Source organism: Acidovorax sp. Root275, assembly GCF_001428965.1.
GTDB lineage: Bacteria > Pseudomonadota > Gammaproteobacteria > Burkholderiales > Burkholderiaceae_C > Acidovorax > Acidovorax radicis.
Map to the genome: position 1 here is coordinate 131,933 of NZ_LMJH01000001.1, position 110,291 is coordinate 242,223.

Below are 110,291 nucleotides of genomic sequence, written 5' to 3' on the forward strand. Positions count from 1 at the left end.
TGCGCCATTGCTCCTAAAGATATAGCTACTCGCGCATGATGGATAAGCGCTAGCAGCCATTTTTGTTCAAATTTTTACCTTCCCGCCATGTCCCTGACCCTCACCCGTTCCGACTTGATCCGCAGCGCCAACTTCATCGCTGGCGAATGGACCGTGGCCACCGGCGCCCGGCTTGAAGTGACCGACCCCGCCACCGGCGACACCATCGCTTCCGTGCCCGACTCCGGCGCTGCCGAGGCGCTGGCGGCCCTGGACGCCGCGCACGCCGCATTCCCCGCGTGGCGCAAGGTGCCTGCCAAGCAGCGTGCCGCCATCATCAAGCGCTGGAACGACCTGGTGCTGGCCCACCAGGACGACCTGGGCAAGCTCATCTCGCGCGAGCAAGGCAAACCCCTGGCTGAGGGCAAGGGCGAAGTGGCCTATGCGGCCAGCTACATCGAATGGTTTGGCGAAGAGGCCACGCGCATGAACGGCGAGGTCATTCCCGCCCCGGTGCCGGGCCGCCGCATGTTTGCGCTCAAGGAGCCCGTGGGCGTGGTGGCTGCGATCACGCCCTGGAACTTTCCGGCGGCGATGATCGCGCGCAAGATCGCCCCGGCCCTGGCCGCTGGCTGCACCGTGGTGTGCAAGCCCGCTGAAGACACTCCGCTGACGTCGTTGGCACTGGTGTTGCTGGCACACGAGGCCGGGGTGCCGCCGGGTGTGCTCAACATCGTCACCGCCTCACGCCAGAACACGCCCGCCGTGGTGGATGTGTGGCTCGACGACAGCCGCGTGCGCAAGATCACCTTCACGGGCTCCACCCCTGTGGGCAAGCACCTGGCGCGCCGCAGTGCGGACACGCTCAAGAAGCTGTCGCTCGAACTGGGTGGCAATGCCCCCTTCATTGTGTTTGACGACGCGGATGTGGATGCGGCCGTGGATGGCTTCATGGCCGCCAAGTTCAGGAACGGCGGCCAGACCTGCGTGTGCCCCAACCGGGTGTTTGTGCAGCGCAATGTGTTCGATGCGTTTGCCACCCGGCTCACGGCCCGCGTGGCGGCGCTGAAGGTGGGCCCGGCGAGCGACCCGGCCTCCCAGATCGGCCCCATGATCAACGACCGCGCGGTGGAGAAGATCGAGCGCCATGTGAATGACGCCGTGGCCAAGGGGGCGAAGGTTCTCACGGGTGGCAAGCGCCTGGCCGAACTCGGTGCTACCTACTACGCACCCACCGTGCTCACTGGCGCCGACGCCACCATGGCCTGTGCCTGCGAAGAGACTTTTGGCCCCGTGGCACCGCTGACCGTGTTTGACGACGAGGCCGAAGTCATCGCCGCCGCCAACGACACGCCGTTTGGCCTGGCGGCCTACTTCTACAGCCAGAACGTGCGGCGCATCTGGCGCGTGGCAGACGCGCTGGAGTCCGGCATCGTGGGCATCAACGAAGGGGTGCTGGCCGCAGAGGCCGCGCCGTTTGGCGGGGTGAAGGAGTCGGGCTATGGGCGCGAAGGCTCAACGCATGGGCTGGACGACTACCTGCACACCAAATATGTCTGCCAGGGACAGCTCGATTGACGTTCTTCAGGCGTTGCAGAACCGGTTTTCAAGCGGGCTGTGCAATGGGTTTTGCAACGGGCTTGGCGGCCGCTTCAGCCGCCAAGCCGCGGCACAGGGTGAGCATGTCCAGGTCGGGGTTGTAGGCGCCCGTTTTTACATCCATGAGGCCCAGCACCGAGTGAAAGTAGTGGTCATGCGTGACGCGGCGTTCGGCCAGGTCCCGCTGCAGGCAGGCCGTGGGTGCGCCTGTGCGCGCCTGCATGGCAGGCGACAGCCAGGTGATCCAGGGCACGTGTTTTTGCACGTCGGGCGCAATGCTGTAGGGCAGGCCGTGCAGGTAGAGGTTGTTCTCGCCCAGTGATTCGCCGTGGTCTGCTACATAAACCATAGCTGTCTGCGCTTTATCTTCCTGCGCTGAGAGCCATTTGAGCACCGAGTCGAGGAAAAAGTCCGTCTCGAGGATGCTGTTGTCATAGGCGTTCACCACCTGCTGGCGCTCGCATTCCTGCAATGCGGTCGAGGTGCACTCGGGCAGGAATTTCTTGAGGTCCTGCGCAGAGCGTTTGGAATACGCCGGCCCGTGGCTGCCGATCTGGTGCAGCACCACCACGGTGCCGCGCTGGCGTTGTTCGGCGGGCAGTGCGGCTATGCGCGCATCCAGGTCTTTCAGCATCACGCGGTCCAGGCATTCGCCGCTGGTGGGGCACAGGGCGGGGTCTTTCAGCGTGGATGTGTTGACGTCGCCAAGGCGGTCGCACACGCCCTTGCAGCCGGACTGGTTGTCCACCCACAGCACGGCCAGGCCCGCATGGTGCAGCACGTCGATCAGGCTCTCGAAGTTGGCTGCGCGCGCCTCGTAGCCCGTGCGGCCCAGGTGCGAGAACATGCAGGGCACGGATGCGGCGGTGCTGGTGCCGCACGACCAGGCGTTGCGGGCGCTGATGAGGTCGGCGCGGGCCGCGAGCAGCGGTGTGGTGTTGCGTTCGTAGCCGTTGATGCCGAAGTTGCCGCTGCGACCGGTTTCGCCCAGCACCAGCACCAGCAGCGGGGGCTTGGCCTGGCCTGCATAGCTGGCGCCCAGCTGCGCATCGCGCCCCAGGGGCAGCAGCTTGCTGGTGTCCATGCGCAGGGGCTTGGTGGCGATGTTGCCCAGCGCGTACACGCTGTTGAGCGGGTTGATGAGGTAGCGCAGCTTGGTGTGGTTGCGCATGGTGGAGGCGAAGTCCTGGAACACCAGCAGCAGGCACACCACGATGATGGCGATGGAGCCCGCCAGCAGCAGCCCGTTGTGCGCCGCGTGGCGCAGCGGGCTCAGCCGCTGCACGCGGCGGCGCAGCAGCCACAAGAGCGGAGGCACCGCCAGCGCCAGCACGGTGGCCAGCATGCGTGCGTTGAGCAGGTCGCCTGCCTCGTGCACATCGGTTTGCAGCACGTTGGTGAGCATGCTGGCGTCGATGGCCACCCCGTAGGCCAGCATGAAATACGCGCCGAACGCAGCCATCACCACCAGCACGGCGGCGGCAGGCTTAAGCGTCCAGCGCCAGGCCAGCAGGGTGAGCAGTGCGGCATTGCCCGCGGCCACGATGAGCGCAAACGCGATCGCAAAGCCCCAGCCGCGCAGGCTGCCCTGGCCGGGCAACTGCGCCACTTCGCGCCACAGCGGCACGTTGCAGGCCGTGGCCAGCCAGGTGCTGATGAGTACCACCACCCAGGCGGGGTGCAGGGCGCGTGTTGCGGTGGAAGCAGGCTGGGGCGGGGCGCCCGTGGCCAGGTGGGGAAGCAGCAGGCGCTGCAGGATCAAAGGCATGGGGCGCACTGTGGCGCCCGAGGCTTAAGGCCGCATTAACATTTGCTCAGAAGTGGGGGAACTGAGGCCCCGCAGAGCCCTGCCGCCCTTGAAGGGGGCCCGATCTGCCGCTGTTGGTGGGCCAGCCTGCCTATGCCAAGGCAGCGGCGTGGTGCTGCAGGTGGTCGGCCACGAAGCTCTGCACAAAGTAGTAGCCGTGGTCGTAGCCCGCGTGGCGGCGCAGGCTGAGTGGCTGGCCGATGGCCTGGCAGGCGGCCTCGAACAGGTGCGGATGCAGTTGCTCGGCCAGAAACTTGTCGGAGAGGCCCTGGTCGATGAGGATGCCCGCAGGGTAGGGCGCGACCGGCTGGTGCTGCATGAGCACCGTGGCGTCGTGCTCGATCCATCCCGTGCGGTCTGCGCCCAGGTAGCCCGTGAAGGCTTTCTCGCCCCACGGACACTGGGTGGGCGCGCAGATGGGGGCAAAGGCCGACAGGCTCTGGAATCGGCCCGGGTGGCGCAGCGCCAGCGTGAGCGCGCCATGCCCGCCCATCGAGTGGCCGGTGATACCCAGGCGGGTGCCGTCGATGGGCAACTTGGCCGAGACCAGCGGCAGCAGCTCCTTCAGAAGGTAGCTCTCCATGCGCCAGTGGGTGCGCCACGGCGTTTGCGTGGCGTCCAGATAGAAGCCCGCGCCCACGCCGAAGTCCCAGCTGTCGGCCTCGCCCGGCGCGTTGGCCCCGCGTGGGCTGGTGTCGGGTGCGATGAGTGCGAGGCCCAGTTCGGCGGCCAGGCGCTGGGCGCCGGCCTTGACCATGAAGGTCTCTTCGGTGCAGGTCAGCCCCGCCAGGAAGAGCAGGGCAGGCACGGGACCTTGCTGCGCCTGCGGGGGCAGGAACACCGAGAACTTCATCGGCAGCCCGATCTCGGTGGAGGCGTGCTGGTAGAAGCGCTGCTCGCCGCCGAAGCAGGCGTGGCTGCTGAGGAGTTCCAGGGAGGTGGTCATGGTGGGTGCTCTGAAATGAATAGCTGTTGGCGCTTGTTGTACAAGCGCTGGAGGCTGTTTTTGCCTCAAACGCCCGTCCGCTGTGCAGGTTCAGGCAGCGTACTTGACCACGGAGCGGATGGACTTGCCTTCGTGCATCAAATCAAACGCTTCGTTGATGTCCTTGAGGCCCATGGTGTGGGTCACGAAGGGCTCCAACTGGATCTTGCCCGCCATCGCGTCTTCGACCATGCCGGGTAGCTCGCTGCGGCCCTTGACGCCGCCAAATGCCGTGCCCAGCCACTTGCGGCCGGTGACGAGCTGGAAGGGGCGGGTGCTGATCTCTTGCCCCGCACCTGCCACGCCGATGATGACCGACTGGCCCCAGCCTCGGTGCGCGCATTCCAGCGCCGCGCGCATCACATTGACGTTGCCGATGCACTCAAAGCTGTGGTCCACGCCCCAGGTGGTCATCTCGACGATGACCTGCTGGATCGGCTTGTCGAAGTCCTTCGGGTTCACGCAGTCGGTGGCGCCAAAGGTGCGGGCCAGGTCGAACTTGGAGGGGTTGGTGTCCACGGCGATGATGCGGCCCGCCTTGGCCAGCTTGGCACCCTGGATCACGGCCAGACCAATGCCGCCGAGGCCAAACACGGCCACCGTGTCGCCCTCCTGCACCTTGGCGGTGTTCTTCACCGCGCCCAGGCCCGTGGTCACGCCGCAGCCCAGCAGGCAGACCTGCTCGGGGTTGGCCTGGGGGTTGATCTTGGCGAGCGACACCTCGGCCACCACGGTGTATTCGCTGAACGTGCTGCAGCCCATGTAGTGGTAGATCGGCTGGCCGTTGTAGCTGAAGCGGGTGGTGCCGTCGGGCATCACGCCCTTGCCCTGCGTGGCGCGCACGGCCACGCACAGGTTGGTCTTGCCGCTCGTGCAGAACAGGCACTCGCCGCATTCGGCGGTGTACAGCGGAATCACATGGTCGCCCGGCTTCACGCTGGTCACGCCTTCGCCCACTTCCACCACGATGCCGGCGCCTTCATGGCCCAGCACGACGGGGAAGAGGCCTTCGGGGTCGTCACCGCTGAGCGTGAAGGCGTCGGTGTGGCACACACCGGTGTCGGTGATCTTGATGAGCACTTCGCCCTTCTTGGGGGGGGCCACGTCGATTTCGACGATCTGCAGGGGTTCTCCGGCTTTGAAGGCGACGGCGGCGCGGGATTTCATGGGGTGGTCCTTTCAGTCAATCGGTAGGGGGTGGGCTGTCTATTTGAGGTACGAGCGCAGTAGCGACAGTGTTTCATCCACGGCCTGCTGCGATGGCGCAGGCTTTTCCGCCAGGATCTCGCGCACATGGCTGTCCAGCAGGTCGGCCATCAGCCCGTGCACGGCGCCGCGCATGGCGGCGAGCTGCTGCAGGATGGGGGCGCATTCGCTGCCGGCTTCCACGGCACGCTCCAGTGCCTCGGCCTGGCCTTTGATGCGGCGCAGGCGGGTGACGGCGCGTTGCTTGTCTTCAGCGGTGTGGGGCATGGGGAACAGGGGCGTCAGGCTGGCGCGCGGCGCTTGCTGTCTGCGGGTGTTGAATGTACTGGGGTGTAGTATAGATCGATGGCGCTTATGGATAAATCGCTAGCGGCCATAAATTCCTATTTACTAGGGGGTAGTATGGGTTGATCTGCTCCTTGAGACTGACTCCCAGGGGCATGCAAAATTGCCCACTGCGAGCCGATTCGCCATGAAAAAAGCCCGCAGGCACTGCCTGCGGGCTTTGTGGGTGCGGTGGACGGCGCGGGGCGCCGTGCCGATCAGCGCTTGGCCAGTGGCGGCACGTCGCGGCGCTCGGAGCCGGTGAACAGCTGGCGTGGGCGGCCGATCTTGTACTCGGGGTCGCCGATCATTTCGTTCAGCTGGGCGATCCAGCCCACGGTGCGGGCCAAGCTGAAGATGCCGGTGAACAGGTTCACAGGGATGCCGATGGCGCGCTGCACGATGCCGGAGTAGAAGTCCACGTTCGGGTAGAGCTTGCGCTGCACGAAGTAGTCGTCTTCCAGGGCGATCTTTTCCAGTTCCTTGGCCAGCTTGAACAGGGGGTCGTTTTCCAGGCCCAGTTCGGCCAGCACTTCATTGCAAGTCTCTTGCATGAGCTTGGCGCGCGGGTCGTAGTTCTTGTACACGCGGTGGCCAAAGCCCATGAGCTTGACGCCGGAGTTCTTGTCCTTGACCTGCTTGATGAAGTCGCCGATCTTCTCCACGCCGCCTTGGGCCTGGATGTCGTACAGCATGTTCAAGGCAGCTTCGTTGGCGCCACCGTGGGCGGGGCCCCACAGGCAGGCCACGCCAGCTGCGATGGCGGCAAACGGGTTGGTGCCCGACGAGCCGCACAGGCGCACGGTGGAGGTCGATGCGTTCTGCTCGTGGTCTGCGTGCAGGATGAAGATGCGGTCCAGCGCGCGTTCCAGCACGGGGTTGACCTTGTACTCTTCGCAGGGCGTGCCGAACATCATGCGCAGGAAGTTGCCGGCGTAGGACAGGTTGTTCTGCGGGTACATGTAGGGCTGGCCCACACCGTACTTGTACGCCATGGCCACCAGGGTGGGCATCTTGGCGATCAGGCGGATGGCTGCGATCTCGCGGTGCTGCGGATTGTTGATGTCTGTGCTGTCGTGGTAGAAGGCCGACAGGGCGCCGACCAGGCCGGTCAACACGGCCATCGGGTGCGCGTCACGGCGGAAGCCACGCAGGAAGAACTGCATCTGCTCGTTGACCATGGTGTGGTTGGTCACGCGGCTGGTGAAGTCGGTCTTCTGCGCTTCGTTGGGCAGGTCACCGTACAGCAGCAGGTGGCAGGTTTCCAGGAAGTCGCAGTTCTGGGCCAACTGCTCAATGGGGTAGCCGCGGTACAGCAACTCGCCCTTGTCGCCATCGATGTAGGTGATGGCCGATTGGGTCGCTGCCGTCGACAGGAAGCCCGGGTCGTAGGTGAACATGCCCGTCTGCGCATACAGCTTGCGGATGTCGATGACGTCCGGGCCGATGGTGCCCTGGTAGACCGGCAGGTCCACGCTGGGGCCGCCGTTACTGAACGACAGGGTGGCTTTGTTGTCAGCTAGCTTCATTGTTACTTTCCTTGGGTGGGTTGCCGATGATGATCCGGTCTTGGGGCATGCAGACGGGGGTATCAGGCGTGAACCGCCAGAGCACCGCCACTTTGTCGGAGCATGCCAAGCACTTCGCGCGCTTCTTCCGTGTCTTGCTCGCCTGCGGGCTCACGCCGCCGCAGCAGCAGGTCCAGCAGGTCGTTGTCCGCCAGGTCCATGAGCTCGCGCATGCCCTGCGCATGGCGCTGGGTCAGCATGGGCTCGTAGCGGGCGAAGAACTGTTCGATGAACAGATCGTTCTCCAGCAGGCCGCGCCGGCAGCGCCAGTGCAGCTTGCTCAATTCACGCTCGTCCAGCAGCGGCGAGGCTGCTGCTGGGGCAAGGGATATGGTGGAAAGGTTTTCCATGGCTGGCCTGGCGTTGCGGTGCAGATCGGGGTCAGACGGCGCGGCGCACCATCAGTTCCTTGATCTTGCCGATGGCCTTGGTGGGGTTCAGGCCCTTGGGGCACACGTCCACACAGTTCATGATGGTGTGGCAGCGGAACAGGCGGTACGGGTCTTCCAGATTGTCCAGGCGCTGGGCCGTGGCGTCATCGCGGCTGTCGGCGATGAAGCGGTAGGCCTGCAGCAGGCCGGCAGGGCCCACGAACTTGTCAGGGTTCCACCAGAAGCTGGGGCAGCTCGTGGAGCAGCTGGCGCACAGAATGCACTCGTACAGGCCGTTGAGCTCGTCGCGCTCTTCGGGGGACTGCAGGCGTTCGCGGTCCGGGGCCAGTTCTTCGTTGATCAGGTAGGGCTTGATCGAGTTGTACTGCTTGAAGAACTGCGTCATGTCCACGATCAGGTCGCGGATGACTGGCAGGCCGGGCAGGGGCTTCAGAACAATGGTGCCCTTCAGGGTGTTCATGTTTGTCAGGCAGGCCAGACCGTTCTTGCCGTTGATGTTCATGGCGTCCGAGCCGCAGACGCCTTCGCGGCACGAGCGGCGGAACGACAGCGTGGGGTCTTGTTCCTTGAGCTTGACCAGTGCGTCCAGCAGCATGCGTTCGTGGCCGTCGAGTTCGATCTCGATGGTCTGCATGTAGGGCTTGGCGTCCTTGTCCGGGTCGTAGCGGTAGATTTGGAATGTGCGTTTTTGCATGGTTCTTCTCTCGTGGGGCTACTGTTTAGAACGTACGGACCTTGGGGGGCACGCTGTCCACCGTCAGGGGCTTGAGGTTGACCGGCTTGTAATCGAGGCGGCTGCCTTCGCTGTACCACAGGGTGTGCTTCATCCACTCCTTGTCATTGCGGCCCAGCGGGAACTCTGCATGGTCTGCAGGGTGCTCGTAGTCATACACGGTGTGGGCGCCACGGCATTCCTTGCGGGCAGCGGCCGAGACCATGGTGGCCTGCGCCACTTCGATCAGGTTGTCCACTTCCAGTGCTTCGATGCGGGCGGTGTTGAACACCTTGGACTTGTCCTTCAGGGTCACGCTGCCCACGCGGCTGCGGATCTCGGCGATCTTCTGCACGCCTTCGTCCATGCTGACCTGGGTGCGGAACACGCCAGCGTGCTGCTGCATGGTGGCGCGGATGTCGCCCGCCAGGTTCTGCGCGTAGATGCCTTCGTTCGACTTGTCGAGCTGGTTCAAGCGCTCCAGGGTGCGGTCGGCCGCATCCTTGGGCAGGGGCTTGTGTTCCTTGTTCTTGTTGTTGAACTCGACGATGTGGCGGCCAGCGGCCTTGCCAAAAACCAGCAGGTCCAGCAGCGAGTTGGTGCCCAGGCGGTTGGCACCGTGCACCGACACGCAGGCGCATTCGCCCACCGCGTACAGGCCGTTCACCACGGAGTTGTTGATGCCATTGGCCTGCGTCACCACCTGGCCATTGATGTTGGTCGGCACGCCGCCCATCTGGTAGTGGATGGTGGGCACGACGGGGATCGGTTCCTTGGTGATGTCCACATTGGCGAAGTTGACGCCAATCTCGTACACCGACGGCAGGCGCTTGTGGATGGTGTCCGCGCCCAGGTGGTCGAGCTTGAGCAGCACGTAGTCCTTGTTGGGACCGCAGCCACGGCCTTCCTTGATTTCCTGGTCCATCGAGCGGGACACGAAGTCGCGCGGGGCCAGGTCCTTCAGGGTGGGCGCGTAGCGCTCCATGAAGCGCTCGCCATTGCTGTTGAGCAGGATGGCGCCTTCGCCACGGCAGCCTTCGGTCAGCAGCACGCCCGCGCCGGCCACGCCGGTGGGGTGGAACTGCCAGAACTCCATGTCCTGCAGCGCGATGCCAGCACGTGCCGCCATGCCCAGGCCGTCACCGGTGTTGATGAAGGCATTGGTCGATGCCGCAAAGATGCGGCCCGCACCGCCGGTGGCCAGCAGCACGGTCTTGGCTTCCAGGATGTACAGGTCGCCAGTTTCCATTTCCAGGGCGGTCACGCCCACCACGTCGCCGTCGGCGTCGCGGATCAGGTCCAGGGCCATCCATTCGACGAAGAAATTCGTCTTGGCCTTCACGTTCTGCTGATACAGGGTGTGCAGCATGGCGTGGCCGGTGCGGTCAGCGGCGGCGCAAGCGCGTTGCACGGGCTTTTCGCCGTAATTGGCCGTGTGGCCGCCAAAGGGGCGCTGGTAGATGGTGCCGTCGGGGTTGCGGTCGAACGGCATGCCGAAGTGTTCCAGCTCATACACGACCTTGGGTGCTTCGCGGCACATGAACTCGATGGCGTCCTGGTCGCCCAGCCAGTCGGAGCCCTTGATGGTGTCGTAGAAGTGGTAGTGCCAGTTGTCCTCGGACATGTTGCCCAGGGATGCACTCACGCCGCCTTGTGCCGCCACGGTGTGCGAGCGGGTGGGGAACACCTTGGACAGCGAGGCCACGTTCAGGCCTGCGCGGGAGAGTTCAAGCGCGGCACGCATGCCGGAGCCGCCTGCGCCGACGATGACGACGTCGAACTTGCGCTTGGTGATGTTAGCGTTGGTGTAGCTCATTATTTTTTGCCTTCAGTCGTGGGATTCAGAGACGCCACAGAACCTGGATACCCCAGCCAGCACAGCCGACCAGCCAGACGATGCTGAACACCTGCAGCGCCAGGCGCAGGCCCACGGGCTTGATGTAGTCCATCAAGACTTCACGCAGGCCGATCCAGGCGTGCCAGGCCAGCGCAATGATCACGGAGAAGGTCAGCACCTTCATCCACTGGGCCGAGAAGATGCCGGCCCATTTGTCGTAGCCGATGGGGCCCTTGGAAAAAATGACCTGGGCCAGCAGGGCCAGGGTGAACAGGGCCATCAGAATGGCCGTGACGCGCTGGCTGAGCCAGTCGCGCAGGCCATAGTGGGCGCCGACGACGACGCGCTTGGAACCGTAATTGACGGACATGGGAATTTCCTCTCGTTCTTCGGTGGACACTGCCTGGCAGCAGCCACCGTTTTATGGGTTGATCAGTACAGGCCGAAGAGCTTGGCGCCCAGCACCAGAGCCAGCGTGATGCTGATCGCGAGCACCGCCAGGGCCGAGGTCTTGCCGAATTCCTTGTTCACTGCGCTGTGGCTCACATCCATCCACAAGTGGCGCAGGCCGGCGGTGAAGTGGTGCAGGTAGGACCAGATCAATGCCAGTGCCACCAGCTTGATGAACCAGCCGGGCACGAAGCCGATGCCGATATTGAAGGCCGCCGTGAACCTGGCGAACGAGATTTCGGACGACACCGACGTGTCGAACATCCAGATGATGAAAGGCAGCAGCAGGAACATGATCAGCCCGCTGCCGCGGTGCAGGATCGAAACCCACGCTGCAGGCGTCATGCGGTAGGTGGTCAGGTCCTTGAAGGCATTGATGTTGCGGAATTCAGGCCGTTTTTTGGCGAGTTCTGTCATGTTGTGTGCTTTCGTGGATGTAACTGCTTTGTAATTTGAAGATGCAAAGAACGCAAAATTCTATTGCAACGCAACAAGAAGAGTTTGCTCTAGCCTCAATGTTCTACGTTTCCGCTCGGTTGCCAGGGTGGTGTCAGCTCAATTCGTTACGGTAGTGGTGGGTGTCGGTCAGGTACAGGCCGCGCCGTAACTCCATCGGAACGTCGTTGTAGGTGTAGGCAATGCGTTCCACGCTCAGCAGCGGCGTGGCCTGCGGGATCTGCAGCATGGCCGCCTGTTCGGCGTCAGGCAGCACGGCGCGTATTTTCTCCTCGGCGCGCACCATGCGCACGCCGAAATCGAGCTCGAACATGGCGTACGTTGGGCCCTGGTAGTTCGCCAGCTGGTCTGCCGTCAGCCCTTTGAAAGCCTGGCCGGGCAGCCAGATGTCCTCGAGGATGGTGGGCACGCCCGCAAACGATAGAACCCGCCGTGCCTGGATCACCGGATCGGCACTGCGCAGCGCCAGCGCACGCGCCACGTCGGCGCTGGCACGCATGCGCCGGCAGTCGATCACCTGGCGCTGTGCGGGACCCTCCACGCGGACGTCGCCGGTGTCGGGCATGAGCTTGAGGAAGCGGTACTGCACATGCTGCTCGGCATGGGTGGCCACGAAGGTCCCCTTGCCCTGGCGCCGCATCACGAGGTTTTCGGCCGCCAACTCGTCGATGGCCTTGCGCACCGTGCCCTGGCTCACCCGAAAGCGGGCGGCCAGCTCCATCTCGCTGGGGATCGATTCACCGGGTTTCCATTCACCCTGCTGCAGGCTCTGCAGGATGAGCCCCTTGATTTGCTGGTACAGCGGGCTGAACGCGGGCGTGGCAGAGCCTGCGCCCGCCGAAGGCTGCGCAGGGTTGTCGGCGTTGAGCGGAAGCGAGGACATGGCGATCGGGAAAAGGGCGGGCCGCACACGAGGTGATGTGCGGGCTGTGTCAGGGTGTCAATCATATCTTATATAAGACATAAGACAAATTGACCGAGGTGCTCAATCAGCGGTACACTCCAAGGCTGTTTTGCGGGGCACGGGCTGCTGGTAACAGGCGCTGGTGCTTGCGTTGCACTCACACCTGTTTTCCTCACTTCCCTGGAGTTTTCACCATGAGCAAGAAGCCTGTTCGCGTCGCCGTCACCGGTGCCGCTGGTCAAATCGGTTACGCCCTGCTGTTCCGCATCGCCTCCGGCGAAATGCTCGGCAAGGACCAGCCCGTCATCCTGCAATTGCTCGAAGTGCCGGTTGAAGGCCCCCAGAAAGCGCTCAAGGGCGTGATGATGGAGCTGGACGACTGTGCATTCCCCCTGCTCGTTGGCATGGAAGCCCACAGCGACCCCATGACCGCGTTCAAGGATGCCGACTATGCCCTGCTGGTGGGTTCGCGCCCACGTGGCCCAGGTATGGAACGCGCCGAGCTGCTGGCCGTCAACGGCGCCATCTTCACGGCACAAGGCAAGGCACTGAACGCCGTGGCCTCGCGCAACGTGAAGGTGCTGGTGGTGGGCAACCCTGCCAACACCAATGCCTACATCGCCATGAAGTCGGCACCTGACCTGCCACGCAAGAACTTCACCGCCATGCTGCGCCTGGACCACAACCGCGCTGCCAGCCAAGTCGCTGCCAAGACCGGCAAGGCCGTGGCCGACATCGAAAAGCTGACCGTCTGGGGCAACCACTCGCCCACGATGTACGCCGACTACCGCTTCGCCACCATCAACGGCGAAAGCGTCGCCAAGATGATCAACGACCAGGAATGGAACGCCAACACCTTCCTGCCCACCGTGGGCAAGCGCGGTGCCGCCATCATCGAAGCCCGTGGCCTGTCTTCGGCTGCCTCGGCTGCCAACGCTGCCATCGACCACATGCGCGACTGGGCCCTGGGCACCAACGGCAAGTGGGTCACCATGGGCATCCCATCGGACGGCCAGTACGGCATTCCGAAGGACACCATGTTCGGTTTCCCCGTCACGTGCGAAAACGGCGAATACAAGATCGTTGAAGGTCTGGAAATCGACGCTTTCTCGCAAGAGCGCATCAACATCACGCTGGCTGAGCTGCAAGGCGAGCAAGACGGCGTCAAGCACCTGCTGTAAGCCAGGTGAGCGCAATGCAGCCGACGCTACAGGCATCGGGCCTTCGGGCCGCCCGGGTCCCCGCGCAGGGGCAGGGCGCTGCGCCACCCCATCCCCGCGATGTGCTGCTGGGCGCCCAGGCGCAGACAGGCTTTCTGCCGGTCTGTGACCACTACAGCGGCGTGGAAGCGCGCATGCGCAAGAGCCTGCAACTGCAGGCCGAAATGATGCAGGAGTTCGGTACCTGCGTCTTTGATGTCACCCTCGATTGTGAAGACGGCGCTCCCGTTGGGCTGGAGTCCGACCACGCGCGGCTGGTTGCCAATCTGGCGCTGGGGGCTGCACCGGGCGCCCGAGTGGCCGCACGGGTCCACGCGGTGGACCACCCGGCTTTTGCCAATGATGTCGCCACGATAGCGGGCGAAGCGGGCCACAGGCTCAGCCACCTCATGGTGCCCAAGGTGGAGTCGGTGGACGATGTGCTGCAGGTGGAACGCGCGCTGGAGCAAGCATCAGCGGGCCAGGTGCCGATCCACGTCCTCATCGAATCCCCTGCGGCGGTGCACCGTGCTTTCGAGATTGCCGCCCACCCCCGTGTGCAGAGCCTGAGTTTTGGCCTCATGGACTTTGTGTCGGCCCATGGTGGCGCCATCCCTGCGCAGGGCATGACTTCGGCAGGACAGTTTTCGCACCCGCTGGTGGTGCGTGCCAAGCTGGAGATCGCTGCCGCCTGCCATGCCCACGGCAAGGTGCCATCGCACTGTGTGGTGACGGAATTTGCCGATACGGCGGCCATGCAAGGCGCTGCCAGCCGGGCCGCGCGCGAACTGGGCTACACCCGGATGTGGAGCATCCACCCCGCACAGATCCGACCCATCCTGCAGGCGTTTGCGCCCCAGCAGGATGACATTGAAATTGCTTCAAAAATAGTAGCTTTTGCCGCTGATTCTGATTGGGCTCCCATCAGTTTTGAGGGCACTTTGCATGACCGTGCCAGTTATCGCTTTTACTGGCAGGTGCTGGAGCGCGCCCACCGTACCGGGCGCGCACTTCCTCTCGCCGTCCGCCATTGGTTTGGCGCGTCGGTCTCCGTTCCGTTGTGAACATTCCTGAACTCTTCCACGCTGGACCTTCCATGAAATCTTTTATCGCCTCTGCCCTGATGCTGCTGGCTCCGGCCCTTGCCATGGCGCAAACCCCCGCCAAGACCGAACCCAAGGCAGAGACCAAGGCAGAGACCAAGGCCGCTGCAAAACCTGCGGCGAAGTCCGCCCCAAAGGCTGAAGCGAAGTCTGCCAAGACGGCGGACAAGGCCTCTGCCACCAAAAAATCCACCGAGGCCAAAACGGAAGGCACCAGCAGCCGCACCCAGCTCAAGAGCGCAACCAACCAGGTGGCGGCCGGCATCATCGCCGCAGAGGCTGCTCTTTCGCCTGCTGAGCTGGCCATCGCCGAACGCGTGCATGTGGGCCGCATCCCCTGTGAACTGGGGGCCTTCGTCACTGTCACGGCCGAGCCCGCAAGCCCCGGTCACTTCCATGTGGAAGGCAAGGGCTTCAAGTATTTCATGGCCCCGGTGACCACCACCACGGGCACGGTGCGCCTGGAGGACCAGAAGGGCGGCGCGGTCTGGCTGCAGATCGCCAACAAGTCCATGTTGATGAACCAAAAGCTGGGCCAGCGCCTGGCCGACGAATGCATGAGCCCGCAGCAACTGGTGGTGGCTGAGGCCATCAAGAAGAACCCGCCTGTGAGCGTGCTGGAACCCCTGAAGTAAGCCGTCGCCTGGCGCCGCACCACCGAAGAAAAAACCGCACAACCTTTGCGCACGCAGGCGACCCGGCCGTTGAAATCGCCACCGCACTGCGCGCCGCCCCACTTTAGAACGCAACCGGAGAAAAATGATGTTGAAAGCCTACCGTGACCATGTGGCCGAGCGCGCTGCCCTCGGCATTCCACCCCTGCCGTTGAGCGCCAAGCAGACCGCGGAACTGATCGAGCTGCTCAAGAACCCGCCTGCCGGTGAAGAAGCCACGCTGGTGGACCTGATCACGCACCGCGTTCCCGCCGGTGTGGACGACGCCGCCAAGGTCAAGGCCAGCTACCTGGCTTCCGTGGCCCACGGTACCGAGGTGTGCACGCTGATTGGCCGCGAGCGCGCCACGCAGCTGCTGGGCACCATGCTGGGTGGCTACAACCTCACCCCCCTGATCGACTTGCTGGACGATGCGGCCGTGGCCTCTGTCGCCGCCGAAGCGCTCAAGAAGACGCTCCTGATGTTCGATCAGTTCCATGATGTCAAGGAAAAGGCCGACAAGGGCAACACCTTCGCCAAGTCCGTGCTGCAAAGCTGGGCCGATGCCGAGTGGTTCACCAGCCGCCCCGAAGTGCCCCAGAGCATCAAGCTCACCGTGCTCAAGGTCACCGGCGAAACCAACACCGACGACCTGTCGCCCGCCCCCGACGCCTGGAGCCGCCCCGACATCCCGCTGCATGCCCTGGCCATGCTCAAGAACAAGCGCGACGGCATCACCCCCGAAGAAGATGGCAAGCGCGGTCCCGTGAAGTTCATCGAAGACCTGCGTGCCAAGGGCAATCTCGTGGCCTATGTGGGTGACGTGGTTGGTACGGGTTCGAGCCGCAAGTCCGCCACCAACAGTGTGCTGTGGTTCACGGGCGAAGACATCCCGTTCGTGCCCAACAAGCGCTTCGGCGGCGTGTGCCTGGGCAGCAAGATCGCCCCCATCTTCTACAACACCATGGAAGACGCCGGCGCACTGCCCATCGAGCTCGACGTGAGCCAGATGAACATGGGCGACGAGATTGAACTGCTGCCCTACGCTGGCAAGGCGCTCAAGGATGGCAACGTCATCGCCGAATTCGAAGTCAAGAGCGAAGTGCTGTTTGACGAAGTGCGCGCTGGCGGCCGCATTCCGCTGATCATTGGCCGTGGCTTGACCACCAAGGCCCGCGAGGCCCTGGGCCTGCCTCCTTCGACGCTGTTCCGCCTGCCGCAAGTGCCTGCCGCCACTGGCAAGGGCTTCACCCTGGCGCAGAAGATGGTCGGCCGCGCCTGCGGCCTGCCCGAAGGCCTGGGCGTGGTGCCCGGCACGTACTGCGAACCGCGCATGACCTCGGTCGGCTCGCAGGACACCACCGGCCCCATGACGCGCGACGAACTGAAGGACCTGGCCTGCCTGGGCTTCAGCTCCGACCTAGTGATGCAGTCCTTCTGCCACACGGCCGCCTACCCCAAGCCCGTGGACGTGAAGATGCACCACGAGCTGCCCGACTTCATCAGCACGCGCGGCGGCATCTCGCTCAAGCCCGGCGACGGCATCATTCACAGCTGGCTCAACCGCATGCTGCTGCCCGACACTGTCGGCACCGGCGGCGACTCGCACACCCGCTTCCCCATTGGCATCAGCTTCCCCGCAGGCTCCGGCCTGGTGGCGTTCGCTGCCGCCACGGGCGTGATGCCCCTCGACATGCCTGAATCGGTGCTGGTGCGCTTCAAGGGCAAGATGCAGCCGGGCGTTACGCTGCGCGACTTGGTGCACGCGATTCCGCTGTACGCCATCAAGGCCGGCCACCTCACCGTGGCCAAGCAGGGCAAGAAGAACATCTTCTCGGGCCGCATCCTGGAAATCGAAGGCCTGCCGGACATGAAGGTTGAGCAGGCGTTCGAGCTGTCCGACGCATCGGCCGAGCGCTCTGCTGCCGGCTGCACGGTGCGCCTGAACAAGGAACCCGTGATCGAGTACATCAACTCGAACATCGTGCTGCTCAAGAACATGATCGCCCAGGGCTACGCTGACCCACGCACCATCGGCCGCCGCATCAAGGCCATGGAAGCCTGGCTGGCCAACCCCCAGCTGCTTGAACCCGATGACAACGCAGACTACGCCGCCATCATCGAGATCGACCTGGCCGAGATCACCGAACCCATCGTCTGCTGCCCCAACGACCCCGATGACGCCAAGACGCTGTCGGACGTGGCCGGTGCCGCGATCGACGAAGTGTTCATCGGTTCGTGCATGACCAACATCGGCCACTTCCGCGCAGCCTCCAAGCTGCTCGAAGGCAAGAAGGACATCCCCGTCAAGCTGTGGATGGCCCCGCCCACGAAGATGGACGCGCACCAGCTCACCGAAGAAGGCCACTACGGCGTGTTCGGCGCGGCCGGTGCCCGCATGGAAATGCCCGGCTGCTCGCTGTGCATGGGCAACCAGGCGCAGGTGAAGGAAGGCGCCACCGTGATGTCCACCAGCACGCGCAACTTCCCCAACCGCCTGGGCAAGAACACCAACGTCTATCTGGGCTCGGCTGAACTCTCGGCCATCTGCTCCAAGCTGGGCCGCATTCCTTCCAAGGAAGAGTACCTGGCCGACATCGGTGTCATCAACCAGAACGGCGACAAGATCTACCAATACCTGAACTTCGACAAGATCGCCGAGTTCAAGGACGTGGCGGATGGCGTGACCGCTTGATCTTTTCCGTGCGGGATTGATCAATCCAGAAAAGCGGCTCCTCGGGGCCGCTTTTTTCATGGTGTTGCACACGCGCCTCGCCGTCTGTCTTGTCACGTCTTTGCTGCGGAAATGACATTTATTTGTCATGCAAATGACATGATTGGCTCCCATGCTTTGCCCATAACAACAAAAGAAATGGAGGGACATCCATGGCAAGAGAGAACAACCCCGAAAAGGCAGACACGTTGGGCAAGCGCTTGGGGATGCTGTTGTTCAGCGCGCTCTTCGCGCTGGCCTTTGGCCTGGGGGGATACTTCGCGGGGCTTCAGCCCCTGGTGCAAACACTCCGTGCGGCGCTGGAGGTGCACAGCTGGCAACCGGTGGTGGCACAGGTGCTGGGCTCCGAGCTCAAGCGCCATACGTCCAGCGATGGCACCACCTACCAGGTGCACGCCCGTTACCGCTACGAATTCGGGGGGCGGCAGTACGAAGGCACCCGGGTGGGGCTCGACCCCGAAGTCGGTGCCGACAACATCGGCGACTGGCACCAGCGCTGGCACGGGCTGCTGCAAAGCGCCCAGTCCCGTGGGCAGCCCATCACCATCATGGTCAACCCGCAGGTGCCCTCGCAGGCCCTCATCGACCCGTCCATCCGCTGGGCGCTGCAGATGTTCCGCGTGCCCTTTGCCCTGGTCTTCACCGGCGTGGGGCTGGCGGCGGCCTGGATGTTCCTGCACACCCTGCTGCGCCTGGTAAAGGGGGCGGAAGACGTGGAGGAGGGCACCTCGCCCACGCCCCAGCCAAAGGCCTCTGCCGGCACCTCGGCGGGCGCCGCCTGGTTTTTCACGCTCTTCTGGTGTGGCATCGCCTTCCCCATGGCTGGCATGCTCTGGACCAGTGGCAACGCCCCCTGGTACGCCAAGGCCTTCATTTCGATCTTCGTCATGGTTGGCCTGGGGCTGGTGGCCTTGTCGGTGCGCCAGACCCACCTGGCCTGGCGCTATGCCGGTGCGGCCCTCAGCGTGCAGCCCGCGCGGCCGCGCGCGGGGCACCCGGTCGAGGTCGCGCTGCTGCTGCCCCTGCGGGCCGCCACCCACCAACAGGAGCAAAGTCCGCAGCTGCGCCTGGCGCAGTACCGCGTGGACGAGTCAAGCTCGGGCTCGCCCGAGCGCTGCGTGGAATCCTTCACAGAGTCGGCGCGCTTGCAGCCCACGGCCGATGGGGGGCTGCGGCTGGTGGCACGCTTCGATGTTCCTGCCGATGCTCCCCCGCACGGCGCGCAACGCTCGGGCGAGCGCGTGGACTGGCGCCTGGAGCTGCTGCACAGCCCCGGCGGCACGGCGGAGCTGACCTATGACTTGCCTGTCCAGGCCGCACCACAGACTTTTGCCAGCGAACTGCCCGATCGCTTTGACCGGCGCGCTGCCTGGAAGCTGGTGACGCCGATTGCACCCCTCAGCGAGCACGGGGAGGAAAGCGAAGACTCGTTGCCTCTGCCTCCTTCTGTCACGCTGCAGGAAACGCCCCACGCCTGGCACTACGCATTCAGCCAGACCGGCTGGCGCTGGGCCGCTGGCCTGGTGCTCGCTGGGCTGGCGCTGGAGGCCGCCATCAACGGCCGCCTGGGTACCCATGGGCAGGTACTGCCGCGCTCCTTCATGGCAGCTACGGCGTGGTGGGTCTTGGTGGCCTTTGCCCTGCATGCCGCCACACGCCGCTGGGCGCTGTCCGTGCAGGACGACGGCATCACTGTGCACCGGCACTCGTGGCTATGGACCCGCACCCAGACCTTGCCGGGCCAGGCCAGCCAAAGTTTGGTGCACAAGCTGCTGTACGCGACCGGCAGTGGTGCCAGCGAGCACCCTTATTCCGCGGTGTATGCACGCGGAGCCGACGGCACTCTTGTGCGGATCACGCCCGGCCTCAGTGGTGGCGGTGCCGCCACCGCCGTGGGCCAATCCATCGCCCAAGCCTGGGCGCACCGCCGGGTCCATTTCAGCCCCGGGGCACAACGGCGCGCGCGGACTGGGCAGTCGCGCCCGGCTTGGGGTGCACTGCTGCTGGCCGCTGTGCTCGCAGGGTGGATTGGGGGGCCACCGCTTGCAGGCCTGGCACGCCCAGCACCGGCCGGGAAAGTGGCTGCGCCCGCTGCCCCAACGCCACCCACCTCTTATTCCGCTTTAGACGGCCCGCTGCTTGACGCGCAGAACGCGGATGATGCCCGGGCCCTGAGCGCAGCCCTGGCCGCAGGCGCCAACCCCAACCTGCTCGCACCCAGCGGCTCGTCCCTGCTCATGCTGGCGGCCCACCGGGGGCAACTGGAGCACATCGAGCTGCTGCTGCGTGCAGGCGCGCTGCCTGACCTGCGCCAGACGCAGAAAGACAGCGAGCGTGGCGACACCGCACTGCTGCGGGCCTTCTACGGCGGCCACCTCGCTGCCGCCCAGCGCCTGGTGCAGGCCGGGGCCAGCCTGGCAGCCCGCAACCGGTGGGACTGGGGGCCGGTGCACATGGCGGCGCAGAGTGGTTGTGTGCCCTGTTTGCAGTGGTTGTCCGAGCAAGGGCAGTCTCTGGATGAGCCCGCGCCCGCAAGCCGGGGCGAGACGCCAGCGATGCTGGCCGCCGCCAAGGGGCGCGTCCAGGCCCTGGAGTGGCTGGAGGTGCGGGGCGTAGACCTTTGGCGCCAGGACCCTTACGGCAAGAACGCGCTGGATTGGGCGCGGTTTGGCAAGCAGCAGGACGCGGAGCGCTGGCTGGTGCAGCGCCAGCGCTGACGTGAGCGCTGGCCTCAATCAAAAGGTGGTCGGGGGAGGGCCCCAGGCGGTTGAGTGCCGCCTCCGTGGTGTTTGCTATAAAATAAATAGCAAACAATGGGGTCCTTCAAGCGCTGGCGGCCAATTTTGCTTGAAATCCTAGGACTGGCCCGGTTTCGGCAGCCGCCTAGCGGACCTGTTTTTTCTCCAGCTTGCGGGTGAGGGTGCGGCGGTGCATGCCCAGGCGCCTTGCTGCTTCCGAGAGGTTGAAACCGGTTTCGGCCAGCACTTCGTTGATGCGCTCCCATTCCAGCGTCTTGATCGAGCTGGAGCGGTTGGTCAGCTCCACCTCGGTGTTGCCCGCCTTCAGGCCGAACGCGGCCTCGATGTCGTCGGTATTGGACGGCTTGGCGAGGTAGTGGCAGGCGCCCAGTTTCACGGCCTCCACGGCGGTGGCGATGCTGGCAAATCCGGTCAGCACCACGATGAGCATGCCCTCGCTGGCGGCATGCAGCTTCTGCACGCAGGCCAGGCCCGACGCTTCCCCCTTGAGCTTGAGGTCCACCACCGCAAAGCCGGGCGTGTGCTGTGCGAGCAGGGTTTCGACCTCGGGCAGGCTGGCGGCCTGCAGCACGCGGTAGCCACGCCGTTCGAACGAACGGGCGAGCGTGCGGGCAAAGGCCTCGTCGTCTTCCACGATCAGGAGCAGGCGTTGCGCGGGTTCTTCTTCGTCGGTAGGGCTCATGGCGTCAGGCTTTGGCTTCAGGCAGTGTGATCGCCGCCAGCGGCAGCTCGATGGTCACTTCGGCGCCCCCTTCAGGACGGTTGCGCGCCGCCACGCTGCCACCCAGCGTGCGTGCCACGTTGAGCACAAGGTACAGGCCCAGCCCACCCCCGGGGCGGTTTTTGGAGGACTGGTAGGGCGTGCCCAGCTTGGCCAGCATGTCGGGGGCAAAGCCAGGCCCTGCGTCGGTCACCGTGATGCACAGTGCATCGGCGTTGCGGGTGATGGCCAGGCGCACCCAGCCGGGCGAGGCATCGCGTGCATTGTCCAGCACATTGAAAACCATCTGCTGTAGCGTGGTGTCCGACACCATGGGCGTATCCGCGCCGAAGTCGTTGTCGTAGATGAACTGTGGCATCGACCGGGTGCTGTGCCATTCTTCGGCCAGTGCATCGACGAAGGTGCGCACGGTGGTCTGCATGGAGGCTTCGCCACGTGTCTCCCCGGCCGAGAGCAGGATGCCGCTCACGATGCTCTTGCAGCGTTGCACCTGGGCCTGCATTTCGTCGATGTCTTCCTTTAGCGCGGGGTGGGCCGCAAGCTGCTTGTCGTGCTGCCAGTCCCCCAGGATCACGGCCAGCGTGGACAGCGGCGTGCCCAGCTCGTGGGCCGCGCCCGATGCCAGCAGGCCCATGCGCACGATGTGCTCTTCTTCCACGCGGCGCCTGCGTGCTGCGGCCAGGCGCGCATCGCGTTCGCGCAGGTTCAGGTTGATGCGGGTGATGAAGACCACCACCAGCGTAGCGTTGAGCACAAAGCAGACCAGCAACCCGATGACATACAGACTCGACAGCCCCTGGTGCAGGTCTTGCGGCAGCGCGAGGGGCATGTGGTGTGTGGCCAGCACCCCAAAACACAGCAGCGTGATGATCACGATGGACCAGATGTAGGCGCCGCGCAGCAGCACAGCTCCCAGCGTGATCTGCAGCAGGTACAGAAAGACGAACGGATTGCTGGTGCCACCGCTCAGGTACAGCTGCACCGTGAGCACCGCCACATCGATCAGCAAGGCCAGAAACAGCTCAACATTGCGCACCACCACACCGGTGCGCAGCCGCAGCAGGCTCACCACGTTGAACACCGCCAGGCAGCCCACCACCAGCAGCATCTCGCGCACGGGCAGCGTGAGGTTCAGGCTGTAGTGCGCCATCTCGATGGTGAACACCTGCCCGACGACGGCAATCCAGCGCAGTTCGATCAGCTGCTGCAGGTTCTTGATGCCTGCGGCGGCGTCGGCCGAGCGCGTGTTGCGCTGCGGGGCTGCAGCGGTATCAGGGCGAAGGGGGGTCATCGGAGGTGGTGGTGTGGCCGGCAAGGCCGCGCAGGCGGCGCTCGTAGCGTGCCACATACCAGCCAGCGCCGGCAACCATGAGGGCGAGGCCATACCAGGTCAGCGCATACACGAGGTGGCTGTTGTGAAAACGGACCACGGTCATGCCGGCACGGGGCCACTTTGAGTCCGGTGCCGCGCTGTCCGTCGCCGTGCCTGTGGGGCCCGGAAGGCCCGCATCCACGAAGAAGGGCGCAGCCTGGGGCAGCTTCAGTGCCTGGCCAATGGCCGCTACATCGCGCGAATACCAGCGCTGTTGCACGGGGTCGTTGCTCCGCAGAAATCCGCCTCCTGGCTCCGTCATGCGCAGCAAGCCCTGCACCGTGGTGGACCCGGGCACCGAAGTGGGCGGGGGCGCTGCAAGCCACTGTGCGCGCTGGTCCTGGGGCACGAAACCACGGTTCACCAGCACCTGGCTTCCGTCATCCTGCTGCAGGGGGGTCATGACCCAGAAGCCCGCTCCCAGCTCGGTCACAGCCTGGGTGAGCACGGTCTTGTCGCCCAGCCATTGGCCGTGCAGGGTGACGGGCAGGTATTCATGATCGGCGGCATTCACCCCGGGCCAGTCTTGGGAGGTGGGCGAGGGAGTGGGGGCTGCGTGCACACGCTGCTCGACGCGCTCCATCAGGGTGAGCTTCCACGTGCGGCGCTGAACCTGCCAGGTGCCCAGCGCCAGGAATCCCAGAAACAAAGCGATGCCCACCAGCGCGAGCACCGCCTGGCGCAGCCGCCGGGCCGTGGCGCCCGGGGCAGGGAGCATGCCAGGTGTCAAGGCCTGGAGTGCCCCGGCGCTTCATGCGCCGGGGGCGTGGGTGTGGGATGCTCGGGCATCATGTTCGCGTTCATGTGGAACATGACCCACAGCGTGCCGCTGATGGCGATGGCCACAAACACCACGGTGAAGATGGTGGACAGCAGGGTCCAGCCGCCTTCGGCTTTGCCGTTCATGTGCAGGAAACACACCATGTGCACCAGGATCTGGATCACGGCGAAACCGCCCAGCACCAGCACGGCGGTGTTGCGGTCGGCGATCACCTTGGCCATGACCAGCCAGAACGGGATGGCCGTAAGGATGATCGAGAGCACGAAGCCAACCATGTAGCCCGAGAAGGTGCTGTGTGGGCCGTCATCACCGTGGTGATCGTCGCCATGCCCATGGGCATCGTGTGCGTGTGTTGTGTGTTGTGCGCTCATTTACAGCACCCCCATCAGGTACACGAAAGTGAAGACACCGATCCAGACCACGTCCAGAAAATGCCAGAACATCGACAGGCACATCAGCCGGCGCGTGTTGGCAGGGATCAGGCCGTGTTTGCCGATCTGCACCATCAGCACCACCAGCCAGATCAGGCCGAAAGTGACGTGCAGCCCGTGGGTGCCCACCAGCGTGAAAAAGGCCGACAGGAAGGCGCTGCGCTGGGGCGTGGCGCCCTGGTGGATGAGGTGGGCGAACTCATAGAGTTCGAGGCCCAGGAAGCACAGGCCGAAGAAGCCTGTGACGGCCAGCCACAGCAGCGTGCCTTTCACATCCTTTTGCTGCTTGCGGAGCATGGCAAAGCCGAAGGTGATGGACGACAGCAGCAGGAAGGCCGTGTTGACGGCCACCAGCGTCAGATCGAACAGCTGAGCGCCGGTGGGGCCGGCCGCATAGCTGCGGCCCAGCACGCCGTAGGTGGCAAACAGGGCGGCGAAGATGAGGCAGTCGCTCATCAGGTACAGCCAGAAGCCCAGGGCGGTGCCGTTTTCGGGATGGGGCTCGTGCGCGAGGTGGTAGTCGCGCGGGGCCGGGGCGCTTGCGGCGGCGCCAGCGTTGAGGCGGAGTTCAGACATGGCGGGCCAATTGGAGTGTGCGGGCTTTTTCTGTGGCAATCACGTCGGATGCCGGGATGTAGAAGTCACGCTTGTAGTTGAACGTGTGGATGATCGAGGCCAGCAGCAGCATCGCAAACGACACGCCCGCGAGCAGCCACATGTGCCAGATCAGTGCAAAGCCGAAGGCCAGCGACAGGGCCGAGATCACGGCGCCCGAGCCAGTGTTGGCGGGCATGTGGATGGGCGCAAAGCCGGTGAGTGGGCGCTCGTAGCCGTGCTTCTTCATGTCCCACCAGGCATCGATCTCGTGCACCACGGGGGTGAAGGCGAAGTTGTAGTCGGGCGGTGGCGACGAGGTGGCCCATTCCAGCGTGCGTGCATCCCACGGGTCGCCCGTGTGGTCGCGCAGCTGGTCGCGCTTGAGGTAGCTCACCACAATCTGGATCAGGAAGCAGGCAATGCCCGCAGCAATCATCGCGGCACCGATGGCGGCGATCACGAACCAGATCTGGAGGGACTGGTCTTCAAAGTGGTTGGCACGGCGCGTGACGCCCATCAGGCCCAGCACATACAACGGGCCGAACGCCACCCAGAAACCCACCACCCACAGCCAGAAGGAGCGCACGCCCCAGGTGCGGTCGAGCTTGTAGCCAAAAGCCTTGGGGTACCAGTAGTTGATGCCGGCAAACAGGCCGAACAAAACGCCGCCGATGATCACGTTGTGGAAGTGGGCGATCAGGAACAGGCTGTTGTGCAGCACGAAGTCGGCCGGGGGCACGGCCAGCAGCACGCCGGTCATGCCACCGATGGCAAAGGTCACCATGAAGGCCACGGTCCACATCATGGGCAGCTCGAAACGGATGCGGCCCTTGTACATGGTGAACAGCCAGTTGAAGATCTTCGCGCCCGTGGGGATCGAGATGATCATCGTCGTGATGCCGAAGAAGGTGTTCACGCTCGCGCCCGAGCCCATCGTGAAGAAGTGGTGCAGCCACACCAGGTACGACAGGATGGTGATCACCACCGTGGCGTAGACCATCGAGGTGTAGCCGAACAGGCGCTTCTTGCAGAACGTGGCCACCACTTCGGAGAAGATGCCGAAGCAGGGCAGGATCAGGATGTACACCTCGGGGTGGCCCCAGATCCAGATCAGGTTCACGTACAGCATGGCGTTGCCGCCCAGGTCGTTCGTGAAGAAGTTGGTGCCAACATAGCGGTCCAGCGACATCAGCACCAGCGCGGCCGTGAGCACGGGGAACGAGGCCACGATCAGCGCGTTGGTGCACAGGGCGGTCCAGGTGAAGACGGGCATCCTCATCAGGTTCATGCCGGGTGCGCGCATCTTGATGATGGTGACGATCAGGTTGATGCCCGAGAGCGTGGTGCCCACCCCCGCAATCTGCAGGGCCCAGATGTAGTAATCGAGCCCCACGCCGGGGTCTTGCGCCCCCAGGTTGGACAAGGCCAGCCAGCCGGAGGTGGAGAACTCGCCCAGGAAGAGCGACACCATCACCAGGATGGCACCGGCTGTGGTCATCCAGAAGCTGAAGTTGTTGAGGAACGGGAAGGACACGTCGCGCGCGCCGATCTGCAGCGGCACGAGGTAGTTCATGAGGCCCGTGACCAGCGGCATGGCCACGAAGAAGATCATGATCACGCCGTGGGCGGTGAAGATCTGGTCATAGTGGTGGGGCGGCAGATAGCCCATGTTGTCGCCAAAGGCCATGGCCTGCTGCAGGCGCATCATCACGGCGTCGGCAAAGCCGCGCAGCAGCATCACGAGGCCCAGGATCATGTACATGATCCCGATCTTCTTGTGGTCGATGCTGCAGATCCAGTCGCGCCACAGGGTGCCCCACAGGCGGAACTTGGTGATGGCGGCCATCACGGCCAGGCCACCCAGCACGGTGGCGATAAAGGTCCACAACACGATGGGCTCGTGTGCCATCGGTATGGAATCCCAGGTGATTCGGCCCAGGGCCCAATGGGGTGCGGTAACAGGTGCGGAGGACATAGGGAGTCTCTTTGATATGCCGGTGCCCGCGTGCGCGGCTGCCGGCATGGCAGGTCAAGGGCGGATCATTGGGCGGAGTTGGCGCGCGGCGCGTTGCGTGCTTCCAGGCTCGCCACCACCTGGGCGGCGTTCTGCGAGGTGCACACGTCCTGCGGCAGGTTCAGGCCCACAGCGCGCACATAGGCGTCGCCACCGTTCTCGTCGATGGCCATCATGTGGTGCATGCACATCTTGCCGTCCTCGACGCAGCGGTTCAGCACCTTGTCGTACAGGCCGTCTTCCACGCTGGCAAAGCGCTGCACGGGGTCCCGCTCGCTGGGCTTGGCCAGATCCATGTAGGTTTTGCGCGTGAGTGGCTTGCCTTCGGACTTGTTTCTGGCCACCCACTGCTCGAAGTCGCCCTGGCTTAGGCCGTGGAACTTGAAGGTCATGCCCGAGAAGCCCGTGCCGCTGTAGTGCGAGGACATTCCCTTGTACACGCCTGGTTGGTTGATCACGGCGTTCAGCTCGGTCTGCATGCCGGGCATCGCGTAGATCATGCCCGCCAGGTCCGGCACGTAGAACGCGTTCATCGTGGACGTGGCCGTGAGCTTGAACAGGATGGGGCGGTCGATCGGCGCGGCCAATTCATTCACCGTGGCAATGCCCAGTTCGGGGTAGAAGAACAGCCACTTCCAGTCCATGGCCACCACCTGCACCTCCAGAGGAGTGGATTGGGCGTCCAGCGGTTTGGTGGCCGAGATGCGGTCCAGGGGGCGGTAGGGGTCGAGCTTGTGGGTGCCGATCCAGGTCAGTGCGCCCAGGGCAATGATGATCAAGAGCGGCACGGTCCAGATCACCAGCTCCAGCGTGGTGGAATGGTGCCAGTCGGGGTCGTAGTCGGCCTCGGTGTTGGCGGTGTTGTTCTGGCGGTATTTCCAGGCAAACCACAGGGTGAGAGCGATCACCGGCACGATGATGATCAGCATCAGCAGCGTGGCCTGGATGACCATATGCCCTTGCTGGGCAGCGATGTCGCCGGCAGGATTGAGGACGACCGCCTTGCTGCAGCCGGCCAGGCTGCCCAGGGCAGCCATGGCGGCGAGCCAGGCAGGCACGCGGGGTAAAGGTAGTTTGGACATGGGGCAGGCGCAACCGAGGCGTTTAAGGGTAAACGCGGATAACGAAGTGCCGTCGAATGTAATAGCTCTAGCTTTTTTGTACATTGGACATTTTGTCCAAGGTCAACAATAGGTGCCCCATTTCGGTGCGCCTTCTCTTTTTGGTTCGGCGCCGTCCTGCAGGCGCCATAGTGAAACTGCACTTGTCCCGAATCAAACTTGCGTGTAGAACCAGAATGTCTTATCCAAACAACGACAAGGAGCCCTGTTCATGAGCAGCCCCGCCTCTGCCACTTACCCTGCGGCCGGCTTTGAAGAAAGCCCCGCCTCTCTCTCGCGGGCTGATACCCATGAAGACGTGACCCCCAGCGAAATTGCGGTGGGTGTGATCATCGGACGGTCGTCCGAGTACTTCGATTTCTTCGTATTCGGGATCGCCTGCGTTCTCGTCTTCCCGCCTTTCCTGTTTCCGTTCCTGTCGCGCCTGGATGGCACGCTGATGTCGTTTGCGCTGTTGGCCGTTGCTTTTGTGGTCCGGCCCATCGGCACGGCCATTTCCATGGCCATCCAGCGGCGCTGGGGCCGGGGCACCAAGCTGACCATTGCACTGTTCCTGTTGGGCGTGTGCACGGTCGGGATGGCGTTTTTGCCGGGCTACAAGGATGCTGGCCTGACCGCTGTGGTGGCGCTGCTGATTCTGCGCATTGGCCAGGGTCTGGCGCTCGGCGGCTCGTGGGACGGCCTGCCGTCGCTGCTGGCCATGTCGGCGCCCAAGGAACGCCGGGGCTGGTTTGCCATGATCGGGCAGCTGGGTGCGCCCGTCGGGTTTGTGCTGGCGGCGGGTCTGTTTGCTTATCTGTACAGCAGCCTTAGCGTGCAGGAATTTCTGGCCTGGGGATGGCGCTATCCCTTCTTCGTGGCTTTTGCCGTGAACGTGGTGGCCCTGTTTGCCCGCCTGCGCCTGGTGGTGGGGCAGTCGTACGCCGAACTGCTGCAAGACCGTGAGCTGCAGCCTGTGCCCGTCAGCCGCGTGATGCGCGACGAAGGCAGCAATGTGCTGCTGGGTGCTTTTGCCGCGCTGGCCAGCTTTGCGCTGTTTCACCTGGTCACGGTGTTCCCGCTGTCGTGGATCACCCTGTACTCGGACCAGCCGGTGACCCAGATTCTGGGCGTGCAGATCGTGGGTGCCTTCCTGGCGGCCGGGGCCATCATGGTCTCGGGCTGGCTGTCAGACCACCTGGGCCGCCGCAAGCTGCTGGGCGGCATGGCGGTGTTGATCGGTGTGTTCAGTTTCATGGCCCCCGTGCTGCTCAACTCCGGTGAGGTGGGCAGCACCATGTTCCTGCTGCTGGGCTTTGTGCTGCTGGGGCTGTCGTACGGCCAGGCGTCTGGCACGGTCACGGCCAACTTTTCTCCCCAATACCGCTACACGGGCGCCGCCTTGTCGGCCGACCTGGCCTGGATCATTGGCGCTGCTTTTGCACCCCTTGTCGCCCTGTACCTGTCGGCCCAGTTTGGATTGCTGGCCGTGACGGTGTACCTGCTGTCGGGTGTGGCCTGCACTCTTGGAGCGCTGAATTTGAACCGGCGCATGGAGCGGCGTGATCGGTAGCCGCATCAGAGTGATGCTATTAAATGTATAACTGTCTGCGCTTGACTATCAAGCGCTAGAGGCCAAAAAAGGCGCCCGGAAGTACCGGGCGCTTTTTTTCGGGGCTTTGAACAGGCTCTAGTCCTGTGGCCTGAAACCAATGGTCAGGGAAGACGGCACGCGTCCATCCACATCGCGCGGCAGGGTCTCGGTCTTGTCCAGCGCGCGCAGCACGGCCTCGTCCCAGGCCTTGTTGCCGCTCGACTGCACGAGCCGTTTGCCCACGATGGTGCCGTCGGGCGAGAGGCGCACTTCCACCTCGGCACGCGGGTTGCCCGAGATCGCGTCGGGGTACACGATGTTGGGCTTGACCTTGGCCGCCACCTTGCCGCCGTAGCCGCCTGACGGGCCTGCACTGCGCTGGGCTGTGCCCGTGGCGGTTTCTCCCCCCGTCGCCCCTGCCATGCCCTGGATGCGGCGCAGGTTGGCTTCGCGCTGTTCTGCCAGCTGTTTGGCGTCGGCTTCGGATTTGCGCTTGGCGGCGTCGTCCGCCTTGCGCTTGTCTTCGGCCAGCTTCTTTTGCTTGTCCTGCTCGGCTTTCTTCTGCTCGGCCAGCTGTTTTTCGCGCTGTTCCTTTTCCTTGTCTTTTTCCTTTTGCAGGCGCTCTTTCTTCTCCTGCTCCAGGCGGTCGCGGCGCTCGTCTTCCTTGCGTTCGCGTTCACGCTTGTCGCGCTCTTGCTGCTGTTCGCGCGCCTTCTTTTCCTGTTCCAGGCGCTTTTTCTCGCGTTCGATGGCGATGTCGGCCTCGCGGGTGTCGGGCGGCTCCACAGCGCGCGGGGGCGGTGGTGGGGGCGGAGCAGGCGGACGCACTTCCGGTGGGGCGGGCGGTGGGGGCGGGGGCTCAACGGCACGCGCCGCCGCCTGCTGGGGCACCGCTGCCCACAGTTCGGCTTCCACCGCAGGCTGGTCGGCGCTGTTCTTCCAGTTCACGCCCCAGGTGAGTGCGCCGATGAGCACGACATGCACGAGCACCGCCAGCGTGATGGCACGCAAGCGTGCCGGGGGCCGGGGCGGGGAAAACTGGTCGCGGTCGTTGTGGGCGTGCATGGGCTTGAGAGCGGCTGGCGAGAGTTCGGTTCAACCGCCCTGTTTGACGGAAAGCCCTACGCGTTGCACACCCGCCTTTTGCAAGGCATCCATGGCCTTCACCACGTTTTCGTACTGCACGCCCTTGTCGGCGCTGATGACCACCGCACTGGCGCTGTCGGCCCCCTGGGCCTTCTGCCAACGGCTGGCGGCATCACCGATCTCGCGCTGGTTCAGGCTGCGTGTGGCTTCGGGCGTCTTGAACTGCAGCGATCCGTCCTTGTTGACGATGACCTGGGCCACCACCTTGGGCATGTTCTTGCCTTTGCCCACGCTGGGCACATCGACAACGCCCGGCGTCAGCATGGGCGCCGTCACCATGAAGATGATGAGCAGCACCAGCATGACGTCGATGAACGGGACCATGTTGATCTCGTTGATGGTGCGGCGGCCTCGGCCGCGGGATGCCATGGCGGGCATGGTGTCAGTGCCCCGAGGCCGTGTGGCCGGTGGTGGGCGCTGGCTGGGCGCCCAGGTTGCGCTGAAGAATGTTGGAGAACTCTTCGATGAAGGTCTCCTGGTGCGTGGCCACCCTGTCAATGTCGCGGGCAAAGCGGTTGTAGGCGATCACGGCCGGGATGGCAGCGAACAGGCCAATGGCGGTGGCCACCAGGGCTTCCGCGATGCCGGGGGCCACCGTGGCCAGCGTGACCTGCTCCATGCCCGCAAAGCCGGTGAACGCATGCATGATGCCCCACACGGTGCCAAACAGGCCCACATACGGCGAGACCGAGCCCACCGAAGCCAGGAACGACAGGCTCGACTCCACCACATCCATCTCGCGCTGGAAGCTCGCGCGCATGGCACGGCGTGCGCCGTCGAGCAGGGTGCCAGGGTCCACGATGCGGCGCTCACGCAGTTTTTGGTACTCACGCATGCCGCTGGCGAAGATGCGCTCCATGGGGCCTGCCTGCCTGGAGTTTTGTGCGGCACTGGCGTACAGGTCATTGAGGCTGGTGCCGGACCAGAACTCGCGCTCGAAGTCTTCGTTCAAGGTCTTGACGCGCTTGAGCGAAAACAGCTTGCGGAAGATGGCGGCCCAGCTGGCGACCGATACGCCGAGCAACAGCAGCATGACGAGTTGCACCACCCAGCTGGCGTGCAGCACCAGGGAGATGATGGACATGTTTTGGGAGTTCATGGTGTGAGTTGTTCCAGGAGGGGGCTCGGAATTCTTGCGGGGCGCATGGTGGCGGCATCGACCCATCCGATGCGGATGGTGCCTTCGGTCAGCAGCAACGGGGCTTGTTCGGTCATCTGCTCTGGTTTCAGGAGCGCACGCTGCACTATTGTCAACGATGCACGGCCGGTGGCCTGCAGGGCGGCGGTAACAATCAGTTCATCGTCCAGCCGTGCGGGGCGGTGGTAGCGCAGCTGCGCATCGGTTACGACAAACATGCCGCCGGTTTGTTCCTTGAGCCGCTGTTGCCCCACGCCCAGCGAGCGCAGCCATTCACTGCGCGCACGCTCAAAGAACTTGAGGTAGTTGGCATAGAACACGATGCCACCGGCATCGGTGTCCTCCCAGTAGACGCGAATCGGGAACTCGAACGCCATCGCGCGTTACCCCAGCACGCTGCGCAGCCGCGCCACCGACTCCTGCAGCTGCGCCATGGAATTGGCGGTGGAAAAACGGACAAAGCGCTCCGGCTCGGCGGTGCCAAAGTCGCGCCCCGGCGTTACCGCGATGTGCGCGCGGCGCATCAGCTCAAACGCAAAGTCCCAGCTGCAGTTCTTGCCAGAGGTGACGCCCAGGCGCTCGGCGGCTTGCGTGCAGTCCGCCCAGGCGTAGAAGGCCCCGTCGGGCATCACCGGCACTGAAAGGCCCAGTGATTGCAGGGCCGGGATGAAGAAGTCGCGCCGCGCCTTGAATTCGGCGCGGCGGCGTTCGTATTCGGCAATGCTCTCAGCCTCGAAGCAGGCCAGCGCCGCGTGTTGCGACACGGTGCTGGCGCAAATGAACAGGTTTTGTGCCAGGCGTTCGACCACCGGCACCATGGCCTCTGGCACCACCATCCAGCCCAGGCGCCAGCCGGTCATGTTGAAGTACTTGCTGAAGCTGTTGATGCTGATGATGTTGTCGTCGATGGCCAGTGCGGTGTGGCCAAACTCTTCCTCGTACGACAGGCCCAGGTAGATCTCATCGATCATCGTGATGCCGTCGTGTGCGCGCACCACCTCATGGATGCGGCGCAGCTCATCGGGCGCAATCGAGGTGCCCGTGGGGTTGGAGGGCGAGGCCAGCAACACCCCCCGCGTCTTCTCGCCCCAGGCGGCGCGCACCTTGTCGGCGCTCAGCTGGTAGCGCTCGGCCGCCGTGGTGGGCAGCAGCACGGCCTTGCCTTCTGCGGCGCTCACGAAATGGCGGTTGCAGGGGTAGCTCGGGTCGGGCATCAGGATCTCGTCGCCCGACTCGATGAGCGCGAGGCATGCGAGCTGCAGCGCGGCCGATGCGCCGGCCGTCACCACGATGCGGCGTGCGGGCACGTTCACGCCAAAGCGGCTCTGGTACCAGCCGCTGATGCGCTCGCGCAAGGCGTCCAGGCCCAATGCATTGGTGTATTGCGTGGCGCCGCTGTGCACGGCGCGGGCTGCGGCCTCCTGCACCAGCGGCGGGGCGGTGAAGTCCGGCTCGCCGATGTTCAGAAAGATCATCGGTTCGCGCGTGCTGGCCACCTCGCGGGCCAGGGCCTGCGCGGCCTTGGCCACTTCCATCACGTAGAACGGTTCGATGCGCTCGGCGCGCGTGGAAAACTTCATGGGAAGGTGTCCTGCCCGAGCGGGTCGGGTGTTGCTCGGAAACTCAAGGGGGAGTGCACCGGGCGTGGCGGCAGATGGCACGCTCCGGGGCGGACGGCGGTGCGCTCAGGCTTCGTCAACGGGCGCGGAGGGCGCGGTGCCCGAGGCCTTGTCGGCGGCCACTTCCAGTGCCCGCAATTTAGGGGCCAGGCCGTTGAGCACTGCATTCACGTACTTGTGGCCGTCGGTGCCGCCAAACTCTTTGGCAAGCTCAATGCACTCGTTGAGCACCACGCGCCAGGGCACATCCAGGCAGTGCTGAAACTCGTACACGCCGATCCACATCACCGCATGTTCGATGGGCGAAATCTCGGCCATCTTGCGGTCCAGCAGCGGGGTGATCAGCGCATCCAGGTCGGCGGCGGTGTTGATGCAGCCGTGCAGCAGCGCGTCGTAGTGCACCGAGTCGGCCTTGTGAAAGCCCGCCAGGTCGCGCGTGAATGCGTCGATGGCTTCGGGCGTGTTGCCGCCCACCAGGTGCTGGTACAGGGCCTGCAGCGCGAACTCGCGTGCGCGGCTGCGGTTGGACTTGGAGGCTGCCTTGCGCACGCCCGTGCTCTTGAGCCCGGTGCGCACTTGCTTCGGGGGCCGTGCCGGCGACGGCGTGGGGGTGTTTTCGCTCATGACAGTTCGTCCAGCAGGTTGGCCATTTCCACCGCAACGCGGGCGGCATCGGTGCCTTTTTCGGTCTGGCGGGCGATGGCCTGCTCGAGGTTTTCGGTGGTGATGATGGCGTTGGCAATGGGGATCTGGTAGTCCAGCGACAGGCGGGTCACGCCCGCGCCGGATTCATTGGCCACCAGTTCGAAGTGGTAGGTCTCGCCACGGATGATGCAGCCCAGCGCAATCAGTGCGTCGTACTCATCGCTTTCGGCCATAGCCTGCAAGGCCACGGGCACTTCCAGTGCGCCAGGCACCAGCACGTGCTTGATGTGCTTTTCCTGCACGCCCAGGGCCAGCAGCTCGGCACGGCATGCCGCGGCCAACGTGTTGGTGATGCTCTCGTTGAAGCGGGCCTGCACGATGCCGATGTGCAGTTTCTTGCCGTCCAGGCGGTCTGCGGTGCCTTTTTCTGCGCCAAACATAGTGGTATTGCTCTTTATTCTTTGGGGATGAAACCGGTGATTTCGAGGCCGTAGCCGGTCATGCTGGGCATGCGGCGCGGCTGGCCCATGAGGGCCATCTTGTGCACGCCACATTCGCGCAGGATCTGTGCGCCCACGCCATAGGTGCGCAGGTCCATGCGGCCGCGTTCGGGCGCCTGGGCGGAGCGGGCCGTGCCTTCAAACTGCGCCAGCAGCTGGCCCGCGCTTTCGCCACAGTTGAGCAGCACGGCCACGCCCTTGCCTTGTGCGTTGAGGTATTGCAGGCTGGTGTCCAGGCCCCACGAGTGCATGGAGCGGTTGATTTCGAGTGCATCGAACACCGACAGAGGCTCGTGCACCCGCACGGGCACCACGTCGTCGGCGCTCCACTGGCCCTTGACCAGCGCCAGGTGCACGGCCTGGCTGGGCTTGTCGCGGAAGGCATGGGCGGTGAACTCGCCGTAGGCGGTTTGCAGCGTGCGCTGGCCCACTTTTTCGACCAGCGTTTCATTGCGGCTGCGGTGCTCGATCAGGTCGGCGATGGTGCCGATCTTGAGGCCGTGCTCGGCGGCAAACAGCTGCAGATCGGGCAGGCGGGCCATGGTGCCATCGTCCTTCATGATCTCGCAGATCACCGACGCAGGGCTGCAGCCGGCCATGGCAGCCAGGTCGCAACCGGCTTCGGTATGGCCTGCGCGCATCAGCACGCCACCGTCCACCGCCTGCAGCGGGAAGATGTGGCCGGGCTGCACCAGGTCGGTGGGCTGGCTGCCACGGGCTACCGCCACCTGCACGGTGCGTGCACGGTCGGCGGCCGAGATCCCGGTGGTCACGCCCTCGGCCGCCTCGATGGAGACGGTGAAGGCCGTGCTGTATACGGTGCCGTTGCGTGCGGCCATGGGGGGGAGCTTCAGGAACTCGCAGCGCTCGCGGCTCAATGTCAGGCAGATCAGGCCCCGGCCGAAGCGCGCCATGAAGTTGATGGCCTCGGGCGTCACATGGTCGGCGGCCAGGACCAGGTCGCCTTCGTTTTCGCGGTCTTCTTCATCCACCAGGATGACGATGCGCCCGGCGCGCATCTCGGCCACGATGTCCTCGACGGGGGAGATCGGCACGGGGGTGAGGGGGGAGGTCATGGAAGGCTTGGGCTTTCAGAGGGGGCCGCTGGCGATTTGCCTGCTGGCGGTGTGCTGCAGCACAGGTTCCCGTGGCCGAAGGCAGTGGTGCCCCCAAGAAACCAACCCAAAGAACATGCGATGCGGCGCTGCCGCACGTCAAAGGGGCTGAGGGAGCCTCTGCACGAATCATCGCGCTGCGTGCATCTGCGGTCTCGGGCGGTCTGCTGCGTTGCAAATGCTCGCAATAGCCCCGCTATTGCTGCGCTTTGCGCCTTGCAACCCATCCCGATCCGCAGCGCACACTGCCGCGCGATTCATGCAGAGGCTCCCTTGCCCCCGAATGTGCGATTTTAGTGCACCGCGCCCCGGTTCGTATTCAAACGGGGGTGTGCCTGACGCAGATCAGATGGCACTGCCTTGCAGAACGACGTCCGACGCAGGGTATGCCACGCAAGGCAGCACGCAGCCTTCTTCCTTTTCTTCGGCCGTCAGGCCCGGCCATTCGATGGCATAGCGCACGCTGCCTTCCACCAGCTGGCCGATGCAGGTGCGGCAGGTGCCGTTGCGGCAGGAGCTGGGCCAGTCGATGCCGCCTTGCTCCAGCGACAGCAGCAGGGGCTGCTCGGGCCAGGCGTCGCATTGTTGGCCGTCGGGTTCGACCTTGGCGATGAAGAAGGGGGCGGCGGTCGGGGTGCTCATGGGGCAGTTCCGTCAGAAGAAAAGAAGTTGGTCAGGCCGCAGTGGCGGGTGGGGCGCTGGTCCACACCAGCAGCAGGTTGTTGGCCGGCATCGCATGCCGTGCGGCCAGCTGCAGGCCGGCCTGGGCGGCCACAGCGGCCACGTCGTCGATGTGGCGGATCCCCCAGCTGGCGTCCTGCGCGCGCAGGCTGGTGTCAAAGGCCAGGTTGCCCGGGGCCGTGGGCACGCCGTCTTCCAGGTAGGGGCCGTAGGTGACCAGGCAGCCACCCGGCGCCAGGTGCCGGGCGGCGCCTTGCATCAGCCCCGCGCAGCAGGCCCAGGGGGCGATGTGCAGCATGTTGGCGCAGTAGATCAGGTCAAACGAGGCGGCGCCAAACGCCGGGCCCTCGCTGGGCCACGGGCTTTGCAGCACATCCAGCCGCAGCGGCGCCCGCACGTTGGCGGCGCCGGCCTGGGTGGCCCAGCCGGTGATCGAGCCAAAGTGGGTGGCCTGCTGGTCGGTGGGCTGCCAGGTCCAGCCGGGCAGGGCGGCGGCAAAGTGTGCGGCATGCTGGCCGGTGCCGCTGGCAATCTCCAGCGCGGCGCCGGCGGGCGGCAGCAGGGCCAGCAGCTGCGCCAGGATGGGGCCCTGGTTGCGTTCGGCGGCAGGGCTGTGCTGGAGTGGAGGGATGGGCACGGGGAATTCTGAGTGTTTTTGGCCGCTGACGCTTGTCTATAAAGCGCTGGTAGCTATGAAATAAAGAGCATTCCGAAGAGCGCCGACGTGGACTGTACCGCAGGCGCCTTGCCCGTACGGTGCTGCCTGTTTTTTAAGCGGCACAAGGAGTTTCCTTGTAAATCAATGACTTAAGACTGTCATACAAAGCTTGTGCAAGGTTATCCACACCATTGTCCAGTGTCGGCAGGGATAACCGGGGGTTTTGGGGAGGCTTTGCAAGGTGTCGGAGGGCGGATCAGAACAGATATCCGTATTGCCTGTTTTTTAAGCGTTACAAAGATAGTCCTTGTAAATCAATCACTTAAAGCTGTCATACAAGGCTTATCCAAGGTTATCCACACCATTGTCCAGTGCAGGCTGGGATAACCATTGCCGTGATTCTGTGTGCTGCCTAAAAATGAGGCATCGCAGGGTGTGCCCTTACAAATCAAGCACTTGGCACTGTCATACAAGGCTTGTCAAAACTTATCCACATGATTGTCCAGTGCTGGCAGGGATAACCCGCAGGCTGTGGGCTGCGGGTGGCTCAGGCGGAAACCTTCACACCCTTCCAGAACGCCACACGGCCTTTGATTTTTTCGGCTTCGGGCTTGGGGTCGGCATAGAACCAGGCGGCGTCGGTGTTCATTTCGCCGTTGACCAGCAGCGACAGGTAGCTGGCCTGGCCCTTCCAGTAGCAGGTGGTCTTGTGGTTGCTGAAGGTGAAGTAGTCGCGGTGGAGCGCACTTTCGGGGAAGTAGTGGTTGCCTTCCACCACCACGGTGTCGTCGCTCTCGGCAACTACCACGTCGTTCCAGACTGCTTTCATGGGAAATCCTTGGTAAAAATGGTCGCTTGCGCTTGATGAATAAGCGCTGATAGCTATGAAATTGTGAGCAATCGGGTGCCGCAACAGGTGCTGCGCCCGAGGAGGGGGGCGAGGCCAATTATTCCCAATGCGCCGTGCCCGTGCACGCGGTACCTGACGACGCAGGGTTTTGGGCGCAGTGCGCGCCCTTGCATTCATTCAGTCGCGTGTGCAACCGGTGACCTGTGCCGCGTGGCTTACAGTGCAGCGCGCGGCGCCAGCACATTGGGGCAGGCTGCCGGATGCTTTTCTATTCCACCGATGGGTGGACCCACCAAGACAACAGGAGCACCTTCACCATGGGTATTGATTTCAAAGGCCGCGTGGCCATCGTGACGGGCGCCGGCGGCGGCCTGGGCCGCCAGCATGCGCTGGCGCTGGCGGCGCGAGGTGCCAAGGTGCTGGTCAACGACCTGGGCGGTGCGGTGGACGGCAGCGGTGCCACCGTGGGAGCCGCGCAGGCCGTGGTCGATGAGATCCGCGCGGCGGGCGGTGAGGCGCTGGCCAATGGCGCGTCCGTCACCGACTTCGCCGCGGTGGAGGCCATGGTGCAGCAGGCCATCGATGCCTGGGGCCGGGTGGACATCCTGGTCAACAACGCGGGCATCCTGCGCGACAAGTCGTTCTCGAAGATGGGCATGGACGACTTCCGCCTGGTGGTGGACGTGCACCTGATGGGGGCCGCCCACTGCTGCAAGGCCGTGTGGCCGCACATGGTGGCGCAGCAGTACGGCCGCATCGTCATGACCACGTCGTCCACCGGCCTGTACGGCAACTTTGGCCAGAGCAACTATGGCGCCGCCAAGCTGGCCCAGGTGGGGCTGATGCAGACCCTGGCCATCGAAGGCGCCAAGTACAACATCCACGTCAACGCCCTGGCGCCCACGGCCGCCACGCGCATGACCGAAGGCCTGATGCCCCAGGAGGTGCTGGACGCCCTCAAGCCCGAGGCCGTGGTGCCCGCCATGCTGGTGCTGGCCCATGAAAGCGCCCCCACGCGCACCATCCTGTGTGCGGGCGCGGGCACCTTCGAGGCGGCCCACATCACCCTGACGCAGGGCATTCATCTGGGCATCGGTGCCGACGTGCCCGAGCAGCTGGCGGCCCGCCTGGCCGAGGTGACCGAGCGCGCGGGTGACCAGGTACCACAAAGTGGCGCCGCCCAGGGCACCAACGAGGTTGGACGCGCTTTGGCCGCAAGGGCTTGACGCCCCTCTGGGCGGGCCAGCGCCCAACGTGCTAAGTTCCGGGCCGACAGAAGTTGGATCGGTATAAACATATGAGCAAATTGCACGAGAGACTGGCCGCCTACCCGGCGGACGCCCTGGGGGGGATTCGCCGCGGCATCGAAAAGGAAGGGCTGCGCGTGCTGCCCACCGGCGGCCTGGCCCTTACCCCCCACCCGCTGGCCCTGGGCTCTGCCCTCACGCACCCGCTGATCACGACCGATTACAGCGAGTCGCAGCTGGAGCTGATCACTGGCGCCCACAAGGGCGTGCAGCAGTGCCTGGATGAGCTGACCGAGGTGCACCAGTTCGTGCACCACACCCTCAAGGACAGCGGCGGCGAACTGCTCTGGGCATCCAGCATGCCCTGTGGCCTGCCCACCGACGAGACGATTCCGATTGGCCGCTACGGCAGCTCCAACGTGGGCCGCGCCAAGAGCGTGTACCGCATGGGCTTGGGCCACCGTTATGGCCGGCGCATGCAGACCATTTCGGGCATCCACTACAACTGGTCGCTGCCGGGTGTGGACAGCGAGCAGTATTTTTCGCTGATCCGCAACTTCCGCCGGCACGCGTTTGTGCTGCTGTACCTGTTTGGGGCCTCGCCCGCGCTGTGCCCCTGTTTTGTGGAAGGGCGCGAGCACCGCCTGCAGCGCATGGAGGGCGGCAGCGCGCTGTACCTGCCCCACGCCACCTCGCTGCGCATGGGCCGCCTGGGCTACCAGAGCGACGCGCAAGCCACGCTGGCCGTGAGCTACAACGGCCTCGCGGGCTACGCCAACTCGCTGCACGAGGCGTTGACCAAGCCGTACCCCGCCTACGAAACCGTGGGCGTGCGCAACCCGGGCGGCGACTACAACCAGTTGGGCACCAGCCTGCTGCAGATCGAGAACGAGTTCTACGGCACCATCCGCCCCAAGCGCACCGTGCGCACCGGCGAGCGCCCGCTGCATGCGCTGCGCGAGCGCGGTGTCGAGTACGTGGAAGTGCGCCTGATGGACCTGGACCCGTTTGTGCCCGTGGGCATCACGGCGTCCACCATGCGCCTGCTGGATGTGTTCTTGCTGCACTGCCTGCTGTCCGACAGCCCGCCCGACACACCGGCCGAAATTGCCGAGCTCAAGCAGAACCAGCACCTCACGGCCGAGCGGGGCCGCGAGCCCGGCTTGCAGCTTTCGCGCAACGGCCAGAGTGTGTTGCTGACCGAATGGGGCGCCGAAGTGCTGGCCGCGTGTGCGCCTTTGGCTGCCGCGCTGGACGCCACCCATGGCACGGATGACTACAGCGCCGCGCTGCGCGACGCCCGTGCGCTGATGTCTGCGCCCGAGCGCACACCGTCAGCCCGCGTGCTCGACAGCATCGTGGGCGAGCATCACCACAGCTTTGAGTCTTTTGCCCGCCAGCAATCCCTCGCGGCGCGTGACGCACTGCTGGGCCTGCCGTGGACGGCCGAGCAACAGGCACGTTACCTGGCGATGGCGGATGAATCGATTGCCGCGCAGAAGGCCATCGAGGCGGCGGACACACTGCCGTTTGAGGAATGGCGCGAGCAGTACATGTCGGTGAAGGAGCTCGGGTGATGCGGCACGCAGGCTGCATTCACTCCTGATTTGATAGCTTCTTGCGCTTATCTTTAAAGCGCTAGAGGCCGATTTGGCTGAAAATTCAGCCCTCCAGCCGCAGCAGCGCCTCTTGCCGCCAGTATTCGGCGGCATCCAGAAACCCCTCCCACACGCAGCCATTGCAGCCGCGCCCGCAGCAGGTGGTGGGCTCGGGCGGCGGGTTGCGCAGTAGGATGCCCGCTTCGACAGCCTGTTGCTGAAGGGCCTGGAACATGGCCTGGGCCGTGGCGCCGTCCACAGCGCGCGCCAGGGTGGTGAGGGTCGCCGACATCACGGCTGGCGGCGCGCGGCCTTGGCGCGGCGCATGCCGTACTGCACCCCGAACGCAATGCCCAGCACGAGCGCAAACCAGCCCACCAGGGCCGCCTGGCCCATGAGATCGCGCACGCTGGCGGAGCGCGCCACATAGGGCGCCAGCAGGATGACCAGGCCAATCAGTGCGCAGGTCACGCCCTTGAACAGCACTTCCTTGTCGGCCTTGCTGGCGGTGGCTTTGCGCGGGGTGTCGAGAGGTGCTGGCATGGAGGTCAAATAACGCGGTGGCGTGGGCAAGTGAGGACCGCGATTATCCTTGCCACCCTTAGACAGTATCGAAAACACAAGAAAGTACCCCCGCATGGCCATCCAGTGGTTCCCCGGTCACATGCACCTGACCCGTAAAGCCATCACCGAACGCATCAAGGACATTGACGTGGTGATCGAGGTGCTGGACGCGCGCCTGCCTGGCTCCAGCGCCAACCCGCTGCTGGCCGAGATCACGGGCCACAAGCCCACGCTCAAGGTGCTCAACAAGCAGGACGTGGCCGACGCAGACCGCACGGCCCTGTGGGTGGACTGGTACAACGCCCAGAGCGACACGCGTGCCTTGCCGCTCGATGCCTCGGACCCGGCCCCCACGCGCAAGCTCATTGAAGCCTGCCACTTGCTGTCGCCCAACCGGGGCGGCATGGCCAAGCCCATGCGCGTGCTGATCTGCGGCGTGCCCAATGTGGGCAAGTCCACGCTGATCAACACCCTTAGCAACAAACGCCAGGCCAAGACGGGCGACGAGGCCGGCATCACCAAGCTGGAACAGCGCATCACGCTGGCCGATGACTTCTATCTGTGGGACACGCCCGGCATGCTGTGGCCGCGCATCATCGTGCCCGAAAGTGGCTACAACCTGGCCGCCAGCGGCGCCGTGGGCCGCAATGCCTACGACGAGGAACTGGTGGCGCTGGAGCTGCTGCGCCGCCTGCAGCAGAACTACGCCCCGTTGTTGGAGGCGCGCTACAAGCTGGGCCTGCCGCAGGGGGCTGTGGCATCCATGCACGACGAAGAGCTGCTCGAAGCCATTGGCCGCAAACGCGGCGCCATGCTGGGCGGTGGCAGGGTCAACCTGCAAAAGACGGCCGAGATCGTGATGACGGACTTCCGCACCGCCATCCTGGGGCGCGTGACCTTGGAGACGCCAACCGAGTTTGAAGCGTGGAGAGCTGCGGGCCTGGCCGAAGACGCCAAGCGCCAGGCCAAGAAGGACGCGCGCACCAAAGCCCAGGGCAAGGGCTCGGGCGTGCGCGAGCCTGCAGCGGGCGACGGCGAGTAAGCCGGAAAAAGCGCATTTCAGGGCGGGCATCGGCCTGTGCCTGCCCGGCGGTGGACATCGAAGACTCGATAGTCGCGATGTATCGGGTTACTATGCCAGCCTGGCTGTCACCGCCTTCACCATGCGCCCTGTTGACCCTTCCTGGCCTCCCGAGCGAGACGATGCCACCACTGAGCAGTTGGTGCGCGCCGGCTCATGGACGGTCATGCTCACGGGCACCCTCATTGCGGCCCTGCTGCTGCTGGACCGGCCTCTTTCCTGGACCCATGTGCTGCTCAATCTGGGCGCGGGCGCGATGGGCGGCATAGCGGTGCTGCTGGGCCGCTTGCACCGCTGGCACCAGGCTGCGCTGGTACTGATCTGGGGAGTGTGGGGCGTGGTCTCGGTGGTGGCCGCGACCAACGGGGGGTTGCGTGGCCCCAACCTGCTCAATTTCCCGGTGCTGATCGTGTTTGCCGGGTGGATCCTGGGGGCGCGGCCCACACTGATACTGACCGGTACCACGGGGGTGCTGTTCCTGTTGTTTGTCTGGGCGGACCTGCACGGCTGGCTGCCCCCGGCGCGTTATGGCAACCGGCTGGCATATGTGGCCTACCTGAGCGGAATACTGGCGGTGACGGCCGCTGCGACCTTGCTGTCGCGGCGCAGCTACCTGCGCCGCGTGCAGGAGGCGCGGCACACGGCATCGAGCCTGGCCACCACCGATGCCGAGCTGCGCAAGCTGCAGCGGGCCGTGGAGCAGAGCCCCGAGAGCATCGTCATCACCGACCTGGAAGGGCGCATCGAATATGTCAATGCCGCCTTCCTCGTCCGCACGGGGTATGCCCGCGACGAGGCACTGGGCCAGCTGTCGGCCCAGATCTCCAGCAACGGCCTGACGCCAGCGCAGCTACAGGGGCTGCGCGATACGCTGGCGCGCGGCGAGAACTGGGCGGGTGAGCAGGTCAACCGCCGCAAGGACGGCGCCGAGATTGCCGAGGCCGTGGTGGTGGCCCCCATCCGCCAGCCCGATGGCCACGTCACCCACTATGTGGAGCTCAAGCAGGACGTTACCGAACGCAAGCGCGCTGCGCGCGAGATCCACCGCCTGGCGCATTTCGACAGCCTCACCAGCCTGCCCAACCGCTTCACGCTGATGGAGCGGTTGTCCGCGCTGCAGGGGCGCCGGGGCCGGGCGCCCACCACGCAGCACGCGCTGCTGCTCTTGGATCTGGACCGCTTCACCACCTTCAACGATGCGCGCGGCAGCGATGCGGGCGACCGCCTGCTGTGTGCCGTGGCGCTGCGCCTGTCCGAGATCCTTCCTGCCCAGGGCCTGCTCGTGCGCGTGGCGGGCGACGAATTTGCGGTGGTGCTGCACAGCCTGGGCGCGGATGCCTCGCTGGCCGGCCGGCATGCCCTGGCCTTTGCCGAAAAGTTGCAGTCCGCGCTGCTGAGGCCGCTGCGCCTGCAGGACAACGATGCCGAAGAGGCCCAGCTGGGCGCGAGCGTGGGCATCACGCTCTATCCGCAGAGCGCCAACGATGTCGCACACGATGCCCTGCGCCGCGCGGGCACCGCACTGCACCGTGCCAAGCAGGCAGGTGGCGGGCGTGCGGCCTTCTTCGAGCAAGGCATGGGGGAGGCGGCCGAGCAGCGCTTTCGCGTGGAGCGCGAACTGCGCCAGGCCATCGGAGCGAACGAGTTGCGCCTGTACCTGCAGTCGCAGGTGGACGTGCAGGGCCAGCTCACCGGCGCCGAGGTGCTGGTGCGCTGGCAGCATCCGCGCGACGGCCTGGTGGCGCCCGGGGTGTTCATCCCCGTGGCCGAAGAGTCTGACCTCATCGTGAGCCTGGGCGGCTGGGTGCTCACCCATGCCTGCGCACTGCTGGCGCAGCCCGTGTTTCAGGAGCGCCGGTTGCGGCTGTCGGTCAACCTGAGTGCCCGGCAGTTCCGGCAGGCGGGGTTTGTGCCGCAGCTGCGCGCCATCCTGGCCGCCACCGGTGCCGACCCGCGCCTGCTGACGCTGGAGGTGACCGAAGGCCTGGTGATCGACGATTTTGACGACGCGGTGGCCAAGATGCACGAACTGGCGGCGCTGGGGGTGGACATGTCGCTGGACGACTTTGGCACGGGCTATTCATCGCTGGCCTACCTCAAGCGCTTGCCGATCCAGGAGATCAAGATCGACCGCTCCTTCGTGCGCGACGCACCGACCAATGCCGACGATGGCGTGCTGGTGGAGGGCATCCTGTCGGTGGCCCGCCACTTTGGCCTGCGTGTGGTGGCCGAGGGCGTCGAGACCCGCGAGCAGGCAGACTTCCTGAGCCAGCGTGCGCCCGACATCGTGTACCAGGGCTACCTCTTCGGGCGGCCCGAGCCCGATACCGACTGGATCGCCCGTGCGGTGCAAACGGACGCGACAAGCACCCAGAGCTGAAGCAGAAAATCCAAATGAAAATAGCTGCTAGCGCTTGATGGTAGAGCGCTAGCAGCTATTGATGTGATAGCAAGCAGGTTGTGGGCGCATGCGCGCCACTGCGTTACTTGTTCTTTTCTTTGCCACGCGGAATGACGGAGGTCACCGGTGGCATGGGGCGGTCAGAGCCACCGCTTTCCTTGGGCAGCGAATTGTCCTTCTTGGGTTTCTTCGCCATCTTGTTGCTGCGTTGTTCGCCTTTTGCCATAGGGCCTCCTGTAAAGGTCTCGGAATGGGACCGTGCCGGCATGGTACGTCACAAACGGGGCGCTTTCGCGGTCACCTTTGCGGTGCTCACGCGGGCACTACCGCCGTGGCCTCGATTTCTATCAGCATGCCGTCGAGCGCCAGCCGGGGCACCGGGATCAGGGTGCAGGCCGGTGCCGCCCCATCGGGCCACAGGCTGCGCGCCGCCTGGCTGAACAGCGCCAGCCGCTGTTCGGTGTGGTCCACCACCAATACCGTGAGTTTGGCCACGTCGTGCACGCTGGCCCCTGCGCCTGCCAGCGCCATGCGCAGGTTGGTGAATGCCTGGCGCAACTGCTCGCCAAAGTCGGGGACCAGCTGGCCCGCCGCGTTTTCGCCGCCCTGGCCCGCCACAAAGACGGTGCGCGACTGGGCGGGCGCCACCACCACATGGGTATAGCCATTGGCGCGTGGGTCGTACAGGCCGGGAGGGTTGATGAAGCGGAGTTTGGAAGCGCCCGTGGCAGGGCGCAGGGTCGTTGCGGAATCAGGGCGCATGGTGCAGAAGTCCAGAAGTGGGAGGTAACGGTGAAACCAAAAGCGGAATTGCCGAGAAAACCTGGGTGGCCGCCGCAGGAGCGGCGGCTTCACCGGTTTCGTGGGCTAGTATCAAACCTCAAGTTAAATTGAGGTCAACCACCATGAAGAAAACCTTTGCAGGAATGGTTGTGAAGCCAGGCAAGCCCAGCATCCCCGTTGCCCGTGAGGTAGCGGGCGCGCAGTCCGAACAATCCGAACAATCTGAGCTGTCGGTGGGCGAGGTCGCCAGCCGCAGCGGGCTGGCCGTGTCGGCCCTGCATTTTTATGAATCGCGTGGGCTGATCGCCAGCGTGCGCAATGCGGGCAACCAGCGGCGCTACCCACGCTCGGTGCTGCGCCGCGTGGCGGTGATCAAGGTCGCGCAGCGCATGGGCGTGCCCCTGGCCGCCATTGCCGGTGCCTTGCAGGCGCTGCCCGCCGGGCGCACGCCCACGGTGGCAGACTGGCGCCGCCTCTCCGCCCGCTGGCGTGACGACCTGGACGAGCGCATCCGCACGCTGACGGCGCTGCGTGACCAGCTGGATGGATGCATTGGCTGCGGTTGTTTGTCGCTCAAGGTCTGCCCGCTGCGCAATGCGCAGGATGCGCTCGCAGAGGAGGGGCCTGGGCCGCATTTTTGAGGGAGAGTGCGTGATTTGCGGAGGCCTGCTGACGCGGGGCGAGCGGGGGTGTACCTCGTGTAACCGTGGTTGACAACAGCAGTAGCGAAGGCCGTACCAAAAACTGCCGGGGGAACTGGTGCAGGAGGGCTGGGTGAAGAGGGGTTGGCCTGCAATGATTGCTGTGAAAGGGATTATCGATGGCCAAAATTTGTCACTCATATCGGGGCAATGGGCCCATGGCAGACTTGGTGCCTGCTGCGGCTATTTGCTGACAATGCGTTCGAAAAACCAGGAAAGAAAGACATGTCCTTGCACTACACCCAACTTCGCCGACTGGCATTCGTAAAATATTTGTATAACAACGCGGTGGCTCAGTCGAAAGGTCCCGAAGTGAAAGCGGCTGCCTCGTTGTTGATGTTTCATGATTGTGTGGAGTTTTATCTGAAGATTGCTTCAGAAATCCATGACATCAAAGAACCAAGAAGCATCATGGAATATTGGACTGAATTTGATTCCAAACTTCCACCGCCTCATCTCCCAGAGCGCGCAAGCTTTGAGCGGCTGAACAAGGCGCGTGTCGGTATCAAGCATCATGGAAATATGCCGGCGAAATCAGATATTGAGAGTCACCGCGAGACTGTCACGAATTTTCTGCACGCAGCAACCCCCATGCTCTTTCAAATGGAATTCTCCGCAATATCGATGGTAGATTTTGTGGAGCCTTCTTTGGCAAGGGACAGCATTAGGTCAGCACAGGACGACATGTCACAAGGACGACTTGCCGAAGCTGCTAGTCACATTGCGCTGGCCTTCGAGGAGATGGTGGCTCACCACATCGCTGAGACAGATGAGTTCAAGACAGGAGCGAATCGTCGCTTCTACTTCGGGGACAACATGTCCATGTTGAACAGCTTCTTCCTCGGATTCAAAGACGATAGAAATCTTGGCAGATTTGTAGATGCTGCGGGTGAATCGATTGCTGCGCTTCAGGCTGCAACCCGGATAGTTGCTCTAGGTCTTGACTACCGTCGATATGTGAAATTTCATGCATTGCTTCCGCACGTTGCAAGATCCATCAATGGCACGCCGATTATTCAGCATGACAAGAGGACTATTGATCTCCTCAATGTCGATTATTTGGAGTCGTGCGTTAACTTCATCATCGATTCCGCCATTATTCTTGGTGAGACGAGTTGAGTGCAATTATCCGAATTCTAACGGCTGCTCTTGGTGATCTGCAGGTGGATTTCATATCATGACTGCCGGAATCCCATTTGACGCCATATCGAGTGTTAATTGCAATCGATGTCTCGTCAATTCTTTATAAAAATCGCTACCACCGCAACGGCCCCGCCTCGTCCCTCCAAAATATCCACCGCCGCACCTCCGCATACGGCGATGTGCCGATGGAATACGGGTCCATGCCTGTCTCCACGCGCTCCAGGCGCACCAGGTAGCCGCCGTAGCTGGCGGCCCACAGCGTGCAGCCGTCGGGCGACGTCTCCACGGCGCTGATCGTTCTGCCGATGTGGTGGCGCCACAGCGGGTGCCCGTCCTCGCTGAGGGCGTGCAGGTAGCCGTCGGCATCGCCCAGCACCACCATGCCGGGCAGGGTGGCCGAGGCGTAGACGCGGCAGCGTTCGTCGAGTGGCGGGGCGTCCTCGTCCGCAGCATCGTGCGGCGCCCCGCCGATGGGGATTGAGCGGGTGCTGCCCCAATACAGGTGACAGGAGTTGGCGAACAGGCGCGCGCTGTCGTGCGAGAAGGTGGCGTGGTGCGGGTAGGACGACAGCGTTTCGTATTCGGCCACCACAGAGCCCTGCGCATCGAGCAGGATGTGCTGGCTGTCCTGGTCGCCCACGGCGATGTGGCGCTCGTCCGGTGACAGGGCCATGTGCAGCATGTCGAGCGCCAGCACCGTGACCTCGGTGCCATTCACCGATTCTTCCTGCTGGTTCTTGGGCCAGGTGTAGGGGCCGTCTTCGTCGAAGGTCTGGGGGTGCAGGCGCTGCACGCGCTGCACGCTGGGGCTGCCCCCACTGCCCTGGCTGGCCAGGAGGTAGATGCCCGTGGGGTTGCGCAGCAGCACGCGCTGGCCGTCGTTGAAGGGGATGAGCTCGTCGCAGCGCTGCCCCAGCGGGCCCGGCGAACCCTCCACGTGGGGTGGCAGTCCTTCGTTGCCCTGGGGCAGTGCAAACCGGGCGATCACGGGGCCGTCAAAACCGTCGTGGGTGGTGATGTGCTGGCCGTCGCTTTGCGCAAAGCAGCGCCGGTTGGGTGAGCGGCCCAGGCCGTGCAGCGCAGGCAGGGGGGTGTGCCGCAGGCCCTGCAGTGCCACCCAGTGGGCGGCATCGTCGTAGGGGGCGCCGATGCGCGCCAGCACGCGGCCGTCCTCCAGCGCGAACACCGGGCCGATGAAGCAGCCCGCATCAGCGGCGCGCCGCACGAAAGCATCGGGGGCAAACGCAAAGCGCTGGCGAAAGCGGTCGGCCAGGTCCTCGTCGGCGTGGGTGTTGACCACGCGGGCCAGTTGCAGCACCGTGGCGGCGGCCGCCTTGCGCGGGTCGGAGGGCAGGTCGCTGTCTTCGCTTATGTCTTCGTTTTCTTCTTCGGTACCTGCTTCGCCACCGTCTTCGGTATGGCTTTCGCTGTCGCCGTTGCCTTTCTGCGCCTCGGTTGCATCCATGGTGAGCTGGTGGGTGCGGATGGCCGCCACATAGCTCTGCCCGCCGGCCTGCCATTGGTCGGACAGGGTCATCAGCTCAACGGGGAAGACCGCTGCATCGGGCAGGTCGGGCGCCAGGGGCGGTGTGGCCAGCAGGTGCACGGCGGCTTCAATGCGCCGCGCCTCGGCCTGGCGGGCCTGCTCCTGTTCGTGCTGGGCGCGCACGCGCGATTGGACCGCACCGTAAAAACGCAGCAGCCGCGTTATGTGGTCAGCGGCGCTGCGCGGCAGGGTGCTGCGGGCATCGCTCTGGCGCTGGGCGTAGGTGAACTCCACCACTGCAGGCCCTTCCAGCGCGGCTTCCACGTTGATCTGGTAGGCGCTGTGGGCGTTGTCGTCTTCGTCGCCGGGGGCTTCGTCGCCGTTTTCCCAGCTGAGCTTGAGGGCGCGGCCCCAAGGCTCGCCTTCGTGCATGCAGGGCTGGCGCGCACCCACCCACACATCGTCCTCCCACCAGCCGTTGCGGTCGCTGTCCCACCAGTCGTTGTAGCGCTCGGTGAACACGGGCAGGCTGGTGAAGTCTTCGATGCGTTCTGCGGTCAACTCGGCCAGCAGGCGCTGGTACAGCGGGTAGCGGGCGCGGTGCTGGCCCACGGCCTTGCGCAGGTAGTCCAACACGCCGCGCCAGGCCTTTGTGCAGGCCCGCCACGCCTCGGGGGCGGTGTCGGGCGCCAGGGGCAGCCACTCGCCGGGCTCGCCGTCGCTGTAGGCGCGGTGCACCAGCGTGAGCTGTGCGGTGGTCGGCACTTTGCGGCCCAGCGCGGCGGCGGCCAGGCGTGCCAGCAGCCCCTGGCGTTCGGGCACCTGCGCTACCGACAGGTAGAAGTCCCAGGTCTTCCAGACGGTGATGAACACGTTGTCATCGCGCTGGTCGCCATCAGCGTCCACATGCCGCTGGCACAGCGAAAAATCGGTCTGCTGAAACCACCCGGTGGCCGTGTGCTCCTTGGGTCCGATCACGGGTGTACGCACTGCGGCGAGGATGTTGTGCACGCTGATCGCCTCATTGGCAAACAGGCCTGCCTCCAGTGGCAGGGTGGCGTGGATCTCGGCGCTGCTGCGCGTGGCGTTCTCGCCCGCACGCACGGCGGCCACCACGCGGGGGCGGCTGAGCATGCCGCTGATGCCGCTCTCTCCGTCGCCGCTGGGGTCATGGAACTCGGGCGCGAACACGATGCCCGCGATCTCGCTTGCGAACTCCGCAAGGTGCGGCACGCTGCGCACCTCGTCCATGAGGAACTCCACCTGCTCGGGCCCGGTGATGTCCACGTGGTACTCATCAGAGAACAACGCCACCCGCGCGGTGAGCCCACCACGGACGGTGAGCCCGCCATGGTTGTAGTGGCCCCACAGGAGGCCGGCCACCTGCAGCGCGCCCTGCACATAAAACAGCTGGCCGCCCACCACGGCGTTGTGCATGCGCGCATCGCCCAGTACGACCAGGTGCGTGGCGCCATCGGTGTCGTCGCAGGTGAGCGCGCCGTCGATCTGCAGATGCCCTTCGATCAGGATCAGAAAGGGCTGGCCCGTGGGAGCTTGGTTGGTGTTGTTGCCGCCCTGCAGCAGTGCCCGCAGCGGGCTGCCACTGGCCAGGGGCGCATCCAGGTGCAGCTCGGGCACCTGCACATCGCCCGTGATGCAGAGCACGGTTTCCGTGGCCAGCGCGTCCGGGTCCTCTGCAAGGCGCTGGGCGATCCAGCTGTCGGCAGGCAGTCGGGCGGCCACGTCGGCCAGCGGGCAAAGTCGGGCAGTGGGCATGGTGTGTCGGGGCGAGGGGACAACGGGCGGGGCATCGTACACCGCGCGCCACGTGGTTTTTGCTTTGCGCAGAGAATGATGTGTTGTCTTATTAGTTGCCATCCATGACGCAAAACTCTCCCGTCTTTGAAGTCCTTCCCCGTGACCTGTCTGCCTACCGCCAGGGCAATGTGGGTATCGACTACGTGCACCGTTTTGAATCGGGCCAGCCGGGCCCCCACGTGCTCATCAATGCACTCACGCATGGCAACGAAATCTGCGGCATGGTGGCGGCCACGCATCTGCTGGACACGGGCGTGCGCCCGCGCATCGGCACGCTGACCATCAGCTTTGCCAACGTGGCGGCGTACGCATCGTTTGACCCGACCCGCCCGTTTGAAAGCCGCCAGCTGGTGCACAACCTCAACCGCATCTGGTCCGCCGGTGAGCTGGACGGCACGGCCGCAAGCCCGGAGCTGGACCGCGCACGGGTGCTGCGCCCGGTAGTGGCTGCGGCCGACCACATCCTGGACATCCACTCCACCAGCCAGGACGTGCAGCCTTTCTGGGTGTACCCCGCCTATCCGCGCAATGCCCAGGTGGCGCTGGCCATCGGCCGCCCGCCCGTGCACCTGGTGATGCCCAGCGGGCTTGGTTCGGGCACGCCGCTCATCCAGCATGGCCGCCATGGGCAGGCGGAGAGCGAAGGAGTGGCTTTGGTGGTCGAGTGCGGCCAGCATTTCCGCCAGTCGGCGGCCGACGTGGCCACGGCCGTGGCGCTGGATTTTCTGGCGCACTTCGGGCTGGTCGAAGCCGCTCCCTACCGCCCCGCCCCGGGCCCGCAGCGCCGCTATGAACTGCTGGAGACCTGCATGGTGCGCACGCCGGACTTTCGCTTCACGCGGCCTGTGCAGGGCTTCGAGGTGTTTGCCCAGGGCGAACTCATCGCCACCGATGGCCCGCACGAAATCCGCGCGCTGTGCGACGACTGCACGGTGCTGATGCCCACCCGCGAACCCATCGTGGGCCGCGAAGCGGTGTATCTGACCCGGCCGATCTGACCGGCAATCACCGGCAAGCTCAGAAGGACGATCCGGGCTGCGCGAGGAAGGCAATCTCCTGCGCGGTGGACGTGCGCCCCAGCACCACGTTGCGGTGCGGGTAGCGCCCGAAGCGCGCAATGATGTCGCGGTGCAGCACCTCGAACTTCAGGTTGTTTTCCAGCCCTGGCTGGTCAAACAGCACCATCGCCTGGGCGTGGACCACCAGCGACTCGCTGTGCATGTAGGGCATGTAGGCAAAGGCGCGTTCGGCGGGGGCCAGTGCCGTGTCATGCTGCCCGGCCACCAGTTCCTGCGCCAGGGCCAGCGCCTGGGTGTCCTGCGCAAATGCGAGCGGCGAGCCCCGGTGGATGTTGCGCGAGAACTGGTCCAGCACCAGGATTTCCGCCAGGCGGCCCTGGGGTGTGCTGCGCCAACTCCACAACTCGCACTGCCGCGCCGCTTCCCAGGTTGCACCGAAGCGGACACGGATCATCGCGTCGATGGCGTCCTCTTGTGCGAAGTGCTGGGTGGGGGTGAGTTCTTCGAACCAGAAATGAAGGATGTCTTCGGCGTGCATCGTGGTTTTTGAATGAAATAGGGCTCTAGCGCTTGATCATAAAGCGCTAAAAGCTATCAATTTCATAGTATCCGGTGCTGCCGCGCTGTGGGGCTCACCGACTGTCCTGCAGACGGATTTTTCCGTCGCGAACGTACTGGTTGAACTGGTCCTTCGGAATCGCGGCGGAGCCGACGGCATCGTTGTCGGCAGTCCAGCTCAGGGTGGTGCTGTCTTTGGAAGGCTCCAGCTCCACGGGGCCTTTCGGAATGGTCAGGGGGGCTCCGTCACCCGGGGTGTAGGTGACGTGGCCTGCAATGGTGGCGTGCTGGGTCATGGCGAAATCCTTTGCGGCGATGCCGATGTGATGGAGCTTCCATTGCACTGCGCGCACGCGCACCGGGGTGTAAGACCATGCCGTGCGACGGCGCGGGCAGGTGCCGCCACGTCCAAGGTCTTTCGTTGTGCATGCTCAGCACACGAAACTGGCACGGCCCAGGCCAGTGCCACCGTGGAACTGGCTTTGCCAGGCCACCGGTGGCGTCCCCCTCCCGCGCAGCGAGAGAGGGGGAAGGCGCCGAAGGCGACTCAAGGGGAGCTTCACCTCACGGAGGCACCACCGCCTGCGTCCGCTCCTGCCGCACCAGATACAGCCCGCTGCCGATGATGATCGCGCCACCCAGCAACGTGGAAACCCCCGGCACGGCCTGCCACAGCACCCAGTCGAGCCCCATGCCCCAGGCCAGGGCTGTGTATTCAAATGGCGCCACCACCGATGCCTGCCCGTGCCGGAACGCCTCGGTGATCGCCAGCTGCCCCAGAAACCCCGTGACCGCCAGGCCCGCCACCAGCGGCCAGTGCGCCTGCGCCACACCCACCCAATTGGGCCAGGCCAGCGTGCCTGCACCCAGCGCCAGGAAGGCCGTGGTCCAGAAAACCAGGCTGGCGCTGGAGTCCGTGCGGCTGAGCACGCGCCCCGTGATGGCCGACACGGCATACCCACACGCCGCGCCCAGCACCGCCAGGGCGCCCAGCGTGAAAAAGGCCTCCTGGCTGGGCCGCAGGGCCACCACCACGCCCACCATGCCCAGCGCAATCGCCACCCAGTGCGCGGCGCGCACCTTCTCGCGCAGCACCACGGTCGACAGCGCCGTGATCAGCAGTGGCGCGATGAAGAACAGCGTGTAGGCCTCGGCCAGGCCCAGCTCTTTGAGCGCGTAGGTGAACAGGCCCAGCATGGTCACGTTGAGCACACCGCGCAGCAGGTGCAGCGGCCAGCGCACCCGGAGCAGGCCGGCCACCTCGCCACGCCACAGCACATACACCGCCACCAGCGGCAGCGCAGCCCAGCCGCGCAGCGCCGCCACCTGCATGGCCGGGTAGCTGGCCGACAGGGTCTTGAGCAGGGCGTCCATCAACGAAAAACACCCCACCGCCGCGACCATGGCCACGATGCCGCGCAGGTTGGCCGAGGCTGCCGCCTGCGCTGTGGTGGCCGTTGCAGTCGCAGTTGTGCTCGCGGTCGCAGTCGCGGCTGCAGATGCCGCAGGCTGAGCCTCGGAGTCGCTCGTCCGCGTCATGGTTGTACCGCCGCAGGAAGGCTGCAGGCTGTGGCGGGTGGCAGGATGGCAAACGGCGCAGGGGCTGCGCCGCCAAGGCAGCGGCGCTGCGCTGGAAGACTGTGCATGGAGTAACGGGAGGTGGCTGCCTGCGGCGCGTGGGCCTGCGCCGCAGCCAGGGGGTCGGTGGGCCAAAAAGTGTAGCGCAGCCCGCGCCAGCGAGCTGCCTCAGCTCGGCTCGGCCTGGATCAGTCCGACTTGTGGTTGGCTGCGTTGCGGCTCACCTTGTCGTGCAGCATCGGTATGGCCCACAGCACCGCCAGCGCCAGCACCGTGCTCAGCACGGCCGTGGCTTCGCGGCCCAGCCCGGCGGCCACCCCGATGGCGGCCGTGAGCCAGATGCCAGCGGCCGTGGTCAGGCCCTTGACCTGGCTTTCGGCATCGCCCTTGAGGATGGTGCCCGCGCCCAGAAACCCCACGCCCGCAATGATGCCCTGCAGCACGCGGCTGTTGTCCGCCGCTTCAATGCCGGCCTGCTGCGCCACCAGCACGAACAGGGCCGCGCCCATGGCCACCAGCATGTGGGTGCGCACACCGGCGGCCTTGCCGGCGTGTTCGCGCTCCCAACCCAGCAGCCCGCCCAGCAGCGCTGCCATGGCCAGGCGCACCACAATGCGCGTGGCCTGCTCCGCATCGGGCACGTCCGAGAATTCCGAGGCCACGGTGCTGGTGATCTGGTGCCAGAGGTCAGCCATGGCTGTGGTCCTCGCGCCCGGTGAATGGGGTGTGCGGTGTGGAGGGTTGTGTGGTCAGAGGGTGGCGCGCGCGTGGTGGCATGGCGGGGAGTCCAGCGGGTGGAAGGGGCGCAGCAACAGTGCTGCCCTGCGACTGTGCCGCCCCCGCCCTGGAGCGTCTACCGGTGGCGGGCGAGCGCGGGGGTAGGACAGTGCCGACGCTGCCCACGATGTGCCTGGTGGCATGTGGGCGCCAGGTTTTGATAAAAAATGGCACCTGGCGCTTGATGGGAAAGCGCTGATAGCTATCAAAAGTGAAGCATCTGAGGGTTGCAGTCCGTGGCCCCGTCCCTCCAGCGCTTCCCTCGCCCGTTTCTGCGGGTGGGGCACCTGCTGGGCGCTTGCGCCCCGGGGTGTCGCGTGTCACGATTTGCCTTGGTGCCCCGCAGCGGCCGCCGCTACCGGCGGGCGTGGTTCCGTGAGGAGTGTTTGCCATGACGCCCAAGTGCATTGTTCTGATCCAGGGCCACCCGGATGCGAGTGCGCCCCACCTGTGCCATGCGCTGGCGCAGGCCTATGCGCAGGGTGCCATTGCGGCCGGGCACGAGGTGCGCGAGATCGAGGTGGCCGCCATCGACTTTGCGCTGCTGCGCAGCCAACATGAGTGGGAGCTGGGCCTGCTGCCCGCCGTGCTCAAGCCTGCGCAGGCGGACATCGGCTGGGCGCAGCACATCGTGCTGTTTTTTCCGCTGTGGCTGGGTGACATGCCGGCCTTGCTCAAGGGCTTTCTGGAGCAGGTGGCGCGGCCCGGGTTTGCCTTCAACACCGAAGGCAGCAACCCCTTTGGCCGCAAGGGGCTCACCGGCCGCAGTGCCCGGGTGGTGATCACCATGGGTATGCCAGCGCTGGTCTACCGCTGGTACTTCCGCGCGCACAGCGTGAAGTCGCTGGAGCGCAATATCCTGGGCTTTGTGGGCATTGCGCCAGTGCACGAGACGCTGGTGGGCAGCGTGGAGCAACTGGGCGACGATGGGGTTGCCAAGTGGAAGGCGCGCATGCGCGCGCTGGGGGCCAAGGCGGCTTAGGCCGCAGGCTCAGTCCGTTGCGCGCCGCGGTGGCCTTCAGCCAAACGACCGCGCTGCGGCCAAGGCGCCCATGCGCTGGCTGATCGCAAAGAACTCTGCCACCGTCTCTTCAATGATCTGCTGGGCCGTCTTGACGGAGTCGATGAGACCGGCGGTCTGCCCCGCCAGCGCAGGCGCGGCCTCCATGTCGCCCTCAAAGTACACGCGCTGGATGCCCGCAAAGCTATCGGCGGGCATGAGGCCTGCCTCGTGGATGGCCTGGGTGCGCTGCGACTTGAGCGCGCGGATACAGGGGCTGGCCTTGGTGTTGAGCATCCAGGTGCCGGTCACGCCCGCATCGACGATGGCGTTCTTGTAGTTGGCGTGCACGGGGCTTTCGGCGCAGCTCACAAACCTTGTGCCCATCTGTACCGCCTCGGCCCCCAGCGCAAAAGCCGCCGCCATGCCGCGTCCGTCGCAGATGCCACCGGCCGCAACCAGCGGCACCTCCACCCGCGCGCGGATGGCCTGCAGCAGCACCAGGGTGGAGACCTCTTCGGGGTTCTTGAAGCCGCCGCCTTCACCACCTTCGACCACCAGGCCGTCGATGCCTGCATCCACACACTTGAGCGCGGTATCCACCGTGGGTACCGCGTGGTAGACGGTGATGCCCGCATCCTTGAGCGGCGCGATGAACTTGGCCGGGCTGCCCGCCGAGGTGGTCACAAACTTCACGCCCGATGCGCAGACAAAACGCAGCATGGCGTCGTCTTTCAGAAAACGGATGGGCAGGTTCACGCCAAACGGCAGGCCGAGCGCGCTCATCTTCGTGATCTCGGCCTGGCAGTTGGCCGTCTCGCCGGAGGAGGTCTCGATGATGCCCAGCCCGCCCGCGCGGGACACCGCCGAGGCCAGCTGCGTGCGCGCGATCCAGCCCATGGGCGCCTGGATGATGGGGTAGCGCGCGCCGGTGTGGGCGAGGACGCGGTTGGTGGCGGGTGGGGTCATGAACGGAGTCTCCTGATTTTTGGAGAGCCCATTATTTCGACGGGCGTGGGGTCGCCGTGTCGCCCGGGTTACGGTGCTCCGGGCGTCCTCGGTGTCTCTTCCCATGGCAACCGTTCAAACAGGCGTTGCCAGTCGGCGCTGGGGCTGGTGTTTCTATCCTCTGCAGTGGTTTTCCCGGCACCCCATCCAGCAAGCCCTGGCCATGGCAGCCCGCTGTCAAACGTCATCGCCACCCCCGACACCGGGTGCGGCACCGTCAACTGCCACGCATGCAGCCACAGCCTTTGCTGCCCCAGCCGCTCGGCCCACCAGCGGTTGAGGGGGCCTTTGCCGTGTGTCGCGTCGCCCAGGATGGGATGCGCCAGGTGCTTGAGGTGGCGGCGGATCTGGTGGCGCCGCCCGGTGGTGGGGATGGCCTCGACCAGCGAGGCGCGGGTGGTGGCAAAACGCGCGTCGCTGGTTTCGGGTAGCGTGAGCTGCGCCAGGCGCCGAAAGCGGGTGTGGGCGTCCTGCACTGCCGCATCGGCCGGGGCATCGTCGGGCTTCAAGGCGTGGTCCACCTCGATGGCCCCGGGCGCCCAGCCGCGCACCATGGCCAGGTAGCGCTTGTGCGTGGCGCCGTGCTCAAAGGCCTGTGACAGTGCTCGCGCCGCATCGCTGTGCAGCGCCATCACCAGCACGCCGCAGGTGCCCTTGTCGAGCCGGTGCACGGGGAACACATGCTGGCCCAGCTGGTCGCGCAGGGTCTGCATCACAAACCGCGTCTCGCCCGCGTCCAGCCCTGTGCGGTGCACCAGCCAGCCCGCAGGCTTGTAGACGGCCACCAGGTGCTCGTCGCGCCAGAGAATGTGCAGAGGAGGCATGGAAGAAGAGAGAAAAAATGACGCGAGAAACTACGGACGGAGGCCCAACCGCACGACGGCATGGCCGATGCCGGGGGGCTGGGGCTTATCGGGGGGCATCGTTTTTACTACACGGCGGAGGGCAGGGCGCCCGCATGGCTTGGCCTGCACACTGCTGACAGATTCTGGCAGCAGGGGCGATAAGCTCCCGGTCCACCAGAGGGGGCTTCATGATCCATCGCTTTCAATGCCAGTGTGCCAAGGTCGTCGGCGAAGTGGCCGACACGCGCTCCGCCATCCACGCCATCTGTTATTGCCGGGACTGCCAGGCCTATGCCCACCATCTGGGGCAGCCCGACGCGGTGCTGGACGCTCTGGCCGGCACCGAGGTGGTGGGCACGCATGCCCGCAACGTGTCTTTCACCAGTGGCACCGACCAGCTGGCCTGCGTGTCGCTGTCTGAGGCAGGATTGCTGCGCTGGTATGCGCGCTGCTGCAACACCCCCTTGGCCAATACGGGGCGCGACTGGCGCATGCCCTATGTGGGCCTGGTTCATCTGTGCCTGCGCGCGGGCGGCGCACCGCTTGCGCCTGCGTTTGTGCCAGTGCAGATGCACCTGGAGACCGCCAGCGCCAAGGGCACGCCGCCCCGCACGGGCTGGAGCCAGCTGAAGGCGCTGCTGGGCTTCATGCCCCGCATTGCCGCAGCGCGTTTCAATGGCAGCTACCGCCGCACACCTTTCTTCACAGCCGCTGGCGTGCCCGTGGTGGCGGTGCGTGTGCTGTCCGCCGCCGAACGCGAAAGGGCCATGGCAGCGGTGTAGCAGCTGGGCCGGGTGCAGTAGTTCTCTGCGCCACCAGCCATGCGCCAGGGCGTGCCAGAATGCCGACGGTTTACCGTGGAGCCCCCTGGCCTGGGTGCATGTGCATCGACCCGCGCTGCACTCTTCGCCAAACCGAAAAACAAAACAAGGAGACCCCATGTCGGCAGGAGACTGGAAAGACATGTATGCCGCCGCCGTGGCGGGCGACCTGGCGCTGGTGCGCCACCACATCAGCGCTGGCGTCAACCCCAACTACCAGCATCCCGAGATTTTGTGCACGCCGCTGGTGGCCAGCCTCATCCACGGCCACAACGAGATCGCGCACTACCTGCTGGCGCATGGGGCGGACCCAGAGCTCAAGTCCGACTTTGATGACATGACGCCCCTGCAGGCCGCGCGCCGCTACCAGCGCAGCGAGTGCATTACGCTGCTGCAGGCCCGGGGCGCCCGAGAAGAGCGTAAGCCGTTCTGGTGGCGCTGGCTGCCGGTGTAGCGGCGAAGCCCGCCCACAGACGGTAGAGCCCGCGCTGCCCAGGCCAGCGGCCGCCGTGCAAGGGCCGCCCCACCGCACGGGCGGCGTCCCCCCTCGGGAGGAAGGCGAATTAGGGGGGACTTATTTCCTTCGCCCGCATCTTGGCAGCGATGTATTCGCCGTGCGTTACGTGCAATAGCCCGGCCACCTTGCTGATGGTGTGCATCTCGTTTTCATCCAGGCGCGAGTCGGCGTACGCCACCTGCCACATGGCCTCGACCAATTGCACTTTCTGTGGCTGCGTGAAGTGCTCGTTCAGGCTGCCGGTGAAACGCTGGTAGTCGTAGGCGCTTTTGGAGGTGTTCACGGCCAGCTCCAGCAGGCGATCCACTTCATCGTCCGCCAGCCCGAACTTGCCGCGCAGCGCCGTGACCATGGCTGTGCGCTCGGCTGGGTCCATGGCGGCATCAAACCGCACCACCTCCACCAGTAGCACTGCAGCGGCCAGTTGCACTGCGTGGGCGCGCTCGTCGCTGGAGGGGGCTGCGTTGGGCTGCATCAGGCTGTCGAGCAGGTCTTTGAGGGTCTGGAACATGGTGGTGGCCTGGTGGCAAAAGCGAGGTGATGGAGGGTGGAGGCGAAGCGGGCGGGCTTGGTTCCCAGGCGGGCAGGCGGCTACCTTGGTCATATAGCGTTCGCAGTGCGCCACCACCCCGGCGACAATTGCAGGCCATGACGAAGAAAACCATCCTCCCCCTGCAACTGCTGGTTGCCCCCGACAAGAACGATCCCCAGCCGCTCATCCTCTACCACGGGCGCAACTGTCCCGATGGTTTTGGCGCGGCGCTGGCCGCATGGTTGTACTACGGCGACCAGGCCGAGTACGTGGGGCTCGACCACGGCGATGTCAAGTCCGTGGACGACCTGCCGCCCGTGCAAGGCCGCGCGGTCTACATCCTGGACTTCTCTTTTGCCACCGAGGTGATGACCGCCATCGACGAGCGCGCCGCCAAACTCGTGATGCTGGACCACCACAAGAGCGCCGCCGAAAAGCTTACCGGCTTTGCCTGCCGCTGCGGTGTGGTGCACTTCGACATGAGCAAGTCGGGCGCGCGCCTGGCGTGGGAGTTCTTTCACCCGCACGAGCCCATGCCCGCGCTGTTCAAGTACGTGGAAGACCGCGACATCTGGAAGTGGGAATTTGCCGAGAGCGCGGCGTTCCTTTCCGCCCTCGACATGGAAGAGCAGGGCTTTGCCCGCTGGCGCGAGATTGCAGCCTTCACGCCCGAGCAGCTCACCCTGTTCATGGCGCGTGGTGCGGCGATGGATGAGAAGTACCGCAAGCTCTGCGCCGATATTGCCGAAGGCGCGCAGCCGCTGGTGTTCAACGGTATCACCGGGCTGATGGTGAACGCACCCGGCATGTTCCACAGCCTGGTGGGCGACATCCTCTCGGCCAAGACCGGCACCTTTGCGCTGATGTGGAGCGCGGGCGACAAGGGCGTGAAGGTGGGGCTGCGCGCACAGCGCAACTTCGACTGCATCGCGCTGGCCGAAAGCATGGGTGGCGGTGGCCATGCGCAGGCCTGCGGTTTCAAGATGAAGGTCGAGCGCCTGCCTGAGCTGCTGACCGGCACCTTCAATGCCTGAAGCTGGGGCGAAAATTTGAGTAGAAATGGCTGTTGGCGCTTGATGAATAAGCGCTGATAGCTATTAAAAATATAGCTATCGAAGGTAGGGCGCTGGGGTGTGGCTACACAAGCCGAAGATCCGCGCCCTTCGTTCCCGGAAACACCCGTGCCACGGCGGCGGCGTTCAGCCCATACATCCGCGCGAACAGCCCGCCCAGCACGCTGCGGTAGTCGTTGAGCACCGGGTAGTCGCGGTTCTGGAACAGCGTGCTGGCGGTGAGCGCCTGCTGTTCGCCCGCAATGCGCCCGCCGCCCACGCCGCCGCCCAGCACCCAGAACACGGTGCCGTGGCCGTGGTCGGTGCCCCGGTTGCCGTTCTCGCGGAAGGTGCGGCCGAACTCGCTGACCACCACGACCACGGTGGATTTCCACGCCGGGCCCATCTCGTCGGCAAAGCCGGCCAGGCCCCGGCCCAGTTCCTCAAAACGGTTGGCCAGCGGCCCCGTGGCCGCACCCTGCGCCACATGGGTGTCCCAGCCGCCCACGTCCACAAACCCTAGCTGGTAGCGCGTCTGCATCAGCCGCGCCATGCGCCGGGCCGTGCCCTCGAAGCCTTTGGTGGAGAGCGCGTTGCGGCTGGCCGCCTCCATCTCGCCCTGCATGGTGCGGGCCACCTCATCGCGGGTGGCAAAACCTTCGTTCACAGGCGTGGCCAGCGCCGTGCCTCGGTACATGGATTCGATGAGTTCGGCCTGCCGCGCATCCACGCCGGTTCGCCCTGCGCCCGCACTGAGCGCCGTGTTGGGCACATCCACCGCGCCGCGCAGCACCAGCGGCAGGGTGCTGGTAAAGGCCATGGGCTGTACGGCCTGCAGCAGGCGCGCCAAGCGTTCGTCGCCTGCTGCTGCGGTGGCGGTGGAATCTGAGCCTGCGCGCGGGTTCAGCTCGGCCACCAGCCGGTTCAGAAAGCCCGATCGGAAGTCGCGCCGACCGCCCAGCGGCTGGCCCAGCTCCATGCTGTCCTGAGTATCGAAGTGGCTGCGCGAGAGGTCGTCCGTGCCCGCAAACGGCACAAAGGCCAGCTGGCGCTTTTGGTACAGCGGCAGCAACGATGGAGCCAGCGCAGGGTGCAGGCCCCAGTCGGCCGTGAGCTCCAGCGCGCCGCCGTCCTGCCCGGGTCGGGCGATGGCGATGTTCGGGCGCGTCTCGTAGTAGTAGCTGCTGGCCGTGGGCACAAGCAAGCTGGCGCAGTCATAGCCACCGCGCAGGAACACGAGCAGAAAGCGCGCGTCCTGGGCGCGGGGGGCAGCCATCGCGCTGGCGCTGTACACGCCGAGGGCGCTGGCGCCCAGGGCTTGAAGAAGGTGTCTGCGTTGCATCGTGATCTCCTCAGCCGTGCATGAATTCCGGAGATGCGAGGAACAGCAAGTTCCACTCGCGCGGCGACGCCGCCTGTGCCAGCGCATTGCGCGTGGCGGCCGACCAGGTGGACTGCAGGGCGCGCACATAGGCACTCTGCGCCAGCGGCGGGGGCGTGCGCTGCGATGCGGACTGCTCGGCCATCCTCATCTCCTTCTCGCGCGGGGTGGGCATGGGGGTGGTGGCCACCCCGGCACCGATGGCGCGTGCGATCTCGAACCTGGTGGACATCTGTCCCGAGCCCTTCCATGCCGCAGCGTCCAGCGGGTAGCCGTCGGGCGTGGCGCGGCCGTACAGGGGCTCGGCCAGGCGCTGCAGCCAGCCCAACGCAGGCTCGGTGCCGGGCAGTACAGCGTCGCCGTGCGCCAGGCGCAGGCCCGCCAGCACGTAGTGCACCGGGTCGCGAAAACGCTGGCCCAGCGATGCGCGAAAGTCTGGCGTGTTGAAGAGCGTTTCCAGCACGGCAGCAATGTCGCCATCGGTGCGTTCAAAGCTGCGGGCCAGTGCCTGCAGCAGCGCAGGGGGCGGGTTATCACCCACCAAAAAGAGCGCGATCTTGCGCGTGATGAAGCGCGCGGTGGCCGGGGCGCGCGCCAGGCGGTCCAGCGCCTCGTCCACCTCGGCCAGGCCTTCGGCGCGCAAGGGTTGGCCCAGCAGTGTCTTGGGGTCCCAGTCGTGGCGCTGAGGGTTGAACTCAAATAGCCCCTGGCGCACGTAGTGGCGGCGCAGTGCGGGCTTGATGCGCGGGGGCTCTTCGCCGGGCGGGCGCTGCGCTACGCCCACGCCGGTCAGCACGCGCGCCAGCTCCTGCACGTCCTGCTGGCTGTAGCCACCGTCCACGCCCAGCGTGTGCAGCTCCATCAGCTCGCGGGCGTAGTTTTCGTTGATGCGGCCGGCGGCGTTCTGTGCGTTGTCCAGGTAGCGCAGCATGGCCGGGTGGCGCACGGTGGCACCCAGCAGGTCGCGAAATCGGCCCAGCGCATGGGGGCGCACGGCGCGCTCTTCGTAGTCGCCCACCAGTGCGCGCAGGCTGCCCTTGCCCGCGAACACGTTGAAGTGGTTCATCCAGAACCAGGTCATCTTTTCGCGCAGCTGGGCGGGCGAATACAGCGCGCGCAGCACAAAACGCGCAGCGGCTTCCTGCTGCAGGGCGCGCATGTCCTGTTGCCAGTCCTTCAGCGCGGCCTTGCGTTCGTCCTCGGTGGGCCTGGCCTTGGCCGCACGGTTGCGGGCGTCCATATCTGCCGCCAGCGTTTCAATGGGGGTGCGCGAGATGGCCATGGCGTCGATCTGCGCCTGGGCCTCGCGGGGCAGCGCGGCGTTGGCACCCGGGCGCAGTTGCGCCGCCAGGTAGGCGCCAATGCCCATAGCGCCCAGGGCCTGCGTGCCCGACACGGTGCAGCCCCAGGTCACGCGGTCCAGCAGGCGGGCCAGGGTGGGTTCGTCGGCCGCGCTCCAGGTGCCCGGGCCCGTTGTATTGGGCACTGCGGCTGCGAGGGGCGCGGCCTGTGTGGCAAGTGGGGCGCCAAAGACGGCGCAACCCGCCAGGCCGAGCAGCAGGGTGCGGCGGTGGAGGTGCAGTGGGTAAGTGGGGGTCATGGAGCCTCGCGGGCAGCCGGCAAATGGCTGTCCGCATGGTGCCGGCGCCACCACCCGCATGCAAGCCCGCACGGCGGGTTTTACCTGCGCGACACAAACGCCAGGGAGGATGTATCGAGGGGTATCTCCAAACCCCCAGGCACGATCGTCTTAGAACAGGTTCTCAGTGCTATGGCGCTGCGCCCGTGGCCTGTGCGGCCTCTTCAAAACGGTCCACCTTGCGCAGGGTCTGGAACGCCAGCATCCAGCCGCCCACTACCCCGAGCGTGCACAGGCCGCCCACGACGGCAGCGGGCACCACGCCAAACCATGACGCGCTGGTACCGGCGCGGAACTCGCCCAGTTCGTTGGATGAGCCGATGAACAGCATGTTCACCGCATTCACCCGCCCGCGCATGGTGTCGGGCGTGGAGAACTGCACCAGCGCCCCCCGGATGTACACGCTCACCATGTCGGCCGCGCCCGCCACCAGCAGCGCCGCAAACGACAGCCAAAACAGTGTGGACAGCGCAAACACCAGATTGGCCACGCCGAACACGGCCACTGCGATGAACATGGTGCGCCCCACATGGCGGTTGAAGGGGCGCATGCTCAGGTACAGCCCTGCACCCACCTCACCCACGGCCATGGCACTGCGCAGTGCGCCCAGGCCGGCGGGGCCCACGTGCAGCACTTCTTGCGCATAGATGGGCAGTAAGGCCACCACGCCACCCAGCAGCACGGCAAACAGATCCAGCGAGATGGTGCCCAGGATGATGGGCCGGGTGCGGATGAAGGTGATGCCCGCGCCAAAACGCTGCCACATCGTGCCTTGCGCGGGGCCGGGCGCCGTGGCGTGCGCCACGACCACGCGCAGCAGCAACACCACGCCCAGCACAAAACACGCGCAGCACACGGCATAGGTCAGCTCGCCGCCGCCCAGCGCATACAGCAGCCCGCCAAGCAACGGCCCACCAATGCTGGCCACGCGCATCAGCATGCTGTTGGCGGCGATGGCCTGCGCGAGCTGGCCGCGCGGCACGATCTGCGGCAGCAGGCTCTGCATGGCCGGGCCCGAAAAAGCGCGTGCGCAGCCGTACAGCACCAGCACCGCATAGATGCCCGCCACGCCGCTGGCCCCATGGCCCGCCAGCCACCACAGCAACGCACTGCACACCGCGCCCACCGACCAGGCGAGCGCCAGGATGCGCCTGCGGTCAAAGCGGTCGATCAGGTCACCCGCTGGCAGCAGCAGGCACAGCATGGGCAGGAACTGCGCCAGGCCCACATAGGCCAGTGCCAGCGGTTCGCGCGTGAGGTCATACACCTGCCAGGCCACCACCACGGCCTGCACCTGGGTGGCCACCACGGCCACCACGCGGGCGATCAGAAAGGAAATGAAGCCGGAGTGGCCGTAGACGCTGGAGGTCTCGGCATCGGGTGCTGCAGGGGGGGAATGGGGGACTGTCATGAAAACGGAGCGGGCTCGGCCCGGGGCAGCGCGTGCTGTGGGGCCAGATGGGAAAGACCCTTGGATGCTAGCGGTTGTGCCGCCTGCACGCTGAGCGCTTGGGGAAAGACCCGCAGAAACGGGCCTTCAGGTTTTGCCCTGGCCCGCCGATAAGGCAGAGAGGAAGAAGCGGGTTTCCGGCCTGGGCGCTGCTGCTGCGTGGGGCTGGGCGTGCCGCTTCGCCCGGTTTTTACCGTTTGTCTATTTATTCATCTACTTTGACCAGGAGTCCCCGGGGCGTGCCATGGCGTTGACGATCAACACCAATGTGATGTCGCTGAATGCGCAGCGCCGGCTTGGCGGTGCGCAGAGCGACATGGCCACGACCGTGCAGCGCCTGTCCTCGGGCTTGCGCATCAACAGTGCCAAGGACGATGCGGCGGGCCTGGCGATCTCCGAGCGGTTCACTTCGCAGATCCGGGGGCTCAACCAGGCGGTGCGCAATGCCAACGACGGCGTGTCGCTCATGCAGACGGCCGAGGGAGCGTTGCAGAGTGTCACGGCCAGCCTGCAGCGCATCCGTGAGCTGGCCGTGCAGGCAGCCAACGACACCAACAGCGCGGCCGACCGGCAGGCCATCCAGGCCGAGGTCACGCGGCTGGCGCAGGAGATCGACCGCACCGGGCGCACCACGCAGTTCAATGGCATGGACGTGTTCGACCGCTCCGAGGCCAGCGTGGTGGGCGACGAGAACCTGCTGGCCGTGTTCGATGGCCTGACCAGTGCCGGCAGCTGGCTGGAGAGCAGCGAGAACCTCATCCGCAGCTACTACGGCATCGAGGCGGATGGCGCGGCACTGGACATCCGCTACACCGGCTTCACCGACAACGCGGGCGGCGTGGCCGCCTATGTGCAGGTCACCGGCTTTGACGGGCAGGGGCGCGGCAACAACCTGGTGCTGCAGGTGGACATGGCCGACTTCGTGCCGCCCAACATGCCCAATGGCGGCAGCGCGCCGTACTACAACGACCGCATCATCGGCCATGAAATGGTGCACGCCGTGATGGCCCGGTCCACCCACTGGCAGGACATCACCAGCAACCACCTGTGGTTTGCCGAAGGCTCGGCCGAGTTCATCCAGGGCGCCGACGAGCGCGTGCGCGGCGACGTGGCCAACCTCGGCGTGGCGGCCGTGGTGGCGGCCATTGGCGGGCCCACCAACACCAGCGAGTTCTACTCGGCCAGCTATTCGGCGGTGCGCTACATGCACGACCGCATCAAGACCGCGGGCGGGACGGGCATCAAGGACGTGCTCAGCTACATGGGCAACAACCCCGGCGCCACGCTGGATGCCGCCATTGCCGCCGCATCGGCAGGGGCCTTTACCAACGGGGCGGACGTGCTGGCGCAGTTCGCGCTCAATGGCGCGGCCTTCATCGGCACGTTTGATTTGAACAATGCCGACACCGGCGCCATTGGCGGTGCCGACGTGGACGGTGGCATGGTGCGCGATGCCAAGGCGGCCATCCCCAACCAGGGAAGCCGTTCGGGCAAAGACGCGCTGCAGGGCTTTACCGAGACGTACGAAAACATTGCGACCTCTGGCAGCGCGATCAGCACCAAGGTGTTCCAGGTGGGCGCCAATGCCAACCAGACGCTGGAGACCCGCGTGGGTGCTGTGGGCCTGGGGGCCATGGGGCTGCGCAACACGCTGGATGTCACCACGTCGGCCGCGCAGACCATCGTGTCGGTGGACCGCGCGCTGGATTACGTGAACAGCCAGCGCGCTGTCATCGGCGCCCAGTCCTCGCGCCTGGAATCGGCCATTGCCAACCTGCAGATCGGCAGCGAAAACCTGTCCGCCAGCCGCTCGCGCATTGTCGACACGGATTTCGCGGTAGAGACCGCCAGCCTGGCCCGCCAGCAGATCCTGCAGCAGGCGGGCAACGCCATGGTGGTGCAGGCCAACCAGATGCCCCAGGGCGTGCTGGCGCTGCTGCGCAGCTGATCCACTCTCCAGGAGCCGCCTGTCGTCAACGCTGGCTGTGCCGGTGCCGATAGTCCCACGGGGCCAGTGGGCGCCGCTGCGACCACAGGCCCGCGCCGCCGCTGCGCGCCTGCCGCTGCAGCGGTGCCAGGTGCGGATGCGCGGCTGCATAGGGCGTGTACACCCAGGCCAGGCCCGCGCGCACCTGGGCCGTGGCCACATCGGCGCCACCGCAGCGCACATTGGCCACCGTGCGGCCATAGCTGTCTTCGTCCACCGGTTGCAGCGCGGCGCGCTGCCTGAAGCACAGGCGTGCCAAGTTCTGCCGCGACTTCTGACCGAACGCCTGGCGCGACTCGGGCGCGTCGATGGCGGCGATGCGCACCTTGACCTGGTGGTAGGCGCCGGGCGCGCCGCAGCGCGCCGTCAGGGTGTCGCCGTCGCTGATGGCGACGACCAGGCAAAGCAAGGCAGCGAGTGGCATGGGGTGTTCAATGAGTGGGCAGCCCAGGCGCGCTTCGGCACAAGGACAGGGGGGGGCCGCCGGAATTTGCGTTAAATCGGGCGCTGGCGCTTTACTATTAATGGATTGTAGCTATCAATAGCATAGCTTTTTGGGTTTCTGCGTCTAACGGTGCCGAGCTGCCGGTGTGCTTGAGTGCATGCCGGATACGGTAGATATCCCAGGGATGCCGCCTCCCAACGCCGTGCGAAAATCCAGCGCCCTCGCCTGGCGGGTGCCTCTGTGAGTTGATCTCTGTTGGTCGATGCATCCAGCGCGCCGCAAGCAGACCGCAAGGGCGCAGGCCAGGAGGCTGCCGTGCCCGACGCCCATCTGGCGGCGCATTTTCCGGTCAGGTTCACGATCGCACGGCGCCGCCACCGTATTCCACCCACTGAAACTGCCGCAAGGCAAAAAACACTGCAGAAAGAGTTGTAGTTCATGTCCACTCCGCGCGTTCACGCCAGCCAGTTGCTCCTTACCCTGCTTGGAACCGCCCTGTGGGCTCCGGCCTCGCAGGCGGCAGATGTCACGATCAGGCCTGCAGCCGGATCGGGCTTCGCTATCAAGGATGCGAGCGGAACGCAGACCCGGTTCCGCGTGGACGAGGCGGGTGCCATCGCGGCCCCTGGCATCGCGGCTTCGCCCGCTGTGTCCAATGTCGTCTGCTACGGTGCGGCGGGCGTGCTGGGGCCGTGCCAGGCCTCAGCCGTGGGGGCCACAGGCCCGGCGGGACCGACCGGGCCTACGGGGCCTGCCGGAGCGACCGGCGCCACCGGGGCTGCAGGCGCGGGAGGGGCTGTGGGGCCGCAAGGCCCCGTCGGTCCTGCAGGCGCTACGGGATCGGTGGGATCAGTGGGTGCCACGGGCGCTGCGGGCATTGCAGGGCCGACCGGCGCTACCGGTTCTTTTGTGGGCAGCTACGCAGGCACTTGGTCTGCGGTCACGCTGTATGCCCCCGGCGCGCTGGTGACACAGGGCGGCTCAACCTACCTGCAGATATCCGCCACCGACTCGACCAATGTTGATCCGTCGGTGAGCCCTGCCGTTTGGACCGTGGTGGCTCTGGCGGGCGCCACCGGGGCGACCGGGGCCACGGGGGCCACCGGGGCAACAGGCGCTGCCGGTACGGCTGGGGCTGCTGGCGCCGCTGGGCCTGCGGGCGCGGTGGGCCCTGCCGGGGCTGCGGGCGCAACCGGGGCCACGGGTGCGACGGGGGCTACAGGCGCAACCGGCGATCTGACGGGTGCGGTCCAGTTCGCGGCAGCTTCGCAGCAGACGGCCAGCACCACCAACGCGCTGGTCAACCTCAAGCTCGTCGGTGCCAATACGCTGGGTTCACCTGGCACCACGCCCCTGCTGTCGCTGTCCGCCAGCGGCAACTACGTAGGCGGCCAAAGCCATGACAAGGAGCGCGTGCGGGTGGACAACGACGGCGCGATCCTCTCCGTGGGGGACTTCTCGGGCGGTGCCGGAGGCGCTCCGGCCGAAGGCAGCGGCACGCGGTTCTTGTGGTATCCGCAGAAGGCCTCCATCCGCGCCGGGCAGATCGACGGCACCCAGTGGGACGACGCCAACATCGGCCTGTATTCCACTGCGTTTGGCTACAACGCCCGCGCCTCGGGCGACTATGCCTTTGCATCGGGGCAGGGTACGGTGGCTGCCCAAGGCAATTCGGTGGCCATGGGCTTGTACAACGTCGCCTCCGGCTTTGCGTCGGTGGCGCTGGGCATGGGTGCGCACACCAACGCGCGGCAGGGTTCGTTCGTGTTCGCGGACCGCTCGTTCCCCACCTTTTGCGATGGCGGAGTTTCCTGCTCGCCAGAAACCTACTTCCGGGCGCCGGTGAACAACTCCTTCAACGTGCGGGCGGCTGGCGGTTTTCATCTGTACACCAATGCTGCGGCAACGACGGGCTTGCGCATGAGCTATTTGTCCAGCACCAACCAATACGGCAGCTTTGTCTGGGCGGACCGCTCCAGCGACGACGCGGTGGCGCCGACGGCCCAGAACCAGACCATCTTCCGCTCCAGCGGTGGCTTTACGGTCTACACGGATTCGGGGTTGTCTGCAGGTGTCACGGTAGGCCCCGGCGGCGGGTCCTGGTCATCGGTGTCTGACCGCAACCTCAAAGAGAACTTTGCCGCCGTCGATGGCGAAGACGTTTTGCGGCGCCTGCGCACGGTGCCGGTGACCACCTGGAACTACAAGACCGAAGGCCGCGCGGTGCGCCACATGGGTCCCATGGCGCAGGACTTTTCGGCGGCTTTCCACCTGGGGGACAGCGACACGAAAATTGCCACCATCGATCCAGACGGCGTGGCGCTGGCTGGCGTGCAGGCGCTGGACAAGCGCTCGGTGGAGCAGCAGCAAAAGATCGACGCCCTTCAGAAAGACCTGAAAGCGAAAGAAGAAGCCCTGGCAACCCTGGGCCTGCGCTTGCAGCGGCTGGAGGCACTGCTCGCCCTGCCCAAGAGCAACTAACGGGGCTTTTCCGGTTGCAGGGTGGACGCTCGGATTTCTGCGGCGTCGCGTTCTTTCGTGAAGATGCCCGGCGCAGGTGCGCCTCCATCCTGTATGGTGCATGCTGCGCGCTCCGGCTGTGCCCGATCGCCAATAGGCACTTTTGGAACATGGAACTGTGGCCGGCTTTGCCTCTCACACCACCGTTGGTGCGCAGCCTCTATCACTGGCGCCAACGATGATGACCAATGACCCAGAAGGAGTACCGGTTTTGAGCTTTCCTGTAACAACCAGAAACTCCCCAGGCGCTTGTAGTGTTCTTTGCACACCATGGCCCCTTCGCCGGTCCTCAGGTTTTCGCGCCGTGCAGGTCTTGGCAGGGATTCTGGCGGCAGTGTGGGTCCTGTCGGGTTGCATGGCCACGGGCGCAAAGACGTTTGGGGTGCAGGAAAACTTTGGTTCGGTGGCCACCTACTCGCGACTGTTTGACGCTACACCCCAGCAGACGTGCGAGGCATCGCGCCGCGCACTGCTGAGCCAGGGCTACATCATCTCCACCCACCAGGCGGAGCTGGTGGAGGGCAAAAAAAGCTTCCAGCCCGAAGCCGAATCGCACCTGCAGATGGTGGTGCGCGTGGTGTGTGTGCCCGAGGCCACGGACGGCAAGGTCAGCCTGGGCTTTGTGACGGCGCTGCAGGACACCTATGCCCTGCGCAAGACCAACAACTCGGCCAGCGTGGGCGTGGGCGCCATTGGCTCGGTGTCGCTGCCTTTTTCGGCCAGCAGCGAATCGCTGGTCAAGGTGGGCAGCGAGACCATCTCCAAGGACACGTTCTACGAGAGCTTTTTTGACCTGGTCAAGCGCTACCTCGTGATGGACCAGGCGCAAACGATCGGCGGTTGAAGCTGAGGCTCTGGGCGGGGGTCTCAGGCGTCACTCACTGCGCCAGCGCGCCACCTGCGCCCACCCCTGCGGCCAGTCGCCCAGGCCGCTGTCGGCATTGAGGTGGCCCCGCGCGCCCAGCACCACGTGCTCGGCGTTCCAGGCGCTCGCGCACTGCGCCGAAAAGCCAGGGGTGGAATACGGGTCGCTGGTGCTGCTCATCAGCACCCGTTTTGGCAGGGTAGGCAGGGCGGGTAGCTTGGCAGGCAGTGGCGAAAAACCTTGGGCGTCGGCCGGGAAATTCGGCCCGTCAGGGTCCGGCACGGCCACCAGCAGCAGCGCATGCACGGGCCGTGGGTGGCGTGCGGCCCAGTGCACCGCCACCAGGCAGCCCAGGCTGTGGGCGACCAGGATGGGGGGCTGCGGCGATGTGGCAATGGCGTCGTCGAGTGTGCGCACCCAAGTGTCGCAGTCGGGGTGGTCCCAGTCTGCTTGTTCCACCCGCCCCACGCCCGCGTGCCGGGTTTGCCACAATGACTGCCAATGCTGGGGGCCCGAGTTGTAGATGCCCGGGATGAGCAAAACAGGTCGTGTCGTCATCAAACTTCCTTGTTGTCAAAGCAGATCCATCACTGCCCGCCAACGATAGGAAACCGCCGCTGATTCGGCCAGAGGATCTCATCGGAAATCGGTCCTCCAAACCTTGAACTCATCGCAAGAAAACAAAGGAAGCACCGCCGTGGAGCTGGACAAAAAAGACCGACAGATCCTCATGGCCCTGCAGCACGATGCGCGGCAAAGCCTGTCGGCGCTGGGCAAGCAGATCGGCCTGTCGCAGCCCGCGATGAGCGAACGCGTGAAGAAGCTCGAAGACGCGGGCGTGATTGCCGGCTATGCGGCCCGCATCAACCTGGCCGCCGTGGGCCTGGGCCTGCAGGCTGTGGTGCGGGTGCGCACCACGCACGAACACATCCCGCGCTATGTGCAGCTTTTTCAGTCCCTGCCCGAAGTGCTGGACGCCGTGCGCGTGACGGGTGAAGACTGCTTCGTGGTGCGCTGTGCCTTCGGCCAGCCCGCCGACCTGGAGCGCGTGGTGGATGCGCTGGCGGCGTTTGGCAGCGTCTCGACCTCCTTGGTGCTGTCGCACCCCGTGAACAAGGCGGTGCCGCTGGATTGAGCTGATTTTTGCATCAAAAGAGCCGCTGACGCTGTATGGATAAGCGTAAGTCGCTATAAAAATAATAGCTATAAGACTGCGGCTATGGGTTGCGTTGTGGGGCTGGCGGCACCTCGTACCTCAGTTCCGCAAAGAGGCCGCCCAGCGTTGTGACCGACTGCAGGCGCAGCGCCGGTTGTGCGATCCGGCGCGGCAACAACGGCTTGCCCGCACCCAGCGTGACGGGGGCGATCTGCACGATCAGCTCGTCCAGCAGGCCCGCGTCATAAAACCGCCCCACCAGTTCGCCCCCGCCCACGATCCACACATTGCGCCCCGCTGCGGCCTGCACCATGGCCTGGTGCACCGGCCGCACATCACCTTGCACAAAGCGCACATCGGCACCCGGGATGGCGCGCAGCGTGCGCGAGCTGAACACCCACGTCGGCTGCGCATAGGGCCAAGGCTGGCCTGCGTCGATGGCGTGCCGGAGCATCCATTCGTAGGTGTGCGAGCCCATCGCCAGCGCACCCACATCGCGGATGAAAGCGGGGTAGCTGGAGCCCTCGATCTCGCCAAACTGCAGCAACCAGCCAAGGTCGTGGTCGGGCGTGGCGAGGAAACCGTCGAGGCTGGATGCGCCGTAGAACTGGGTCTTGCCGGGGTGGGGGTGGTTGCCTTGCGGGGGCACGGTGGGGGCTCCTCTCTGAGGGTGGGTACGTTCGCTGGCCCGGTGCAGGCGAAGCGGGTGCGGGCACTGTAGAGAGGGGCTGCTGACAACGGCCTGGCAGCAGATGTGCGCCCGGGGTCAGCCCGGGCTGCGGGCACCGGCCTGCAGGGCCAACACGGCCGCGACCAGCACGCCGGTGGCTTCTTCGGCGCTGAGCAGTCCGGCGCTCACGAATGCGCCGTTCACCACCACCGCGAGCTGGGCGGCGAGCTGCTCGGGGCGGGGTGCCTTCAACCGCACCGCGATGTCGTGCAGGCGGCCCCGCAGCGCCTGCATGTGCCGCTGGGCCACATGCCGTGCGGGGTGGTCCTGCTCGGCAAATTCAGCGGCCACGTTGATCTGGGGGCAGCCCCGGTAGTTGGAGCGGGCCAGGCGCTCGCCAATCCAGCGCATGTGGGCCTCCAGTTCACCGGCGGGGTCGTCGGCGAACTGGGCCGCCACGCTGTCCCATTGGTCCCAGAACTCGACATCCTCCCGCTCGAGGAAGGCCACGATGAGATCGTCCTTGGTGGGGAAGTAGCGGTACAGGCTCGTCTTGGCCACGGCGGCTTCCAGCACAACCAGGTCCACGCCCACGGCGCGCACGCCGCGTTCGTAGAACAGCCGGGACGCGGTGTCGAGGATGCGGCTGCGGACATCGGCGGCGGGCTCGGTCCCCGGGGCCGGGCCGCTGGTGGGGGAGAAGTCCCTGGTGGAACGTGAATTTGTGGTGCGCATGCTTGACATGATACAGACCTGTCTGTAATCTTCAACAAACAGACAGGTCTGTATCGTTAATTTCAACCACCCACCCAACGCAAAGGATGACCATGAACCCGCAACAACACCGCCCCATCGCCGTTTACGGCGCCACCGGCCACACCGGCCAATTTGTCGTGCGGGAAGCACAGCGCCGCGGGCTGCCCGTGGTGGCCGTGGGGCGCGACGCCGCCCGGCTGGACGAGGTGTTTGCGCCAGGCGTGCCCCGGCGCGTCGCCGATCTGGCTGACCCCACCAGCCTGGAACATGCCTTTGCCGGCTGCGCCGTGGTCATCAACTGCGCCGGCCCCTTTCTCGACACGGCCGCCCCGGTGGCGCAGGCCGCGCTGCAGGCAGGCTGCCACTACATCGATGTGACGGCGGAGCAGGCGAGTGCGCAAGCCAGCCTGGCCGATTTCGATGCACCCGCCCGCGCTGCGGGCAAGGTGGTGATTCCGGCGGCCGCCTTCTATGGTGGCCTGGCCGATCTGCTGGCCAGCGCACTGGCATCTGCCGGCGCCATCGACGAGATCACCGTGGCGATCGGGCTGGACCGCTGGTGGCCCACGGCCGGCACGCGCAAGACAGGCGAGCGCAACACAGTGCCGCGCCAGGTGGTGGCCCAAGGGCGCCTGGTGCCGCTGGTGCCTTCCGAGCACGTGCCGGACTGGGCGTTTGCCGCACCCCTGGGCAGCCAGGCCATGGTGGAGATTCCGTTCAGCGAGGTCATCACCATCGCCCACCACCTGCCGGTGGGCCACATCCGCTCGCTGCTCAACCGCTCGGCGCTGCAGGACATCCGCGACACCGGCACCCCGCCCCCCACCGCCACGGACGACAGCGGACGCTCTGCGCAGCGCTTCGAACTGATGGTGCAGCTGGTGCAGGGTGGACAGACCCGCACCGCTGGCGTCCGCGGGCAGGACATCTACGCCGTGACAGCGCCCATCGTGGTCGAGGTGGCCCAGCGCCTGCTTGCCCCTGCGTACGCACACAGCGGCGCGCTGGCCGTGGCGCAGGCGGTGGACCCGGTGGATCTGCTGCGCTCACTGCATGGCACGGCGCTGGAGGTGTTTGGAGAGGCCTTGCCTGCTTGATCCAGGCCCTCAGAACCTGTTCAAGATCTCTTCGGGGTCGCGCAAGCGCCGCAACGCCGCAGACCGCCCGGCAAGGCACTTGCCCGAAGGGTTGGCGTGAAATCGGGCGATTCGAAGCCCCAGCTGCTTGCATGGGCATGAGCCCATGCGGCGCATCCGAAGCATCCACTCTTCCCGATTGCACTCCAATGCGACCCCGGAAAAGAATTTGAACGGGTTCTCAGGGCAGCGCCACCGTGTCCGCCAGATGCCCATACACCGCCGCAATGCGCCGCAGGTGGCGCGACTCCGGGTGCGTGAGCAGCCACAGCTCGTTGTCGCACTCGGGCAGCGAGCCGGTGAGCGGACGCAGGTCGCTGCGGCCCTGGGCCAGGAAGGTGGGCAGCACGCCCACGCCCGCGCCCCGGGCCACCAGGTCCAGCACGGTGAGCAGGCTGTTCACACGGTAGGTGGGCTGCACCTTGGGGTACTGCTTTTTGCGCCAGCGCACCGAGGGGTGGTCGGGCATGGAATCGTCGGGCGCGACCCAGGCTGCACGGCCGGCTTCCACCTCCGACATCGCCACCGCGTTCGCCGTCGCCGTGTACAGGGCCGAGCGGATCATGCCCAGTTGCCGTCCCACCAGGTGCTGCGGCGGGCGTTTGGTGGCGCGCACGGCGATGTCGGTGTCGCGCCGCGTCAGGCTCACCAGTTCATTGCCCGCATGCAGTTCGTACACCAGGGCCGGGTGCCGGGGCTGCAGCACCTGCAGGGCGGGGGCGATGAGGCCCTGCAGGATGGTGTCAGTGGTGGAGATGCGCACCGTGCCCGAGACCTGCTCGGGCTGCGTCTGCGCGGCGGTGCGGGCGGCCTCCAGGGCAGCTTCCACACGCTCGGCCTGCTCTGCCAGGGCCTGGGCCAGCTCCGAGGCGCGGTAGCCCGCGCGCGAGCGCTCGAACAGCGGCTGCCCCAGCCCACGTTCGATGCGCTGGATGGCTCGGAACACCGTGGACGCATCCACGCCCAGCCGCTCCCCGGCCGCCGCCAACGTGCCGGTGCGCGCCATGGCCAGCAGCACCTCCAGCTCGGCAGCACCCAGTTGGTATTGCGCAGGTGCAATGGATGATTTCATAGATGCGTATTTTGTTTGCGTTGATGCAATCATAAATTCTGCCTGTCGCCGCATACAAATAGGTACCGATGGGTGCCAAGGGGCGACACCTCCCACCTTCTTTTTTGCACAGAAAGACCTGCCCCCCATGAAGCTCTACTACGCCCCCGGTGCCTGCTCGTTGGCCATCCACATCGCCCTGCGCGAGGTGGGTGTTCCCTTCGACCTGATCAAGGTCGATTTGGCCCACCACACCACCGAGACCGGTGCCAGCTACCTCGACATTTCGCCGCGTGGCTATGTGCCCCTGCTGGAGCTGGCCGACCAGTCGCGCCACACCGAAGGCGCGGCGCTGCTGCAGTACGTGGCCGACCTGGACCCGGCGCAGGCGCTGATCGGCAAGCCCGGCTCGCGCGAGCGCCTGGCCGTGCTGGAATGGCTCACCTTCATCAGCACCGAGCTGCACAAGGGCTTCAGCCCCTGGCTGTGGCACAAGGAGACGGCCGACTCCACGCGCCAGGCCGCCAAGGCCAAGCTGGCCGCGCGTTTTGTGGAGATGGATGGCGTGCTCTCGCACAGCGACTTCCTGGCGGGCGCGTACAGCGTGGCCGATGCGTATGGCTTCACCATCGTCAACTGGTCCCACCTGCTGGGCATGCCGCTCACGGCCTACCCGCACCTGCAGGCCTGGATGGCGCGCGTGGCGGCCCGCCCGCAGGTGCAGGCCGCGCTGCGTGCCGAGGGGCTGGCATCGTGAGCGCAGAGGTGGCCGCTGTGCCAGCGCTCACGCTGGTCTCGCATGCACTGTGCCCCTATGTGCAGCGCGTGGCCATCGTGCTGCACGAGAAGGGACTCCCGTTCGAGCGCCGCACCATTGACCTGGCGCGCAAACCCGACTGGTTCGTGGCCCTCTCGCCGCTGGGCAAGACGCCCGTGCTGCAGGTGCGCGGCCAGAGCCTGTTCGAGTCGGCGGTGATCTGCGAGTACCTGGACGAGGTCGCCATGCCCACACTGCACCCGCAGGACCCGCTGCAGCGCGCCCGCCACCGTGCGTGGATGGAATTTGGCTCCACGGTGCTCAACACCATCGGCGCTTTTTACGCTGCGCCGGATGAAGCCGCGCTGCAGGCCCGCGCGCAGGAGTTGCGTAGCCGCTTCGTGCAGCTTGAAGATGCCTTGGGTGAATTCAGCGGGCCGGGGCCGTACTTTGCGGGGCTGGACTTCGGCATGGTGGACGTGGTGTTCGGCCCCGTGTTCCGGTACTTCGACGTCATTGACACGTTGCCGGGCGTGGATGACCTGGGGCTCTGGCAAGGCTTGCCGCGTGTGCTGCACTGGCGCGCTGCGCTGGCCGCGCGCGCTTCGGTGCAGCAGGCCGTGGGCGCGGACTATGCCGAGGGGCTGCGTGCCTTCCTGCGTGCGCGTGGATCGGCACTGTCGCGCCGCATGGATACCGTGGCGGCGTAGCTGCCTCGATTCAATCGGCCCAGGTGCCCGGCGCCAGCCCGTCGAGCGTGTAGGGCCCGATGGCCGCGCGGATGAGCCGCAGCGTGGGGTGGCCCACGGCGGCCGTCATGCGCCGCACCTGGCGGTTGCGGCCTTCGCGGATGACGAGTTCGATCCACGCGGTAGGGATGGCCTTGCGCTCGCGGATGGGCGGGTTGCGCGGCCACACGGCAGGCGCGGGCTCCAGAAGGCGTGCACGGGCGGGCAGGGTGGGGCCGTCGTTCAGCACCACGCCGCTGCGCAGCGCGGCCAGCGCGGTATCACTGGGGATGCCTTCCACCTGCACCCAGTAGGTTTTCTCCATCTTGAAGCGCGGGTCGGCAATGCGGGCCTGCAGCGGGCCGTCGTTCGTGAGCAGCAGCAGCCCTTCGCTGTCGGCATCCAGCCGCCCCGCCACATACACGCCGGGCAGGTCGATGTAGTCCTTGAGGCCCTGCCACTTGCCTTCCGCGGTGAACTGGCTCAGCACGCCATAGGGTTTGTTGAAGCGGATCAGGCGCGAGGTCATGCGGGGAGTGATGTTTTGAATGAAATTGGCTGCTAGCGCTTGTCCATCAAGCGCAAGCAGCTATCAAAATGGTAGTTATGCGGGGATGAACAGCGCCGGGTCCACCATGGTGCGGTTCAGCATCACGCCCCAGTGCAGGTGCGGGCCGGTCACGCGGCCGGTGGCGCCCACCTTGCAGAAGGCCTCGCCCGCCTGCAGCACATCGCCCACGCGCACGTCCATGCTGCTCAGGTGGCAATACATCGTCAGCAAGCCCTGGCCATGGTCCAGCCACACCGTGCCGCCGTTGAAAAAGTAGTCGCCCACGTCGATCACGCGGCCCGGCAGCGGCGCCACGATGGGGGTGCCCGTGGCGGCGGCGATGTCCATGCCGCTGTGCGGATTGCGCGGCTGGCCATTGAACACGCGCCGCAGCCCGAACGAGCTGGAGCGCCGCCCTGGTACCGGCACGCGCATGCGCAGTGATGGCTGCGCCTGGCCCGCAGGCTGCTCGGTGAAGGTGGCCATGACCCCGGCCTGGTGGTCGCGCTCGCGCTCGTAGCGTGCCTGGTCCTCGGGCGAGAGGTCCACCGTGCGCGGCGACACCTGCAGGTGCTGCTCTTTGTACTGCTTGTGTGCCACGGTGTAGTGCACCAGGCGCGGGCTGCCGCCGCCTTCGGCCAACACGGTGATGAACGCATCGCCGGGTGCGGCGGCCAGCGGGATGCCCACGATGGCCGTCCATTCGATGGCATCGCCCACCACCCGCAGCGGCACATCCACATCGCCCTGGCGCACCTGCGCCACCGGCCGCGTGGCCGCGGGCCCGAGCGACAGCCGTGCCACGCCCCCTGGCACCTGCAGCGCCTGAGGCCACACCGTGGGCGCGGGTGGCAAGGGCTTGGCGTGCAGCAGTCCCAGCATGGCGGGCTGCGCCAGAAGGCCCGCCGCGCCCACCAGGACGCTGCGACGATTGATGGGGAGGGCGGGGTGGACGAAGGCAGGGCGGGCAGATTCAGACACGGCAGGGCAACGGCAAATATGCAGCGGGATGTGTTTGGGGGGCGGGGGTGACGCGACCGCTGTCGCGACCAACACCGGCAATTGTGCCCCCGGCGTTGGCGGCGTCCGCCTACATTGCGCCCACAGGGCGCCGCCTACCATCGCGCCATGCCGAAAGCCGCCCACCGCCGCCGTTCCACCATGCTCACTGTTCTTCTCACGGCCCTGGCCACGGGCGCACTGGTGTTGCTGGCGCTCAACTTCACGGCGGGCGAGAAGAAGGTGCAGCAACAACTGCCGCGCCTGTACAGCACCGCCCACCCTCAGTTCGAGCGCGCCCTGGGCAGCCTGCTGGGCCCGGGCATCGTGGGTGGCAACAAGGTGACCGAGTTGCTCAATGGCGACCAGATCTTTCCGCCCATGCTGGCCGCCATCCAGGCCGCGCAAAAAAGCGTCACCTTCGAAACCTACATCTACTGGTCGGGCGACATCGGCAAGCAGTTTGCCGACGCCCTGAGCGAACGCGCCCGCGCCGGCGTGCCGGTGCATGTGCTGCTTGACTGGGTGGGCAGCGCCAAGATGGAAGAGAGCTACCTGGCCGAGATGAAAGAGGCCGGGGTGCAGATCGAAAAATTCCACAAACCGCACTGGTACAACCTGGCGCGCCTGAACAACCGCACGCACCGCAAGCTGCTGGTGGTGGATGGGCAGGTGGGTTTTACCGGCGGGGTCGGCATTGCGCCCGAGTGGACAGGCCACGCGCAAGACCCGGAGCACTGGCGCGACTCGCACTACCTGGTGCGCGGCCCCGCCGTGGCGCAGATGCAGGCCACGTTTTTGGACAACTGGCTCAAGGTCACCGGCAAGGTGCTGCATGGCGAGGCGTATTTTCCAGCCATCGCTGCGGCGGGCACGCAAAAGGCGCAGATGTTCTCCAGCTCGCCGTCGAGCGGCAGCGAGAGCATGCAGCTCATGTACCACCTAGCCATCACGGCGGCCGAGCGCAGCCTGGATTTGTCGGTAGCGTATTTCGTGCCCGATGAACTGACCCACAAACTGCTCATGGACGCCCTGGCGCGCGGCGTGCGCGTACGCTTGGTGACCCCTGGCGAACACACCGACACCGAAACCGTAAAGGCCGCATCCCGCGCCACTTGGGGCCCGCTGCTGCAGGCGGGCGCCGAGATTTATGAATACGGACCCACCATGTACCACTGCAAGGTCATGATCGTGGACCAGCTGCTGGTGTCGGTGGGCTCCACCAATTTTGACAACCGGTCGTTCCGCCTGAACGACGAGGCCAACCTCAATGTGTACGACGCAATGTTTGCGCAGCGCCAGACACAGGTGTTTGAAGACGACCTCAAGCGGTCACGCCGCGTGACCTACGAGGCCTGGCGGGACCGGCCGCTGCGGGAGAAAGCGCACGAGAAACTGACGGGCTGGCTGCGCTCGCAGTTGTGATGAAAATTCGAAAAATCGGTTCCTGGTGCTTGTAGGTTGAGCGCTATGTGCTATCAAAAATATAGTTATTGATGCCATCGCGCCAAGATATTGAACGAGACTTTCGACCTATTCCAGCGGCAGCAACCGCCGCAGCGATCGCACCTTTTGCCACAGCACGGCCTTGGGCAACTGCATGGCCATTGCCTCCATGCAGCGCTCCAGCCATCCTGTGCGCTGCTGTATCCGGTCAATGGCCTTGCCCAGATCGCGCGCCACCGACGGGCCATAGGCTTCTTGCGCCTTGGCCAAGGCCGCACGCAGTGTGGGCAGGGGCAAACCCATCATGGCCAGGTCAATCACATCGCGGCTGAACACGCCGTCATCGGCCTGACGGTCTGAATTGGCCAACAGTTTGGATGCAGCCAAGTCCAGCCGGGTGAGGGTGCTTACGCCGCAAATCGCGTCTTGAGCACCGGGCGCATCGAGCGCAATGCGGGCCTCTCGCACGATCTCGAACTTGATGGCCATTCCATCCATCTGCACCTGCGTCCGGATGCCGTACTGGTCAGCACGAATCTCGCGCAGTGCCACCAGATGTTGCGCCTGGGCGTGGGTGATGGTGGCGAGCCCGCTGGGATGGGTCAGCAGTTGCCGAAGCTCCCGGTAGCCCAACGCATCCGACACGAGGAAGTCGATATCCACCGATTCACGGTACTCCCCGTACTGCAGCGCGATGCACGTGCCTCCGCCAAAAAGGCAGCCATGTTGGCGAAGCACGGTGCCGTCCAACGCAGCCAGCACATGGGCAATGCGCTGGTGGTGCGGGCGCTCAAACATGGCCAGGGCTGCTTCCAGGCCGGTGCGCAAAAGCCAGGCGCAGTGCTTGCAGCAAGGCTTGCTCTTCGGCAGACATGGCGGACAGATCCAGGTGGCGCGCGTTGCGTTCGTAAATGTCCAGCGCTTCGGCGGGCGACAAGGCATCCGTGCCATGCACCTGCCAAGCCAGCGCACGCAATTGGGGGTAGTCGGTGAGCACCACCCGCGCTGGAATCCAGCCCGAGCGGTCCTGCGCCTGCGCGCCGCGCGCCAGGTCGTCGGATGCGGTGTGCGCCTGCACCGCCATGCCCAGTGCGGCCATCGCGTTGCACCACGCACCCATGGTCACCGAAGGCTCGCCTTTTTCAATGCGGTGCAGCGTGACGCGCGATATGCCCGCAGCCTCTGCCGTCACCGTGGCGCTCAGTCCCAACGACTTGCGACGGACACGAATCTGCTCGCCCAGCGCCACCATCTGGGCAGTACTTTGGGTGGTGGATAGAGGGGCTGTAGAGGGCATTTGATGCTCATTATTTGCAAAATTGCCTATTTGTCAAATATGAGAATCACTTTTAATGTCTTGCAAGATTAAGCGACGCGAACTTCAAGGCGTGGCGTCTGCACATGCCACGCGGGGTGGGGGCCACCGTCCAGTGAGACCTGGCCGTCAGGGCCTGGGCACGGCTCAGTGCGTCACAAACTCGTACGTCACCGCCTCGCTGTCCACCATGTCGAGGATGTCGTCCAGCACGTCCTCGTCTTCGGTGCTGGCCCACAGGTCTTCGGGGTCGGCGGCAAACAGCGGTTCGATGGCGATGTCCATGTACTTGCCATCGGGCAGCTTGATGACGGGCGTGCCTTCGGAGGTGTCGGCCAGCTCCCAGTCGTCGGGCACGGTCATTTCAAGTTGGATGGTGACGTTGAGTTTTTTCATGGGAATCCTTGTTGCTAACCGGGCAGGGTAACCTGATTCGTTCAGCTGTGCGGGCTCCGGCGCCGACCGGGCGCGGATATGTCCCTGCTCATCATGTGTCTTGGTTCCACCACACCCGCTCCCTTAGAATTTTTGGCATATCAAGAGGGGGAAGTCCGTTGGATCTGGCACAAACAGTCACAGACGCTGCGCAGCAATGCGCGCGCACGGCACAAGCCATTGTTCAGAACGTTGAAAAAGTTCTGGAAGGCAAGCATCAACAGGTCGAATTGGCGCTCGCAGCCGTCGTGGCGGGCGGGCACCTGCTGATTGAGGACGTGCCGGGTCTGGGCAAGACCATGCTGGCGCGCGCGCTGGCGGTGTCGGTGGGACTGTCGTTCAAACGCATTCAGTTCACCGCCGACCTGATGCCTTCAGACATTGTGGGCGGGCCGGTCTACAACCCCAAGGACGGCAGCTTCATGCTGCGCCCCGGCCCCGTCTTTGCCAACATCGTGCTGGCCGACGAGATCAATCGCGCAAATCCGCGCGCCCAGTCCGCCCTGCTCGAATGCATGGAGGAAGGGCAGATCACGCTGGACGGACAGACCCTGCCGCTGCCAACGCCGTTTGCCGTGCTGGCCACGCAAAACCCCATCGATATGGCGGGCACTTACCCGCTGCCAGAGGCACAGCTCGACCGCTTCCTCATCCGCCTTTCGCTGGGTTACCCCGACGCAGATACCGAAGCGGGCCTGATCCAGAGCCAGCAGTTCTCGCACCCCATCAGCCGGCTGCAGTCGGTGTGCCGGGCCGGCGAGTTCGAGCGGTTGGTGGCAGGGGCGCACGAGGTGTCCATCACCCCTGAGGTGGCGCAGTTCATCGCAGCCATCGTGCGGGCCACGCGCAAGCACCCCGACATCCGCTTCGGCGCCAGCCCGCGCGGCACGCTGGGCTTGGCGCGCATGGCGCGCGCGCTCAGCTGCATCCGCGGCCGCTCTTATGTGGACCCGGCCGTGGTGCGCGAAGTGGCCACGCCGGTGCTGGCACATCGCATCATCGTGCAAGGGCAGGGAGCTCAGGCCAAGGACCCCCACGACATCATCCAGGCCATCCTGATGTCACAGCGCACGCCCCAGTAGTAGCGCCCATGGAGCGACTGCTGACTCGATCACGCGTACTGCTCGCGTTCTGTTGCACGCTGCTGCTGGCGGCGCTCAACCGCCGAGACCCCATGGTCTACGGCATGTTCCTGTTCCTCGCGACCGTGACCGTGATGGGCTTCGTGCTGCCCTGGCTTTCGCTGCGCGGCATGACCGTGCGGCTGCGGGCCGATGGTGTGAGTGGGGAAGTGATTGAAGGCGCTGGGTGCGACATTGGCATTGTGGTGGAGCGCAGCGTGCGCTGGCCCGCCTTCATGGTGGACGTGGAGACCGAATGGGAGTGGGCCGGGCGTCACCTGACACTGCGCCAGACGATTCCCGTCGTTCGCGCAGGCAAGGCCGTTGAACTGGGCCGGCAAGTGCGGTTTGAATGCCGGGGTCACTACCGGCTGGTGGCCGTGCGTCTGGCCAGCGGCTTCCCGCTGGGCCTGGTGCAGGCCCGACATGCCATGCAGCACACCGGTATTGCAGTGCATGTGCTACCCAAGCCACAGGCGATGTATTGGCCCCTGCCCTGGAATGTATCGCCTGACCCTTCGGGCACGCTCGCCACACGCCACTCAGGCCAATCGTTCGAGCTGGGCCTGCTGCGCGAGTACCAGCAGGGCGATTCAGTAGGCCGGGTGAGCTGGCGCGCTTCAGCCCGGGTGGGTGAGCTGGTGATCCAGCACTTCCAGCAATTGGGAACCGTGGTCCTGCGGGTGGCTGTGCATGCGCCTGTGGCGCCAGCTTTGGGCAACCCCGCCAGCGCGGGTGAGCAGGCCATCCGCCTGGCGGCGGGAGTGTTCGATGCAGCCCATGGACACGGTGCACAGGCATTTCTGTATTTGGCGGGTGATGGCGAGCCCGTGCAGAGCGCTGCCCTGGTGCGCACAGCCCTTGCTGCGGCGCTGCCAGCAAGTGCGGCCCAGTTGTGCGAGGCCTGCATGCGCGTGGCTGCGGTTGCAAGGGTGGGAGATCAGATCGCGCTGGTCGTGCCGGGCGACATGGTGCAGGCCGACCTGGCAGCAGCCCTAGCAGAGTTGAAGGGCCTTGCTTGCGCAGTGGTGGTATGCATCGCCCTGGGGCGTGTTGTTGGTCCGGCGCAATTGGCTGCTGCCCAGGGCTTGCAGGCCGTGGCTGAGCGGGCCGGTGCAGTCAGCTTGATGGAGACACCATGAGGTCTGGAGGCACACCCGGCAATGCGTCTACCCGGGCCTCCGCCAGCGCGCGGCCCGCACCCACCAGGGGCAGCACCCGCGAGGCGGACAAAGAACCCTCGGCCCCGCTGCAGAGCGGGGGCGCCATCGTGTTCGCAGGGCTGAGCTATCTGTTCACGGCCTTTGCGTTCTCTTACCTGGACCGGAGCTATCGGGCCTTCGGTTTCGCTTGCGCGCTGTGGCTGGTGTGGGCGGTACTGGGCTTTGGGGCAGGGGTGCTCAACCAGCGCGGCCCCGAGGGCGCTGGCCGCAGGCAGTCGCAGGTGCTGGGTCTGTTGGGCTTTGTGCTGGCGGTGTTCCCAGGCATCCTTCTCTTCTCCTTCCCGCGCTGGGTGTGCATGGTGCTGCTGGTCGTGATGGGCGCGCGGGCCGCCCAGTTGCGCACGCGGCGCGACCTGTACCTGACGATGACCGTGGTCTTCGCGGTGTGTTTTCTGACCACCACGCACTACGCTGCCGACTGGAGCCTGTGGTTTTACCTGGGGCCAGCGTGGCTGTGTGGTGCGCTGACGCTCGCATGGTTGCATGCCGAAGGCGTGGACCTGTCGCGCTGGACCAAGCTGTCGATGACGGCAGGTTTCGTGGCGGTGTCCTTTGCCATTGCTACCACCCTGTTCCTGTTTGCACCCCGGCCGCCGGTGCTCGGCTTTGGCTTCCTGCCGGGTGGCGATACGCCGGGTTTGTTCGACCCGCCTTTCGGCAAGCAGAGCGACCCTGATGCGGACCAACGCGCCCGGGGGCAGGGCAGTCAAGGTGGTGCGGGTGGCAAGGGCTCGGGCTGGGGGGAGTCTCCGCGCCAGGGGCAGTCGCGGCTACAGCCCGGTACGCCCCCATCGCAGTGGGATCGCATGCTGGACTCCATGCGGGACGCTGGCAGAGACCCGTTCGCTCCGCAGTGGCAGCGCGGTGCCATCAATGGGGCGCTGGACGCGGCCCAGGCGCTGCGCAAGTGGTGGAAAGGCAGCGGCGGGCCAGGTGGCACGGCGGGGACTGGCGGGCAGGACGATACGTCCATGCCGCCGCCTCCACCGGGCAGCGGCGGGGCCAGCAGTCTGCTCGGTCTATTGCTATGGCTGGTCTTCGTGTTTCTGGCATGGCTGCTGTGGCGTCGGCGCCATCGATGGGGCGTGCGCCTGGCGCTGGCTGCAGCGTGGGGCTTGTCGCGGTGGTTTCCTGCACGGTCCATGCAGCTGTCTGCCCGTGCCATGACCTGGTGCTTGCGCGCCTACCGGCACCCGCCGCTGCGCGGGCAGTCCGTGCGCGAGCACTGGTCTTCTGCGAAAGGGCTTGCGCCACTGGCCCACACCTGGCTGAGTCGGGCGCTGGAGAACTACTGCGCGATGCGCTTTGGCGGCCTGCCTGCGACGCAGGAACGGGCCCTGCACCTGCGCGAGGACGTGCTGGGTGCCACCGAGGTCATGAGCGGCACCGTGCCCGAACTCAGCCGCTGAGGTCAGATAGTCCCCTGGTGTCGCTGCGCAGCAGGGTTGGGCCGCTGATGCTTGACCGTTTCTTCATTTACCACTCTGACCGCAGCCGCGCGCGGTTCAAGGCTGATGGCAGTGTGCAGCACCATGGATACGGGTGCGGCTCGCCTTGAACTGGTTGACCTCATCCGGCCGACTCGCTGGGCACGCTGCGTGGTGAGAGGCTGCTGTATCCTTTTGTTGCGCACCGCTCACGCAGATGTTTGCAGTTGCACAGCCCATCCCTCTTCCTTCGGAGTCTCGCCCAATGATCGCCAAAAAAGTATTTGCCCTGGCCGCCGTGGCCGCCACCCTCGCTTTGAGCCAGGCCGCGCAAGCCGGCCCCCGGCTCGACAAGATCATGGAGGCCAAGGTCATCCGCGTGGGCACGCCCGGCGACTACCGCCCGTTTGCCATCAAGACCGACGCGGGCTACAGCGGCCACGACATCGACGTGATCGAGACCATGGCCAAAGAACTGGGGGTGAAGATCGAATACGTGCCCACCACCTGGCCCAACCTGGTGAAGGACCTGCAGGGCGACAAGTTTGACGTGGCGGTGGGCGGCATCACCCGCAACGTCAACCGCATGCGCATCTTTGACATGCTGCCCGGCTACGCTCCCTTTGGCAAAGTGGCCCTGGTGCGCTCGGCCGACAAGGCCAAATACACCAGCGTGGACGCCATGAACCAGCCCACCGTGCGCGTCATCAAGAACCCCGGCGGCACCAACGAAACCTATGTGCTGGCCAACCTGAAAACCGCCCAGGTCAGCACCCACGACAAGAACGCCGAGATCCCCGCGCTGATCGCGGAGGGCAAGGGCGACGTGATGATCACCGAAACCTACGAAGCCCTGCACTACGCCAAGGCCGACCCGCGCCTGCACGCCGCGTTCGTCGATGCGCCGCTGACCCCGAAGAACTACCTGGGCTTCATGCTGCCCACCGACGACGCTGACTATGTGCGGGTGATGGGCTTTGTGTGGGGCCTGGTGGACAGCCGGGGCACCATCAAGCAAGCCGCTGACAAGTGGTTGAAGTAAGCGGTTGACGAGGGCGTGGCGGTGGGCGGAGGCCCGGCCAAGCCACTGAAACAGAAGGCGGGCGGCGCAATGCAATACCTTTGGTGGTGCCCGCCCGCCTTGCCGTTGGGCAGCGCTCGCTGCCCGGCGTGAGACGGCTTATTCCCCCGGAATCTCCGGCTCCACCAGCAGCGCCAGCAACTGCAGTGACTCCTGCCAGCCCAGGTAGCACATCTCGGTGGGTATCACCGCTGGAATGCCCGCTTGCACGATGGACACCTCGGCTCCCACGATCACCTTTTTCAGCTGGATGGTGGTGCGCATCTCGCCCGGCAGGTTGGGGTCGTCAAACCGGTCGGTGTGCACGATGCGCTCGCCGGGCACCAGTTCCACATATTCACCGCCAAACGCATGTGTGCCGCCGCTGCTCAGGTTGGTGAACTGCATGCGGTAAGTGCCGCCGACGCGCGCATCCAGGCTCAGCACGCGGCCGGTAAAACCGTGCGGTGGCAACCATTTGCACATGGCGTCGGCGTCCAGAAAGGCGCGGTAGATGCGCTCGGCCGGGGCGCGCAGCACGCGATGCAGGGTCACTGTGCCGGTGGTGGTGTGGGTGGTCATGCGAGGTCTCCTTGGGGGGAAATCAGGGGTGGATGAAAGCGTGAACCGCCAAACGATATCGCTCATTCAACGTGTTCACACCCCTACGACGAACGGGCCCGCGCATTTTCGACAGCCTGCCGCTGGCACAGCGGATTTTTTTGTCTCAGGCTGAAACCGTGTGGACCCCGAAGCTCTCGCTGCCCCGTGCCCAGGCCAGCAGCCGGTCGATGTTGGGGTGCTTGCCTGGGAACGCCTGCGCATCGGCCACGTGCTCGGCATACCACTCCAGTCCCAGGGTGGCGGCCGCAGGCGTGATGCGGCCGCCATACAACGCTGCCAGCGCGGCGTACACCACCAGCGAGCCCGTCTGTCCGGGCTTGTTCTCGATGGTGGCCAGCACTTGGTCGTCCGCGCCCAGTAGGTGCAAGGCGGCGAGGTGGCTGGCGGAGGGGAGTTGCTTGAGGCGGTCTGCGAAGTTCATGGGCAAGGACAAAGGGTGGATACCACGGGCGGATCCCCCGGCCCCGCAGCGGATGGATGGGTCGTGTGGGCCTGCATTGTCGCGCCGCCCCGGTGCGCCGCACAAACCATGGAGTGTTCCGCGCAGCGCGCCTGCATCTTTTTGTGGAGGGTTGACCAATTCATAGCCATTTGGTTATTATTCTTCATCCATAACCAATGAGTTATATCCTGTGAAATCCCCTGAAGACCTGACCTTCGCGGCGTTGTCGGACCCCACGCGCCGCTCCATCTTCCAGCAGCTGTCCCGGGAGGGGCAGCAGACCGTGAATGTGCTGACGGGGCATTCCCACATTTCGCAACCTGCGGTGTCCAAGCACCTGGCCGTGCTCAAACGCGCGGGGCTGGTGGAAGACCGCCGAGCGGGGCGCGAGACCTACTACCAGGTGCGGCGCGAAGGATTGGCGCCCCTGGTGGACTGGATGAGCGTCTATGCCAGCTTCTGGAACCAGCGCCTGGATGACCTTGAGAACCTGCTCGGACGCATGGACCAATGACTGCGCAACTCCACTCCAGCAAAAACACCATGCAGAACCGCCATTACCCTTCCAGCCCTGCGCCTGCCGTCGCGTTCATCTTGCAGGCGGTGCGCCATGGCTGACGCAACCCGATCCCACGCCACCGCCCACGCTGCGCCAGGCACCCGGTCCCTGGTGTTCGAGCGGCAGATACCCCACCCGCGCGAGAAGGTCTGGCGGGCGCTCACGCAGTCCTGGCTGATGGAGGAATGGCTGATGCAGAACGACTTCGTGGCCGAGGTGGGGCACCGCTTCACGGTGCGCGCGCAGCCGCTGCCCGGCTGGTCGGGCGTGACGCATTGCGAGGTGACGCTGGTGGAGGAGCCCAGCCAGCTTGCCTACCGCTGGGGCAACGGCACCGAGTCGGCCAACGGGCTTATCACCCACATCACCTGGACCTTGCAGGAGCACGGCGGCGGCACGCTGCTGCGCATGGAGCAGGCGGGCTTCCGGCCCAACGACGGCATCAGCTTCGAGCGCATGGGCGGCCTGTGGCCGCGCATTCTGGAGCGCCTGGAGCAGGTGGTGCACGGCCACTAAAGCCCACCCAACATCCCCATCCCCTCACCCACAGTTTCTCAACCTATGAGCTCAAGCATGAACATGACCACGCCCACTCCCCAAACCACCCGCACCCACGGTGTGCGCATCGCCATCGTCTTTCACAGCGGCTACGGCCACACGGCGCGGCAGGCCCAGGCCGTGAAAGAAGGCGTGGCTCAGGTCGAGGGCACCGAGCCCCTCCTGATGACGGTGGAGGAAGCGCCTTCACGATGGAATGACCTGGCATCTGCCGACGCCATCATCTTCGGCGCGCCCACCTATGTCGCCAGCGCCTCGGCGCAGTTCAAGGCCTTCCAGGAAGCGACGTCCAACGTGGTTATGGCCAAGGGCCTCGGCTGGAAGGACAAGATCGCCGCAGGCTTCACCAACTCTGGCTCGCGCTCGGGGGACAAGCTTTCCACCCTGATGCAGATGGCCCTGTTTGCCGCGCAGCACGGCATGCACTGGGTGAACCTGGCACTGCCCCCGGGCAACTGCTCGTCCGCTGGGTCGGAAGAAGACCTGAACCGCCTCGGCTTCTGGCTGGGCGCCGCGGCGCAGTCGAACACCGACCAGGGCGCCGATGTGGTGCCGCCGGAGGCAGACCTGGCCACGGCGCGGCACCTGGGGGAACGCGTGGCCCACACCACGCTGCAGTTTGTGCGGGGGCGTGTGCACTGAGGCTGGCGGTGTGTGGCCTTCTGTGCTGGCCGCGGAAGGGCACTGCCGGACGCCGCCCGCGAAGCCCAGGGCCGACGAATTTGAATGAAATTGGCCACCAGCGCTTGATAGATAAGCGCTGGCAGCTATCAAAAGTAGAGTGCGCCCGATTCGAAGAAGAAGGAAGTTCGTCCACCGGAGCGTGAGAACATCGGGCTCAGGCCTGCCACACCCCAAACCCCGCCGACCGCAGGTCGATGCCAATCTCGATCTCCCGGTCCACTGCGTCCTCGTAGCTCATCGGGTTGAAGCCTTCATACAGGTCGGGCAGCAGGCGCAGGCCGTATTGCGTCACGAACCGGTTGGCCTGAATGCCCGCCTTGTGCTTGTCAAACCGCACGTCCGGGTCCAGGCCCGTCATGCCCACGTACACGCAGGGCTTGCCCTCGATGTAGCTCGGGTTGCACCGGCGAAAGCGCGGCTCCAGCAGCACGTCTTTGGAGAGTTCGACCACGTAGACGTGGTGATGGAGCTTGCGGCGGCGCATGGGCGAATTAGGTAGACGTTGATGGGGGAACTGCGGCGGATCGTTCTGCGCGCTGCTGTTTAGCTACTTATTCGTCATCGTCCGCATGCCCGTCGTCGCGCAGGCGGCGGTCGAGTTTGCCGCGCAGCGACTCGGTTTCTTGCAGAAACTGCTCCACCGGCACAGCAGGGGCCACGCGCAGGCTGGGCGGGAACAGGCTGCTCATGTACAGCGCGTCCGACAGGCGCATGCGGTTGAGCCACTGCGCACCCAGCCAGGCCGGCACGCCCAACGCAACCACGGCCACCACCGTCCAGGCCAGGCCCACACGGCGGCGCGGCAGCACGGCGGCCAAGTGGGCATACAGCCCCCCGGCCAGCACCAGAACCATCAGCAGGTAGGCCAGGTGCGCCAGCGTCTCCCAAGAGAAGGTGAAAGCGGCAAAGTGGCTCACCAGCTGCACCGCATCGGCCACCAAGTACATCGTGCAGGCAATGCGCACATGGCGCCAGAACTGCAAGTGCCCGGCAAACACCTTGTTGGCCACCGCCCACACGCCCGACCAGACGCCCAGGAACAACAGCAGGCTTAGCAGCACGCCGGGCAGCGACTTGAGGTACTTGGACGCGTCGCGTGCCTCCAGCCATGACGACCCCAGCGCCACAGCCATCACCAGGGCCACCAGAGCGGCTGTGGAGGCCACCGTGCGCCATGGAAACTGCGGCAGGGCCTGTTCGTCGGCAATGGGCGTGTCGGCCAGGCGCAGCGCAATGTGGGTGCGGCCCAGGTCGATCGGTGTGCCGTCCGGCCAGTCGAAGCGTTCGCCTTTGCCATGGTGCTTGCGCTGCAGGCGCGCGCCGTTGCGGGTCTCCAGCACCTCCACCTGCACTATGCGGGGGCCGTCTGCCGCGCGGTCGATGCGCAGGTGGGTGGGCGCCACAAACGGGTCGTCCAGCACCAGGTCGCAGTCGAGCCCCCGGCCCACCGTCACGGGCCAGCGCGTGATGGGTGCGCGTGCCAGCAGCGCGCCATGGCGGTCAAAGGCTTCTATCAGTCCGAGGGTCGGCATCATGGTGCGGCCTCCCAGCGAAACGCCTGCAGGTAGTGGTTGGCCAGCTTCATGCCGTTGTCGAAAGCGATGCCTTGCACGTCCAGGCGGCCCAGAACGCCTTGTGTGGGCTGGTTGACCGAAGCGGCCAGGATGGTCATGTTGTACAGGCCGGGTAGCTTGCGGTAGGCCGACAGGCAGACCACCGCCCGCAGTGGCAGGCTGCCGGGGTCTACGTAGCGTTCACTGCACTCGGCCGCCGTCTGGTGGCGGTTGCCGCGTTTTGGCAACTGCTCGTTGGCAAAGCTCTGCGAAAACACCCGGGCAAACCGCACAGCGCCCAGCGTGGGGGCGTTGTAGGCCTCGTAGGCCAGGCGCACCGCGCCGGTGTTGAAATCACCGGCCACCACATCGCTGTCGGCCTGGCACTGCGTGCGCTCCAGGTTCAGGCCCGGAAAGCCCGGGTCGCGCCCCGAGCCCCAGCACCTTGCGAGCGCATCGTCGGGCACCGGCACGCGGTAGTTGCCGTGGCGCTGCTCCCGAAACGGCGCCTTCAAAAACCGATCCGTCAGCAGCTGCTGGTGCCCCATCAACTGCTTGGTCATCTCGCCGTACGCGGGTTGGGTGATGGGCTCTGCATTGGCGGCGCGCTGCACCAGCGCCTGCGCGAACTCGGCAGGGATCAAAAAGCTCACCTGTTCACCATCCAGCCGCTTGGCCACGTTGACACCCAGCACCCGCCCCGCATCGTCCACCGCCGGGCCACCGCTCATGCCGGGGTTGAGCGTGCCGCCAAAAAAGATGCGCGGGTAAAAACTGCGCTTGACCAGCCCGTTGTAGGTGCCCTCGGTCACGGCAAAACCAATGTCCAGCGGGTTGCCCAGCGAGTAGATGCGCTCGCCCTGTGCCAGGGCTTCGGGGGCAGGCCGAAAGCTCAGCACTGGCGCTGCGGCCGTGCGGCCCTTCGCGCGCAGCACGGCCAGGTCGCGCTGCACGTCAAACGCCAGCAGCTCGACCTCGCCCTCCAGCCCCTCCATCGTCACGTACACGCCCCGGTAACGCTCGGGCTCCAGCGCCAGCTGGCTGGCCACATGGAAGTTGGTGACGATCAGGCCATCGGCAGAGACAAAAAATCCCGAGCCAATCGACGCCTGGGTGTCTGCATTGCGCAGCAGCGTGCGGATCTGCACCAGCTTGTCGCGCGACAGCTCGTAAATGCGCCGCGCATCGCGCGAGAGAAGGGCCGCGTCGGCCGCTGTGGGCGCGGCGGCGGCTGCGGCGCCCCCCGGTGTGGGTGCTGTTCTATCCACAGGGGCACTGCCCGCTGGGCGGGTGACCGGGGTGTTGGCAGCAGCGGGTTGTGAGGCGGACTGCGCGTGGGCCAGTGCGCAGAGCAGTAAAAGCAGCGACGAGGTTGCCAGCCGCAAGGGCCGAATCAAAGGGAAGGGCATCGCGGTATTCTATGAACGCCCTGCGACAAGCCTTTTGACGTTGTCCGTACAGTCGGCTCCGTCTGCCATTGGTTCTACCATTCACCAGCCACGCCATCCCACGCACCCATGCAACCCACCCACACCTATCCCATCGGCACGCCCGGCCAACCCTGGGGCGCTGCAGAACGCGACCAGTGGCGCGCACGCCAAGTGCGCCAGCGCAGCTACGCCGACGACGTGCTCACGGCCATCGAGGCGCTGCGGGGCCGGTTTGATGTGGAGATGTATGGCGGCGTGATTTATGCCGACGCCCAGCACCCGGCAGAGCGCTTTCCCCTGCGGGCTCTGCGCAGCCGCGATTGGCAGTCCGGCCTGCCCACCGTGCTGGTGACCGGGGGAGTGCACGGCTACGAAACCAGTGGCGTGCACGGCGCACTGCGGTTTGTGGATGCACAGGCCGAGCGCTTTGCAGGCCGGGCCAACCTGCTGGTGGTGCCGTGTGTGAGCCCCTGGGCCTACGAGCGTTTTCAGCGCTGGAACTTTGATGCCATCGACCCCAACCGGTCGTTCCGCGACGGCTCGCCCGCGCAGGAGTCCGCCGCCCTCATGCGCCTGCTGGCACCGCTGCACGGCCAATTTTCCGCCCACATCGACCTGCACGAAACCACCAACACCGACGAATCCGAATACCGCCCTGCCGTCGCCGCGCGCGACGGCAAGGTGTTCGAGCCCGGCAGCATCCCCGACGGCTTCTACCTGGTGGACGACACCGACAACCCCCAGCCCGCCTTTCAGCGGGCCATCATCGAGGCCGTCAGCCGGGTGACGCACATCGCGCCTGCGGATGAGAAGAACGAGATCATTGGCTCGCCCGTCGTGGCGCCGGGTGTCATCCGATACGCGATGAAGCAGATGGGCCTGTGCGCGGGCATCAGCGGCGCCCGCTACACCACCACGACCGAGGTCTACCCGGACAGCCCCCGCGCCACGCCCGAGCAGTGCATTGAGGCGCAGGTGGCGGCGGTGTGTGCGGCGGTGGAGTTTTTGCTGGCCGACGCGCAGCGCTGAGGGTTGTGGCCCCCAGCGGCACGGCTTCGTATTTTTGGTGCTTTCTTAGCGCACGTTACCCAGCGCTTCCCAAAGCACCCAGCAACCGGGCGCTGACCTCGGCCTCATCCAGCGCCGCGAACGCCATGTTGTGCTGTTCCGTCAGCGGCCCATGGCCCGGCTCCATGCGGCCTGCGGCGTCGTAGCCCATGGCCTTGAACTTCCACACCCCGCCGACCAGCTTGAGCGAGCCCACATGCGCGCCACCGGCAGTGTGGACTGACACCACGCCAGCGTTGACGGGCGCCAGCTGCAACGGCCCTGCCACCGGGCCGGGCGGCACATGGGCGAAGGTGGGGGTGAATGTGGGTGGCAGGGGTGGGGTAGGGAGCATGGCGGTGTTTGTATTGCAAATGGCTTAGCGCTTGCTGCGCGGTAGCTCGCCCCATGTACGGCGTGTAGCGTGTTGTGGATGCTTTGCCGGCCGATACCAAGCTCAGCGCTGCACCCCATGGGAGACCAAGGGGCGGTTAGCATGAATCATGCAACTGGCCTCTAGCGCCTATCTGTCTCTTGCGGCCAAGTGTAGGCGGTGGCTACTGGCTGATGCCGGGCCGCAGGCTGGGCCGCTCTCAATCCTTGAGGCTCACCCCCAGGTTGTCCAGTTTTTTTGCATACGAGTCCCTGCGTTTTACGGCATTTGCAGCCGTTTCCGTAGCGGCTTGGGCTGCCTTGGTACCCTTGTTCGCAGCAGCTTTGATCAATCCGAGCTTGTGAGCGGCATCTGCCTGCGCCCGCTTCAAAATGGCGATGAGTTCAGCATGGGCAACGGATGAATTCACAGGGACTCCCATATCTATCAGCGTCACCACCCTTAGAGTGTGACGTTGGTGCGAAGCAAGGCTGTTCTCAATTCGCGAGTAGCAGGTTTTGCAATATCAACCTTTTGAACAGCCAGATCGAACGGTGAGCCCGGCCTGATGCTGGTTGGCAATATCTTTTTTGCTGGATTCTTGGCAGGGTACGTGCCCTGACCTGGACACATGCGAACGGAAAACCCGAATTCTTCGAGCGCACCTTTCGCATACAACTCTGCCAATTGTTGAAACGTCACGAAGGTTGAGCGTTTAACGTCTTTGAATCCTGGCTGGCTGACGTCACGAACGATCTCGAATTTACCAAGTGAGTCTCGCTGTGTATCGGTGAACGGATGCAGTAAGAAAGTCTGACGAACTCCGTTTTTTTTTGACACCAGGGTGTGCTCGACGGCGATATCGGTTAGCAGCATATTGTTTTCCTAGCTTTTCAAGCTGCAGCTTACACAGCAGCATCATTCGCCATTCCACCCATAGTCGCATACCGTGTTTTCAAACCAAGCCACTGGGGGGGCTGGTGCCCCTTGAGATGCGAAGTGCTGACACGGGAAAACCTCACCCGGAGGGCGGGGACTTTCACTGGGCGACAGCAAATGACAGATCCATATTGCACGGTGACCGACCGCTTGAATCCGCGGTCGAAAGCTGTCATCAGTCCAAAAGAAAACGGCCAGCAAATATATAAATCTGCTGGCCTTCTTTTCAATCAGGAGGTAATCACTTCCCCCACGAATCCTTCAGCCCCACCGCCAAGTTAAACACCGGCTTCCCCGCCGCATGATCCACCCGGTCCGCCACAAAGTACCCGTGCCGCTCAAACTGAAACTTATCGTCCCGCTTCGCATTGGCCAATGACGGCTCCACGATGGCCGTCACCACCTTCAGGCTGTTCGGGTTCAGGCTTTCAATGAAGTCCTTGCCGCCCGCATCAGGCTGGGCTTCCAGGAACAAACGGTCGTACATGCGCACTTCGGCGTTCACGCCGTCGGCCACGCCCACCCAGGTGATGGCGGCTTTCACCTTCACGCTGTCGGCGCCGGGGGTGCCGCTCTTGGTGTCGGGCACCACGGTGGCCAGCACTTCGGTGATATTTCCATCCGCATCTTTAGTGCAGCCGGTGCATTCGATGACGTAGCCGCCCTTCAGGCGCACCTTGTTGCCGGGGAACAGGCGCTTGTAGCCCTTGGGGGGCACTTCTTCGAAGTCTTCGCGCTCGATCCACACCTCTTTGCCAATGGTGAAGTGGCGGGTGGGCGATTCGACGCCTTCCGGTGGGTGGGGCAGGGCGGGCAGGGTGCAGGGCTCCAGGTGGCCGGCACCCATGACCTCATCCCAGTTGGTGAGCACCAGCTTGACGGGGTTGAGCACGGCCATGCCACGGTAGGCCTTGAGCTCCAGATCTTCGCGCAGGCAGCCTTCCAGGGTGCTGTAGTCGATCCAGCTGTCGCTCTTGGTCACGCCGATGCGGTCGGCAAACACCTGCAGCGATTCGGGCGTGTAGCCCCGGCGGCGCAGGCCGACGATGGTTGGCATGCGGGGGTCGTCCCAGCCGCTGACCTTGTGGTCGTACACCAGCTGGGCGAGCTTGCGTTTGCTGGTGATGACGTAGGTGAGGTTCAGGCGCGCAAACTCGTACTGGCGGGGGGGCGGGCTGGCCAGCAGGCCACCTTCGGTCAAGCGCTCCAGCAGCCAGTCGTAGAAGGGGCGCTGGTCTTCAAATTCGAGCGTGCACAGGCTGTGGGTGATCTGCTCCAGCGCGTCTTCGATGGGGTGCGCGTAGGTGTACATCGGGTAGATGCACCAGGTGTCGCCGGTGTTGTGGTGTGTTGCGCGGCGGATGCGGTAGATGGCCGGGTCGCGCATGTTGATGTTGGGGCTGGCCATGTCGATCTTGGCGCGCAGCACCATCGATCCGTCTTCATGCTGGCCGTCGCGCATTTCACGAAAGCGGGCGAGGTTTTCGGCCGGAGTGCGGGTGCGGAAGGGGCTGTCCACGCCAGGCTTGCCAAAGTCGCCCCGGTTGGCGCGCATTTGTTCCACGGTTTGCTCGTCCACATAGGCGTGGCCGGCTTCGATCAGCGCTTCGGCGGCGCGGTACATGAAGTCGAAGTAGTCGCTGGCCTGGTAGGGGGCCGCATCGGGGCTGCCGTTCCAGTCATAACCCAGCCATTTCACCGCGTCGATGATGCTGTTGACGTATTCGGTGTCTTCTTTTTCGGGGTTAGTGTCGTCAAAGCGCAGGTGGCACACGCCGCCGTAGTCGCGCGCCAGGCCGAAGTTGATGCAGATGCTCTTGGCATGGCCGATGTGCAGGTAGCCATTGGGCTCGGGCGGGAAACGGGTGCGGATCTTGGCGGGGTCAGGCTCGCCCTGGGCATGGTGGGCGGCGTCGCCGGGGGCGCCGGCCCAGCGGCGGGTGGTGTAGGTGCCTTTTTCCAGGTCACTTTCGATGATCTGGCGCAGAAAATTGCTGGTCTTGGCAGCTTCTGGGGCTGCCGAAGGGGGAGCGCCGGGGGTGTTGGCGGCTGTGTTGGCGGGGTTTTGGGTGCTCATTGGGCCATTTTAGGCGCCGGTTTCGTGATGGTTTACGCATAGAAACGGGCGCGTATACGTCCAGACACAACGTAAAGACGATTTTGTGCCATCCTTTTGCCTACTTGGTGCGTTATGTACCGGTGAGGTGAGTCCATTTGGCTGGCTGCCCTCGCTCAAACAGGAGATTTCCATGACGAAAACCCGTTCTATCTATGCCTTGGCTGCTTCGGCTGGTGTGGCGCTGGCATTGCTGGCCGGCACGGGCGCAGCCCAAGCCCGCGACGTAAATTGGTCGGTGGGCATTGGCGTGCCTGGTGTGGTGGTGGGGGCCAGCAATGGCTACTACGCACCCGCACCCACCTATTACGCGCCTCCACCACCCGTGTACTACGCGCCTCCCCGGCCTGTGTATTACGCGCCCGCCCCAGCGTACTACGCGCCCCCGCCGGTGGTTTATTACGGTGATCGCGGGTACCGCCACCACCGTCACCATGACCACGGCCATCGCGGCCATGGCCACAACGGCCATTGGGACCGCTGATCGGCGGCTGGCCCGCGGGCCAGTCTGTTGATCATTTGTAACCAACCTCTTGGGCGCCAGTCGCTCACAGGCAGCGTCTTTGCACAGGCTGCCTTTTACAGCGGCCCTTCGGGGCCGTTTTTCTTTGGGTGCGCGCTTTTGGGCTGCGCACGGGGCGCCGCATAATCCCGCACTCTGGCCTGCCAGCGTGGCAGGCGCAACGCCCTCGGAGTGCTGCATGTCTGTGAAGAAGAAAACCGTTTTTGTCTTGAATGGCCCCAACCTGAACCTGCTGGGCACCCGCGAACCCGCCGTGTATGGGGCAGCGACGTTGGCCGATGTTGAAAAGCTGTGCGCGGACGCCTGCGAGCGCCATGGTTTTGCGCTGCGCTTTCACCAAAGCAACCACGAAGGCGCACTGGTGGACTGGATTCACGAGGCCGGCCGCCTGCACGCGGCGGGGGAGCTGGCAGGCGTAGTGATCAATGCCGGGGCCTACACCCACACCAGCATTGCATTGCACGATGCCACCAAGGGCACGGGCATCACGCTGATTGAGTTGCATATCAGCAACGTGCATGCGCGCGAGGCGTTCCGCCACCATTCCTACATGGCGGCAGCCGCCAAGGCGGTGATGTGTGGCTTTGGCGTGCTGGGCTACGGCTTGGCGATTGACGGCCTGGCGCAGTTGCTGGCCCAGCAGCCCGCGGCCTGACGCCGCGCAGGCAAGGGGACAAATAGATCAATAGATATATGGCCTCCCCATTGCCCCTGCAGGTGTCTGAGGACGAGGTAGAAATCACCGCCATGCGCGCCCAGGGTGCGGGCGGGCAGAACGTCAACAAGGTATCTAGCGCGGTGCACCTGCGTTTTGACGTGGCCGCATCGTCGCTGGCCGAGGACGTGAAGGAGCGCCTGCTGGCCCTGCGCGATACCCGCATCACGCAAGAGGGGGTGGTGGTCATCAAGGCTCAGCAGTACCGCAGCCAGGACCAGAACCGCACCGATGCGCTGGAGCGCCTGAATGCGCTGGTCAACACCGTCGCCGTGCCGCCCCGCGTGCGGCGTGCCACCAAGCCCACCTATGGCTCCAAGCAACGGCGGCTTGCGGGCAAGACCCAGCGCAGCGAGACCAAGGCGCTGCGGGGCAGGGTGCGCGACGGGTCTTGAACGGGGGAGGCGGTGCAGCGGGCATCTGCACGGCCCTCGTCAAGGGTGCATTGGCATCACCCGTAGAACAATCTGTCCGACCTGCAGGGCTTGGTATCGGGGGGCATCGGTCCTACATTCATTGCATTCACGGATGGAATTGCCATGTCTGCCTCTGCCCAAGCCCCTACCTCTGCCCCTGCTGTTGTTCCCGCGCTGTTTGTTTCGCACGGCGCGCCGCTGTTCGCCATCGATGCCGGCACCACCGGCCCGGCGCTCACGCAGTGGGGCGAAGGCCTGCGCGCGCAATACCCCGGTCTGCGCGGCGTGGTCATCATGTCGCCGCACTGGATGGCGCGCTCTCCACAGGTCATGACGGGGCCGCAGCCTGCCACCTGGCACGACTTTGGCGGCTTTCCCCCGGCGCTGTACCAGTTGCAATACCCAGCCCCTGGCTCGCCCACATTGGCGCAAGAGGTGCTGGGCCTGCTGCAGGCCGCGGGTGTGGCCGCACAGGGCGATGCCGCGCGCCCCTTTGACCATGGCGCCTGGGTGCCGCTGATGCATTTGTTCCCACAGGCCGATGTGCCCGTGGTGCAGGTGGCGCTGCCCGTGGGGGCGGGCCCGGCGGAGGTCTACGCGCTGGGCGCCGCCTTGCGCAGCCTGCGCAGCCAGGGCGTGCTGGTGGTGGGCTCGGGCAGCATGACGCACAACCTGGCCGAGTTTTTTGGCGGCGAGCGCGAGCCCGCATCCTATGTGCTGGAGTTCAGCCGCTGGATCGAGGATGCGCTGGCGCGTGGCGACATGGCCGCGCTGCTCAACTACCGCAGCCAGGCGCCGCATGCCAGCCGCGCGCACCCGACCGAAGACCATTTCTTGCCCATTTTCTTCGCGCTGGGCGCGGCGGGCGACGACCTGTACGCAAACTACTTGAGCCGCGAGGTGATGTACAGCATGCTGTCGATGGATGCTTTTGCCCTGGAGCCTGTCGCAGGACGGGTGGGTTAAGTAAAATTTTTAGCTAAAACTGCCACTGGCGCTTGTCTATGCTCAATCTACCGCTCACATTTTTGCAGCGCCCCGCTGCTTCCACCACCCCCCGCCCCTGGCTGCTGGTGCTGATGCACGGCGTGGGCAGCAACGAGCAGGACCTGTTCAGCCTGGCGCCGCAGATCCCCGAGCGTTTTCATGTGCTGAGCCTGCGCGCGCCGTTTCGCATGGGGCCAGGCGCGCATGCGTGGTTTGACTTCTCCATTGAGCCGGGAGGCGAACGCACGATCAATGAAGAGCAGGAAGCGCAAAGCCGCGCCCTGGTGGCACAGGCGGTCGAATCTGCCACCGAGCAGCTGGGCATTCCGCCCGAGCGTGTGGTGGTGGGCGGCTTCAGCCAGGGCGGCATCATGGCGCTGTCGCTCCTGCTGACCCGGCCCGCGCTGATGCAGGCCGCGCTGGTGTGGCACAGCCGCCTGCTGCAGCAGGTGGTGCCGCTCACCGCGCCTGCGGACGCGCTGCGCGGCAAGCAGCTGTGGCTTAGCCACGGCACGCATGACAACGTGATCCCGTTGGCCCACGCGCAGGCCATTGCGCACCACATGGCACCGCTGCCGGTCACGGTGGCGTACCACGAGTTCCCCAGCGCGCACGAGATCCGGCCGTCTGAACTGGCGGCCACGGTAGCGTGGCTGGAGTCGCTGTCGACGACACCCACGGCGTTTTAAGCGCTGGTTTCGGCGCGCGGTCTACATCGCGTTACCTGGGCGGTATCACCCAGGTTTCCAATCCAGCACATCCCCAAACGGGATTGCATGGAACGCCTGGCACCGCAGCCGCTCGGACAAGGGTTGTTCTTGCTGAAAGGAGACCCGATGCCCGATCAAGAGACTGCCGAGTTCCGCCCCGTGCCAGAGCGCACGTCCTCCACCCCCTGGGTTTTTGCCGCCGTGCTGGCCTGCGCGGTGGCCGCCGGGGCTGCCTGGTGGTTCTGGCTGCGACCGGGGCAGCAACCCCCAGCGCCCCCTCCGGTCGTGGTGGCCCCTAGTGCGCCCGCAGCCCCACCGCCCATGCCCGAAGCCTCGGGGCCCCAGAACCCTGTCGATGCGCTGGCCCCGGCAGATGCCGCGTTGCCCGCGCTGGCTGCATCCGACAAGCGGGTGACAGAGCTGCTGGCCGAGCTGCTGGGCCGCGACAAGCTCACTGCGTTTTTGTTGACCGATGGTTTTGTCCGCCGCGTGGTGGCCACCGTGGACAACCTGGGCCGCGCCCAGGCCCCGTCGCGCATGTGGCCGGTGCAGCCCATGCCGCAGCGGTTTGTGGTGAATGGCGAGGGCGATGCCCCCACCACGATGGCCGCCACCAATTCAGCCCGTTACAGCGCTTTTTTGACCTTTGCCGAGGCTGTGCCATTGGAGCCCGCCGTGGCTTTGTATGCGCGGCTGTACCCACTGTTCCAGCAGGCGTATGAAGAGCTGGGCTACCCCAAGCGCTACTTCAACGACCGCCTGGTGGCCGTGCTGGACCACCTGCTGCTGGCGCCAGAACCCCAGGGCCTGCTGCGCGTGAAGCTCACGCCCGTCAACACCGACGTGCCCAATCTTCGCCCCTGGGTGCGGTATGAGTTTGTGGACCCCACGCTCGAATCGCTCTCCAGCGGGCAGAAGATCCTGGTGCGCATGGGGCCTGCCAACGAAGCGCGGGCCAAGGCGTTGATCCGTGATCTGCGCAAGCGCGTGGCAACCAGCGAGATTTCACGCAAACCTGGGCAGTGAGGGCGTTGGTCCCGCTGCCTGGGTTTTGGTGGGCCGATCAAGCGGATGCTGGGCGTGGCCCGTGCCGCAGGGTCAGCAGGGTGCCCAGTGTGAGTGCTGCCAGTGCAAACGCCGGCCCGCCCAGGGCGCCCACATGGTCCACCATCAGGCCGCCGAAAATGGCGCCGCTGGCGATGGCGATCTGGAAGGCTGCCACCAGCAGCCCGCCCGCGCCCTCGGCCTGGTCGGGCGCGGCGCGCACGATCCAGGTCTGGAAGCCCACGGGGAAGGCGCCGAAGGCAAAGCCCCACAGCGTGACGGCCACGGCCGTGATGGCGGCCGACTGCCCGGCCACCAACAGGGTGGCGGCGAGCACGGCGATGACGGCGCCACCGGCCACGATGGCCTGGCGCTCGCTGCGCCCGGCGATCCAGCCGCCCACGAAGTTGCCGAAGAAGCCCCCCACGCCATAACCCAGCAGCACGGCCGTGATGGTGGCCACCGACAGGTGGGTGACCTGCTCCATCAGCGGGCGGATGTAGGTGAAGCCCGCGAAGTGGCCTGAGATGACCAGCAGCACCGCCAGCAGCGCCACGCGCACGGGCGGGCGGCGCAGCAGCTCGCCCAGCACCTTGAGGTTGGGGTTGTCGCGCGGGGGCAGGGCGGGCAAGGCCACCAGCTGCACGGCCAGCGTGATCAGGCTGATGCCTCCGGCCGCGATGAAGGCGCTGCGCCAGCCCCACAGGTCGCCCATCCAGGCGCCGATGGGCGCCGCGCAGACGGTGGCCACCGACACCCCGGTGAGGATGAAGGACATGGCCCGCGCAAACAGCGACGCGGGCACCAGCCGCATGGCCAGCGCCGCCGACATGGACCAGAAGCCGCCCAGCGCCACGCCCAACAGCACCCGTGCCGCCAGCAGCGTGATCATGCTGCCGGCCAGGGCCGACATCAGGTTGGACAGCACCAGTAGCAGCGTGAAGGCGATCATCACCAGCCGCCGGTCGATGCGTCGCGTGAGCAGCGGCAGCGACGGGGCGGCCACGGCGGCCACCAGCGCCGTCACGGTGACGGCCTGGCCGGCGGCCCCATCGCTCACGCGCAGGTCGCTGGCCATGGCGGTGAGCAGGCTGGCGGGCAGGAACTCGGCCGTGACCAGGCCGAACACCCCCAGGGCCATGGAGGCCACGGCGGCCCAGCGTGCCTCGGTGGGCTCGGGGGTGGAGTGCGGGGCGGGCGTGGCCTCGTCAACGACGGCACCGGTGGGCGCATCAAGGCAGGCGGAGCAGGAGGGAGAGGAGGACACGAGAAAGGCCTTGGGATGGATGGAAAGCCATCGTAGGGATAAGATGGCGGCGTTTCCATGCCCTAAAAGCCGAAATGCTTGACTTTTTATCCAAGCCATTCAACCAGGTGCCTCAGCAGCCGTTCGCGGACCCGCCGGACCTGCTGACCCAGATCCTGCTCGGCCTGCGCCTGGATGGCGTGGAGTATGGCCGCTGCGTGCTGCACCCGCCATGGGCCATTGCCTTCCCGGCGCAGCGCTCGGCGCGCTTTCACTTCGTGGGCCATGGCGGCGCCTGGCTGCGCACGCCGGGTACCGACTGGCAGCGCCTGAACCCGGGCGATGCGGTGCTGCTGCCGCACGGCAGCTTCCACGTGCTAGCCAGCTCGCCCGACGTGCCGCCGGTGGACATCGACTCGCTGGCGCGCAAGGCCGTGTCTGAAAACATCTACCTGGTGGACGGCCGCGATGCCGGCCGCGCACCCCTGGGGGCCCCGGTCGCGCCGCCCCCGCCGTTGGCGCCCGACGTGCTCTTTAGCGGCGCACTGCGCTTCAACCTCGACCCGCTGCACCCGCTGATGGCCATGATGCCTGCCGTGATGATGGCCGGCGATCTGGCGCGGCGCGACACCACCGTGCCCGTGCTGCTCGACGCTATGGAGCGCGAGGTGGCGCAGGACCGCATGGGCGCCTGCGCCATCCTGGCGCGCCTGGCCGATGCACTGGCGGCCAGCATCATCCGCGCCTGGGTGGAATGCAGCTGTAACAGCCCCACAGGCTGGATCGCTGCGGTGCGCTGCCCGCGCATCGGCAAGGTGATCGCCGCCATCCACGCCGAGCCCGAGCGCGACTGGAACGTGCCGCTGCTGGCCGACCTGATGGGCGCTTCGCGGTCGAGCTTTTCGGAATCATTCACCCGCACCATGGGCGAGAGCCCGGCCCGCTACGTGGCCAAGGTGAAGATGTCGCAGGCCCGTCGCTGGATTGGACGCGACGGCATGCGCGTGGCCGTGGCGGCCAACCGGCTGGGCTATGAGTCCGAAGCCTCGTTCAGCCGCGCGTACAAAAGGATCATCGGCCAGCCGCCCAGCACGGCGCGTGCGGAGTGATGGGTGATGGATGATGAACGAGCAGCAGGGCGCTGGAGCGTGACCGCTATGCCCGGGGCAGCGGCAGCGCAGTCTTGTAGCGCACCTGCTTGAGCGCAAAGCTCGAGCGGATTTTTTCCACGCCAGGCATGGGCGCGAGCTGCTCCACGATAAAGCGCTCCAGCGCCGAGATATCGGTCACCGCCACGCGGATCAGGTAGTCGCTGTCGCCGCTCATCAGGTAGCACTCCATCACCTCGTCGTGCTCCGCAATGCGGTGCTCGAAATCGGCCAGCGCCTCCTTGCTCTGGGCCTTCAGGCTGATGCTGATGAACACATTGAGCCCCAGCCCCAGCGCCGCCGCGTTGGCCAGCGCCACATAGCGGCTGATGACGCCTGCGGCCTCCAGCGCCTTCACCCGGGCCAGGCATGGCGAGGGCGACAGGTGCACGCGCCGCGCCAGCTCCACGTTCGACAGCGAGCCGTCGGTTTGCAGTTCGGCCAGGATGCGCAGGTCCATGGTGTCAAGTTTCATGTGCTGCAGTTTATGTTTTTTGCGGCACAAGCTGCTGCAAAAAGGCGCCACCAATCGTAAAACAGCAACTCATACGGGCGGGCGATGACTACAGTGCTTGCATGAACGCGCTCACACCCCACAACCTGCTGCTGGCGCCCGGCGCCGCCCCCGACATCGACCCCGAAGAAACCGCCGAGTGGCGCGATGCCTTCCTGGCGCTGGTTGCCACCGAAGGCCCCGAGCGGGCGCGTCACATGCTGCAAGAACTGGTGCGCATGGCACGCGCACAGCGCATCGGCTGGCAGCCCGACCTGAACACGCCTTATGTCAACACCGTGGCCGTGCAGGATCAGCCCGTGTTCCCGGGCGACCTGGCGGTGGAAGAGCGGGTGGCCTCCATCGTGCGCTGGAACGCTCTGGCCATGGTGGTGCGTGCCAACCAGGCCTATGGAGAGCTGGGCGGCCACATCGCCAGCTACGCCAGCGCGGCCGACCTGTTCGAGAGTGGCTTCAACCACTTCTTCCGCGCCCGCGAAGGCGTTGGCGAGGGGCAGCACCGGGGCGACCTGGTGTTCTTCCAGCCGCACAGCGCGCCGGGCGTGTATGCGCGGGCGTTCCTGGAAGGCCGCCTGTCCGAGCAGGACCTGATGCACTACCGCCAGGAGCTCAGCGCGCCGGGCGCAGGTGCGCAGGGCCTGTCGAGCTACCCGCACCCCTGGCTGATGCCGGACTTCTGGCAGTTTCCCACCGGGTCCATGGGCATCGGTCCCATCAGCAGCATTTATCACGCGCGCTTCATGCGCTACCTCACGCACCGCAACCTGCTCGACTGCTCGGCGCGCAAGGTCTGGGGCGTGTTCGGTGATGGCGAGATGGACGAGCCCGAGAGCATGAGCGCGCTGACCCTGGCCGCGCGCGAGGGCCTGGACAACCTGGTGTGGGTGGTCAACTGCAACCTGCAGCGCCTGGACGGTCCGGTGCGTGGCAATGGCCGCATCATCGACGAGCTGGAGCGGCTGTTCGCCGGCGCGGGCTGGAACGTGGTCAAGCTGGTCTGGGGCAGCGACTGGGACGGCCTGTTCGCCCGCGACCTGACCGGTGCGCTGGTGCGCACCCTCGAAGGCACGGTGGACGGCCAGATGCAGACCTTTGCCGCCAAGGACGGGCGCTTCAACCGCGACAACTTCTTCGGCCAGAACCCCGAGCTCGCGGCCCTGGCCCAGGGCATGACGGACGAGCAGATTGATCGCCTCAAGCGCGGTGGGCACGACCTGGTGAAGATCCACGCCGCGTATGCCGCGGCCGCGCGCCACCAGGGGCAGCCCACCGTGATCCTGGCGCACACCAAGAAGGGCTACGGCATGGGCACGGCCGGCCAGGGCAAGATGACCACGCACAGCCAGAAGAAGCTCGATGAAACGGACCTCGTCGAGTTCCGCAACCGCTTCAACCTGCCGCTCACCGACGAGCAGGCCACGAGCCTCGCGTTCTTCAAGCCCGCCGAAGACAGCCCCGAGATGCGCTACCTGCGCAGCCACCGCCAGAACCTGGGCGGCTACCTGCCGCGCCGCGACACCACCTGCGAGACGCTGCCCGTGCCCGCCATCGAAAGCTACGCGCAGTTCGCGCTGCAGGCCGATGGCAAGGAGATGAGCACCACCATGGCCTTCGTGCGCATGCTGGGCAGTTTGCTCAAGGACGCCACGCTGGGCCCGCGCATCGTGCCCATCGTGGCCGACGAGGCGCGCACCTTCGGCATGGCCAACCTGTTCAAGCAGGTCGGCATCTACAGCAGCGTGGGCCAGCGCTATGCGCCCGAGGACATCGGCTCGGTGCTGAGCTACCGCGAAGCGCTGGACGGCCAGATCCTGGAAGAAGGCATCAGCGAGGCCGGCGCCATCGCCAGCTGGACGGCCGCGGCCACCAGCTACAGCGTGCACGGCCTGGCCATGCTGCCGTTCTACATCTACTACTCGATGTTCGGCTTTCAGCGCGTGGGCGATGCCATCTGGGCCGCCGCCGACCAGCGTGCGCGCGGCTTCCTGCTGGGCGCCACGTCGGGCCGCACCACGCTGGGCGGCGAGGGCCTGCAGCACCAGGACGGCAGCAGCCACCTGGTGGCAGCGACCATCCCCAACTGCAAGGCCTACGACCCCGCCTATGCGGGCGAGATGGCCGTCATCATCGACGCCGGCATGCGCGAGATGGTGACCGAGCAGCGCGACGTTTTCTACTACGTCACGCTGATGAACGAGAACTACGCACAGCCCGACCTGCCCGCCGGTGCGGCAGAAGGTGTGCTGCGCGGATGCTATGTTTTTAAGAGCTACTCACGATTGTCAGATAAGCGCGAGAGCACGATTTCATCAAAATCCGTCACTTTGATGGGCTCAGGCGCCATCCTGACTGAGGTGGTGAAGGCCGCCGAACTTCTGGCCGCCGAGGGCGTGGAGGTGACGGTGCTCAGCGTGACCAGCTGGAGCGAACTGGCACGCGATGGCGTGGCGTGCGAGCAGCGCGCCATCGCAGGAGAAGATAAGCCGGGTATCCCCTGGCTTGCAGCGCAACTGGCCGCCACAAGCGGACCGGTGATCGCTGCGACTGACTATGTGCGCGCCGTGCCCGAGACGGTGCGCGCCTTCGTGCCCGAGGGGCGCAAGTACCTGACGCTGGGGACGGATGGGTTCGGGCGCAGCGATACGCGGGCTGCGTTGCGGGCGTTCTTTGGGGTGGATGCGGATGCGGTGGTGCGGGCTGCGAAGTTTGCGATGGGGGCTGCGGCCGCCCGGTGAGCATGCAGGGCGCAAGCCTTTCGTCGGGATGATCGATGGCCGCATACGGGGCGGCCAGCGTGGTGCGCTACGCTTGCCTCCCCGTGTTTAGTTTGCCTTTGTTCCCTATGACCCAGCCCTTTGCCACTGTGGCCTTGACCGCCGAGAACATCGCCGGCTGTGCGGACTTGTACCTGGGCGTTTTCAACGCACCGCCCTGGAACGATGGATGGGAGCGTGCAACCGTGGTGGAGCGGCTCGCGGCATTCATGGCCTTTCCGGCTGCGCGTGGAATGGCCTTGCTGGTCGAGGAGGCTCCGGTCGCGATGGTGTTGGGATGGAAAGAGCGGTGGGTGAACGGATGGACGTTTCACATCAAGGAGATGTGCGTTGCCGGGCATATGCAGCGGCAAGGCGCTGGGTCTGCGCTGATGCGCGCGTTGGAGGATGTGTTGCGGCGCGACGAAGTCGTGAGCATGAACTTGCAGACCTTGGAGGAGGCGCCCGCGTTTGGGTTCTATGAGGGCTTGGGCTATCGCAAGGGGCGGGTGGTGATGCTGGGGAAGAGGCTGTAGTTTTTCCCGCGCTTGTGTGCATGTCATGGGCGCACGGTTTTGTGGCGCAGTCGGGGAACCCCCAGTGCCCGCGGGACATGAGCGTTCCTACACTGGTGTTGCAGCAACCGTTGGAGGGCACCATGGCAAACGTCACGTGGGACCACGATCCACCTACCACCTGGATAGCGACAGTGAGCGGGCAAGCCGTCTGCTTCGTCAAGCGCAAAGATATTGGCGGTTGGACAGCGGGCTGGACGGATGAGCGTTTGTGGCCGGCACCCTCCCATCTGCCGAAGGCCCTACCCCAGGCCACGCGGTTTTTCAGCAGCCTGGAAGAAGCCAAGCTGGCGGTGGAGCACGCGCTGTCGCCCTGAGCGTCGCCGTCCGGGCCAAGTTCTTTGGGGCTTCTGTCCCGTGGCGGTACTACCGCGCTGCGGCCCCGCCAGCACCTGCGGCAGTTTTGTGCGGCACCATCATGCCCACCGCATGGAGGATGTCTGTCACGCCGCCCGCAAAAAACCGCCCGGATTCTTTGGGTGTGGACACCGTGATGCACTGCGCACCCACCGCCACCTGGCGCGCGTCACGGCGGTGCATTTGGCGGTTTTGGCGTGCGCGCGAAACCGCAGGCCCAGTGCATTCATGGGTTGCTGAATGCGGGCGATGTTGCGCGGCATGCGCGGCAGCGCAATGAGGGCCGCAGGCGTGTCGGTGTCGGAGAGCGGGCTGTTTGTGTGCAGGGGCAGGTCCTGGCGGCAAGGCGGGCTCGGGTTAGACCGACACCAGCGCACTGAACCGAGCCAGGTCCACATTGCCGCCGCTGATGAGCACGCCCACCCGCTGGCCCTTGAGTTCATCGCGCATGGCCCGCGCGGCTGCAAAACCCAGGCAGCCAGTGGGTTCCACGATGAGCTTCATGCGTTCGGCAAAGAACCGCATGCCGTCCACCAGCTGTTCGTCCGTCACGGTCAGGATATCGTCCACATCGCGCCGGATGATGGGGAAGGTGATGTTGCCCAGGTGCTGGGTCTGCGCGCCGTCGGCAATCGTCTGCGGGGTGTCGATGTGCACGATGGCGCCGCTGCGAAACGACTGCTGGCCGTCGTTGCCTGCTGCGGGTTCCACGCCATACAGCTTGGTGTGGGGCGATAGCGCCCGCGTGGCCAGGGCCGAGCCCGACAGCAGGCCTCCGCCACCCAGGCAGACGAAGAAGGCATCCAGCGGGCCCACCTCCTCGAACAGCTCCTTGGCCGCCGTGCCCTGGCCAGTCAGCACGTCGGCATGGTCGTAGGGCGGGATCAGGGTAAGCCCATTGCGTTCGGCCAGGTCGCGCGTGATCTGCTCGCGGTCTTGCGTGTATCGGTCGTAGAAAACCACGTTGGCGCCGTAGCCTTGGGTGGCGGCCACCTTGGCGGCAGGCGCGTCTTGTGGCATCACGATGGTGGCAGGGATGCCCAGCTCGCGCGCGGCCAGCGCAATGCCCTGTGCGTGGTTGCCGGACGAGAAAGCGACCACGCCCGCCTTGCGCTGCGCCGCGTCAAATTGGGCCAGTGCGTTGAACGCACCCCGGAACTTGAAGGCACCCATGCGCTGCAGGTTCTCGCACTTGAAGAACACCTGTGCACCCCACTCGGCGTTGATGGTGCGCGAGGTGAGCACGGGCGTGCGGTGGGCGTGGCCTGCTATGCGGCCGGCAGCGGCCACCACGTCGTCGTAGGTAGGTAGAGCAGGAGGGGCAGTGGTCATGGGAAGGGGCCGGTGGGATGAAAAAGAGGGTGGAGGTCGCCCAGTTCGGTGCAGGGCTGGTTGGGCTCCCATTGCGCTTCGCCAATAGACCGAGACTGTGCGGCGTCATCCACGACCAGCCGGGTGCGGGGCAGCAGGCCGCTGATCTGGTGGGTGTCCTGCAGCAGAAGCTGGGCCTGCGTGCCGGGATGGGCAGGGCGACTACTTGGCATCGCCGTACACCGTGGCACGCGAGACACCCAAATGCTGCGCCACCACTTCCATCGCGCGGCGCACTTCCATGCAGCCCGAGTCCTTCAGCTCGCGCAGCAGGGCGCGCCGCTCTGCGGCCTTGAGCGCACGCGGTGCGGTGGACAGGCGCGCAGCAAACTGGTCGATGCGCTGGCGAATGGCATCGGCGCCCGCAGGGTCCAGCGACTCGCTGAGCCCGGTGTCTCCATCGATGGACGTGAACTGGCCCACCACGCTTTGCAGGCTGCGAAACAGGGTAAGGTCCACGTTGAGGCACAGCGCTGCGATGTAGTTGCCCGCTGTGTCCTTGATGCCCACAGACGTGCTCTTGGCCTGGCGGCCGTCGGCAAACTGGTTGGCATAGTTGGCAATGACCTGCGGGTAGTCGGGGTCGGCAATGCGCGCCAGGCCCAGCTCGGTGGTGGGGTCGCCCACGCCACGGCCCGACAGGTTGTTGTGGATGGCGAGGATGGAATGCTTGGGGTCCAGCAAGTCATGCACCACCACCTCGCAAAACGGGGCAAAGGTGGCGGCCAGGCCTTGGGCGACCTGTTCGATCTGGCTCAGCAGTGCGGCCTGCTCGGGAGTGCGCTTCGGAGCGCGGGTGGTGGGTGCACGCTGGGCTGCGCCTGCGGGCGGGGGCGGTCGATTGGACTTCTTGTCTGGCATTTCGACAATTTATCTAAAAATGGATAAATTGTCAAAATTTGGATAAATTGTCTAAATGATGTCTGATCTGGCTGCCGAGGTGGGCCCGTGCCGGGGGTTGCCGCACCTTGCCCGTGACCGCCAGCCCCACTGCGCGCCGGTGTCACGTGGGCAGCTTCACCGCAGTGCTCGCGATGGATTGCCCACGCGGCCCTTGGCGCCTCTGGGCGTCAAGGGCCCCAGCCCATTCGTCAGGGCAGTTTGACGGCCGCCACCGCGTTGGAGGTGGAGATGAAGAGCGTGGTGTCGCGCACGGCAAGGCCCCAAGGTTCGTCAATGAGGCCGGGCAGGTCTCCCGCCGCAAATCCCTGGCCCCAGGGTTGGCCCACCAGCGTGCTGACCTGGCCATCGGCCCCAATCTTGCGCACGACGCGATGGATGGGGTCACTCACATAGACGTTGCCCTTGGCATCGGCCGCCAGGTGCGCCCGG

General features: G+C 65.5%; 113 protein-coding genes and 1 pseudogene (1 of these 114 cut by a window edge). 44 read left to right on the forward strand and 70 right to left on the reverse strand.

From position 1 onward, the window contains the following. Window positions 1-87: 87 nt before the first annotated feature. Entirely contained in the window at window positions 88-1,557 is a 1,470-nt protein-coding gene (locus ASE52_RS00605) for an NAD-dependent succinate-semialdehyde dehydrogenase (RefSeq protein WP_057222993.1), read from the forward strand. A gap of 28 nt (window positions 1,558-1,585) precedes the next feature. Here the strand turns inward: ASE52_RS00605 and ASE52_RS00610 are convergent, their stop codons facing one another. From ASE52_RS00610 to ASE52_RS00660, 11 genes are all read right to left on the reverse strand, one after another. After that, window positions 1,586-3,346, reverse strand: a complete 1,761-nt coding sequence (locus tag ASE52_RS00610) for a phosphoethanolamine--lipid A transferase (RefSeq protein WP_057222996.1) — start codon at window positions 3,344-3,346, stop codon at window positions 1,586-1,588. Between the two features lie 130 nt (window positions 3,347-3,476). Continuing rightward, window positions 3,477-4,331 (reverse strand): S-formylglutathione hydrolase, encoded by an 855-nt coding sequence (gene fghA, locus ASE52_RS00615; protein WP_057222998.1) that lies wholly within the window; start codon window positions 4,329-4,331, stop codon window positions 3,477-3,479. A gap of 90 nt (window positions 4,332-4,421) precedes the next feature. Continuing rightward, the gene (locus tag ASE52_RS00620) at window positions 4,422-5,537 is read right to left on the reverse strand and encodes an S-(hydroxymethyl)glutathione dehydrogenase/class III alcohol dehydrogenase (protein ID WP_057223006.1); all 1,116 of its coding nucleotides are present in this window, start codon (window positions 5,535-5,537) and stop codon (window positions 4,422-4,424) included. Window positions 5,538-5,576: 39 nt separating this feature from the next. Beyond that, window positions 5,577-5,843 (reverse strand): metal/formaldehyde-sensitive transcriptional repressor, encoded by a 267-nt coding sequence (locus ASE52_RS00625; RefSeq protein WP_010460183.1) that lies wholly within the window; start codon window positions 5,841-5,843, stop codon window positions 5,577-5,579. 275 nt (window positions 5,844-6,118) lie between these two features. Beyond that, entirely contained in the window at window positions 6,119-7,429 is a 1,311-nt protein-coding gene (locus tag ASE52_RS00630) for a citrate synthase (RefSeq protein WP_010460185.1), read from the reverse strand. A 62-nt stretch (window positions 7,430-7,491) separates the two neighbouring features. Further along, window positions 7,492-7,818, reverse strand: coding sequence for a succinate dehydrogenase assembly factor 2 (locus ASE52_RS00635; protein WP_057223016.1), 327 nt, complete (start codon window positions 7,816-7,818; stop codon window positions 7,492-7,494). A gap of 31 nt (window positions 7,819-7,849) precedes the next feature. Beyond that, window positions 7,850-8,554 carry a succinate dehydrogenase iron-sulfur subunit gene (locus ASE52_RS00640; RefSeq protein WP_010460189.1) on the reverse strand — a complete coding sequence of 235 codons (705 nt, stop codon included), beginning with the start codon at window positions 8,552-8,554 and terminating at the stop codon, window positions 7,850-7,852. A gap of 25 nt (window positions 8,555-8,579) precedes the next feature. Continuing rightward, the gene (gene sdhA / locus ASE52_RS00645; protein WP_010460190.1) at window positions 8,580-10,388 is read right to left on the reverse strand and encodes a succinate dehydrogenase flavoprotein subunit; all 1,809 of its coding nucleotides are present in this window, start codon (window positions 10,386-10,388) and stop codon (window positions 8,580-8,582) included. A 25-nt stretch (window positions 10,389-10,413) separates the two neighbouring features. Next, a complete protein-coding gene (gene sdhD, locus ASE52_RS00650; RefSeq protein WP_010460192.1) occupies window positions 10,414-10,779 on the reverse strand; it encodes a succinate dehydrogenase, hydrophobic membrane anchor protein in 366 nt (121 codons plus the stop codon). A 62-nt stretch (window positions 10,780-10,841) separates the two neighbouring features. Next, complete coding sequence (sdhC, locus tag ASE52_RS00655; protein ID WP_010460194.1) at window positions 10,842-11,276, reverse strand: succinate dehydrogenase, cytochrome b556 subunit; 435 nt, start codon at window positions 11,274-11,276, stop codon at window positions 10,842-10,844. A 133-nt stretch (window positions 11,277-11,409) separates the two neighbouring features. After that, window positions 11,410-12,198, reverse strand: coding sequence for a GntR family transcriptional regulator (locus tag ASE52_RS00660; RefSeq protein ID WP_057223018.1), 789 nt, complete (start codon window positions 12,196-12,198; stop codon window positions 11,410-11,412). 215 nt (window positions 12,199-12,413) lie between these two features. On the opposite strand from ASE52_RS00660, the gene ASE52_RS00665 reads away from it, so the two are divergent. The 5 genes from ASE52_RS00665 (at window position 12,414) to ASE52_RS00685 (ending at window position 20,625) form a co-directional block, all read left to right on the forward strand. Further along, window positions 12,414-13,400: a malate dehydrogenase gene (locus ASE52_RS00665; RefSeq protein WP_010460198.1), complete on the forward strand. Its 987-nt coding sequence runs from the start codon at window positions 12,414-12,416 to the stop codon at window positions 13,398-13,400. A gap of 14 nt (window positions 13,401-13,414) precedes the next feature. Next, on the forward strand, window positions 13,415-14,482 hold the full coding sequence (locus ASE52_RS00670) for an aldolase/citrate lyase family protein (RefSeq protein WP_241776887.1): 1,068 nt from the start codon (window positions 13,415-13,417) through the stop codon (window positions 14,480-14,482). 32 nt (window positions 14,483-14,514) lie between these two features. After that, the gene (locus tag ASE52_RS00675) at window positions 14,515-15,156 is read left to right on the forward strand and encodes a hypothetical protein (protein WP_057223020.1); all 642 of its coding nucleotides are present in this window, start codon (window positions 14,515-14,517) and stop codon (window positions 15,154-15,156) included. A gap of 127 nt (window positions 15,157-15,283) precedes the next feature. After that, on the forward strand, window positions 15,284-17,869 hold the full coding sequence (acnB, locus tag ASE52_RS00680) for a bifunctional aconitate hydratase 2/2-methylisocitrate dehydratase (protein WP_010460204.1): 2,586 nt from the start codon (window positions 15,284-15,286) through the stop codon (window positions 17,867-17,869). A 191-nt stretch (window positions 17,870-18,060) separates the two neighbouring features. Continuing rightward, on the forward strand, window positions 18,061-20,625 hold the full coding sequence (locus ASE52_RS00685; RefSeq protein WP_057223021.1) for an ankyrin repeat domain-containing protein: 2,565 nt from the start codon (window positions 18,061-18,063) through the stop codon (window positions 20,623-20,625). 166 nt (window positions 20,626-20,791) lie between these two features. Here ASE52_RS00685 and ASE52_RS00690 read toward each other — a convergent pair whose 3' ends face one another. The 7 genes from ASE52_RS00690 to cyoA all read right to left on the reverse strand — a co-directional run bounded on the left by ASE52_RS00690 (window position 20,792) and on the right by cyoA (window position 27,665). After that, a complete protein-coding gene (locus tag ASE52_RS00690; protein ID WP_010460207.1) occupies window positions 20,792-21,349 on the reverse strand; it encodes a response regulator transcription factor in 558 nt (185 codons plus the stop codon). 4 nt (window positions 21,350-21,353) lie between these two features. Continuing rightward, the gene (locus tag ASE52_RS00695; RefSeq protein ID WP_057223023.1) at window positions 21,354-22,679 is read right to left on the reverse strand and encodes an ATP-binding protein; all 1,326 of its coding nucleotides are present in this window, start codon (window positions 22,677-22,679) and stop codon (window positions 21,354-21,356) included. Next, on the reverse strand, window positions 22,660-23,478 hold the full coding sequence (locus tag ASE52_RS00700; protein WP_057223025.1) for an SURF1 family protein: 819 nt from the start codon (window positions 23,476-23,478) through the stop codon (window positions 22,660-22,662). The genes ASE52_RS00695 and ASE52_RS00700 overlap by 20 nt, the downstream gene beginning before the upstream one ends. Before the next feature lie 8 nt (window positions 23,479-23,486). Further along, window positions 23,487-23,912 (reverse strand): cytochrome o ubiquinol oxidase subunit IV, encoded by a 426-nt coding sequence (cyoD, locus tag ASE52_RS00705; protein WP_010460212.1) that lies wholly within the window; start codon window positions 23,910-23,912, stop codon window positions 23,487-23,489. Next, window positions 23,913-24,548 (reverse strand): cytochrome o ubiquinol oxidase subunit III, encoded by a 636-nt coding sequence (gene cyoC / locus ASE52_RS00710; protein WP_010460214.1) that lies wholly within the window; start codon window positions 24,546-24,548, stop codon window positions 23,913-23,915. Then, the gene (gene cyoB / locus ASE52_RS00715) at window positions 24,541-26,544 is read right to left on the reverse strand and encodes a cytochrome o ubiquinol oxidase subunit I (RefSeq protein WP_057223027.1); all 2,004 of its coding nucleotides are present in this window, start codon (window positions 26,542-26,544) and stop codon (window positions 24,541-24,543) included. Before cyoB ends, cyoC begins: the two co-directional genes overlap by 8 nt. A 65-nt stretch (window positions 26,545-26,609) precedes the next feature. Beyond that, entirely contained in the window at window positions 26,610-27,665 is a 1,056-nt protein-coding gene (gene cyoA, locus ASE52_RS00720; RefSeq protein WP_057223029.1) for a ubiquinol oxidase subunit II, read from the reverse strand. Window positions 27,666-27,915: 250 nt separating this feature from the next. Between cyoA and ASE52_RS00725 the strand changes: the two genes are divergently transcribed. Continuing rightward, window positions 27,916-29,256: an MFS transporter gene (locus tag ASE52_RS00725; RefSeq protein WP_057223031.1), complete on the forward strand. Its 1,341-nt coding sequence runs from the start codon at window positions 27,916-27,918 to the stop codon at window positions 29,254-29,256. A gap of 117 nt (window positions 29,257-29,373) precedes the next feature. Here the strand turns inward: ASE52_RS00725 and tolA are convergent, their stop codons facing one another. From tolA to ASE52_RS00780, 11 genes are all read right to left on the reverse strand, one after another. Beyond that, the gene (gene tolA / locus ASE52_RS00730; protein ID WP_010460221.1) at window positions 29,374-30,342 is read right to left on the reverse strand and encodes a cell envelope integrity protein TolA; all 969 of its coding nucleotides are present in this window, start codon (window positions 30,340-30,342) and stop codon (window positions 29,374-29,376) included. A 30-nt stretch (window positions 30,343-30,372) separates the two neighbouring features. Further along, window positions 30,373-30,801 carry an ExbD/TolR family protein gene (locus ASE52_RS00735; RefSeq protein ID WP_010460224.1) on the reverse strand — a complete coding sequence of 143 codons (429 nt, stop codon included), beginning with the start codon at window positions 30,799-30,801 and terminating at the stop codon, window positions 30,373-30,375. 4 nt (window positions 30,802-30,805) lie between these two features. After that, the gene (gene tolQ / locus ASE52_RS00740; protein ID WP_010460227.1) at window positions 30,806-31,522 is read right to left on the reverse strand and encodes a protein TolQ; all 717 of its coding nucleotides are present in this window, start codon (window positions 31,520-31,522) and stop codon (window positions 30,806-30,808) included. Continuing rightward, a complete protein-coding gene (gene ybgC / locus ASE52_RS00745; RefSeq protein WP_057223033.1) occupies window positions 31,519-31,938 on the reverse strand; it encodes a tol-pal system-associated acyl-CoA thioesterase in 420 nt (139 codons plus the stop codon). Before ybgC ends, tolQ begins: the two co-directional genes overlap by 4 nt. 6 nt (window positions 31,939-31,944) lie before the next feature. Next, window positions 31,945-33,141 (reverse strand): pyridoxal phosphate-dependent aminotransferase, encoded by a 1,197-nt coding sequence (locus ASE52_RS00750; protein WP_057223035.1) that lies wholly within the window; start codon window positions 33,139-33,141, stop codon window positions 31,945-31,947. Between the two features lie 105 nt (window positions 33,142-33,246). Continuing rightward, window positions 33,247-33,804: a transcription antitermination factor NusB gene (gene nusB, locus ASE52_RS00755; protein ID WP_057223037.1), complete on the reverse strand. Its 558-nt coding sequence runs from the start codon at window positions 33,802-33,804 to the stop codon at window positions 33,247-33,249. Continuing rightward, complete coding sequence (gene ribH / locus ASE52_RS00760) at window positions 33,801-34,265, reverse strand: 6,7-dimethyl-8-ribityllumazine synthase (RefSeq protein WP_010460235.1); 465 nt, start codon at window positions 34,263-34,265, stop codon at window positions 33,801-33,803. The genes nusB and ribH overlap by 4 nt, the downstream gene beginning before the upstream one ends. Window positions 34,266-34,279: 14 nt before the next feature. After that, entirely contained in the window at window positions 34,280-35,401 is a 1,122-nt protein-coding gene (gene ribBA, locus ASE52_RS00765; protein WP_057223039.1) for a bifunctional 3,4-dihydroxy-2-butanone-4-phosphate synthase/GTP cyclohydrolase II, read from the reverse strand. 384 nt (window positions 35,402-35,785) lie between these two features. Continuing rightward, a complete protein-coding gene (locus ASE52_RS00770) occupies window positions 35,786-36,082 on the reverse strand; it encodes a 2Fe-2S iron-sulfur cluster-binding protein (protein ID WP_057223041.1) in 297 nt (98 codons plus the stop codon). A 31-nt stretch (window positions 36,083-36,113) separates the two neighbouring features. Next, complete coding sequence (locus ASE52_RS00775; RefSeq protein ID WP_010460241.1) at window positions 36,114-36,758, reverse strand: DUF938 domain-containing protein; 645 nt, start codon at window positions 36,756-36,758, stop codon at window positions 36,114-36,116. 568 nt (window positions 36,759-37,326) lie between these two features. After that, on the reverse strand, window positions 37,327-37,608 hold the full coding sequence (locus tag ASE52_RS00780) for a DUF427 domain-containing protein (RefSeq protein WP_057223043.1): 282 nt from the start codon (window positions 37,606-37,608) through the stop codon (window positions 37,327-37,329). A 338-nt stretch (window positions 37,609-37,946) separates the two neighbouring features. Here ASE52_RS00780 and ASE52_RS00785 point away from each other — a divergent pair, with 338 nt between their 5' ends. Both ASE52_RS00785 and gshA read left to right on the forward strand, forming a co-directional pair. Beyond that, window positions 37,947-38,855, forward strand: a complete 909-nt coding sequence (locus ASE52_RS00785; protein ID WP_057225043.1) for an SDR family NAD(P)-dependent oxidoreductase — start codon at window positions 37,947-37,949, stop codon at window positions 38,853-38,855. Between the two features lie 71 nt (window positions 38,856-38,926). Continuing rightward, a complete protein-coding gene (gshA, locus tag ASE52_RS00790) occupies window positions 38,927-40,453 on the forward strand; it encodes a glutamate--cysteine ligase (protein WP_057223046.1) in 1,527 nt (508 codons plus the stop codon). 85 nt (window positions 40,454-40,538) lie between these two features. On the opposite strand, the gene ASE52_RS00795 is transcribed toward gshA, so the two are convergent. After that, window positions 40,539-40,766 (reverse strand): oxidoreductase-like domain-containing protein, encoded by a 228-nt coding sequence (locus ASE52_RS00795; RefSeq protein ID WP_057223048.1) that lies wholly within the window; start codon window positions 40,764-40,766, stop codon window positions 40,539-40,541. Further along, on the reverse strand, window positions 40,766-41,017 hold the full coding sequence (locus ASE52_RS00800) for a hypothetical protein (RefSeq protein WP_029413519.1): 252 nt from the start codon (window positions 41,015-41,017) through the stop codon (window positions 40,766-40,768). The genes ASE52_RS00795 and ASE52_RS00800 overlap by 1 nt, the downstream gene beginning before the upstream one ends. 94 nt (window positions 41,018-41,111) lie before the next feature. Between ASE52_RS00800 and ylqF the strand changes: the two genes are divergently transcribed. Continuing rightward, the gene (gene ylqF, locus ASE52_RS00805; protein WP_057223049.1) at window positions 41,112-42,080 is read left to right on the forward strand and encodes a ribosome biogenesis GTPase YlqF; all 969 of its coding nucleotides are present in this window, start codon (window positions 41,112-41,114) and stop codon (window positions 42,078-42,080) included. Between the two features lie 121 nt (window positions 42,081-42,201). After that, window positions 42,202-44,499, forward strand: coding sequence for a GGDEF domain-containing phosphodiesterase (locus ASE52_RS00810; protein ID WP_029413526.1), 2,298 nt, complete (start codon window positions 42,202-42,204; stop codon window positions 44,497-44,499). Between the two features lie 103 nt (window positions 44,500-44,602). On the opposite strand, the gene ASE52_RS25970 is transcribed toward ASE52_RS00810, so the two are convergent. Both ASE52_RS25970 and ASE52_RS00815 read right to left on the reverse strand, forming a co-directional pair. Beyond that, window positions 44,603-44,746 carry a hypothetical protein gene (locus ASE52_RS25970; protein ID WP_010460267.1) on the reverse strand — a complete coding sequence of 48 codons (144 nt, stop codon included), beginning with the start codon at window positions 44,744-44,746 and terminating at the stop codon, window positions 44,603-44,605. Window positions 44,747-44,832: 86 nt separating this feature from the next. Further along, the gene (locus ASE52_RS00815; RefSeq protein WP_057223051.1) at window positions 44,833-45,282 is read right to left on the reverse strand and encodes a RidA family protein; all 450 of its coding nucleotides are present in this window, start codon (window positions 45,280-45,282) and stop codon (window positions 44,833-44,835) included. A 143-nt stretch (window positions 45,283-45,425) separates the two neighbouring features. On the opposite strand from ASE52_RS00815, the gene soxR reads away from it, so the two are divergent. Both soxR and ASE52_RS25420 read left to right on the forward strand, forming a co-directional pair. Beyond that, window positions 45,426-45,944, forward strand: coding sequence for a redox-sensitive transcriptional activator SoxR (gene soxR, locus ASE52_RS00820; protein ID WP_241776888.1), 519 nt, complete (start codon window positions 45,426-45,428; stop codon window positions 45,942-45,944). Window positions 45,945-46,229: 285 nt separating this feature from the next. Next, window positions 46,230-47,123, forward strand: a complete 894-nt coding sequence (locus tag ASE52_RS25420; protein WP_140426107.1) for a hypothetical protein — start codon at window positions 46,230-46,232, stop codon at window positions 47,121-47,123. 136 nt (window positions 47,124-47,259) lie between these two features. On the opposite strand, the gene ASE52_RS00830 is transcribed toward ASE52_RS25420, so the two are convergent. After that, window positions 47,260-50,409, reverse strand: coding sequence for a hypothetical protein (locus tag ASE52_RS00830; RefSeq protein WP_057223057.1), 3,150 nt, complete (start codon window positions 50,407-50,409; stop codon window positions 47,260-47,262). Between the two features lie 104 nt (window positions 50,410-50,513). Here ASE52_RS00830 and ASE52_RS00835 point away from each other — a divergent pair, with 104 nt between their 5' ends. Further along, complete coding sequence (locus ASE52_RS00835; RefSeq protein ID WP_057223058.1) at window positions 50,514-51,449, forward strand: succinylglutamate desuccinylase/aspartoacylase family protein; 936 nt, start codon at window positions 50,514-50,516, stop codon at window positions 51,447-51,449. A gap of 19 nt (window positions 51,450-51,468) precedes the next feature. Here the strand turns inward: ASE52_RS00835 and ASE52_RS00840 are convergent, their stop codons facing one another. The 4 genes from ASE52_RS00840 to ASE52_RS00855 form a co-directional block, all read right to left on the reverse strand. After that, window positions 51,469-52,008, reverse strand: coding sequence for a DUF924 family protein (locus tag ASE52_RS00840; protein WP_057223060.1), 540 nt, complete (start codon window positions 52,006-52,008; stop codon window positions 51,469-51,471). A gap of 94 nt (window positions 52,009-52,102) precedes the next feature. Further along, on the reverse strand, window positions 52,103-52,324 hold the full coding sequence (locus ASE52_RS00845; protein ID WP_010460285.1) for a hypothetical protein: 222 nt from the start codon (window positions 52,322-52,324) through the stop codon (window positions 52,103-52,105). Window positions 52,325-52,592: 268 nt separating this feature from the next. After that, window positions 52,593-53,567 carry a DMT family transporter gene (locus ASE52_RS00850; protein WP_057223061.1) on the reverse strand — a complete coding sequence of 325 codons (975 nt, stop codon included), beginning with the start codon at window positions 53,565-53,567 and terminating at the stop codon, window positions 52,593-52,595. A 227-nt stretch (window positions 53,568-53,794) separates the two neighbouring features. Continuing rightward, window positions 53,795-54,301: an MgtC/SapB family protein gene (locus tag ASE52_RS00855; RefSeq protein WP_057223062.1), complete on the reverse strand. Its 507-nt coding sequence runs from the start codon at window positions 54,299-54,301 to the stop codon at window positions 53,795-53,797. Window positions 54,302-54,774: 473 nt separating this feature from the next. Here ASE52_RS00855 and ASE52_RS00860 point away from each other — a divergent pair, with 473 nt between their 5' ends. After that, complete coding sequence (locus tag ASE52_RS00860; RefSeq protein ID WP_057223063.1) at window positions 54,775-55,365, forward strand: NAD(P)H-dependent oxidoreductase; 591 nt, start codon at window positions 54,775-54,777, stop codon at window positions 55,363-55,365. 36 nt (window positions 55,366-55,401) lie between these two features. On the opposite strand, the gene ASE52_RS00865 is transcribed toward ASE52_RS00860, so the two are convergent. Both ASE52_RS00865 and ASE52_RS00870 read right to left on the reverse strand, forming a co-directional pair. Then, the gene (locus tag ASE52_RS00865; RefSeq protein ID WP_057223064.1) at window positions 55,402-56,352 is read right to left on the reverse strand and encodes a nitronate monooxygenase; all 951 of its coding nucleotides are present in this window, start codon (window positions 56,350-56,352) and stop codon (window positions 55,402-55,404) included. A 68-nt stretch (window positions 56,353-56,420) separates the two neighbouring features. After that, complete coding sequence (locus ASE52_RS00870) at window positions 56,421-57,215, reverse strand: pseudouridine synthase (RefSeq protein ID WP_057223066.1); 795 nt, start codon at window positions 57,213-57,215, stop codon at window positions 56,421-56,423. 209 nt (window positions 57,216-57,424) lie between these two features. On the opposite strand from ASE52_RS00870, the gene ASE52_RS00875 reads away from it, so the two are divergent. Continuing rightward, on the forward strand, window positions 57,425-58,018 hold the full coding sequence (locus ASE52_RS00875) for a DUF6151 family protein (protein ID WP_010460297.1): 594 nt from the start codon (window positions 57,425-57,427) through the stop codon (window positions 58,016-58,018). Between the two features lie 157 nt (window positions 58,019-58,175). Further along, entirely contained in the window at window positions 58,176-58,511 is a 336-nt protein-coding gene (locus ASE52_RS00880) for an ankyrin repeat domain-containing protein (protein ID WP_057223068.1), read from the forward strand. Window positions 58,512-58,620: 109 nt separating this feature from the next. Here the strand turns inward: ASE52_RS00880 and ASE52_RS00885 are convergent, their stop codons facing one another. Continuing rightward, window positions 58,621-59,085: a TerB family tellurite resistance protein gene (locus ASE52_RS00885; protein ID WP_057223070.1), complete on the reverse strand. Its 465-nt coding sequence runs from the start codon at window positions 59,083-59,085 to the stop codon at window positions 58,621-58,623. Between the two features lie 137 nt (window positions 59,086-59,222). On the opposite strand from ASE52_RS00885, the gene ASE52_RS00890 reads away from it, so the two are divergent. Further along, window positions 59,223-60,140 carry a DHHA1 domain-containing protein gene (locus ASE52_RS00890; RefSeq protein WP_010460305.1) on the forward strand — a complete coding sequence of 306 codons (918 nt, stop codon included), beginning with the start codon at window positions 59,223-59,225 and terminating at the stop codon, window positions 60,138-60,140. 103 nt (window positions 60,141-60,243) lie between these two features. Here the strand turns inward: ASE52_RS00890 and ASE52_RS00895 are convergent, their stop codons facing one another. The 3 genes from ASE52_RS00895 to ASE52_RS00905 form a co-directional block, all read right to left on the reverse strand. Further along, complete coding sequence (locus ASE52_RS00895; protein ID WP_057223072.1) at window positions 60,244-61,500, reverse strand: DUF1501 domain-containing protein; 1,257 nt, start codon at window positions 61,498-61,500, stop codon at window positions 60,244-60,246. Between the two features lie 10 nt (window positions 61,501-61,510). Next, window positions 61,511-63,139, reverse strand: a complete 1,629-nt coding sequence (locus tag ASE52_RS00900) for a DUF1800 domain-containing protein (RefSeq protein WP_057223073.1) — start codon at window positions 63,137-63,139, stop codon at window positions 61,511-61,513. Window positions 63,140-63,308: 169 nt separating this feature from the next. After that, on the reverse strand, window positions 63,309-64,589 hold the full coding sequence (locus tag ASE52_RS00905) for an MFS transporter (protein WP_057223075.1): 1,281 nt from the start codon (window positions 64,587-64,589) through the stop codon (window positions 63,309-63,311). Between the two features lie 283 nt (window positions 64,590-64,872). Here ASE52_RS00905 and ASE52_RS00910 point away from each other — a divergent pair, with 283 nt between their 5' ends. Continuing rightward, the gene (locus ASE52_RS00910; protein ID WP_057223076.1) at window positions 64,873-66,576 is read left to right on the forward strand and encodes a flagellinolysin; all 1,704 of its coding nucleotides are present in this window, start codon (window positions 64,873-64,875) and stop codon (window positions 66,574-66,576) included. Window positions 66,577-66,601: 25 nt separating this feature from the next. Here the strand turns inward: ASE52_RS00910 and ASE52_RS00915 are convergent, their stop codons facing one another. Further along, window positions 66,602-67,039, reverse strand: coding sequence for a thermonuclease family protein (locus tag ASE52_RS00915; protein WP_057223077.1), 438 nt, complete (start codon window positions 67,037-67,039; stop codon window positions 66,602-66,604). A gap of 459 nt (window positions 67,040-67,498) precedes the next feature. On the opposite strand from ASE52_RS00915, the gene ASE52_RS00920 reads away from it, so the two are divergent. Beyond that, entirely contained in the window at window positions 67,499-69,541 is a 2,043-nt protein-coding gene (locus ASE52_RS00920) for a tail fiber domain-containing protein (protein ID WP_082606718.1), read from the forward strand. Window positions 69,542-69,935: 394 nt separating this feature from the next. Continuing rightward, window positions 69,936-70,424: a DUF2242 domain-containing protein gene (locus ASE52_RS00925; RefSeq protein WP_241776940.1), complete on the forward strand. Its 489-nt coding sequence runs from the start codon at window positions 69,936-69,938 to the stop codon at window positions 70,422-70,424. A 30-nt stretch (window positions 70,425-70,454) separates the two neighbouring features. Here the strand turns inward: ASE52_RS00925 and ASE52_RS00930 are convergent, their stop codons facing one another. Next, window positions 70,455-71,003 carry an alpha/beta hydrolase gene (locus tag ASE52_RS00930; RefSeq protein ID WP_057223081.1) on the reverse strand — a complete coding sequence of 183 codons (549 nt, stop codon included), beginning with the start codon at window positions 71,001-71,003 and terminating at the stop codon, window positions 70,455-70,457. A 139-nt stretch (window positions 71,004-71,142) separates the two neighbouring features. Between ASE52_RS00930 and ASE52_RS00935 the strand changes: the two genes are divergently transcribed. Continuing rightward, the gene (locus ASE52_RS00935) at window positions 71,143-71,580 is read left to right on the forward strand and encodes an Lrp/AsnC family transcriptional regulator (protein WP_010460322.1); all 438 of its coding nucleotides are present in this window, start codon (window positions 71,143-71,145) and stop codon (window positions 71,578-71,580) included. 82 nt (window positions 71,581-71,662) lie between these two features. Here the strand turns inward: ASE52_RS00935 and ASE52_RS00940 are convergent, their stop codons facing one another. Then, window positions 71,663-72,250 (reverse strand): dihydrofolate reductase family protein, encoded by a 588-nt coding sequence (locus ASE52_RS00940; protein ID WP_057223082.1) that lies wholly within the window; start codon window positions 72,248-72,250, stop codon window positions 71,663-71,665. A gap of 117 nt (window positions 72,251-72,367) precedes the next feature. Further along, the gene (locus tag ASE52_RS00945; RefSeq protein ID WP_241776889.1) at window positions 72,368-73,015 is read right to left on the reverse strand and encodes a TetR/AcrR family transcriptional regulator; all 648 of its coding nucleotides are present in this window, start codon (window positions 73,013-73,015) and stop codon (window positions 72,368-72,370) included. 83 nt (window positions 73,016-73,098) lie between these two features. Between ASE52_RS00945 and ASE52_RS00950 the strand changes: the two genes are divergently transcribed. After that, window positions 73,099-74,124: an NAD(P)H-binding protein gene (locus ASE52_RS00950; RefSeq protein ID WP_198928045.1), complete on the forward strand. Its 1,026-nt coding sequence runs from the start codon at window positions 73,099-73,101 to the stop codon at window positions 74,122-74,124. A 220-nt stretch (window positions 74,125-74,344) separates the two neighbouring features. Here ASE52_RS00950 and ASE52_RS00955 read toward each other — a convergent pair whose 3' ends face one another. Continuing rightward, window positions 74,345-75,235, reverse strand: coding sequence for a LysR family transcriptional regulator (locus ASE52_RS00955; RefSeq protein WP_057223085.1), 891 nt, complete (start codon window positions 75,233-75,235; stop codon window positions 74,345-74,347). A gap of 127 nt (window positions 75,236-75,362) precedes the next feature. On the opposite strand from ASE52_RS00955, the gene gstA reads away from it, so the two are divergent. Then, entirely contained in the window at window positions 75,363-75,971 is a 609-nt protein-coding gene (gene gstA, locus ASE52_RS00960) for a glutathione transferase GstA (RefSeq protein WP_057223086.1), read from the forward strand. Then, the gene (locus ASE52_RS00965) at window positions 75,968-76,681 is read left to right on the forward strand and encodes a glutathione S-transferase family protein (protein ID WP_057223087.1); all 714 of its coding nucleotides are present in this window, start codon (window positions 75,968-75,970) and stop codon (window positions 76,679-76,681) included. Before gstA ends, ASE52_RS00965 begins: the two co-directional genes overlap by 4 nt. A 10-nt stretch (window positions 76,682-76,691) precedes the next feature. Here ASE52_RS00965 and ASE52_RS00970 read toward each other — a convergent pair whose 3' ends face one another. Continuing rightward, on the reverse strand, window positions 76,692-77,228 hold the full coding sequence (locus tag ASE52_RS00970) for a pseudouridine synthase (RefSeq protein WP_010460335.1): 537 nt from the start codon (window positions 77,226-77,228) through the stop codon (window positions 76,692-76,694). A gap of 75 nt (window positions 77,229-77,303) precedes the next feature. After that, complete coding sequence (locus ASE52_RS00975) at window positions 77,304-78,230, reverse strand: M23 family metallopeptidase (RefSeq protein ID WP_057223089.1); 927 nt, start codon at window positions 78,228-78,230, stop codon at window positions 77,304-77,306. Window positions 78,231-78,410: 180 nt separating this feature from the next. Here ASE52_RS00975 and ASE52_RS00980 point away from each other — a divergent pair, with 180 nt between their 5' ends. After that, window positions 78,411-79,673: a phospholipase D-like domain-containing protein gene (locus tag ASE52_RS00980; protein WP_057225050.1), complete on the forward strand. Its 1,263-nt coding sequence runs from the start codon at window positions 78,411-78,413 to the stop codon at window positions 79,671-79,673. Between the two features lie 108 nt (window positions 79,674-79,781). Here the strand turns inward: ASE52_RS00980 and ASE52_RS00985 are convergent, their stop codons facing one another. The 3 genes from ASE52_RS00985 to ASE52_RS00995 form a co-directional block, all read right to left on the reverse strand. Beyond that, window positions 79,782-80,492, reverse strand: a complete 711-nt coding sequence (locus tag ASE52_RS00985; protein ID WP_057225052.1) for a nucleotidyl transferase AbiEii/AbiGii toxin family protein — start codon at window positions 80,490-80,492, stop codon at window positions 79,782-79,784. Continuing rightward, complete coding sequence (locus tag ASE52_RS00990) at window positions 80,485-80,991, reverse strand: helix-turn-helix transcriptional regulator (RefSeq protein ID WP_057223090.1); 507 nt, start codon at window positions 80,989-80,991, stop codon at window positions 80,485-80,487. The genes ASE52_RS00985 and ASE52_RS00990 overlap by 8 nt, the downstream gene beginning before the upstream one ends. 165 nt (window positions 80,992-81,156) lie before the next feature. Continuing rightward, entirely contained in the window at window positions 81,157-81,405 is a 249-nt protein-coding gene (locus tag ASE52_RS00995) for a hypothetical protein (protein WP_010460340.1), read from the reverse strand. Window positions 81,406-81,563: 158 nt separating this feature from the next. Here ASE52_RS00995 and ASE52_RS01000 point away from each other — a divergent pair, with 158 nt between their 5' ends. The 4 genes from ASE52_RS01000 (at window position 81,564) to ASE52_RS01015 (ending at window position 86,257) form a co-directional block, all read left to right on the forward strand. Beyond that, window positions 81,564-82,526: a MoxR family ATPase gene (locus ASE52_RS01000; protein ID WP_198928046.1), complete on the forward strand. Its 963-nt coding sequence runs from the start codon at window positions 81,564-81,566 to the stop codon at window positions 82,524-82,526. 8 nt (window positions 82,527-82,534) lie between these two features. Then, window positions 82,535-83,707 (forward strand): DUF58 domain-containing protein, encoded by a 1,173-nt coding sequence (locus tag ASE52_RS01005; protein ID WP_057223092.1) that lies wholly within the window; start codon window positions 82,535-82,537, stop codon window positions 83,705-83,707. Then, window positions 83,704-85,197 carry a transglutaminaseTgpA domain-containing protein gene (locus ASE52_RS01010; RefSeq protein WP_057223094.1) on the forward strand — a complete coding sequence of 498 codons (1,494 nt, stop codon included), beginning with the start codon at window positions 83,704-83,706 and terminating at the stop codon, window positions 85,195-85,197. Before ASE52_RS01005 ends, ASE52_RS01010 begins: the two co-directional genes overlap by 4 nt. Before the next feature lie 283 nt (window positions 85,198-85,480). Beyond that, on the forward strand, window positions 85,481-86,257 hold the full coding sequence (locus ASE52_RS01015) for a transporter substrate-binding domain-containing protein (RefSeq protein ID WP_057223095.1): 777 nt from the start codon (window positions 85,481-85,483) through the stop codon (window positions 86,255-86,257). A gap of 138 nt (window positions 86,258-86,395) precedes the next feature. Here the strand turns inward: ASE52_RS01015 and ASE52_RS01020 are convergent, their stop codons facing one another. Further along, window positions 86,396-86,857 (reverse strand): SRPBCC family protein, encoded by a 462-nt coding sequence (locus tag ASE52_RS01020; protein WP_057223097.1) that lies wholly within the window; start codon window positions 86,855-86,857, stop codon window positions 86,396-86,398. Between the two features lie 145 nt (window positions 86,858-87,002). Then, on the reverse strand, window positions 87,003-87,320 hold the full coding sequence (locus tag ASE52_RS01025) for a DUF2322 family protein (protein WP_057223100.1): 318 nt from the start codon (window positions 87,318-87,320) through the stop codon (window positions 87,003-87,005). Between the two features lie 211 nt (window positions 87,321-87,531). Between ASE52_RS01025 and ASE52_RS01030 the strand changes: the two genes are divergently transcribed. From ASE52_RS01030 to ASE52_RS01040, 3 genes are all read left to right on the forward strand, one after another. Further along, complete coding sequence (locus ASE52_RS01030) at window positions 87,532-87,855, forward strand: metalloregulator ArsR/SmtB family transcription factor (RefSeq protein WP_057223102.1); 324 nt, start codon at window positions 87,532-87,534, stop codon at window positions 87,853-87,855. 96 nt (window positions 87,856-87,951) lie between these two features. Continuing rightward, window positions 87,952-88,416 (forward strand): SRPBCC domain-containing protein, encoded by a 465-nt coding sequence (locus ASE52_RS01035; protein ID WP_057223104.1) that lies wholly within the window; start codon window positions 87,952-87,954, stop codon window positions 88,414-88,416. Between the two features lie 57 nt (window positions 88,417-88,473). Beyond that, window positions 88,474-89,100, forward strand: coding sequence for a flavodoxin family protein (locus ASE52_RS01040; RefSeq protein ID WP_057223106.1), 627 nt, complete (start codon window positions 88,474-88,476; stop codon window positions 89,098-89,100). Window positions 89,101-89,296: 196 nt separating this feature from the next. Here ASE52_RS01040 and ASE52_RS01045 read toward each other — a convergent pair whose 3' ends face one another. From ASE52_RS01045 to ASE52_RS01055, 3 genes are all read right to left on the reverse strand, one after another. Then, a complete protein-coding gene (locus tag ASE52_RS01045; protein WP_057223107.1) occupies window positions 89,297-89,626 on the reverse strand; it encodes a hypothetical protein in 330 nt (109 codons plus the stop codon). A gap of 67 nt (window positions 89,627-89,693) precedes the next feature. Beyond that, window positions 89,694-90,677 (reverse strand): FHA domain-containing protein, encoded by a 984-nt coding sequence (locus tag ASE52_RS01050; RefSeq protein ID WP_057223109.1) that lies wholly within the window; start codon window positions 90,675-90,677, stop codon window positions 89,694-89,696. Continuing rightward, window positions 90,674-92,104, reverse strand: coding sequence for a serine protease (locus ASE52_RS01055; protein WP_057223112.1), 1,431 nt, complete (start codon window positions 92,102-92,104; stop codon window positions 90,674-90,676). The genes ASE52_RS01050 and ASE52_RS01055 overlap by 4 nt, the downstream gene beginning before the upstream one ends. Window positions 92,105-92,212: 108 nt before the next feature. Between ASE52_RS01055 and ASE52_RS01060 the strand changes: the two genes are divergently transcribed. Beyond that, a complete protein-coding gene (locus tag ASE52_RS01060) occupies window positions 92,213-93,154 on the forward strand; it encodes a M14 family metallocarboxypeptidase (protein WP_057223114.1) in 942 nt (313 codons plus the stop codon). Between the two features lie 55 nt (window positions 93,155-93,209). Here the strand turns inward: ASE52_RS01060 and ASE52_RS01065 are convergent, their stop codons facing one another. From ASE52_RS01065 to ASE52_RS01075, 4 genes are all read right to left on the reverse strand, one after another. Beyond that, window positions 93,210-93,527 (reverse strand): hypothetical protein, encoded by a 318-nt coding sequence (locus tag ASE52_RS01065; RefSeq protein ID WP_082606721.1) that lies wholly within the window; start codon window positions 93,525-93,527, stop codon window positions 93,210-93,212. A gap of 238 nt (window positions 93,528-93,765) precedes the next feature. Further along, window positions 93,766-93,975 carry a hypothetical protein gene (locus ASE52_RS01070; RefSeq protein WP_082606797.1) on the reverse strand — a complete coding sequence of 70 codons (210 nt, stop codon included), beginning with the start codon at window positions 93,973-93,975 and terminating at the stop codon, window positions 93,766-93,768. A gap of 32 nt (window positions 93,976-94,007) precedes the next feature. Further along, entirely contained in the window at window positions 94,008-94,421 is a 414-nt protein-coding gene (locus ASE52_RS24850) for a hypothetical protein (RefSeq protein ID WP_081474575.1), read from the reverse strand. Window positions 94,422-94,725: 304 nt separating this feature from the next. Beyond that, a complete protein-coding gene (locus tag ASE52_RS01075; protein ID WP_057223117.1) occupies window positions 94,726-96,561 on the reverse strand; it encodes a glutamine--tRNA ligase/YqeY domain fusion protein in 1,836 nt (611 codons plus the stop codon). A gap of 172 nt (window positions 96,562-96,733) precedes the next feature. Between ASE52_RS01075 and ASE52_RS01080 the strand changes: the two genes are divergently transcribed. From ASE52_RS01080 to ASE52_RS01105, 6 genes are all read left to right on the forward strand, one after another. Then, window positions 96,734-97,084, forward strand: coding sequence for a hypothetical protein (locus ASE52_RS01080; protein WP_010460370.1), 351 nt, complete (start codon window positions 96,734-96,736; stop codon window positions 97,082-97,084). 217 nt (window positions 97,085-97,301) lie between these two features. Next, window positions 97,302-97,778, forward strand: coding sequence for a type II 3-dehydroquinate dehydratase (gene aroQ / locus ASE52_RS01085; protein WP_010460374.1), 477 nt, complete (start codon window positions 97,302-97,304; stop codon window positions 97,776-97,778). 38 nt (window positions 97,779-97,816) lie between these two features. Then, window positions 97,817-98,233 carry an alternative ribosome rescue aminoacyl-tRNA hydrolase ArfB gene (arfB, locus tag ASE52_RS01090; RefSeq protein WP_057223118.1) on the forward strand — a complete coding sequence of 139 codons (417 nt, stop codon included), beginning with the start codon at window positions 97,817-97,819 and terminating at the stop codon, window positions 98,231-98,233. 144 nt (window positions 98,234-98,377) lie between these two features. Then, window positions 98,378-99,220 carry a class III extradiol ring-cleavage dioxygenase gene (locus ASE52_RS01095; protein WP_057223119.1) on the forward strand — a complete coding sequence of 281 codons (843 nt, stop codon included), beginning with the start codon at window positions 98,378-98,380 and terminating at the stop codon, window positions 99,218-99,220. A 38-nt stretch (window positions 99,221-99,258) separates the two neighbouring features. Next, window positions 99,259-99,930, forward strand: a complete 672-nt coding sequence (locus tag ASE52_RS01100; RefSeq protein WP_010460380.1) for a dienelactone hydrolase family protein — start codon at window positions 99,259-99,261, stop codon at window positions 99,928-99,930. Window positions 99,931-100,077: 147 nt separating this feature from the next. Beyond that, a complete protein-coding gene (locus ASE52_RS01105; protein ID WP_057223121.1) occupies window positions 100,078-100,977 on the forward strand; it encodes a DUF3014 domain-containing protein in 900 nt (299 codons plus the stop codon). Between the two features lie 37 nt (window positions 100,978-101,014). On the opposite strand, the gene ASE52_RS01110 is transcribed toward ASE52_RS01105, so the two are convergent. Then, window positions 101,015-102,262, reverse strand: a complete 1,248-nt coding sequence (locus ASE52_RS01110; protein WP_057223122.1) for an MFS transporter — start codon at window positions 102,260-102,262, stop codon at window positions 101,015-101,017. Window positions 102,263-102,336: 74 nt separating this feature from the next. Between ASE52_RS01110 and ASE52_RS01115 the strand changes: the two genes are divergently transcribed. Further along, window positions 102,337-103,350, forward strand: coding sequence for an AraC family transcriptional regulator (locus ASE52_RS01115; protein ID WP_057223123.1), 1,014 nt, complete (start codon window positions 102,337-102,339; stop codon window positions 103,348-103,350). A gap of 46 nt (window positions 103,351-103,396) precedes the next feature. Here ASE52_RS01115 and ASE52_RS01120 read toward each other — a convergent pair whose 3' ends face one another. Then, a complete protein-coding gene (locus ASE52_RS01120) occupies window positions 103,397-103,864 on the reverse strand; it encodes an Lrp/AsnC family transcriptional regulator (protein WP_057223124.1) in 468 nt (155 codons plus the stop codon). 101 nt (window positions 103,865-103,965) lie between these two features. Between ASE52_RS01120 and mdeB the strand changes: the two genes are divergently transcribed. The 3 genes from mdeB (at window position 103,966) to ASE52_RS01135 (ending at window position 107,548) form a co-directional block, all read left to right on the forward strand. Beyond that, window positions 103,966-106,638: an alpha-ketoglutarate dehydrogenase gene (mdeB, locus tag ASE52_RS01125; RefSeq protein WP_057223125.1), complete on the forward strand. Its 2,673-nt coding sequence runs from the start codon at window positions 103,966-103,968 to the stop codon at window positions 106,636-106,638. A 107-nt stretch (window positions 106,639-106,745) separates the two neighbouring features. Next, window positions 106,746-107,192 (forward strand): GNAT family N-acetyltransferase, encoded by a 447-nt coding sequence (locus tag ASE52_RS01130; RefSeq protein ID WP_158004134.1) that lies wholly within the window; start codon window positions 106,746-106,748, stop codon window positions 107,190-107,192. A gap of 122 nt (window positions 107,193-107,314) precedes the next feature. After that, window positions 107,315-107,548, forward strand: coding sequence for a hypothetical protein (locus ASE52_RS01135; RefSeq protein WP_029413571.1), 234 nt, complete (start codon window positions 107,315-107,317; stop codon window positions 107,546-107,548). 97 nt (window positions 107,549-107,645) lie between these two features. Here ASE52_RS01135 and ASE52_RS26110 read toward each other — a convergent pair. From ASE52_RS26110 to ASE52_RS01155, 5 genes and pseudogenes are all read right to left on the reverse strand, one after another. Beyond that, window positions 107,646-107,914 (reverse strand): annotated as a pseudogene (locus ASE52_RS26110) (DSD1 family PLP-dependent enzyme); the annotation flags it as partial. 31 nt (window positions 107,915-107,945) lie between these two features. Beyond that, entirely contained in the window at window positions 107,946-108,920 is a 975-nt protein-coding gene (locus ASE52_RS01140) for a threo-3-hydroxy-L-aspartate ammonia-lyase (RefSeq protein WP_057223127.1), read from the reverse strand. Continuing rightward, a complete protein-coding gene (locus ASE52_RS26450; RefSeq protein WP_057223129.1) occupies window positions 108,917-109,132 on the reverse strand; it encodes a hypothetical protein in 216 nt (71 codons plus the stop codon). The genes ASE52_RS01140 and ASE52_RS26450 overlap by 4 nt, the downstream gene beginning before the upstream one ends. After that, complete coding sequence (locus ASE52_RS01150) at window positions 109,122-109,820, reverse strand: PAS domain-containing protein (RefSeq protein ID WP_241776890.1); 699 nt, start codon at window positions 109,818-109,820, stop codon at window positions 109,122-109,124. The genes ASE52_RS26450 and ASE52_RS01150 overlap by 11 nt, the downstream gene beginning before the upstream one ends. 230 nt (window positions 109,821-110,050) lie before the next feature. Next, window positions 110,051-110,291: the end of a hypothetical protein gene (locus tag ASE52_RS01155; protein ID WP_140426108.1), read on the reverse strand. It continues 1,976 nt past the right edge of the window; the window shows 241 of its 2,217 coding nt (coding positions 1,977-2,217); its start codon lies off the right edge, out of view; its stop codon occupies window positions 110,051-110,053.

Coding starts and splice junctions, on each gene's coding strand:
- ASE52_RS00625 (WP_010460183.1), bottom strand. CDS start 5,843: ATGCCCCACACCGCTGAAGACAAGCAACGCGCCGTCACCCGCCTGCGC.
- ASE52_RS00865 (WP_057223064.1), bottom strand. CDS start 56,352: ATGACCCCACCCGCCACCAACCGCGTCCTCGCCCACACCGGCGCGCGC.
- ASE52_RS01120 (WP_057223124.1), bottom strand. CDS start 103,864: ATGAAACTTGACACCATGGACCTGCGCATCCTGGCCGAACTGCAAACC.
- ASE52_RS01105 (WP_057223121.1), top strand. CDS start 100,078: ATGCCCGATCAAGAGACTGCCGAGTTCCGCCCCGTGCCAGAGCGCACG.
- ASE52_RS00980 (WP_057225050.1), top strand. CDS start 78,411: ATGCTCACTGTTCTTCTCACGGCCCTGGCCACGGGCGCACTGGTGTTG.
- ASE52_RS24850 (WP_081474575.1), bottom strand. CDS start 94,421: ATGCTGCTAACCGATATCGCCGTCGAGCACACCCTGGTGTCAAAAAAA.
- ASE52_RS00925 (WP_241776940.1), top strand. CDS start 69,936: ATGGCCACGGGCGCAAAGACGTTTGGGGTGCAGGAAAACTTTGGTTCG.
- ASE52_RS00985 (WP_057225052.1), bottom strand. CDS start 80,492: ATGTTTGAGCGCCCGCACCACCAGCGCATTGCCCATGTGCTGGCTGCG.
- ribH (WP_010460235.1), bottom strand. CDS start 34,265: ATGTTTGGCGCAGAAAAAGGCACCGCAGACCGCCTGGACGGCAAGAAA.
- gstA (WP_057223086.1), top strand. CDS start 75,363: ATGAAGCTCTACTACGCCCCCGGTGCCTGCTCGTTGGCCATCCACATC.
- ASE52_RS00930 (WP_057223081.1), bottom strand. CDS start 71,003: ATGACGACACGACCTGTTTTGCTCATCCCGGGCATCTACAACTCGGGC.
- ASE52_RS01025 (WP_057223100.1), bottom strand. CDS start 87,320: ATGAACTTCGCAGACCGCCTCAAGCAACTCCCCTCCGCCAGCCACCTC.
- ylqF (WP_057223049.1), top strand. CDS start 41,112: ATGGCCATCCAGTGGTTCCCCGGTCACATGCACCTGACCCGTAAAGCC.
- ASE52_RS01140 (WP_057223127.1), bottom strand. CDS start 108,920: ATGACCACTGCCCCTCCTGCTCTACCTACCTACGACGACGTGGTGGCC.
- ASE52_RS00785 (WP_057225043.1), top strand. CDS start 37,947: ATGGGTATTGATTTCAAAGGCCGCGTGGCCATCGTGACGGGCGCCGGC.
- ASE52_RS01065 (WP_082606721.1), bottom strand. CDS start 93,527: ATGCTCCCTACCCCACCCCTGCCACCCACATTCACCCCCACCTTCGCC.
- ASE52_RS01095 (WP_057223119.1), top strand. CDS start 98,378: ATGTCTGCCTCTGCCCAAGCCCCTACCTCTGCCCCTGCTGTTGTTCCC.
- ASE52_RS00845 (WP_010460285.1), bottom strand. CDS start 52,324: ATGACCCAGCACGCCACCATTGCAGGCCACGTCACCTACACCCCGGGT.
- ASE52_RS00890 (WP_010460305.1), top strand. CDS start 59,223: ATGACGAAGAAAACCATCCTCCCCCTGCAACTGCTGGTTGCCCCCGAC.
- ASE52_RS01050 (WP_057223109.1), bottom strand. CDS start 90,677: ATGATGCCGACCCTCGGACTGATAGAAGCCTTTGACCGCCATGGCGCG.
- ASE52_RS00610 (WP_057222996.1), bottom strand. CDS start 3,346: ATGCCTTTGATCCTGCAGCGCCTGCTGCTTCCCCACCTGGCCACGGGC.
- ASE52_RS00795 (WP_057223048.1), bottom strand. CDS start 40,766: ATGTCGGCGACCCTCACCACCCTGGCGCGCGCTGTGGACGGCGCCACG.
- ASE52_RS00860 (WP_057223063.1), top strand. CDS start 54,775: ATGACGCCCAAGTGCATTGTTCTGATCCAGGGCCACCCGGATGCGAGT.
- ASE52_RS00750 (WP_057223035.1), bottom strand. CDS start 33,141: ATGAAGTTTTCCACGCGCGCCGAGCGCATCGAACCGTTCTACGTGATG.
- nusB (WP_057223037.1), bottom strand. CDS start 33,804: ATGAGCGAAAACACCCCCACGCCGTCGCCGGCACGGCCCCCGAAGCAA.
- cyoC (WP_010460214.1), bottom strand. CDS start 24,548: ATGTCTGAACTCCGCCTCAACGCTGGCGCCGCCGCAAGCGCCCCGGCC.
- ASE52_RS01040 (WP_057223106.1), top strand. CDS start 88,474: ATGAACATGACCACGCCCACTCCCCAAACCACCCGCACCCACGGTGTG.
- cyoA (WP_057223029.1), bottom strand. CDS start 27,665: ATGTCCAAACTACCTTTACCCCGCGTGCCTGCCTGGCTCGCCGCCATG.
- soxR (WP_241776888.1), top strand. CDS start 45,426: ATGAAGAAAACCTTTGCAGGAATGGTTGTGAAGCCAGGCAAGCCCAGC.
- ASE52_RS01100 (WP_010460380.1), top strand. CDS start 99,259: ATGCTCAATCTACCGCTCACATTTTTGCAGCGCCCCGCTGCTTCCACC.
- sdhC (WP_010460194.1), bottom strand. CDS start 11,276: ATGACAGAACTCGCCAAAAAACGGCCTGAATTCCGCAACATCAATGCC.
- ASE52_RS00695 (WP_057223023.1), bottom strand. CDS start 22,679: ATGACCCCCCTTCGCCCTGATACCGCTGCAGCCCCGCAGCGCAACACG.
- ASE52_RS00670 (WP_241776887.1), top strand. CDS start 13,415: ATGCAGCCGACGCTACAGGCATCGGGCCTTCGGGCCGCCCGGGTCCCC.
- ASE52_RS00830 (WP_057223057.1), bottom strand. CDS start 50,409: ATGCCCACTGCCCGACTTTGCCCGCTGGCCGACGTGGCCGCCCGACTG.
- ASE52_RS01015 (WP_057223095.1), top strand. CDS start 85,481: ATGATCGCCAAAAAAGTATTTGCCCTGGCCGCCGTGGCCGCCACCCTC.
- ASE52_RS00620 (WP_057223006.1), bottom strand. CDS start 5,537: ATGAAATCCCGCGCCGCCGTCGCCTTCAAAGCCGGAGAACCCCTGCAG.
- ASE52_RS01075 (WP_057223117.1), bottom strand. CDS start 96,561: ATGAGCACCCAAAACCCCGCCAACACAGCCGCCAACACCCCCGGCGCT.
- ASE52_RS00660 (WP_057223018.1), bottom strand. CDS start 12,198: ATGTCCTCGCTTCCGCTCAACGCCGACAACCCTGCGCAGCCTTCGGCG.
- ASE52_RS25420 (WP_140426107.1), top strand. CDS start 46,230: ATGTCCTTGCACTACACCCAACTTCGCCGACTGGCATTCGTAAAATAT.
- ASE52_RS00895 (WP_057223072.1), bottom strand. CDS start 61,500: ATGCAACGCAGACACCTTCTTCAAGCCCTGGGCGCCAGCGCCCTCGGC.
- ASE52_RS00875 (WP_010460297.1), top strand. CDS start 57,425: ATGATCCATCGCTTTCAATGCCAGTGTGCCAAGGTCGTCGGCGAAGTG.
- ASE52_RS00700 (WP_057223025.1), bottom strand. CDS start 23,478: ATGCTCCCTGCCCCGGGCGCCACGGCCCGGCGGCTGCGCCAGGCGGTG.
- ASE52_RS01035 (WP_057223104.1), top strand. CDS start 87,952: ATGGCTGACGCAACCCGATCCCACGCCACCGCCCACGCTGCGCCAGGC.
- ASE52_RS00995 (WP_010460340.1), bottom strand. CDS start 81,405: ATGAAAAAACTCAACGTCACCATCCAACTTGAAATGACCGTGCCCGAC.
- ASE52_RS01060 (WP_057223114.1), top strand. CDS start 92,213: ATGCAACCCACCCACACCTATCCCATCGGCACGCCCGGCCAACCCTGG.
- ASE52_RS01045 (WP_057223107.1), bottom strand. CDS start 89,626: ATGCGCCGCCGCAAGCTCCATCACCACGTCTACGTGGTCGAACTCTCC.
- ASE52_RS00630 (WP_010460185.1), bottom strand. CDS start 7,429: ATGAAGCTAGCTGACAACAAAGCCACCCTGTCGTTCAGTAACGGCGGC.
- ASE52_RS00910 (WP_057223076.1), top strand. CDS start 64,873: ATGGCGTTGACGATCAACACCAATGTGATGTCGCTGAATGCGCAGCGC.
- cyoD (WP_010460212.1), bottom strand. CDS start 23,912: ATGAGCGCACAACACACAACACACGCACACGATGCCCATGGGCATGGC.
- ASE52_RS00770 (WP_057223041.1), bottom strand. CDS start 36,082: ATGAGCACCCCGACCGCCGCCCCCTTCTTCATCGCCAAGGTCGAACCC.
- arfB (WP_057223118.1), top strand. CDS start 97,817: ATGGCCTCCCCATTGCCCCTGCAGGTGTCTGAGGACGAGGTAGAAATC.
- ASE52_RS00915 (WP_057223077.1), bottom strand. CDS start 67,039: ATGCCACTCGCTGCCTTGCTTTGCCTGGTCGTCGCCATCAGCGACGGC.
- ASE52_RS01005 (WP_057223092.1), top strand. CDS start 82,535: ATGGAGCGACTGCTGACTCGATCACGCGTACTGCTCGCGTTCTGTTGC.
- ASE52_RS00955 (WP_057223085.1), bottom strand. CDS start 75,235: ATGAAATCATCCATTGCACCTGCGCAATACCAACTGGGTGCTGCCGAG.
- sdhD (WP_010460192.1), bottom strand. CDS start 10,779: ATGTCCGTCAATTACGGTTCCAAGCGCGTCGTCGTCGGCGCCCACTAT.
- sdhA (WP_010460190.1), bottom strand. CDS start 10,388: ATGAGCTACACCAACGCTAACATCACCAAGCGCAAGTTCGACGTCGTC.
- ASE52_RS00685 (WP_057223021.1), top strand. CDS start 18,061: ATGGCAAGAGAGAACAACCCCGAAAAGGCAGACACGTTGGGCAAGCGC.
- cyoB (WP_057223027.1), bottom strand. CDS start 26,544: ATGTCCTCCGCACCTGTTACCGCACCCCATTGGGCCCTGGGCCGAATC.
- ASE52_RS00850 (WP_057223061.1), bottom strand. CDS start 53,567: ATGACGCGGACGAGCGACTCCGAGGCTCAGCCTGCGGCATCTGCAGCC.
- ASE52_RS00800 (WP_029413519.1), bottom strand. CDS start 41,017: ATGCCAGCACCTCTCGACACCCCGCGCAAAGCCACCGCCAGCAAGGCC.
- ASE52_RS00990 (WP_057223090.1), bottom strand. CDS start 80,991: ATGCCCTCTACAGCCCCTCTATCCACCACCCAAAGTACTGCCCAGATG.
- ASE52_RS00665 (WP_010460198.1), top strand. CDS start 12,414: ATGAGCAAGAAGCCTGTTCGCGTCGCCGTCACCGGTGCCGCTGGTCAA.
- ybgC (WP_057223033.1), bottom strand. CDS start 31,938: ATGGCGTTCGAGTTCCCGATTCGCGTCTACTGGGAGGACACCGATGCC.
- ASE52_RS00605 (WP_057222993.1), top strand. CDS start 88: ATGTCCCTGACCCTCACCCGTTCCGACTTGATCCGCAGCGCCAACTTC.
- tolQ (WP_010460227.1), bottom strand. CDS start 31,522: ATGAACTCCCAAAACATGTCCATCATCTCCCTGGTGCTGCACGCCAGC.
- ASE52_RS00690 (WP_010460207.1), bottom strand. CDS start 21,349: ATGAGCCCTACCGACGAAGAAGAACCCGCGCAACGCCTGCTCCTGATC.
- ASE52_RS00920 (WP_082606718.1), top strand. CDS start 67,499: ATGTCCACTCCGCGCGTTCACGCCAGCCAGTTGCTCCTTACCCTGCTT.
- ASE52_RS01010 (WP_057223094.1), top strand. CDS start 83,704: ATGAGGTCTGGAGGCACACCCGGCAATGCGTCTACCCGGGCCTCCGCC.
- ASE52_RS00675 (WP_057223020.1), top strand. CDS start 14,515: ATGAAATCTTTTATCGCCTCTGCCCTGATGCTGCTGGCTCCGGCCCTT.
- ASE52_RS00855 (WP_057223062.1), bottom strand. CDS start 54,301: ATGGCTGACCTCTGGCACCAGATCACCAGCACCGTGGCCTCGGAATTC.
- ASE52_RS00945 (WP_241776889.1), bottom strand. CDS start 73,015: ATGTCAAGCATGCGCACCACAAATTCACGTTCCACCAGGGACTTCTCC.
- ASE52_RS00810 (WP_029413526.1), top strand. CDS start 42,202: ATGCGCCCTGTTGACCCTTCCTGGCCTCCCGAGCGAGACGATGCCACC.
- ASE52_RS00950 (WP_198928045.1), top strand. CDS start 73,099: ATGAACCCGCAACAACACCGCCCCATCGCCGTTTACGGCGCCACCGGC.
- ASE52_RS00635 (WP_057223016.1), bottom strand. CDS start 7,818: ATGGAAAACCTTTCCACCATATCCCTTGCCCCAGCAGCAGCCTCGCCG.
- ASE52_RS01130 (WP_158004134.1), top strand. CDS start 106,746: ATGACCCAGCCCTTTGCCACTGTGGCCTTGACCGCCGAGAACATCGCC.
- ASE52_RS26450 (WP_057223129.1), bottom strand. CDS start 109,132: ATGCCAAGTAGTCGCCCTGCCCATCCCGGCACGCAGGCCCAGCTTCTG.
- acnB (WP_010460204.1), top strand. CDS start 15,284: ATGTTGAAAGCCTACCGTGACCATGTGGCCGAGCGCGCTGCCCTCGGC.
- ASE52_RS00880 (WP_057223068.1), top strand. CDS start 58,176: ATGTCGGCAGGAGACTGGAAAGACATGTATGCCGCCGCCGTGGCGGGC.
- ASE52_RS00840 (WP_057223060.1), bottom strand. CDS start 52,008: ATGCACGCCGAAGACATCCTTCATTTCTGGTTCGAAGAACTCACCCCC.
- ribBA (WP_057223039.1), bottom strand. CDS start 35,401: ATGACCTCCCCCCTCACCCCCGTGCCGATCTCCCCCGTCGAGGACATC.
- ASE52_RS01135 (WP_029413571.1), top strand. CDS start 107,315: ATGGCAAACGTCACGTGGGACCACGATCCACCTACCACCTGGATAGCG.
- ASE52_RS00640 (WP_010460189.1), bottom strand. CDS start 8,554: ATGCAAAAACGCACATTCCAAATCTACCGCTACGACCCGGACAAGGAC.
- ASE52_RS00815 (WP_057223051.1), bottom strand. CDS start 45,282: ATGCGCCCTGATTCCGCAACGACCCTGCGCCCTGCCACGGGCGCTTCC.
- tolA (WP_010460221.1), bottom strand. CDS start 30,342: ATGCACGCCCACAACGACCGCGACCAGTTTTCCCCGCCCCGGCCCCCG.
- mdeB (WP_057223125.1), top strand. CDS start 103,966: ATGAACGCGCTCACACCCCACAACCTGCTGCTGGCGCCCGGCGCCGCC.
- ASE52_RS01150 (WP_241776890.1), bottom strand. CDS start 109,820: ATGCCAGACAAGAAGTCCAATCGACCGCCCCCGCCCGCAGGCGCAGCC.
- ASE52_RS01020 (WP_057223097.1), bottom strand. CDS start 86,857: ATGACCACCCACACCACCACCGGCACAGTGACCCTGCATCGCGTGCTG.
- ASE52_RS25970 (WP_010460267.1), bottom strand. CDS start 44,746: ATGGCAAAAGGCGAACAACGCAGCAACAAGATGGCGAAGAAACCCAAG.
- ASE52_RS00870 (WP_057223066.1), bottom strand. CDS start 57,215: ATGCCTCCTCTGCACATTCTCTGGCGCGACGAGCACCTGGTGGCCGTC.
- ASE52_RS01055 (WP_057223112.1), bottom strand. CDS start 92,104: ATGCCCTTCCCTTTGATTCGGCCCTTGCGGCTGGCAACCTCGTCGCTG.
- ASE52_RS01115 (WP_057223123.1), top strand. CDS start 102,337: ATGCTTGACTTTTTATCCAAGCCATTCAACCAGGTGCCTCAGCAGCCG.
- ASE52_RS00835 (WP_057223058.1), top strand. CDS start 50,514: ATGACGCAAAACTCTCCCGTCTTTGAAGTCCTTCCCCGTGACCTGTCT.
- ASE52_RS00725 (WP_057223031.1), top strand. CDS start 27,916: ATGAGCAGCCCCGCCTCTGCCACTTACCCTGCGGCCGGCTTTGAAGAA.
- ASE52_RS00900 (WP_057223073.1), bottom strand. CDS start 63,139: ATGACCCCCACTTACCCACTGCACCTCCACCGCCGCACCCTGCTGCTC.
- ASE52_RS00970 (WP_010460335.1), bottom strand. CDS start 77,228: ATGACCTCGCGCCTGATCCGCTTCAACAAACCCTATGGCGTGCTGAGC.
- ASE52_RS01080 (WP_010460370.1), top strand. CDS start 96,734: ATGACGAAAACCCGTTCTATCTATGCCTTGGCTGCTTCGGCTGGTGTG.
- ASE52_RS00885 (WP_057223070.1), bottom strand. CDS start 59,085: ATGTTCCAGACCCTCAAAGACCTGCTCGACAGCCTGATGCAGCCCAAC.
- aroQ (WP_010460374.1), top strand. CDS start 97,302: ATGTCTGTGAAGAAGAAAACCGTTTTTGTCTTGAATGGCCCCAACCTG.
- gshA (WP_057223046.1), top strand. CDS start 38,927: ATGAGCAAATTGCACGAGAGACTGGCCGCCTACCCGGCGGACGCCCTG.
- ASE52_RS00735 (WP_010460224.1), bottom strand. CDS start 30,801: ATGCCCGCCATGGCATCCCGCGGCCGAGGCCGCCGCACCATCAACGAG.
- ASE52_RS00905 (WP_057223075.1), bottom strand. CDS start 64,589: ATGACAGTCCCCCATTCCCCCCCTGCAGCACCCGATGCCGAGACCTCC.
- fghA (WP_057222998.1), bottom strand. CDS start 4,331: ATGACCACCTCCCTGGAACTCCTCAGCAGCCACGCCTGCTTCGGCGGC.
- ASE52_RS00780 (WP_057223043.1), bottom strand. CDS start 37,608: ATGAAAGCAGTCTGGAACGACGTGGTAGTTGCCGAGAGCGACGACACC.